This is a genomic window from Planktothrix rubescens CCAP 1459/22 (assembly GCA_904830895.1).
In the GTDB taxonomy this organism is placed as follows: Bacteria; Cyanobacteriota; Cyanobacteriia; order Cyanobacteriales; family Microcoleaceae; genus Planktothrix; species Planktothrix agardhii.
The window spans coordinates 1,088,358-1,203,700 of the sequence record LR882958.1; the positions used below are offsets into that span (position 1 = coordinate 1,088,358).

The window sequence follows — 115,343 nt, forward strand, 5'->3', positions numbered from 1 at the left end:
ACTTAAATCTGCGCCACTTAAATCGACTCCACTTAAGTTAGCATCGACAAAATTAGCAAAGGAAAAATTAGTGTTTCTCATGGTGCTATTGGAGAGGTTTGCACAGGTAAAAAATGCTCCTCGGAAGTTGGCATCATTAAAGTTGGCATTGGTCAAATCGGCTTGTCTCAGTTGAGCATTAACTCGGCTTTGCTTGCTTAAATCTGCCCCTTGTAAATTACATCCTTGACAGGAGCGAGCATTACCTTTTAAAAAAACAGCCGGATCAGTTGTATTAGATTGAGCCACCGTTGGGGCTACAAAAATAACGGGTGTAAACATGGCTAAAATTGCCAATAATTTATATTTCATGGTTGACTATGTTTAATTTTATAACTTAATTAATAACACATAAAATCCATCATGTCAATTCTTAGGTAAAACTTGATTTTCTTGAAATTGAAAGGGGGGACAAGCGGGATCGGTGGCAACTTTAAGAATATTAGAAGTTTTCTTGTCGGGTGCAAATATTGAATTACAAGCTATAATTAAACCTAGACTAATTAAAATTAGGCTAAATTGACGCAAGATTTGACCGAGAGTTAAGTTAATCATTGGTAAAATTTATTGATTACATCTCGAATTTGGTTAGTTGAAATGTCTGTTTGGTCAGATTTTGCATAGATGAGCAGCATCAGGATACAAGTATTATCTTTAAGTTGATAAATAACACGATATCCGCTACTTTTACCCTTTGAAATGTCACTATTTTTGAGGCGAACCTTAAAGACAGTGTAGCCCGTTCCTTGAATTTGATCGCCGATAAAGTTGCCCGATTGAAGGTCATTAATTAAGGGTTGTAGGTCATTGCGAATACTACGATAGCGTTTCGCAAGGGCGCGAATTCTGGTCTTGAAATCATCGGAGAAAAAAATTTTAATGTAGGGGATTTGTTCAGACATCAATGTTATCCCACAGTTCAGATATAGGTTGTACTTTACCTTCTTTAGCTTGTTGAAGGGAAGTGCGAAGACTGGCGAGAATAAGTTCGTTGGGTTCGTCGTCGGGGTCAGTGGGTGGCGTGATCAGATTGCGATCAACGAGCAGTTGGTAGAAATCATGGATGGTCATTTCGGTGATTTTTGCAGCTTGTTCTAAGTAAATACGCTGCTGCTGATAAAGCATAATGGCAATTTCCTGAAGCATTTCTGCTTCAGTCATTTGGGCGGTTTGCAGGAGTTCAGTGGGGAGAGTCAAGTTCATGGATTTTATTAGATAGTTATGGTTTTATTGTACTTTTTAAATATAACTAATTTCTCCATTATTAATTTCCAATTAGAAAAAATTGTGTATTTTACATAACAATAAATTAATGGGATTGGGGATCTAAAGCATCCCTTAAACCATCCCCCACAGCATTGATACTCAAAACCGTTAAAAAAATCGCTAACCCGGGAAATAAAGCTAAATAGGGGGCGGTTTCTAAATAGTTTTGAGCATCATAAAGCATTCTTCCCCAGGTAGGAACATCGGGGGGAAATCCTAATCCTAAAAAACTTAATGTCGATTCTGTAATAATAGCAGTTCCCACCGCTAAAGTCGCTGCTACAATTACCGGACTTAAAACATTCGGGAGAATATGTACCCAAATTAATCGCCGAGAAGACGCACCAATAGCTTTTGCTGCGGTGACAAAATCCTGTTCTCTTGTGGTTAGAAAACTCGCCCTAACTAATCGCGCTACCGACATCCAATTTAACCCGCCAACTACTATAATAATTAATAGGAAAATTCCCACTTCTGGCCCGACAATTTGTTTGATAGATTCTCGAAATAAATAGATTACTAATAATAATACAGGTAATTGGGGTAAAGAAATAAATAAATCTGTTAATCGCATTAGCAAACTATCAATAATTCCCCCATAAAATCCGGCGATCGCCCCTACTAATGTTCCGAATAAAATTGCTACCGCCATGGCTGCGACACCAACGGTTAAAGAAACTCGTCCTCCTATTAATAAACGGGCTAATTGATCCTGTCCTAAATCATTAGTTCCAAAAAAATGTTTTCCCGTTGGCGGAGAAAGGGAATTAACAAAATCAATTTCTGTCGGAGAAATTCCATAAATCCCAGGGCCAATAATTACAGATAAAATCATTAATCCTAAAATAATTAATCCTAAAAGGGCGATTTTATCCCGTTTAAACTGTCGCCAAGCAGTCTGAATTAGGCTTCTGGGTTGGCGGTTTTTGGAAGTTGTTTCTGAAGGTTTAATTACAGTCATATTTAATAATTAATATTGAACTCTAGGATCTAAAAACCCATATAAAATATCAGCAAATAGGTTGAAAATTACCACTAAAATGGCATAAACCATCGTAATTCCCATAATTACCGGGGTATCACTGCGAAAAATTGAATCAATTAATAACGCTCCAATACCGGGAATCCTAAACACCTGTTCGGTGACTAATGATCCAGCAAATAAACCGGGAATTTGTAAAGCAATTAAGGTTACGACCGGAATTAAGGCATTTCTTAAAATATGACCATTAATTACATTCAATTTAGGTAAACCTTTAGCATAAGCGGTGCGAACATAATTTTGATTCAACTGTTCTAAAAAAGAAGAACGAATAAACCGCATTAAAATTGCAGCTTGATAAAATCCTAACACACAAACGGGCATAATAGACTGTTGGATTTGTTGCCAAAATGTTTGTAAATTTGTCACTTCTAAGGTACTATTATAAATGAAAGGAAGCCATTTAAGTTGAACACTGAAAATAATAATAAATAGTAACCCTGTAAAAAATGTGGGTAAGGAAAACCCAATAAAGGAAACCGTTGTGATGATTTGATCCCAAAAAGAATAGCGTTTTAATGCCGAAATAATCCCCAAGGGAAAGGCGATTAAAACCGCTAAACTATAAGCCGCCCCCATAATCCAAAGGGTTGTCGGTAAACGTTGGAAAATTAAATCTAAAACCGGGCTGCGACTGGTAAAGGAATAGCCGAGATCTCCTTGTAAAAATGCCCAAATCCATTTTAAATACCGGATGGGAATGGGTTGGTCTAAACCTAGCGATCGCTTAATATTTTCTCTAACTTCGGGTGTAATTGAAGGATTATTAGCAAATTCTCCCATCGGATTACCGGGAGCTAATGCTAGGATTAAAAACACTACCATACTAATAGCTATTAGGGTGGGAATGGAGGTTAAAATCCGGTTAATTAGGTATCGGGTCATGGTGGGTTAATTAAGAAATAATAATAAAATAAAAGATAGCCCTGAAGGGCTTACTACGGGGCTTACTAGGGGGTCTTTTTCCAATCTTTGATATTCCAGACGGTTAAATCCCAAGGGGTTAATTCTACGCCCGTTAAATTTTTATTGACTCCTTCAACTTCCGCCCGATGAATTAAGGGAATCACAATATAATTATTAACTAACATATCATTCATTTTAATCCAGATTTTTTTTTGTTTTTCGGGGTTAATTTCAGTGGTCGCTTGTTTCCAAAGTGCATCATATTCTGGGTTACAATAGCGAGAATAATTATTCCCTATCCAATTATTCGCTTTTTGAGGAATTTGATCACAGGTATAGGTTTTTAAATAGGCGGTGGGATCGGGATTAGTATTTCCGGTACTAAATAATTGTAAATCCGCCGCAAATCTTTCTGTAGTATCGGGATTAGCAGGATCACCGGAAAAATATACACTGGGATCAATACTTTTGAGTTCTACTTTCATACCTAATTGCTCTAAGGATTGTTTAATCACTTCTTGGGTTTTTTGCCGTAAAGGATTAACGGAAGTTTGAAAAACTAAGTTCATTTCTACCCCATTTTTATCTCGAATCCCATTATTATTTGTATCTTTCCATCCCGCTTCATCTAATAGTTTTGCGGCTTTTTCTAAATTAAATTGATAGGTGGTATTAGGAGAAACAACTTGAGCCGGATTAACTACAAAATTAGAAGTAGATTTTCCTAAAATTCCATAGAGTTGATTAGCAATAATCTCTCGATTGATTGCTAAACTTAAAGCCTGACGTACTTTAGGATCACTAAAGAAAGGATGGGGGAATTTTAAACTCGATCTTTCTCCATCGGGTGTAGTTTTATTCGGATCGGTTTGATTAATCAAAATTCGTTCCATTAATGCTCCAAAATTAGAAATAACCTTACCTTTTCCCGTCGCTTCTAAGGGTTTTAAAACATTAGATTCTACCTGAAGATTATAGGCATAATCCGCGTCTCCCGTTTGCAAAACTGCCCTTGCTGCTGATGCTGCATCCCCTCCCCCTTTTAACTCTAAGCGTTCAAATTCTAACTGTTTGGCTTCTCGAAAATTGGGATTAGCTTCATAAACAACCACATCCCCAGGTTTAAATTCTACCACTCGATAGGGGCCAGTTCCTATGGGTTTTAAATTACCAGGTGCTTGTCGAGCATTTTCTCCATTATAGGCTTGAAAAATATGACGAGGTAAGATCATTCCTTCGGTTCCTACAAACACAGAATACCATCCAGGGGTTACGGATTTAAAGTTAATTTTGATGGTGTGATCATCAATTTTTTCAATATTTTTAATAATCTCATACGTCCCAGATGTCGTAGTTCCAACTTTGGGATTACTAATAAATTCATAAGTAAAAATTACATCATCTGCTGTAAAGGGTTTACCATCAGACCAGTTAACATTTTTTTTCAGTTTCCATGTCACTGATTTACCATCTTTAGCAATTCCTCCATTTTCTAAGGTCGGAATTTCTGCGGCTAAGAAAGGCACTAATTCTAATTCATTGTTGAAACTGGCTAAGGGTTCTAAAGTAATCCGACTAGCTTCGGAATCTTTGAACCCGGTTGATAAATGGGGATTCAGAATAGTTGGTGCTTGCCAATATAATAATTTTAGGGTTTTTTCTGTGGGTTGCTGATTGGAATTAGTTGGGTTTGTTGAGGTAGAATTTGGAGAAGACCCACAGGAACTTAGGGTTAAACTAATCAGAGAAATCAACAGAGAACATTTATAAAAATTCATAGAAATTGTAGAAAAGGGCGATCGCATTCTGTACTGAGTGTGTTTCATTACCGTAGTGAGGCATTTATGCCTCCATTCATGGAAAACCCGTAGTGAGGCATTTATGCCTCTATTCTCGAATTTCGTTAATTCTATTACCGTAGTGAGGCATTTATGCCTCGATTCTCGAATTTCGTTAATTTTATTACAAAATTTTACAAAAACACCGCTTATACTTGACAAAAGCATAACATTTTGCATTGTGAGGACTATCAATATGGGTCTGATCCACCAAGTTGAAGTTCGCAGACTCAACTCAATGAGGTCTGGGATGGTTGAATTTTTCACTCCTCAAACCAGCGATGAAACGATGACAGTACAGGTTGAAGCGGGCGCGGTAGAGAAGTTATTTGTCCATCGTTTTCAAACTGATCAATTATTGGTCGTCCGAGGTCAATTTGTCTTAGTGATTTTACAGAATCGTCAATATCGTTATATTCCCTTGAGTGATCGGGTTCCAACTGTGGTTAAAATTCCCCCAGGGGTTCCTCACGGTGCAGTTAATCTGGGTACAGAAGACTGTTTAATGGTGAATGCGCTACTGCGACATGGGGAACCCCATGAACTAGATTATCGCCCCTTAAACCCCCCTTTTCCCTACAATTTAGTCGCGGTAAAACGGGCGTTAGAAAGTTTAGATTATCCCCTGACAGCTTAATTTTAAAATCATCTTATATCAATATAGGATACCAAATTGCTGTATCCTATATTAATATAAGCGATCGCAATTCTTTAAACCTTTGGCACTCTTAAAAATTAAAGTTAAACCCAATTCTAAACAGCAAGCTTTCCATGAAGAAACTGATGGAAGTTTTACAGTACATCTGAAATCTCCCCCAGTCGAAGGAAAAGCCAATCAAGAATTAATTAAATTTTTAGCCAAACACTTAGGAGTTCCCAAATCCCAAATTACCATTAAATCGGGCCTATTCTCCCGTCATAAATTTGTAGAAGTTCCTGATCTTAATTCCTAGTATAATCGGTGAGTAGACATCATTAATTTCAGTATTTTTGCCAATGGATGCGTTTCAACCCACCCCTCCAGATTGGACGACTGATGCAATTCACGCTTCTGAGTTTTGCTGTCCTGAATGTTCCGCGAGTAGTTTAGAAGCCCAAAAGGTTTGGATTAATCGTCGTTCTCCAGTGTACAGCGAAAATAACCATCGCAAATGGCAGGAATTTTATACTTGTCAATGTGGCTGTGTTTGGTGGGCTTGGAGTAGCGATCGCCCCCCGTCTAATTTGCTTCCTCAACCTGAAGATTCTGATATTTTTTGATCCTCTCAAATCAATAATTCAATCTCAAAAACTAGAATGAATCTAAATTTACTGTCCCAATACTTTAAAATTTCTCCTAAAAATTTATTGGCGATCGCTTTAAATATTCCTTTCCTAACAATTCCGGTTGTATTTCTACCCCATTTGTCCTCTTTCCCCTTACAAATTGCTGAAAAAATAGCCCTATCTCCCACCGACATTAACACCATTGCTGGAGAAATTACCGTTAGAATTGACGGGCCAAAAGGCGGATCGGGATTTATTGTAGAAAAACAAGGAAATACCTATTATGTTTTAACAAATTGGCACGTTGTTGATCGCGTGGGAGACTATGAAATTGTCACCCCCGATGGTGAACGCCACTTTGTTTATTATAGTTTAATTCAACAACTTCCCAACCTAGATTTAGCCCTAGTTCCCTTTAGTAGTTCCCAACGATATCGAGTAGCAATTCCCGCCGATGCTAATAATATTCAGTCGGGAAATCCTTTATATGTAGCCGGATGGCCCCGTTCTGGAAGTTCCCTAGGACAAAGACTTTTTTTAAGTACCAGTGGAACCTTTAGCCAACGTCAACAACCTCGGTTGGGATATAGTTTAGTTTACACAAATTTAGTCAGAAGTGGGATGAGTGGCGGCCCAATTTTAGATGGAGAAGGAAAGGTTATTGGAGTCAATGGAATTGTCCAGCTAGGCACTAATCCTGATAAAATTGTTTCTGCGGGAATCCCGATCAATTATTTTTTTAATTGGCGAAAAACAGCAACATTATCTTCAATTATTCCCTCCCCTAATCCCTCTGCACCGATTACCAATAATCCCGATCTTAATACTTCAAATTCACCCGCAAAACCCCCTATTAATATCGCTGCGGTCACTAATTCCTTTTCTTTAGCTACGACTTTAACCGAAGAATCAGGAGAAATATTATCCATCGCTTTAGTCTTTCCCTATGCTATTATTGGCAATAGTAATGGAAATATTTCGATTTGGAATATTACCACCAGTGGACTAACTCGAACTTTACCCGCTCATCAAGGATCAATTTATAGCATTAGCCTCAGTCAAGATAACAAATATTTAGTTACAGGAGGGGAAGATGGATTAATTAAAATTTGGGATTTAGCCACGGGTTTACAATCTTCAACTTTGCCCTTACTTCAAACAATTCAAGCCCATAATAATCCCATTTTAGCAGTAAAAATTAGCCCTGATGGTAAAATGATTGCCAGTGGAGGTTGGGATAAAACCATTAAACTTTGGAATCTGCAAACAGGTCAACTTTTAAAAACCTTTATCGGACATGAACAGTTAGTTGGCGCGATCGCATTTAGTCCCGACAGTCAAATTTTAGCCAGTGGAAGTAAAGATAGTAGTATCAAATTATGGAATATTCAAACTGGAGAATTAATTCGTACATTAAAAGGTCATGAATTATCGGTTTTATCCTTAGCAATTAGTCCTGATGGAGAGACTTTAGCCAGTAGCAGCGCCGATGGAACAATTGGATTATGGAAATTAAAAACAGGTCAACCCATTCGTAAGTTAAGTGGTCATACCGATGGCGTTTGGTCAATCGTAATTACCAAGGATGGGAAAACATTAATTAGTGGAAGTTGGGATAAAACCGTCAAACTTTGGGACTTAGCCACGGGTCAATTAAAAGGGAATTTAAGAGGTCACTCCGGTTATATAAATGCAGTTGGGATTAGTCCCGATGGTAATACCCTAGTTAGTGGGGGATGGGATGGACAAGTAAAGGTTTGGAAGCATCCCTAATCTAAGTAGTTGCACAAAATAAATTACCTAGTTGAGAGAGGGAACACCGGAACAGCCCCCCCAAACCCCCCGTGCACGGTGGGCTAGGGGGGGAGGGAACAGGGTAGAGGATGTGTAATTAATTTTGTTTAGGTACTTAAATATTTATTCTGTTTAATACGGATAAACAAGAGAACGTTTCAATTATTTACAATCCGTCGGAGGAATTCATCAATTCCCCCCATATTTAGGCAGTTTTCTGCTTAATTAATTGTTGGAAAATCCCATATAAATTTTGAGCAAATTGTTGAGGATTCCATAGAGGAGCCAAAGATTCAGATTGCTTAGATTTAATCAATTTTTCTTGAACTAAAGTTCTCAAAACCTGATCCTGACCTAAACGCACCCCCCAGTTAATATAGTCCTTCCAAGACTCAGAAATTCCTTCTTCAATTGATAATCCTTGTAAAAAAGAATAACCCATCCGCGATAAAAATTGTTCCCCTTTATAAGTCACCACAGGAACATTAAACCAGAGGGCTTCTAAAGTGTGAGTCCCACCATTATAGGGGTAGGAATCCAAGAAAACATCCGTAATCCCATACACTTGACGGTGTTCTTCTTCCCTGGGAAAACGGGGGAGAAATTTAATCCGATGTTTCCCCACACCCAAGCCATCACAAACTTGACGATAGGTTGAAATTACCACATCTTGATCCGCCAAACCCTTATAAATTAAAATACTATCGGGAACTTGTTTAAGAATTTCGACTTGAGCTTTAACTAATTCCAGATTGAATTTCCGACCCGACGCCACACATAAATAAACAATTTGATCCGAACTAATTCGATAGGTTTTTCGCAATTGAATTGGATTAGTTTCAACTCGCTCAAACCCAGAAACCGCCATAAAAGACTGCGGCATTTTTAATAATTGTTCCGTGTAGTATTTTTCCGTCCCTTTGGGATGGGTATATTCATCCCCTAAAAAATAAGTTTGATTAGAGACTTGCAAGGCATCAAACCCCAGCCAAGAAATACAAATAGGGGCAGGTTTGTAATAAAAAATATCGCTGTGAATAGGTAAACTTAACGCATCTAAATCTAAAATAATATCAATTTGATCATTAGTAATTTCTTGAATAATTTCTTCCGGTGTGGGTAATCCATTGGGATAGTGTTTAGGAATAAAAAACTTATTTGCGATCGCTTCAAATAATGGGGTACGATCATCCGCCTGGAGGCGATCAGTACAATAAAGATAGAGCTTAACGGGTAAATTTGATAATTCGCGTAAAACATCCAAACTACACCAACCCACCGAATGACGATTAAAATGGCTAGATAAGATGCCAATTCTTAACGGAGAATTGGGAAATGTAGCGGGAATAGTATCGGAAATTGATTGATATTTAGGCTTGAGAATTTTCTCAATATATTTTTTAGTAATTCGATGATGGAGCTTAATGTTTTTATCCAAATCATCTCTTAAATAGGGCATACTAAAGAGTAAATTAGAATACAGGGATTTAATTTCTACTAAAGTCGTCCGATCTAATTTAGAATAAAGTTGAGATTCTAACTTTAAAAACCGATCTTTAGCGATATGGTTTAATCCCGATACCTGATAGGTGCTAATCCCATAAATTGCCGCCATAATCGGGTCAATTTCATGACAACATTCGATATAGCGATCCACCGCTTTACGGGCAGCAGCTAAATTACTACTATCGCGATAAATGCCACATAAATGTTGATGGGCTAGGGGTAAATTAGGTTTAATTTCAATTGCTTTTTCTAATAAAGGAATTGCCTCTTTATATTTTCCCTGATGTCGTAAAACCATCCCCATTTGACCATAGGCTTCAGCAAAATCTGGCTTCAACTCCACAACTTTTTGCCAAAGGGCGATCGCTTCCTCAACCTTGCCTTGGAGCGCTAATTGATTCCCTTGATTAAATAGAACATCCGCCCCGCCCAATTGGGGATTTAAGGCTAAGGCTCGTTGCTCTGAAATCTGGGCTTCCCCGTCCTGTCCTAAGTGTTTTAAAACCTGCGCCAAATTCCAATGGACAGCAGCTAAATCCGGCTGTAAATTCACCGCTTGGCGATAACTATTAATCGCGGATTCCAGTTGTCCTTGTCGGTAAAACATACTCCCCAAATTAACATGGGCTTGGGGTAAATTCGGGTTAATTGCTAATGCTTGTTGATAGGATCGAATCGCCTCTTGTATTTGACCCTGGGCTTGATAAATATTCCCCATGGTCACATAGGCTAATGGCTCATTCGGCTCAAGGGCGATCGCGTTTTGGCAGGCTGCGATCGCCTCAGAATACAATTTCTGAACATAGTAAGTTTCCGCCAATTGTGTCCACCCTTGAGGACTATCAGGCTGTATTGCGGTAGAGGGATCAGAGAATTGATTCGGATTCACGGACATTAGGACAGTGCAATGAAGGTATCACCTATAATTTTAACGGCTAACGGGAGCAGGGGAAAGGGGGAAGTAGGGGAGCAGGAAAAGAAGGGGAAAATTATCTCCATCCTTGAATCTTCAATATCCGAATAAGTACCTAAACAAAATTAATTACACATCCTCTACCCTGTTCCCTCCCCCCCTAGCCCCCGTGCACGGGGGGTTTGGGGGGGGCTGTTCCGGTGTTCCCTCTCTCAACTAGGTAATTTATTTTGTGCAACTACTTATAAGGCAAAATAGGGAAATACAGTCAACCTTGCCGACCCCTATGCCTAGCTTGCTTGCTGATGTGAAGAATCTGTTGGCCGATTTAATGGGGCGTTACCAGTCCCAAGTTGATTATTTAGCCATTCGTCTGGAAGAAGCCGAAGAAACAGATATATTATTACGCGGAGATCGAATTGAAACCTTAAGTGAAGGACTTTCCATCGGCGGTCAAGTTCGGGCTTGCTATCGAGGCGGATGGGGATTTTCTAGTTTTAATCGCCTCTCAACCCTAGAAGATCGCATTGGTGAAGCCATCACCGCCGCCAAACTTATTGGTACAGAAACAACTATTCTCGCTCCAATTCCGATTATTCAAGATAGCTGTAACTTACCCCTAACTGGAACCGATCCCCGTCAAATTCCCTTAGCTGAAAAAAAAGAATTATGCGATCGCTACGGCCAAATTCTTCGCAGTGTTGACCCCTGTATTGCTACAATTGCCGTCCGCTACAACGATAGTACCCAAAGAATAATTCTGATCACCTCCGAAGGAACTCTATTAGAACAATCTTGGGTCGATATGGAAATGCGTTTTGCAGCCACGGCCAGAAATGGGGAAACCGTACAAACCGGAAGGGAAACCACAGGTTCCCGCAAAGCATACCAAGACCTGACAAATCTCGATCAGCAGGTTCGTAGTGCAGCGTTGCGGGCGGTGAATTCCCTAGCCCTTCCCCCCGTTAAGGGTAATGTTTATACCGTTGTGATTGACCCCATTTTGTCGGGTTTATTTGTCCATGAAGCCTTCGGTCATTTGTCTGAAGCGGATATGACCTACCAAAATCCTGATTTATTAGAAGTCATGACCTTGGGCCGTCAATTTGGCCCGAAAAATCTGCAAATCTTTGATGGTGCAGCCCCGACCGGACATCGGGGAAGCTATTTTTATGATGATGAAGGAACTCCGGCGACGACCACCCAACTGATCCAAGATGGGGCCTTAGTCGGTCGCCTTCATTCCCGTGAAACCGCAGGTAAATTAGGAGAAGTCCCCACCGGAAATGCCCGTTGTTTGAATTATCATTTTCCGCCCTTAGTTAGAATGACAAATACCTGGATCGAACGGGGTGATACTGCCGTTGAGGACTTATTAAGTGATGTGAAAGAAGGGGTTTATGCTCGCAATTGGTTAGGAGGAATGACCAATGGTGAAATGTTTACATTCACTGCTGGGGAGGCGTGGATGATTAGAAATGGCAAACTGGAAGAACCAGTTCGGGATGTGACGTTATCGGGAAATGTCTTTACCACCCTAGCAGATATCGAAGCGATTGGTGATGACTTTTATTGGGATGAATCGGGGGGTTGTGGTAAGGGAGGACAAAATGGTTTACCTGTTGGTTGCGGAGGCCCAAGTTTACGCCTTCGCAATGTCGTTGTCGGAGGGGAAGCAATAGATTGAGGATTTGACACTCCCACCCCTGAAGGGGTGGGCTTGCGTCGCGGACAAATTCTGTCACTCGGTGATCAGTTTTCCCGTCGTCCATCACCACGTTTAGGAGAAATATCATTGGTATTTTGATCATCATAGTTGTGGTGTGTAACTTTTATGGGATCGGGGTTCAGAGATATGAAGACTGATCCGGACTGGGAAGACTGAATTTGTTCTGGATCACGCTGTTGCATAATTTGAGGTTGAGGGTCAAAACTCTGAGGCAAACCCACAATGGTACTAATCATTAAGACGGTAATAAAGTTAGACATTTTTGGCTGAGTATTGGGACGACTATTCCTGAATACCAATGCTTTAATTACTGATCCGGATCATCAATAAAATCCTGATTGATCATCCCCTTATCAAAGGTAAAAAAAATGGAGTGAGTCTCAAATTCCAAGAAATATATAGATATGATTCTATTTTTTCTTGACTCACTCCTCTGTAGTTTTAATCATGATAATTAACGTCCACTTCCCCGATGAGGAAGTCCTTGTGTGTCAATATCTGTACTGGTTTCAGTTGCAAGAAAAGCCACAACTTCACTTTTTGAAGATAAATTAATGTTAATAGGATTAAGACATTGACGAGTCATGGCAGAGACTAACAAAGTCGATAATAAAATGGTGCTGTAGATTCGCATAAGAGTTGTCCGTATTAGAGTGTCCATTCTCTAATACAAGTTGAATGAAATTGATCCGGTAAAAAAGACAAACTTTCCCTAGATTGCTTTTGAGTCCTGTAATAGTGTTATAATAAAAGGGATAAATCTTGTGATCAAGAATCAAGTAAGCGATCGCTAGTTATGACAACTCAAGAACAAAAACATCCTCAATACAATACTGATCGAAAGATTGTTCTGAGTCTTTTAGAGCAAGAAGCAACGGACTATAATCTAGTAGAATTAGCCCGTTTAAAAATTCGCTATCGAGGTTTTCCGGGTGCAAAGGATATTCAAAGCGATTTAGAAAGAATCTTACAAACCTGGGGATATACCGACGAAACTTTATTTGAAAAAACTCGCCAAATTCACGCCACAGGTCAAATTTATAGAGGCAAAAAAAACGATCAAGAAGATTGGATTTGAAGGGTATATTCTTTCTTCTTCACGGTCAAGATCAGATTCTCCGGCTAAATCCAGAACAAAATTTTCCTGTGCCACTGCGAGTTTTGTGGCGATTTTGTGCAAATATGGAAAGACTGTCTGATAAGAGTGCCAGTGACACTTACAGGTGCTATTACCGGGGAGTTAGAGAGGAAATACTAGGTTACAATTTATGAAGGCTGGCGATCGCGTTTCGGTTAAAACATCTGTTGTCGTTTATGTCCATCCCAAACATCGGAATCAGGAATTTGATGCTCAGGGACTCGAAGGAAATGTTCTATCTGTGATTACTGATTGGCAGGGAAGACCCATAAGCCCGAATTTGCCTATTGTTGTGGATTTTGGCAATAAATTTAAGGCCCATTTCCGAGAAGACGAGTTAGAATTGATAGAATAGTTTGAGAAGCTAGGAGAATATTAGATAAATAATTTCTCCTAGTCTCCTATTTTCTGCCCAAAAACCAACCTAAAATATTAATATCTCCTCGCATTTTTTCGATTTCTTGACGGTGGCGTGCGGCGGTTTGATAATACCAGGAACAATATTGAGCAAATTCATCCCGATATTCAACTTCTTGATGGAATTCCCGCGTAAGTTGATGAGCTTGGAGCGCAGCCACCACAGCGTGATCAGGTTGTTTAACAGTCTGTTCCCATTCAAATGGCATGATTACACAATCCTAGATTAAGGAATGCTTTTACCTTAACACAGTTATCAGTTATCAGTCATCAGTTATCAGTTATCAGTCATCAGTGTAAGAATTGATTTATTACCCATTCCCTATTCGTAATTCGTAATTCGTAATTCATAATTCCCTACAACCAACCTCGTAACCGATAAACTCCTAATCCAATATATTCTTTTAAGGCTTGAGTTGTTTGATGCAAAGACAGAGTATCGGGTATCCAACTGAGTAAAACTCCTTGCCAAGTTTTTTGAGCTTGATTAATTTCAGAAGGAATCATTAAAAAATCCGTGGGTGCTGGAATTACATCCATTCCTAGATGTTTAAAAATTAATAGCGATCGCGGCGTATGTAAGGCAGAAGTAACTAATAAAATCTGTCCTTGAATATTATTTTCTTTTAAAATACTCCGTACATTCACCGCATTTTCATAAGTATTTAATGAAGTGGGATCTTGTAAAATTGCCGAGGGAGAAACACCCATAGCTTCAGCAATTTTAGCCATATCTTGAGATTCGGGATCTCCCCCGCCTTGCCAATTAATTCTACCCCCACTTAAGATTAACCAAGGGGCTTTTTTCTGACGATGTAATAATGATCCATATAAAATCCGATCGCCTGCTTCTGAGACATCTACCCAAGGACGTGGCGGTAAAGCGGGTTTAGTCCCACCGCCTAAAACAACGATTGCCGCAGCATTAGGAAGTTCAGTATTAGGCACATTTTGAGATTCAAGAGATCCGACTAATAATTGAGCAACTCCTCGACTACTTCCTAATAATAAAATTACTAGGGCGCAACTAATTACTGCCCCTGTCCATCGCGGATATTTCCACAGGGTAAATAGAGCCACAAACATTAATAAACAACTCAATCCCAAGGGATAAATAAATAGAGGTAAAAGTTTAGATAAGAATAGAAACATGGTAAAAAATCAATTTTTATTCCGTTTAAAAATCCAACCTAAAAGGGTTGTAGCTTCGGTGGGACGAGGAGTAGATTTAGAAGCAGTTGGTAATAGTTTTGATTTAGCCAGAATACCGGAAAGATTATCGGCGATCGCTTCAATTTCAAAAATTTCCGTTGATTCTGGTTTTTGATCAATTTGCCACCATTTGACTAAACAACCTACAGACCATCCCGATACAATCCCTAACTCTAAACTGCTTAATACTGAATTATTTAATCCGATAAAACAGAGGGTAAAAAATAATCCTGATCCTAATCCTGTACGAAACACTATTGATGATTTTAACATAGATTTTGTCAAATTTGTGGAGCCTATTTCCTAGTTCAGAAATCAGATTGAGTAATTTTAAGCAATCGAAGAATTTTGATGAGAAATAGGACAATAGTTAATTGGTTTATCTTCAGGATAATTTAGGGCAAATTCAACATTTTGATAGAGGTGACTGATCATTTGATTTCCCTCAACCGTAAAAGTTAAATAATGCAATCCGGTTTGAATATATTGGGCGACAACATTTTTAAAGAAATTGGGATAAGCCTGTCTAATATGATCGGGATGGTGATAGCCAAACTGTCGATTTGATCCGGTTTCTTCAAACTCTTGAAATAAATCGGGCATTTTATGAATATACCTTGGATCAGCTAACTGACCAATTAAATCCGCAGCCCGAATTAAACCAGGATAATCACTGGTACCTCGATGTTCTTCATCATTAGGAACCGGAAAACGAGTTAACTCAATATAGTGTTGAATTGTGTTAATATTAACCAAGGGATTATGCTTAAAATATTCTTGAATAAACTGTTTTCCCCGATCAACATGATAAGGAGTTAAACTTGCATCCGTTGTTTCTGGTAAAAGTTGAATTATTTCTCCATTTTTTCCGGTGGAATAGATTCTATCTTCAATCCTATCTTCACTACAAATGCCTTTAACATAGCCAATATCATGGCAGAGTAAAGCAATAATTGTATATAGCCAATCTTGAGGGGAAACATTTTTTTCACTGAGATATTTTCCTCGCAAAATTGCTTGTCCAGTTAAAGTTACTAGAATCGTGTGTTCAACATTGTGGTAGGGTGCATTACTTTGTAAAATTTGATGCAAAGTAAAGTTAGCTACTTCAACCATCAAGTTTGCATAATCAAGTTGTTGCTGGCCATAAACTTGATAGTAACATAAGTATAAACGATGAATGCAGTCTTGAATCATCAGAGTTTGAGTTCGGTGGCACATATAGAGGGTTTTCCTTAAAGATAGAGGGGATTTTCCATTCAATTGTGATCAGAGATGGATTTACTTATATCTTGATTCAATTTCAACCGAATGAAAACCAGAAAAGCTCATTAGTTTTGCTAAATTTTTACCGACCTGTAAAATCCCTCCAAGCTAAGTTAATATTTTATCCTGAATTGTCTCCTTAAAACCTCATAAAACCTCAGAAATATTCAGGAATTACCAAGGTTTAATTGACTTTTATCACAATTCTCTATACACTTTCAGTGATTTCACTCACACCGGGATCAAAATAAATACTTATAATTAAAATATACCTGTTCGTAAAGGGTATAATGGTTAAGGATGAGAGAGGTTTGTGCAAAAATCTTGATTAAAATTGTAATATCATCAGTTTGATCACAGTATTTTTTATGAATAAACTAAATATATTAGAACTAGAATATGGATGCTAAAGCAGCATTAGAATGGATTGATCAATTGATTTTTGAACATCAGGGTAAGCATCTCAATGATTTAGAAAGGGAGGTTTTTATTGGCTCTTGGGAAGGAAAAAGTTACCATGAAATTTATCCTTTAAATCCTAGCTATATTGAAAAATATGTGGGATATAAACTTTGGCAGAAAATCTCTCAAACCTTCGGAGAAAAAGTCACAAAAAAAACGATTAAAGGAGCAGTAGAACGCTATCAAAATCAAGATAATTTTGTTCAGTTGAGTCAAATTCCTGGGGACTTGCTGCAACTCTCTCCCCATTGTTATCGAGTATTTATCAGTCACGGAAATACTGAGTTAAATATTCATTTTGCACAGCAGTTAGAAGCGATTTTAATTCAAGTTGGACATTCTGTATTCTTAGCAGCTTGGGAAGTCACCCGCTCTCAAATCAATCAACAGGAAACCGATTTTTTAGCTGAAATTGATACAGAATTAAAACACTGTGACTATTTTATTTTACTATTATCCCCTCAATCAACCCTTAGTGAAATGGTGATTGAAGAATTGCGTCAAGTCCGAGAATTACAAGATACTCATTCTCACCGTTTACCAATAATTATTCCAATTTGGGTGAATTGTCCGGCAAATTTAGCCTTAAATCATGATCTAAGAAGTTATTTATTGGGAACCGTTCAACGAACCTGGACAGGTCAACAAGATACAGCTTTAATTATACAAGAAATTCTCTGTCTTTTGCAAGATTCTATTCCTGAATCTCCACCGCAAAATTTACAGTTAAATTGGGATGAATCGGAACTCGAAAAACCCGATAATTTAGCCATAGAATCCCATCAACTATCCTCGGTTTCTGCCATTTCAATTAAACCCATTTATTCCTCGGAAATTCCCTCTCCCCTTCCCGTAGCAGAACCGGAATTACCCAGTGGACAAGTCCGTTTAGAATCGGTTTTTTATATTAAACGGGTTCCCCATGAAGATCAATGTTATCACGAAATGACCCATCCGGGGGCATTAATTCGTTTAAAAGCACCCCGTCAGATGGGGAAAACTTCACTAATGGCGCGAATTTTAGAACAGGGACGGAAACAGGGTTATCGCACGGTTCCTTTGAGTTTTCAACACGCGGATAAATCTATTTTTACTAACTTAAATCATCTGTTACAATGGTTATGTTCTAAAGTAACTCGCAAATTAAAATTAGCCCATCACGTTCCCGATTATTGGAGTAATACTTTTGGAAGTAAAGATAATTGTACAGCTTATTTTGAGGATTATTTATTATCAGAAAGTGATACCCCTTTAGTCCTAGGATTAGATGAAGTAGATCGAGTGTTTCAATATCCAAATATTGCCGATGATTTCTTTAGTTTACTTCGAGCTTGGTATGAAGAAGCTAACTATGGGGGAGGAGATAGTGAACTTTGGGAAAAATTGCGGTTAGTGATTGTTCATTCCACAGAAGTTTATATCCCTTTAGACATTAATCAATCCCCCTTTAATGTCGGTTTACCGATTGAATTAACCGAATTTACCGCAACTCAAGTTAACGAGTTAGCACACCGACATGGATTAAATTGGGGAGATATTGAAGTCGAAACTTTAATGAAAATAGTGGGTGGACATCCCTATTTAGTTCGAGTAGCACTTTATCATCTCGTTCAATATTCCATGAGTTTAGAACAATTCGCAGAAATAGCACCCACAGAAGCCGGAATTTATGGCGACCATCTTCGCCGACATTTATGGAATTTGCAACAACATCCTGAATTAGCTCAAGCTTTTTATCAGGTGGTTTGTTCTCCTCAACCTGTAGAATTAGAATCAATTTTGGCGTTTAAATTACATAGTTTAGGTTTAGTTCATTTGCAAGGAAATGAAGTCACTCCTCGTTTTGAACTTTATCAAAACTATTTTGGTCATCGTTTAATGATTAAAACCTAATAATTTACTTTAATTATATGAATTTAACATCTACTCCAACCTATCATTATAAAGTCGGTGGACATCTATCTTTAGATACTCCTAGTTATGTAATTCGACAAGCCGACCGGGACTTATATGAAGCCTTAAAAGCGGGAGAATTTTGTTATGTTTTGAATGCGCGTCAAATGGGAAAAACCAGTTTACGAGTCAGAACTTTACATCAACTACAAGATGAAGGTTTTGCTTGTGCGGCGGTAGATTTAACAAAAATTGGTTCCCAAGATATTACACCCGATCAATGGTATGCGGGAATTATGAGGCGTTTAGTCACCAGTTTTCGGCTTCCCATTCATTTAAAAGCTTGGTTACAGGAACGAGAATTTTTACCCCCAATTCAACGGTTAAGCGAGTTAATTGAACAGGTTTTATTAGACTGTATTCAACAACCAATTATTATTTTTATTGATGAAGTTGATAGTATTCTTAGCCTGAATTTTTGTGCGGATGATTTTTTTGCATTTATTAGAACCTGTGACGAATATCCTTTATTAACTTTTGCCTTATTAGGGGTCGCCACACCCAATGATTTAATGCAGGATAAAAGCTGTAATCCCTTTAATGTCGGTCGTCCGATTCAACTGAATGGATTTTGTTATCAAGAAGTGCAACCCTTAATTGATGGATTAATCGGGAAAATTAGTCAGCCTGAATTAGTTCTAAAAACTATTTTAGAGTGGACAGGAGGACAACCTTTTTTAACTCAAAAATTGTGTTATCTAATCCATCAAAAAGTAATTGAGAATACTCAACCTTTAGATATTCCTAGTTTTCAAGTATCGAGTTGGGTTGAACAGTTAATCTATACCCATTTTATTAAAAATTGGGAATCTCAAGATGAACCTCCCCATTTAAAAACCATTCGAGATCGGATTCTAAAAGCCGATAATCGGATTACATCTCGCTTAACTTTATATCAAAATATTTTGCAAAAAGGTAGTATTTCTACGGATATTACTGTGGAACAAATGGAATTGAGATTATCGGGATTAGTGGTTAAACAGGGAACCGATTTAAAAGTCTATAACCGAATTTATGAAACGGTTTTTAACGAAAATTGGTTGCAAAAAACTTTAGCCAGTCAAGAGCCGAATTTTAATCAAATTATTGGGGAAAAAGAACAAAAACTCCTATCCATGTTGCGAGAAATGGAAGGAAAAGAATTTGATGATATTTTAAGCGAAATTTTAGGTTCAATTGCCTTAAAACTGGTAGAATTAATGTGTGTGGATCGGATGACGATTTATTTTATTGATAAAGAAAAAAACGAAATTTGGTCAATTAGTACCAGATTCACCGGAAATCAAACCACAAAAATTTCAATTTTAGCTAATAATCAAACCGCCGGACGAGTCACAATTTATAAAAAAGCGATTCCCAGGACTTCAGATTATTCTGCGGATTGGTATTCGATTTTTGCCGAAACCCAAAATCCTAGAATTGGGTATCAAATTTATAATCAGTTAACACTTCCTCTAGGAGAAGATAATCAAACAATTTTTGCTTTTGTGCATTTAGTTAATAAACTTAAAAAAACTCATCTTTTAGCCGATTCTTTTCAAGATAAAATTGATAAAGCTGGATTTACTGAAATCGAACCTCAGCAATTTTTACAATATGCTCCCGGTTTACAACGCATTTTAGCAAGCTGTTATGAAAGTTATAAACTAACCCAAAGAATACAAGCCTCTGAAGCCTTAACAGAAGCCACTAGAACGGTTCATCAAAGTAGTTTAGACTGTGAAGAAATTATTCAACGGGTGATGAAAGCCGCTAAAAAATTGATGAATGCAGATCGAAGTACCCTATGGTTATTAGATAAAATTACCCAGGAACTTTGGACACAAATTCCCTTTGAAGATGGATCTATCCGAGAACTGCGATTAAAAATCGGACAAGGATTTGCGGGAAAAGTTGCAGAAACGGGAAATACTTTAAATATTCCCTTTGATTTATATGCTCATCCTGAGTCGGAAATATCGCAAAAAACCGATCAAAAAACTGGATATCGTACCTGTAGTTTATTGTGTATGCCTGTTTTGAATCCCGATGGTGAATTAATTGGTGTAACTCAATTAATTAATAAACGTAAACAGGGTGAATTTGCCGAATATGAACCCGATGACTGGCCGACAGCACCGGAATGTTTTGAAGCGAGTTTTGATGCTAATAGTCAAAAATATATGCAGATTTTTAATTCCCAAGTCGGGGTAGCTTTATATAATGCCAGACAATATGAAGCTATGAAAGAACACGCAGAAAATACTCCCCAAGGCGTGATTAGCCAAACCTTAGCTATGTTAAATCAAGTTATGGATGGACAGGGGTTTGATGAAATTTTAGATGCCACATTACGGTCAATTACTTTAAAAACAGGAAAGTTATTAAATGCAGATCGCACGACTATTTTTATGTTAGATGAAGAACGGAATGAATTTTGGTCAATGATTGCTGAAAGTGAAGGAAATTGTCCCTTGGAAATTCGAGTTCCGGCTGATAAAGGTATTGTGGGAGAAGTTGCTAAATTAAAAAAATTAGTGAATATTCCTTATGATTTTTATGATGATCCTAGATCAAAAACGGCTCAAGAACAAGATCGGAAAAATGGTTATCGAACTTATTCAATGTTGGCTTTTCCATTATTAAATGAACAGGGAATTTTAGTGACGGTTGTACAAGCGATTAATAAGTTAAAATCAGGATGCGATCGCAGTCTTTCCTTATCAGAAAAAATCGATCATCAAGGATTTACAACTGATGATGAACAACAATTTTTAGAAAATGCTCCCTTAATTCGGATGATTTTAGAAAGTTTTTGTTCCTATCATAAAACCGCCAGAGGACAAAGAGTTGCAGCCGCCCTAATGGCCGCGACTCGTTCTGTAAGTCAAAGTAGTTTAGAATTCGATGAAATCCTCAAACGAGTCATGGCTGCTGCCAAGGATTTAATGATGGCAGATCGCAGTACATTATGGTTATTAGATCGTCAAAATCATCAACTTTGGACTAAAATTACTTTTAATGATGGTTCCGAGCATGAAATTAGAATTAAAGTCGGTCAAGGGTATGCGGGAAAAGTTGCGGAAATGGGAGTTTCTTTGAATATTCCCTTTGATTTATATGATTATCCTGACTCAGAAACTGCTAAAAAAACCGATCAAAAAACGGGATATCGTACCTGTAGTTTATTGTGTATGCCTGTTTGGAACCCCGATGGCGAGTTAATTGGTGTGACTCAATTAGTTAATAAAAAGAAACCGCTTGAAGATGATGATCAAGTATTAAGTTATGATACGGAAGTTCCCGAAGCATTTCGAGTTAGTTTTGATAGCAATGATCAGAAATATATGCAAGTTTTTAATAATCAAGTTGGGGTAATATTACAAAATGCCGAACTTTTAGCAGCCGTTAAACACCAGGAGAAAAGTTTCCGCGAGAAATTTAATCAAGGGAATGGGTAATTACGAATTACGAATTACGAATTACGAATTGGTAAGTACCTAAACAAAATTAATTACACATCCTCCACCCTGTTCCCTCCCCCCCTAGCCCCCCGTGCACGGGGGTTTGGGGGGGCTGTTCCGGTGTTCCCTCTCTCAACTAGGTAATTTATTTTGTGTAACTACTTAATAGAAAAAGTTTACTCCCCCTGCTCCCCCTGCCTCCCCTGCCCATTACCTATTACCATTCCCTCTCTAAACGAGGGGGTAAACGCAATTTAGGAAACTGATAAAAGGTGTTTCCCTCGTCATCAATTTCGGGAAAGGCTAAAAAAACTTGAACTTGATGATCTAAATATTTTTGAGCGACTTCGGGGCTAACTCCGGCTAAAGCTGATAGTTGAATTAGGGATACTTTACCACCTTGGGCCGCAACTAATCTATAAAACGCCGAATCTAATTGACGTTGTTGTTCTCGATTATTTCCTAAATTGACAATTAATAAAGTCATCAATACACCCAAACCAGCAACAGAAATTAACTCTAGGATAGCCATAATTAATAATAGATAAATTACACAAAATAAGAGATTAACAATTAACAGTTTACGGTCTTCTGTTAATTGTTAATAATTTACCCTAAATTAAGAGGGTTGAACAAGATTATCGGCCCCTCGAATCACTTTTGCTGATTCAATCACATCTCCTTTTCGCAGTTCTTCTAATACTTCTTTCCCCTCGGTGACATAGCCAAAGACAGCATAACGACCATCTAATAAATTAAGTCCAGCCGGAGTTAATTCCGGTTGAAAAAGGAAGAAGAAAATTTGAGAAGATCCACCGTCAGGAATCGCTTCTGGACGGGCTAAAGCTAAGGTTCCAAAAGCAGAAAAAGGTAAAACTGGATGATCTTGATAACGACCGATTTCTTCAAAGGTGGTGTTATAAATCGGTTCTTGATCTTCCTGGGCTAAAATTTCCAACGGAATGCCCCGATATTTTCCAGTTTTAGGATCAATAAAACCATCATCTGCACCTTCAGGATCTCCAACTTGTAGGGCATAGGATTCTTCTGAACGAATGAATTTTAAGCCATCATAAAATCCCCGTTGCACTAAATCAACAAAATTACCCGCCGTCACCGGGGCACTATAACCATCCACGACAACAGTTAAGTTACCTTTATTGGTTTTGATTTCAACGGTAGCCCGACCTTTCAATTGAGGCAAATTAGAATATTCTGCCGGAACTTCAAAGGGAAATTCCTTAACCATTAATTCTTCTAATGTGCCAATGTTATCTAATATTTTACCCTGGGTTAATAAAAGCGTTTGCGGATCTTTGAATTCAACCGCCGCCCGCAAACTATCAATATCCTGTTTAATTTGTTCAACTAATAATTGAGCTTGGGGTTGGCGTTCTTCGGGAATATTAGCTAATAATTCCGCCTCTTTGGTGCTCAAAACCCGAGAAGCGGTGGTGATATTACCGCTAATATTACTCCAACGTTTTCCCCGAAGTTGGGACTTAATCCCTTCTAAACTCAATTGGATTTTTCTCGCCGCTTCGTTATCAATGGGCAGAGCATAGCGTAAGAGGGCTTGACCATCGGTGATGGCATTGCCTTGGGGGAGGATACTTTCCCGTTTTGGGGAACTGTCACCGTCCCACCAAGCGGCGCTCAGACCCACGGATAGGGAAAATAGCAGCACAGCCACTAAACCCGTTTTCAACCAATGTTTATAGGTGTTTCTCATGGAATTGGATAAATGCAACATAAATCTTAACTTTTGTTCTCTATACTGATCTTGCCACTATTTAGCCCGTTGTCGCAGGAAAAAAATTAATCCCCTGTTCCCCATTCTGGGGTAAAATAGGATGCCGATTATTCTGCCCAGGTATTAGTGTTTGCATGATTTCCAGTAACGACTTTCGCACAGGTGTCACGATTGTATTAGATGGTTCAGTCTGGCGTGTAATAGAATTTCTGCACGTTAAGCCCGGAAAAGGTTCTGCTTTTGTGCGGACAAAGCTCAAAAACTCACAGACAGGTAGTGTGGTAGAACGCACTTTCAGGGCGGGAGAGACTGTTCCTCAAGCGACCCTGGAAAAAAGCGAAATGAAACATACCTACAAAGATGGGGAATACTTCGTTTTTATGGATATGGAAACCTATGAAGAAGCCCATTTGAAGGAATCTGAAATTGGCGATCGGGTTAAATATCTTAAAGATGATATGACTGTTAACGTGGTTCGTTGGGGAGAACAGGTTTTGGAAGTGGAACTCCCGAACTCTGTCACCTTAGAAGTAGTCGAAACCGATCCCGGAGTCAAAGGAGACACCGCCACAGGGGGGACAAAACCCGCTATTGTGGAAACAGGTGCTCAAGTGATGGTTCCCTTATTTATTACTAAAGGGGAACGAATTCGGATTGATACCCGTACCGACAGCTACCAAGGTCGAGAGTGAAAACTCGCCGAACTATGATTTCATATTTAAGCGGTTTAGACTGTTGGGCGATGGGTCAAACATACACCCAACGGACTGAATCAAGATAGACTGCAAATTTAGGGGAGACATACCAACTGTGCAACTAGATTTGAACCAGCTTCGTGAACTGCTGGCTGATCTCGATAAAACTAATATTTCAGAGCTAACACTCAAAAGCGCAGATTTTGAACTGACCGTTCGTAAAGAAGTTTCGCCCGGATCTCAGGCTTTATCCTCGGTTGAAACTCTGTTAACGGCTGCGGGGGTTGGTTCACAGTTGGTGTCGTCTCCGGTGGTGCCCACTGCGATTGTTCCTCCAGTTGGGGAAAATCTCACTACAGCGACCCCAGCAACGCCAGTGGCTGCTCCTCCACCTCTTTCGCCGGAATCGAAGTGGGTCGAAATTACTTCCCCAATGGTGGGAACCTTTTATCGTTCTCCCGCACCGGATGAAGTGCCTTTTGTGGAAATTGGCGATCGCATTTCTACGGGTCAGAGTGTTTGTATTATTGAAGCCATGAAGTTGATGAATGAAATTGAGGCCGAATTTTCTGGCCAAGTCATGGAAATTTTAATTCAGAATGGTTCCCCCGTTGAATATGGCCAGCCGTTAATTAAAATTAAGCCGGATTAAAACCGAAATTCCCGATCAAAAATTGAGCGCGTGATTGGTTGAGGAATTTCTAAACCTTCGCCCCCCAATACCGTTAAAGGTTTTCCGGCAACGGATAGCCAAACTTTGCTGTTGGGGTTAAGGGTTGTAGCAGTATAAACGATTTGGCCAAGGCGTCCGGTCATGGATGCACTTCCCCCGCCTTGGGTGAATTCGGGGGATAAGTCCACATAAACGTCATCGTTGTTAGTGGTTAAGTTCAGAAGTTTTGTTCCTTTAGGAATTTCACTAAATTGATTCGGGTCGGAAACCCCGGCTAATAATCGATCCAGGGCGATATTTAAAAATACCGTCGGGTCATTTTGGGCTTGAATTTGTACAGGTTGAGAAATAATTGCCAACTTACCGCTTTTATCTTCTACCCAATAAATAGCCAGGGTTTTCTCAACGGTTTCCGATGGCGAGGGAGTGGGCTGTGGTAAGGTTAGGGTTGGGGAGGAAACAACGGGTTCTTTGGGAGAACGGGAGCTTAATGTCCACCAGCTTAACCCTGCGCCCACAGCAATTAAGCAGGCGGCAATTCCTGCCATAATTCCAACGGGAATAACACGAGTCTTTTGGGGATCTTCCATTGATTTTAAATTTTATTTTCGTAGCAACTGAAATTCTGATCAAGGTCTAACATCAAAAAACCTGACTAGGGATAAACCAAGCCAGTCTCAAAAATAATATACTATAATTACCCTTAAAATATTAACATCAAAAATATCCAACAGAATGATAACTTCTTCACTGATGACTGATAACTGATGACTGATGACTGATAACTGATAACTGATTAGTTAATGGCGTCTTTGGTTGCGTCCTTTACATCTTCAACCGTATGACGGACTTTTGCTTCGGCTTGCTTGGCTTTTCCTTCCGCTTGAGTTTCGGGATCTCCAGTTATATCCCCCACGGTTTCTTGAATTTTACCTTCAATATTTTTGGCAGTTGCTTTAACGCGATTTTCTAAACTCATGATATCCTCCGTATTGGCTTGATTACAGCTAAATAAACCGAATTGAACTATACTAATTTTTTACAGTTGGCTTAGTTATCTGTATAAATATTAATAGCAAGCACACCGAAAAAGAGTCTTCCTTAAGACAGATATCTATTCAATTAATCCAAAATATAATGAATGAGTTCGGATTAAGATTTTAGGTTTTCAGCATTCTCATGTTTTCCTAAAGGTTAAGTTCAGTACAAGTTTAGCCAATGTTTTCTAATTTTGGGAAGAAGGATAGGAGCGTTCGGCTGTCCAATGGCGATCAGAAGACTGATAAATTCTTATCTTCTCTAAACCCACAGACTCGACAAAATTAATAATTTCATCTAAGGTATAGGCAGCTTGTAAGGAATCTCTAAATAGTTTTTTCTGATGGTCATTACAATTTCCAGCATACTGTTCAACTAAAGTATTAAGTTCAGTTTCACTACTCGGACGAGTTAAATCTCTCAGAAATATTACCCCCTGGGGTTTTAACACGCGCTGAATTTCTTGAAAAAATAGTAGAGGATCTGCTAAATGGTGAACAATACTATTGGAAATTACCATATCAAATTGATCATCCGTATAGAGTAACTGTTTCGCATCCACTTGTTCTAATTTAATTTGTTCCTGTAACCCCGCTTGCTCAATATTTTGATTGCCAATAAATAGCATATTTGCCGACAAATCAATTCCGGTAATTTGCCATTGGGGTTGCTTTTGAGTTATTAAAATTGGAATTCGGGCTGTCCCGGTTCCCACATCTAATATTAATCCGGTTTCTGGCCCTAATTCTAGGGCTAATTCGGCAAATTCTTGGTTAACTTGGCTAAAGTCCATCGCATCATATTCGCTGGCTTCTTCCCAAGTATCCATAACTTCTGCTTCGGGAATACGTTCTATCATTATTATTGTTAATTAACCTGATCTCAAAATATAGTATGATAAATTGCTATAATCTCCTTACATGAAGTCGTTTTGACACTCTCAGGTCTGAAGACACGCTCGATTCTGCGGACAGAATTAGTTTAATCTAATTCTCGCTACGACTGCCGCATATCGTCTACTGAGTTGATTAAGCGACAAACCTAATCTTCCCGATACTTTTTTTAAAATATTAGCTGCACCATTTAAGTCAGCATTAACAACAAAACCATCAGATGTCCGATAAAGACCACGCTTAATTCTATTCCCAGATGCTTTCCACCCCATCGGTTTTTCACCGTATTTGGGTAGGGAGTCCCCATCTAAGAAACTAGCTTTTGAAGTGTAGGCTTCCTCGGTTTCAATAAACCTAATCCCGTGTAAATCACAAAGTTGTTTTACACGGGATTTTAATTTACCCAAAGGCATTTGAACAAACTTTTGATTATTCAAATTCCCTAAATTTGCATCAACTTTAAACCCTTCATTCCAACCCATCACTAAAGTTCCAATGCCATATTTAAGACAGTGGTTAATAATTAGTTTTGCAGCTTTATTAATCCCGTCACGCATTTGGTGATTACGTTTACGAGTTACACAGTCTAACCAATTATCCCAATATCCTTGGGGTTTACCTTCTTTACGGGTTGATACCTTTTTATTCCAAAGTTGATTCATAGCCTTCATTGCTCTAGCATCAATCAAAAAGGAATTCCCTAAAGTATCAACACAAGCTGCCAAATTATCAGCAGTTCCTAAATCAATAGACAACGCTTGGTTAATATCTAACTCATGGTTTTGTTTCTCTACTTCGTAGGACATTTCCAGATAAAAAACACCATTTTTAGGTAGAATCGTGAACTCTTTAACTTTGGAATAGTCAAGATTTGATGGCATAGGTAAGAAAAATTCAGATACCCCAAACCATCTTTTAACTGTTAATCCCAGAGCGAATCTAAGTTGACCATCAATTAATGTTGGTCTTTGACCTCCAGAATTAGGATAAGCAACTTTAAATAGTTTAGAACCCTGGAGATAACCGGGAGGTTTAGGTCTAAAATGTAGCTGACCTTTCTTGTGTGAATCTCTCAAGTTTTTGAAAGATTTGAATGCTTCTGTCACCGACATTAAGGTTTGTTGCATCGGTGTTGATGGCATTGATTGTGCTAATAAAGATTTTGATACCGATGGTTCAAAAGCTAAATCAAACTTTCCTGTTAATAACTTACCTGTCTTAAACAATGTTTGACGGGCAAAATAAATTCCCGTGTTGTACAATTTACCGGATTGTTGACAAAGGTATTCTAGTAACGCACAGGTTTCTAGGTCGGGAGACAACAAGATTTGCTGTACTCCGATTGTTTTACTTGCTTTAGTCATTGACTCGACTATTACGACCATGTTGGTTTTTTTATGATAGCATTACTAAATATTTCTAGGGGAATAAATTCCCCTGGGTCGTGTTTCCTCTCAGGTCTGAAGACACTGAGTTTCCACACTCCCATCCTTTTCTTATGAGTTTGAAATAAACATGACAAACCCAACCGTTGAAAACCTTGTAGTTATTGGTTCTGGGCCTGCGGGCTATACTGCCGCCATTTATGCAGGACGGGCGAATTTGAAACCCGTGGTCTTTGAAGGCTATCAAATTGGGGGGATACCGGGGGGGCAGTTAATGACCACTACAGAAGTTGAGAACTTCCCAGGTTTTCCCGAAGGCATTACCGGGCCAGAACTCATGGATAGAATCAAAGCCCAAGCCCAACGGTGGGGGGCGGAACTCTTTACCGAGGATGTGATTTCCGTTGATTTGAGTCAACGTCCGTTTACGGTTAAATCGGAAGACCGGGAAATCAAAACCCATACTATTGTAATTGCTACCGGGGCAACGGCGAAACGGTTAAATTTACCCCAGGAAGAAACCTTTTGGAATGCGGGAATTTCCGCCTGTGCTATTTGTGATGGGGCGAGTCCAATTTTCAAAGGAGTCGAATTAGCGGTAATTGGGGGAGGAGATACGGCCGCCGAGGAAGCGGTTTATTTAACTAAATATGCCACCCATGTTCATCTATTAGTTAGACGGGATGAGCTACGGGCGAGTAAAACTATGCAGCAACGGGTGATTACCCATCCTAAAATTACCGTACATTGGCATACCGAGGCGCTTGATGTGTATGGGAATGGCAAATTAGGCGGAATTAAAATTAAGAATAATCAGACGGGAGAACAGCAAGATTTACCTGTACAGGGTTTATTTTATGCTATCGGTCATACTCCTAATACCCAAGTTTTCCAAGGACAGTTAGAACTCGATGAGGTAGGATATATTGTTACGAAACACGGGACTCCAGAAACTAGCGTGGAAGGAGTTTATGCGGTGGGGGATGTCCAGGATCATGAGTTTCGTCAAGCAATTACGGCGGCGGGTAGTGGTTGTATGGGGGCGATGTTAGCAGAACGTTGGTTATCGCTAAATGGGTTAGGGGAGGAATTTCAACAGACGGAAACCACGGAAGTGGAAACCCCGAAGTCAACTCCACCTCAAAATACTACTTCGGAGAATTTCGATATCCAGAATACTCGCCATACTGGGGGTTATGCGTTGCGGAAACTGTACCATGATAGCGATCGCCTAATTATGGTAAAATATTCTTCACCAACCTGTGGGCCTTGTCATGCCCTCAAACCGATTTTAGATAAAGTCGTGGCTGAATTTGAGGGTAAGATTCATTATATTGAAATTGACATTGAAGAAGATCCTGACATTGCCCAAAATGCCGGGGTAGTTGGGACTCCAACGGTGCAGTTTTTCAAAAATAAGGATTTAATTGAAAACCTCAAAGGTGTCAAACCCAAGAGTTTATATAGAGAATTAATTGAGAAAAATTCATAAAACAATGTAGTGAGTCCTTCAGGACTCCTAACTCAATTAGGAAAAGACAGCCCTGAAGGGCTTACTACCGTAGTGAGTCCTTTAGGACTCCTAACTTAAATTGGGAAGAAATAAGCCCTGAAGGGCTTACTACCGTAGTGAGTCCTTCAGGACTCCTAACTCAATTAGGAAAAGACAGCCCTGAAGGGCTTACTACCGTAGTGAGTCCTTTAGGACTCCTAACTTAAATTGAGAAGAAATAAGCCCTTCAGGGCTTACTACGTTTGAGTTAAAATACTTGCTGCATACTTCCTAATAAAGCAATAATGACTTGGGAACCAAATTGTAAGGCAAAAATAGCAATAATCGCAGAAAAATCAATTCCACCTAAAGGGGGAATAAAAGACCGGAATAGGTTGAGGTAGGGATCAGTTAATTGGCTTAAGATAGAAAAGGGCGGATCATACCAATTAATTGTCGGAAACCAGCTTAATAGAATCCTAACAAATAGGATCAACATATAAATGTTCAGGAACTGTGCCAGGGTACTAGCGAGTAAGCCAAAAGGAAATGCCATAAAATTTTTTGGATGTTTGACTGAAATTTGACATAAAGTTATGTTCCCCAGTGTACCACATTGGAAACCAGGGGATAGATTCAAACCAGCAGCTAGAATCAATTAATTTTCGGTTTCCGACCCACCATTGCCATTGACACTGCCTAACTGTTGACGAACATCATCAATGGCTTGATTTAGTTGAGCTATTTTATCCTCCAAACCCAACCGGGAAGTTTCCATATTTTCCCCCGTCAATTTAGTCGCCTTCCCCGATTTTCCCTGTGCTTCTAACAGAGGTTCAACCCGATCTTGATTACTGATGCGGTTGGCAAGTACCACCCCTAATACCCCCCCAACCAAACCTCCTAACGTTGCACCGAGGAAGAATCCACTCGTAAAGCCGTCTCGATTACCCATAATTTAACCACTATGTCAGAATAGCTTGATTTTACTCCGATTGGGTAGGCGGACGGTCGAAGGTGCCAAAGGTGCGATCGCCCGCATCCCCTAATCCTGGTATAATGAATCCCTGTGCATTAACTTCCGAATCAATAATAGCGGTATATACTTGCAAACTGGGATAGGCTTGACTTAACTTTTGTAACGCTGGGGGGGCGGCGACAATGGAAATAATTCTAATTAAAGCCGGGTCAAGATGACGTTGGGTAAGTTCGGCCATCACCGCCATAATTGTTCCCCCGGTTGCTAACATGGGTTCACTGATGATCACCCGGGTTTGGGGGTCAAATTGGGCGGGTAATTTATTTAAGTAGCAAGTAGGCTCTAGGGTTTCTTCGTTGCGTACCATGCCTAAATGATATACCGAAGATAGAGGTACAACGCTTTGAATTCCCTCCATTAAGGCTAAACCCGCCCGTAATATTGGAATTACAATTAGGGGAACTTCAGGATTAACAAAAGTTGCATTACATTCGGCTAAGGGTGATTGTACCGTTGTTTCCAGGGTCGGTAACCAGTCCCTCGCCGCTTCATAGGTCAGCCAACGTCCTAACTCCGTCATCGCCGTCCGAAACAAACCCGGAGGCGTCGCCTGGTCACGAGCAACCCCTAACCAATGTTTAATCAGGGGATGGGGTGGGACATAAATACGCAGTTGAGGAGCCATATTAAAACCGTTCTTCATTTCTCAACTATCATCCCATACCGTTGCCCGGGTCGAGTTGAAGGTTTGTAACCTCACCCTGACCGATTAAAATATTGTTCTGCCTTAAGAGTGATTATATGAAAGCAATTATGATTGTGGGAACGACTTCCCACGCCGGAAAGTCGATGATGGTTACGGCTATTTGTCGAATTCTACATCGTCGCGGGGTGCGAGTTGCACCGTTTAAGGGACAAAATATGGCCCTCAATTCCTATGTTTCTCCAGGGGGGTCAGAAATAGGTTATGCTCAGGCGGTGCAGGCTTGGGCGGCGGGAGTTACTCCTTCGGTGACAATGAATCCGATTTTATTGAAACCCCAAGGGAATATGACCTCTCAGGTGATTTTGAAAGGTAACCCTGTGGGGGTGGTAAAAGCTAGTGATTATTATGAACAATATTTTGATCGGGGTTGGAAAGCAATTACCGAATGTTTAGATTATTTAACTCAAGAATTTGATATTTTAGTTTGTGAAGGTGCGGGAAGTCCGGCGGAAATTAATCTCAAACATCGAGATTTAACTAATATGCGGGTGGCTAAATACTTAAATGCGAAAACCTTATTAGTAGTTGATATTGATCGGGGTGGCGCCTTTGCCCATGTTGTGGGAACTTTACAATTATTAGAACCCGATGAACGGGCGTTAATTTGCGGTATTGTGATCAATAAATTTAGGGGACAGCGATCGCTCTTAGAATCTGGGATTATCTGGTTAGAGGAATATACAAAAATTCCGGTAGTTGCGGTGATTCCTTGGATTGATAATCCGTTTCCCGCAGAGGATTCTTTAAGTTTATTAGATCGTCCTTCTAGTTCTCCCCAAACGGAATTAACCATTGCCGTGATCCGTTTTCCTCGCATTTCTAATTTCACCGATTTTGATCCTTTGGATTCGGAATCAACGGTTAGTATTAAGTATGTTAACCCGGCTGAATATTTAGGACATCCCGATGCTGTAATTCTTCCCGGTTCTAAAACTACTATATCAGATTTGCAAGTATTAAAAGAATCGGGAATGGCTGATCAAATTAAAAATTATATACAAGCCGGGGGTCAAGTTATGGGAATTTGTGGCGGTTATCAAATGTTAGGAAAAGTTGTATCTGATCCCTATGGTTTAGAAGGCGAGCAAGGAGATTATGAAGGGTTAGGATTATTAGCTCTAAAAACAGTAATTTCTAATCAAAAAACCTCCCGTCAACGGTTAGTAACTTCTAATTATCCCCAGAAAAATTTACCCGTTGAAGGCTATGAAATTCATCAGGGACGAACTCAACTCTTAGATGCTAATGATATTTTTCCTTTATTTGATGACCAAAATTTAGGATATGTCAATGGTCAAAAATCTATTTGGGGGCATTATTTACATGGAATTTTTGATAATGGATCTTGGAGACGAACTTGGCTAAATCATCTGCGAAAAGCCAGGGGTTTAAATCCTTTACCTACTGGTATTGCTAATTATCGAGAACAGCGAGAAATATTATTAGATGTATTAGCAGATACGGTAGAAGCTCATTTGGATCTTAAATCTATTCTGGGTTAAGTTTAAAAATCTGATTTTTAGCGGTTAAAACTAATTATGAAAATACATTTTTTACCCGACGAAGTTACTATTGAAGCCGAACCAGGAGAACCCTTATTAGACGTCGCAAAACGGGCAGGTGTGGTGATTCCTACCGGGTGTTTAATGGGGTCTTGTCATGCTTGTGAAGTGGAAATAGACGAAGATAATTTTATCTGTGCTTGTATTTCTGCTGTTCCCCCCGGAAAAACTGAAATGACTATTAATATTTATAGTGATCCGACTTGGTAGGATGTTGGGTAATGGGTAATGGGGATCACGGATTTCAGAGGATTTCACGGATTTCACGGATTTTAATTTGTGTTAATCTGCGTCATCCGCTTAAATCCGTGATCGGTAATGGGTTTGACGTTATTGTTAATATCCTAACTGTTTGAATTACTGCTATATAAAAAAATAGGGATTGGGAAACCCAACCCCTACAGGTGTTTTTTTTAACTAATGACTAACTAGCTAAATATTCTCGAACTTGAGCTTTACGACGGCGCAGGTGGTTCAACGCTTGGCTTTCCAGTTGACGAACCCGTTCACGACTGATGCTCATTTGCACCCCCACTTTAGACAGGGACATCTCCTTACCATCTTCCAACCCGTAGCGCAGGGTAATAACTTCCCGTTGTTGGGCTGTTAAGTCCGCCAGTAAATTTTTCAAGTCCTGACGCAGTAACTCTTGGGTGACAAAAGCATCGGCGGAGGTATTATGATCTTCGAGGAGATCTTGCAATTCCGTATCTTGATTATCCCCCACCCGCAAATCCAAAGAAACCGGATGACGAGACGCCAACAGATAATCCCGAATTTGAGCCGGGTCTAACTCTAACGCCTGAGCAATCTCCCCCGGAGTGGCGTTGCGGCCTAATTTCTGTACTAACTCCCGTTGAACTTTTTTAATTTTGTTCAGTTTTTCGGTAATATGGATCGGCAGACGAATGGTGCGAGAAGTTTGGGCAATGGCGCGGGTAATAGCTTGACGAATCCACCAGTAAGCATAGGTCGAGAATTTATATCCCCGCATGGGATCAAATTTTTCCACACCCCGTTCTAAACCCAGGGTTCCTTCTTGGATTAAATCCAAAAATTCCATGTTGCGTTTTTGATATTTCTTAGCAATGGAGACCACTAAACGCAGGTTGGCCTCGATCATTTTTCCCTTAGCCCGACGTCCTTGCTTCAAGATGGTTTGAAGTTCATCTTGACTCATTTCTACCGCATCAGACCACTCTTGCTGACTCGGTTCCCGACCCAGTTGTTCTGCGAGAGTATTTTTCGCTTCCAACTGTTGCATCATGGTCTGTACCTGCTTACCGTAGGTAATCTCCTGTTCTCGGGTCAGTAAGGGAACGCGCCCAATTTCATGCAAATAGGTACGAACTGCGTCGGTAGTTGCAGGTCGAGTGCTTCTGGAAGCCACTTGCTCTTTGTATGTAGTATTGACAGTTGGCATGACTATGAATTACACTCCTAAAAACAGAATTTACAGGGGCAGCAAATTTTTTTCATCTCTCTACAGGAACTTATACCGGAATCGACAACAAAGGCTCCCCCGCACTTTGATTCTGGGAAGGATTCCGAATTCTGTCTGTCTCCGTAAAGACTAATTCTGTCCTATCTTGATTTTTCGTTAGGATTGAATAGAGGATTCCTCTCCAGAGCCTAGGGCTAATAAACGTCCTGACAGGATTATGACATATAACTAGGGTTAAAAGTCAAGGGTTTCATGGCGCAACCTCCCATCGTAGCCAATTTTATTAACATATTTTCATCATGCCCTGATTGTTTTGATAGTACAACTGTAGTAATTGAGTAATAACCGAACTTTCAGGTATCGGTTTCAGGGTGTATGGGTTCTCCCATGCCCATGCAAACAAATTTTGACAGCCAATAAATTAGACTACAGCGAGATTGGGACTGATTACTGAAAAAGTTTCATTAAATTGACTACCGCTAAATAGAGGCGGCGTATAAGAAGTAATCCCAATGGGTCGATTTAAGCGGGAATCTGGGCCAACAAAGATATTAGAATTGGGGTTATTAGGATTAGGAATAGGAACACCTGTTAGGGGATTATAAGCTAAAACTGCCCCGATATTATTAGCATCTTTTCGAGTATCAAAACCGACGGTATAAAACAGAGAAAATATGAACTGTTTTTTTGTATAATAACACTATAAGCTATAAGGTTTTATTTTTCAATAGGAAATATTAAAATCATCTTAATTTTGGGATACTAAATTTTAAAATCCTAAATCATCCTTAGCTAAAGCCGCCGCTTTTAATACCTTTTCATCGGATTGTTGTGTCCAGTCCGTTTCTCCAATTTCTTCATAGAATGTTTGATCATAGGGACGGGTGCGAACTACAACGGGCATCGGGACAGCATGACCTAAGACTAATGCTTGTTGTTTGGAATCTAATTTTGATAACACCGACCGCAAGCTTTGTCCCCCAGAAACCCCGGTAAAAATTGCATCAATATCTTTATCATCGTTTAATAAAGCTGTAATTCTGGTTCCAACTTGAGACATGACTTCCGCATCAATACCAGAGGGACGTTGATCAACAATTAATAGAGTCACAAAATATTTTCGCATCTCTCGCGCAATAGTTCCAAAAATAGTAGAACGTACAATAGCTGGATCTAAAAAACGGTGAGCTTCTTCAATAGTAATTACTAATTGTGTCGGACGGTCTACGGGATTTTTAGAGGCTAAAAAATTCTCGGCTTTTTTCACATAGGCGTGATGAATACGACGAGTGATCATATTAGTTACTAACATATAGGATAGCATATCTGATTGCGATCCAAACTCCACTACAACATTTTTTCCCGCGTCCAAAGATTGTAATATTCTATCGACATAATTAAACGGACAAGTAGGACGCATATATTTTAAATTATCCATCCGTAGTAATTTCCGTTGGAGCGCCATAATTGAACCTTTATGTCCCCGGCGTTCATCACAAAATAGTTGAATTTCTTCGTTAGTCATGGATAACAATTGAGAAATCCAAGATGAGCCAAATTCACTACGGAGAATATTAGCATTATCAATACTAGCTTCGGAAAGATTTAATTCCCGTTGCACTAACATAATATCTTCTACCTCAATTTGAGCATAGCTTAGATATAATTCCTGTGCATCTTTAATCCCTCGGCGTCGGCTAGATTCAGGATCAAGCGTATAGACTTCTACTTGACCAGGAAACAGTTGTCTTAACCCTTTAACCGTACTAAATTGTTTGCCCTCCGATACCGCTTCCCAGCCGTATTCTGAGTGCATATCAAAGATTAAATTAACGGCGGCTTTCTTCTTAATAATTCCCGATAATAATAACCGGGTTAAAAAGGATTTTCCGGTTCCCGATTTTCCGAAAACTCCATTACTGCGTTCTACAAACCGATCTAAATCTAAACAAACTGGCACATCCATATCCAGGGGTTTACCGATGGCAAAATTGCGCCGAGTGGGGTCATCTTCCCAACCAAAAATGATTCTAAAATCCCGTTCACTGGCTTCATAAACCTGGGAAAAATGTACGGGAATGGTTTTTACTGGTAAGAGTTCAATTTCGGTGTTATTGGTTTGGGTTTGGAATGAAGCGATCGCAGATTTTCCATTATTAAGAGGGCGAGAAGACCTCGCCCCTACGGTTTTTTCTTGTTGGGCGATAACACGAATAATTTCTTCTTCTCGTTCTGAGACTTCCCGACTTAACATCAACATCGGGCTGAGTTCAATAGTTCCGTAGGTGCTATTTCCGGCTAAAATTGCTTGTAAAAAATCATCATCGGGGTGAGGTGGGTTGGCGATAATTCGCAAGCTGGATGTTCCTAAAGAGACATCAGTTAATAAACAGAAAAAATGCGATCGCTTTCCTCGCACGACTAAAAATTTTCCTACCCGCATTTCTTCTACAGACACATCGGGATGTAAGCGAACTTCTAAACCTTTGGTCAGGGAACCTTGAATGACAGAACCTAGAGGTTTTTCAGTAGTCATAGTGAAGTTTTTTGGGGGTGAGCAATGGGTAACTTTGGTTACGCATTGGGGGTTTATAGCTGGTTGTTGTATTGTTCATACTTCAACATTTTGCCATAAAATTAATTACAACTTACATTTTACAATAAGAATGTTTATTGTTTTTCGTCAAGAGATTGAAAGAACTTCGTTGTTGGGCTTTAGCCCTAACAGGATGGGCTAAAGCCCAACAACGGGGGATTTTTTGATATTTGTTTATTTTTTCCTATTATTTAGGATGAAAAACTATAAATGGTTTGGGGTTGTAATTGTTGACAAATGGAAGAAGGAAGTTGAGTCAGGGGAAATTGTTCCCGATGGAGTTGTACCTGTAAATTGGTTAGGGGATCAACCCCGGAAGAAATGATAAATTGTAGTTTTTGGAGATGGGGCCATTGGGTAATTTGATCTAAAATTTGGGTAATGGCTTTTAGGTAGGGATGATCTAGTTGTTGATACCAATGGGGATCGGCGACTCCGGCTTGATCAAAGCCTAAATTAACAATTAATTGTGCTTGATCAAATAAAGCGGTTGTTACGGGTCGAGCTTCTTCTTGTAATAGTAAATCATTGGTTTTAGCTAAAAATCTCAACTTTTCTAACCGTTCATAACTGCTGAGAATTGAGGTTTTATTGCGTTTTGACTCCATATATTCTGCTTCTGGATTTTTAACTAAAGGTTGGGATTTATCCCAATTAATAGCCACAGTAATTAAGTAGGTTTGTAATAATAAATGCCCTAATTTTTCTGCTTTTGTCGCCAAATAAACCGTATTATAATCCGTGGCTTCAATAATTAAGGGAACCCGATCCACAATTTCAATCCCATAGCCTTTTAACCCGGCAATTTTACGGGGATTATTAGTAATTAAACGAATTTTACGCACCCCTAAATCATTCAGCATTTGCGCCCCCATGCCATAATCCCGTAAGTCAGGAGCAAAACCTAATCTTTCATTAGCTTCAACGGTATCAAATCCAATATCCTGCAAAGAATAGGCTTTAATCTTATTAATTAATCCAATACCGCGTCCTTCTTGGCGGAGATAAATAATCACTCCTGATCCGGCATAATCAATCATTTTCATCGCTGTTTGTAACTGCATTCGACAGTCACAACGCAAAGATCCGAAGGAATCTCCAGTTAAACATTCGGAGTGAACCCGCACCATTACTGGCATTTCTTTTAATTTTTCCAGATCACCTTTAACTAATGCAATATGTTCCGTATTATCTAAGGAATTACGATAGGCATAAATTTTAAAATCCCCAAATTGTGTCGGTAATTGAGCCACGGTTTCTCGATACACAAAACGGTCATGTTGGAGGCGATAACTAATTAAATCCGCAATTGTAATTAATTTTAAATGGTGAACTTTAGCATATTCAATTAATTCGGGAAGTCGCGCCATTGACCCATCGGGATTTTGAATTTCACAAATCACCCCCCCAGGATATAACCCCGCTAACCGAGATAAATCCACGGCGGCTTCCGTATGTCCGGCTCGTTTTAATACCCCGCCATCTTTAGCCCGCAGGGGGAAAATATGGCCCGGACGTCGTAAATCTTCGGGACGAGTCGCTGGGTTAATAGTTATTTGAATGGTGCGGGCGCGGTCATCGGCGGAAATTCCCGTAGAAACGCCCATTTGAGGGGAGGCGTCAATACTAACGGTGAAGGCGGTTTGGTTGGCGTCGGTGTTTTTTGTCACCATTAAGGGCAAGTCTAACTGATCCAGACGCTCTCCAGTTAGGGCCAAACAAATTAATCCCCGGGCGTACACCGCCATGAAGTTAATCATATCGGGGGTAGCAAATTGGGCGGCACAAATTAAGTCGCCTTCGTTTTCGCGGTGTTCATCATCCACCACGACAACACAGCGCCCGGCTTTGAGATCGGCTAGGGCGGCTTCTATAGTATCGAATTGGTAGGGGTTTGTCGGTAGCACGGACTCGTTCAAAATCGTTTTCTCATCAACGCTTATTGATTAATTGTAACGCTGTTGATCAATTGAGATCCTATTCTAACTGAAAGGGATTTGATTTTGCCGGGGTAGTTGCAGAAAAATATCTCAACTGACGAATTCAAAACACTTTTAGGCTACTTTTATATTTACCTCAACGTGAATATCCATACCCGCTTGAGCTATCATTATTACTAATTTATTAATACTAAATCTTTCGATATCACCGTTGATCAAATCGCTAATCCGAGGTTGAGTTTCGCCAAAAAATACAGCAGCCTGCTTTTGAGTCCATAATCATAGCGTGATCGCTCCTTTAAAAAAAAGGTGATCGCTTTTCTGACTGGGTTCATGTGTTGGAATGCGATCGCATCTGATACAATTTACTAAGATGGTCTAATGGGACTTAAACAAAAATCAAGCCCAAATCAAGCCTAAACTTGCTTTGTAGGCTGCAAATACATCCCTATTATTCTGGAGCCACTCCACAAATCGAAAGGAAATCGCTGTGCGGAAGGCTTCAAGGGCATCAGCAAATGTGTTTAAAGGTTTGTTAGCCCATCGACGTCTTAACCCTCCAGTTAAACTATGCCAGAGAATAAAAGTATAGGCACAAAATACCAAAATCCAATGTCTGATTAGACTTCTTTTATCTCGGACTTGATATTCTTTCAGCCCCAACCAACCCTTAGCTTCCCTGTAAAAAACTTCTATCCAATTTCTTTGTGAATAGGTCGTTACTATCCATTCTCCTGTGGCTTTTGATGCCTCAACATTAGTCATTAAATAATCAATATCACTGGCTTGGTCGAAAGTGGCAGCATTCATGACGATGGCTATTACTTTCTTCCCTGCATACTTTGATAATTCAATTTCTTTTGTTGCTACCCACACAGTTCTGGGTTTTTCTAGTTGGAGTTGAATTTCACTAAAAGCTCCTTGGGGCAACGATTTGGCTAAATTATCTAATCGAGTTTCCTCTGTTTTATCTTCCCCCTTTTTGAGGATTACCTTTCGATTCTTGGCGACTCCCCCTATATATTTTAATCTTTTTTTCTCTAACTCTTGTAAAAAATTTGTGTTATTTCCATACCCGGCATCTGTTAGCACAATTCCCGGTTGATATCCTCTCTCTAAGCTCCTTTCTATTAATTCTAATGCTATTTCCGGTTTCTTTTTAAATTCCGGGTCAGCTTTTCCTGACGGTAATGACTCGGCTTTTTGATATAATTCTATATCTAATGGTAGGCTTTTTTTGCCATCGTATAGATGGCTCGTTACTGCTACGATTCCATTGTCGGTTTTTCCGATTTCTCCGATGTATTGTCGTCCCACTCCATCAGTAAAGTTCCCGCTTTTTCGATGTCCTGAATCATCAATAATTAGGGCAAATCCCCGACTAATCTGGGTTTGCTTACACTGATTCATCACCTCCAGGCGACGCTGATTCAGTTTCATTGCTAACCAGGGAGCTTCGGTTAAAAAGTGGTGTAATCGGTGGTAAGCTACTCCTACGGAGTTATTCGCCATTTGCGACAGGTTTTTTCGCTCACTTTCTCCCAATAATCCCCCTAAATAGTTCCTAAATTCCCGTTTTTGGGCAAGATGACCAAATATATCGTCAAATCTTTGACACCATCGGTCAAAGCAGGGGGGCATCGCTGCCGGGGTTGTCTCTTTCATTCGTTATTCTTGAATGTTATGTGCTTGCTACATAATCATTATCATCTATTTCTTCCCTTATTTTTGTTTAAGTCCCACTAATTAACTTACATTAATTACTAAAAACACTATGACAACCAAAGAAATAATTCTACAGGAATTAGAACAAATTCCTAGTTCTCAACTGGATGAGGTCTTAGATTTCATTCGATCTCTTAAGCAAGCCGTTAAACCGACAGAAAAACCGTATAAACCCATTTGGGAAGTAGCAGATGATATTATTAAAGATATTCCTGAAGAAGTTTTAAGTCAATTGCCAAAAGACGGGGCGGAAAATCATGATTTTTACCTGTCTAAAAACCTCCATCAAGAATTATGAAAACTCTTTTTGTCAATACATTTTATTGGGTCGCTTTAATTAATGTGGCTGACTCATGGCATCAGTCCGTTAGGGATTATAGTCGCAATCTTAATAATATTCAATTGGTAACAACAGAAGAAGTATTAACAGAAACAATTAATTTTTTTGCCTCCTTTCCATCACCTATGAAAAAAGCTGTTTTTCAGTTACTTACTCAAGTGGTGACTGATAGCCATATCAATGTTATTCCTCAAAGCCATGAATCTTTTACATTTAAAATCGCTCAAAGCGAAGAAACTTACCAAGAATTCAAACACCCCCCCCCAAACCCCCCGTGCACGGGGGCTTGGGGGGGAGGGAACACCGGAGGAAAAGACTTCACCGTCTAGCTTTGCTGCATCACTAACTCAGAATGGCGATCGCAGAAGAAACTGAAAAACGAGAACCTCAAATTATTTGTTCTTTAGGATTATTTGAATCAAAGGATTAATGATTACCATGACATCAGTTCAATTAACTACAAATTTTTCCCTAGAAGAGTTCCTGCAATTGCCGGAAACTAAACCCGCTTGCGAGTACATTGACGGTCAAATTTATCAAAAACCAATGCCCCAAGGAAAACACAGTATTCTGCAAACTCGCTTAGTAACCATTATTAATCAAGTTGGCGAACCGCAGCAATTAATTTATGGACTTACAGAATTACGATGCACGTTTGCTGGGCGTTCTCTTGTCCCAGATATTGCCGTATTCGAGTGGTCGCGCATTCCTGTTGATGAAGATGGAGAAATTTCAAACCGAGTGGAAATTGCCCCAGATTGGATCATTGAAATTCTTTCCCCCGAACAGTCTCCTAACCGCGTGATTAACAAGATTATTTTCTCTCTTAAACAGGGAACAAAGTTAGGTTGGTTCATTGACCCAGATGATAAATCTGTGATGGTTTTTCAACCCAATCAATTACCAGAAGTTAAATATGATGCCGATATTTTACCTGTTCTCAGTGTGATAGAAAGTTGGCAAATTTCAGCAGCCGATGTTTTGGGGTTGTTAAAATTTCAATAAAGATTTTATAACATAAGTCTGGGAGCTTGAAAACTCAGTGTCTTCAGACCACCAGATGAAAAGCGACTCAGGGGGTTTTAACCCCCGTGAATATTTCTTCAATCTATGTTAATATATCCAGTAACAGGAAAAGGTAAACAACCTGTATAAAAACCTAGTCGCCTAACGGCAAAACGCTGAACCCTTCGACTGCGCTCAGGAGAGCCCTTGACAATTGAATCTATAGGGTTCTACTGCAAAGTTCTAGTTTTCCCCCAGCAGTTGGTAAAAGATTCATGGGAGCTAGACGAACAGTTTTTAAGCAAAAAAGAACTCGCATTAATGCGAATAGGGTAGGGCATACCCGCTCTTTAGCTTGGGGAGAATCCCACCTCTGGTTAAAGCACTGCAAGGTACTTTGATTAAGTGGTTTCGTTGAACCAAGAATCGAGCGCGTCTTCAGACCTGAGAGTGTCAAAGTAATCTTCCTTTTATTTTGTGAAGTAGAGCGAGATAGTGAAACCAGAACAACTGAAGCAAGGTATGATCATTCGCGGTTCAATATTCTCTGAACCAGTAAAAGTGATAACTGTCCAACCGATGATGGATGGAGTCAAACTGTTTGGGCAAGGAATTAATACAAATCAAGTACACCAACCATTCTTAACCTCTGAACAGATTGCCCAGCTTGAAGCTACCCCAGAACAAGAACCCTTTGATGGCGATGCCCAGAAGTTTCGCTATGGGATTGAGGCAATGCGCTTAGGTTTAGCTTATGAATACGATCCATTTTTCGCCCTTACCGTTGCACGAGTTGATCCCCTACCCCACCAACTTGAAGCCGTTTACGACTATTTTTTGAAGCAACCGCGAATCCGTTTTTTATTGGCCGATGATCCAGGTGCGGGTAAAACGATTATGGCAGGTTTACTACTTAAAGAATTGAAGGCTAGAGGATTAGTTAAGCGCGTCCTGATTGTTACACCTGCAAACCTGACATTTCAGTGGCAACGCGAAATGAAAGACAAGTTTCGTGAAGATTTTGAAGTAGTGCGCGGTGATATTCTGCGTGCTAATTATGGTGCAAATCCCTGGCAAGATAAAAATCAAGTTGTTACTTCAGTTTCTTGGATTTCGCGGGTTGATGATGCTAAGGAAAGCCTGTTGCGTAGCCATTGGGATTTAATCATTGTTGATGAAGCCCATAAGATGAGTGCCTATAGTTCTGATCAAAAAACACTAGCTTATCAACTCGGTGAGAAGTTGTCAGAAATGACCGATCACTATTTACTGATGACTGCTACCCCCCACAAGGGCGATCCGAAAAACTTTTGTTTGTTTTTAGCCTTACTGGATCGTGATGTTTATGGGGATGTAAGCAGCTTAGAAGAGGCGATGAAACGTAATCATGCTCCTTTCTATCTACGTCGAACTAAGGAAGCACTGGTCACATTTCCTGACCCGGAAACTGGAGAAGTAAAAAAGCTTTTTACTCGTCGCATTGTCCAAACTGCCGATTTTCAAATTAATAACGATGAGCTAGATTTTTACGATGAATTGACACGCTATGTTGAAGATCAGTCAATTAAGGCAGCAATGGATGACTCCAATCGTGGACGAGCTTTAGGGTTTACGATGGCGATGTTACAGAGGCGTTTTGCCTCAAGTGTTTATGCTGTGCGCCGCAGTCTGGAACGGATGTGTGAAAAGCGTAAGTATATCCTCGAAAATCCAGCAGCATACCGTCAGGAATTAATTGAACGGAAATTACCTGATGATTTTGACGAACTAACCGAAGAAGCTCAAGAAAAGATTTTAGGTGATCTCGAAAATGTAATAGCCAATATTGATCCGATTGCCTTACAAGATGAAATCAGAATACTTAATAAGCTGATTAAATTAGCGAAAGATTTAGAACATCGTGAAATTGAATCAAAATTACAACGACTGAAGCAGTTATTGGTAGAAAAAGGCTTTTTTAACGATCCCAAAATGAAGCTGCTGATTTTTACTGAACATAAGGATACCCTTGACTTTTTAGCAGGTGATGGTAAAAATGAACGTCCTCTAGGCAAGCTTAAACAGTGGGGTTTGAGTGTTACCCAAATTCATGGAGGGATGAATATAGGCGATCGCAATACCCCCAATACCCGCATTTATGCCGAGCGTGAGTTTAAAGAAGATTGTCAAGTATTAGTAGCAACGGAAGCGGCGGGTGAGGGGATTAACCTTCAGTTTTGCTGGCTAATGATTAACTATGACATTCCTTGGAATCCTGTTCGTTTAGAACAACGCATGGGCAGAATTCATCGTTATGGACAGGAAAAAGACTGTTTGATTTTTAATTTTGTTTCTACAAATACCCGTGAAGGGAGCGTATTTTGGAAACTATTTGAACGTCTTCAAAAAATTGAGGCTGATCTTGATCCTGAAAATACAGGAAAAGTTTTCAATGTTTTGGGCGATGTTTTTCCGGCAAATCAAATTGAAAAAATGCTCAGGGAGATGTATGCTCGTAATCTCACCGAAGATGTAATTAAAGATCGGATTGTCAGTCAGGTAGATACGGAACATTTTCGCAGAATTACCAAATCGGCATTAGAGGGACTAGCAAAACGCGAACTAAATTTATCCAATTTGATTGGCAGATCTACTGATGCTAAGGAAAAGCGATTAGTGCCTGAAGTAGTCGAAAATTTCTTTGTTGAAGCATCTCCTATTGTTGGTATTCATCCTAAAGCTATCACCTCTAACCCGAATCCCAAAGGACGAGGGGGGGAGATGGGCAAAAGCTATCGCATTGGACGTATCCCGCGCCATCTTTGGGTAACAGGGGATGATCAAGAATCGCGTTTTGGTAAACTGGGACGGGAATATAAACAGATTGCTTTTGATAAAAAAGTTCTCGATTTAGATCCTACGGTGGAATGGGTGACACCAGGACATCCTCTGTTTGAGTGTGTGCGAAAAGAGGTACTAAAACAAACAGAACAAGACTTGCAACATGGCGCGGTATTTTATGACTTGCATCGCACCCAACCCGCAAGGTTAGATGTTTATTTGGTGGTATTTCAAGATGGACGGGGCAATAAACTCCATGAGCGTTTATATGTGGTGCAAACTGAATTAGACCAAACTTTATCGCTCAAACAACCAACGATTTTTCTTGACTTAATACCTGCAACGGAAACAAGTGAATTTCCTGATCATCTTAATTTACCAGATAGTCTACAGCTTGAACAGTTTTTGATTGAATCTGAGTTAAACGGATTTTTAACAGAAATGCAGCAGGAAAGAGAGCGAGAAATTAAAATAATCTCTGACCATACGGAAATTAGTTTATTGGCAATTATCGATCGCTTACAGATTCAATATGGTGAATTATTTGATAAAAAGGAATCAGGGTCAGAAGAAACGGGTTTAGATGGGCGTTTGAAACAAGCTGAAGATCGTCTGGATGAATTAAATACAAGATTGGATCGGCGCAGGATAGAATTAACACAGGAACGTAACTGTATGATAGCTGCTATTGAGCCAAAGGGTAGGGCATGGGTATTACCTCATCCTGAGCGCCACGCGCCTGATATGGCGGCAATGGTTAGTAATGCTGAAATTGAGCGCATTGCCGTTAATGCGGTGATCTCGTATGAAGAAGCACAGGGTTGGCAAGTGGAAACTGTAGAGTCTGAAAATCGTGGTTTTGATTTGATTTCGCGCCAACTTCACCCTGAAGATCCCAAGACGGCGATCTCAGTCAAGTTTATTGAGGTTAAAGGGCGATCTCAGGTTGGACGGGTCGCTTTAAGTGATAATGAATACCGTACCGCCGAGCGTCTTAAACAAGATTATTGGTTGTATGTGGTGTTTAATTGTGCAACCAAGCCAGAAGTTCACCCCATTCAAGACCCATCTCAATTAGAGTGGGAAGCAGTGGTAAAAGTGAAACATTATCAAATTGGGGCAAATCTAATTCTGGCGACTGAAAATCAGGAGGAAAATAGTAATGATTCGTAATATTACCTTACCAGATTCGTTGAGTTTTTCAGATTACTTTAAGCTAAATTTTTATCCAGAAGAAATTCTCAACTATTTTGGTTATTCCTTTGAAATGAAATTATTAACTTTTGTGAAAAGTGTTTGTGATTTAGTAGAATTTGATGCTTTAGAAAAAAGACTAAACAAGAGTTTACCTTATATCACTTTTGACAACGAAATGGCAAGGCGTGAGTTTTTAATTGCCCCGGTTTTGATGGATTTAATTGACTATACCAAATCTTATTTGAAGGTTGCTTATACTTTAACTGTGAATAATCAATTGAAGGGAGAGTTAGATTATTTAATTGAATCTAATATCAAATCTAATGGTGAGGTAAATCATCAATTTTTAGTAATTGAGGCAAAAGATGAAAATTTAGAGCGTGGCTTTAAGCAATTAGCCGTAGAAATGGTGGCATTAGCTCATATTATTGAAGATGGACAAAGATATATTTATGGGGCTGTATCAATTGGTAAAGTCTGGCAATTCGGTTTGTTAGATCGTCAGACTAAGAGTGTAATTCAAGATTTGCATTTATACCGTGTACCTGATGATCTAAAAGATTTAATGAGTATTTTGGTGACAATTTTAAAGGGTGAAAATTTATATTTATCAACCGAATCCCATTAAATCTACTAACTCCTAAATTATGATCTATCCCAAACGCCTAATCGAAGTTGACCTACCTATTAAACGTATTTCTGCCCATGCCAGACGGGAGAAATCCATTAGACATGGACATATTTCAACTCTACATATATGGTGGGCGCGGCGACCATTAGCAGCTTGTCGGGCGGTGATTTGTGCTTCATTGTGGATTGATCCGGTTGATAGTTTATGTCCCCAAAGATTTCGAGATCAAGCGGTAGAAATTATTACTAAGTTTGCTCAGAAAGCAGCCGCAGATGGATGCTGTTCGCCAGAAAATTGGAGTAAATGGAAAATATTAGTTAAACCTGAAAACAAGCTAGATTCACAAAACCCAAAGCATTTAAACAGTTTGCGCTATTTATTGCTAGATTTTATTGCGGATTTTGCTAATTGGGATAATTCAACTCAGTCTGATTATCTGGAAACAGCGAGGGCTTTGACTCAAGCAGCCCATGAAGCGTTAGGTGGGGAAGTGGGGACGCGCCCCCTTGTGGTTGACCCGTTTGCGGGTGGTGGTTCGATACCCTTAGAGGCTTTACGAGTGGGGGCGGATGCGTTTGCCAGTGACTTGAATCCGGTGGCGGTGTTGTTAAATAAGGTGGTTTTGGAATATATCCCCAAATATGGGCAACGTTTGGCGGATGAGGTGCGGAAGTGGGGGCAATGGGTGAAGGAGGAGGCTGAGAAGGAGTTAGGGGAGTTTTATCCTAAAGATGAGGATGGTAGTACCCCCATTGCTTATTTATGGGCGAGGACGATTATTTCTGAAGCTCCTGATGATGGTACGGGGATTCCTGTAGAAGTGCCATTGATGCGTTCTTTGTGGTTGGCGAAGAAGGCTGGGAGATATAGGGCTTTGCGCTGGGTAAGGGATGCTTCGGGTATTGTGCAAACTGAGACGTTAGAAGTGACTTATGCGGATGGGATAACGCGCAACGTGCGCCGTCCTTTGTTGGAGATTTTTGAGCCTAAGAGTGAGAAGGAAGTTGAAAAGGGAACGGTGGCTAGGGGTTCGGGAACTTGTCCTGTAACGGGTTTTACTACTCCTGTGGTATCGACAAGAAGGCAACTAAAAATAAGAAAAGGTGGAGCTAATGATGCTCGTTTATTTTGTGTAGTGTTATTAAAGCCAAGTACACAGGGAAGATTTTATCGGTTGCCAAGTTTACAGGATTTAGAAGCAAATGAGAAAGCAGTTACAGCATTAAGAGAGTTTACAAGTTTAGATTTGATTCCAAATGAACCATTACCACCACAAGGCTCACTTGGTTTTCGAGTACAACTTTATGGCATGGAACACTGGGGCGATTTATTCACCCCTAGACAATTACTGGCATTAGTGACACTAACAAGACTGGTGAAGACCCTCACCCCTAGCCCCTCTCCCATAGGAGAGGGGGACATGATAGTAGGAGATGGGGATAGGATAGGGGATAGGATAGGGGATAGGATAGGGAATAGGATAGGGGATAGGATAGGGAATAGGATAGGGAATGAAACTTCTCCCCTTCTCCTGCGGGAGAAGGGGTCGGGGGATGAGGGTAATCTATCTGCTTTGGTGGGCGCAAAGCGACAAATTCCGCGTGTATTGCTAGAGAAGGCAAGAGAATTACGAAAGCAACAAACACCTGCTGAGGAGATTTTATGGGAATGTCTGCGCGATCGCCGATTGTTAAATCTGAAATTTCGTAGGCAGCATAACATTGGTCAATATATTGCCGATTTTTATTGCCATGAACTAAAGCTGGTCATCGAACTTGATGGAGGCATTCACCAACAAACCGCATTGCGTGACCAAGACCGCGATCGCTGGATGCAAGAACACAGCATTCAAGTCCTACGCTTCAAAAATGAACAAATATTCACCAATTTAGAAAACATTTTAGCTGAGATCGCCCATCTCTTGTCCCCATCTGAAACCCCATCTGAAACCCCATCCCATATCCAGTCCCCCTCTCCTGTGGGAGAGGGGCTAGGGGTGAGGGAAAAAGACCTAGCAAATGCAATTCAAACTTGTTTATCTTTAGCTGTCGATAGACAAGCAAATACTTTAACCTCTCTCTCTCGTTGGCATACATCTCGTGAAAATAATGAAGGATTATTTGCCAGACAAGCAATTCCGATGGTATGGGATTTCTCGGAAGCTAATCCCTTCTCAGGTGCATCAGGAGACTTAGATGGTGCTTTAGCATGGATTTTTGATGTCTGTAAATCAAATGCCCATCTTGAAGGAATAGAAGGACAAACAGAACAAACGTCAGCTACTAATCTTTTCTATCTTCCTGACGATGCAGCCCAATTTATCTGTACAGATCCTCCCTACTACGATGCAGTACCCTACGCCGATTTATCAGACTTCTTTTATGTTTGGCTAAAACGCACACTACCGCCTAACCTTTCTGCAAATTTCTCTAACAAACTTACACCCAAAGATGACGAGTGCATTGTTGATGAAGTCAAAGGAAAAGATAAAGCCTTTTTCGAGCGCACAATGGGAAAAGCAATGGCAGAAGGTCGGCGAATTGTTGCTCCTAATGGCATCGGTTTAATCGTTTTCGCCCACAAATCAACAGCAGGATGGGAAGCCCAACTTCAAGCAATGATTGATGCAGGTTGGATTTTTACAGGCTCTTGGACAATTGATACTGAAATGGGTAGTCGTCTTAGAGCCATGAACTCTGCTGCCCTTGCCTCATCCGTTCACCTAGTCTGTCGCCCACGCAGCAATAATGAAATAGGCGATTGGCGCAATATTTTACAAGAACTCCCGCTACGGATTAAAGAATGGATGCCACGCCTCACCGAACAAGGCGTAGTAGGTGCTGATGCCATCTTTGCTTGTTTAGGCCCCGCCCTGGAAATCTTCTCCCGTTATTCCAGTGTTGAAAAAGCAAGCGGTGAAATCGTCCCCTTGCGTGAATATCTCGAATATGTCTGGGCAGCCATTTCCAAAGAAGCCCTCAGCACCATCTTTAAAGACGCAGACACCTCCAACTTTGAAGAAGATGCCCGTTTAACTGCCATGTGGCTATGGACACTTTCAGCCGGAGAACCCTCACCCCCAGCCCCTCTCCCAGATGGCGAGGGGGGCGAAGATGATGATGACGACGAAAATACTAGCAAAAAACCAAAAATAACAGGTTTTAGCCTTGAATATGATACCGCCCGTAAAATTGCTCAGGGACTGGGCGCACATCTGGAAAACCTGACTCATCTTGTCGAAGTTAAAGGCGATAAAGCCCGACTGCTACCTGTTAAAGAACGTGCTGCTTACCTATTTGGTAAGGAAGGCATTATTCCCGATATTCCCAAGAAAAAAGCCAAAGGTGATAAACAACTTACTCTTATAGGCGTACTTGATGAACTTCCTGAAGACGAACATGGGGAAGTCAAAATTTCTCGTATTGGTGAAACCATTTGCGATAAAGTACATCAAGCAATGCTGTTATTTAACTCTGGACGGAGTGAAGCACTCAAACGCTTTTTAGTTGATGAAGCAATTGGTAAAGATATTAAATTCTGGCAACTAGCACAATCATTTTCAGCCCTTTATCCGGCGGGTACTGACGAAAAACGCTGGGTTGATGGCTTATTAGCGCGTAAAAAAGGTTTAGGACTATAGAACTATTATAGGAGAAAAAAGATTATGCAAGCCAATGAAATCACACTTTATGAACTAGAAGAACGATTAAACCTACAAGTCGCTACCGATAGCAACTTCTTTACGGAATGGCTAGAACCGATCGCACTCTCTGAAGAAGAAAAAGCCAAGTGCGATCGCATCCGCAACCAATTTATGCGACAAGTGTTATATCGCCGTAAAACCATCGAAGTATTAGTAAAAATGCTAGTTTTATCGCCCTTGTTAGACATAGCAGGTTTTTATCAAGACCCCTTTGATATTTCTGCTGAAGATCCTGTTATCATTGACGAAGAAGATAATAGCGAGCCAGTACGCGGTCGGTTAGATGTGTTGGTATTTAATAGCGAATTATGGATCGCTGTTATCGAAGCCAAAGGCTTAAAATTCAGCACATATTCCGCCATTCCCCAGACCCTTGCCTATATGTATGCCAGCCCTAACCGCCGAGATCGTCCCATCTTCGGCATGGTGACAAATGGGAATAACTTTTTATTCCTGAAAATGGCAAAATCTAACCCGCCTCAATACGCATGGTCTGCCGAGTTTTCACTCCTCGATCCGCGTGAAAACCCACTGTATGAAGTGCTAGGCATTCTCAAACGTCTATCTACCAAAATTTCGTGAGGTATATATGATTGCTAACCTTCAATCACTCACCATGTCCCCCGCAGAATATCTCGTATGGGAAGCCGATCAAGATACTAAATATGAATACGAAAACGGCAAAATTATCGCCATGACAGGCGGCACAATTCCCCATAGCCAAATTTCCGCCAATCTTGCTGCCCTGCTAATTCCCCACTTGCGCGGTAAAGGTTGCAAAGTCGCCGTTAGTGATGCCAAAGTGACAACAAAATCTGGGAAATATTACTATCCAGATCTTGTTGTTAGCTGCGATGAACGTGATCGTTTTAACCGTGATTTTTTGCAATATCCTAGCTTAATTGCCGAAGTCCTATCACCTGCCACCGAAGCCCGCGATCGCGGTATCAAACAGCAACACTATATGCTGATCGAAACTCTGCAAACCTATATCCTAATCACACCAGAGCGACCCAGAATCGAGATCTACCAACGCCGTAGTGACTTAGCTTGGGAATATTTATCCCTTGCGATCGAGCCAACAGACTTGGTAGAAAACGATCCAGAAATTCACATCACCAGCCTAAACCTAACCTTTTCCCTCTCAATTATTTACGAAAATATTAACTTCCCATCCGAAACCAATGCCCTATAGCAACTTTACCCTCAGACAAGTAGAAAAAGACTTTCACTTGCAAATTGAAGAAAAAATCGATCTATTTGCCCATATCGAAGCGATCGCTCCCAGTGACGACCTCAAACGCATTCTTGCCGAAAATATTCCCTTAGCCCTAGCTATTAATACTGAAAAAGCGCGATCAGAATTTTTAATTGCTCCCACCTTACTCGAACTTAGACGGCGATCACCTACTCCCGTCAGCTTATTTTCTGGCACAGAATTTAGCATTAGTCCCGAACAAGGATTATCAGGTTATTGCGACTATTTAATCAGCCTATCTAAACAGCAACTAATGATTAGTGCGCCAGTAGTTGCCATTGTCGAAGCAAAAAACGAAGATATTAAATCAGGACTAGGACAATGTATCGCTGAAATGATAGCCGCCCAATTATTTAACGAACAAGAAAACAACGATATTAAGACAATTTATGGCATTGTTACTTCGGGCGAAATCTGGAAATTTCTGCAAATATCTGAGCAAACCGTAGTGATTGATCTCACCGACTACTATATCACTAACATCGACAAAATTCTCGGTATTCTCCTACAATTAATCCCCGCGCATTAAAAAACTAAATTCAACTAAATTCAAAAACAACAAACCAGATTAAACAAATGCCCCTAAAACCTTGGTACAAAATTGAAGGACTCACCCCACGGGAAGATTTACGGAATAACCGACCCCTTGATGCTTCGGAATTTGCTGTAAACCTTGATCATGTGAGGGAAAATCGCGCCCCCATTGACTACCAAGACCCCGAAAAATTCTTGAGCCGTACCTATCTCACCCGTTGGCTGGCTGAATTTGCCGGACAAGTAATGCGCCGTTTATCGGGTGTGAAAACAGAAGCTAATGCAGTCTATAACCTGGCGACTCAGTTTGGTGGAGGGAAAACCCACGCCCTCGCCCTGCTTTACCATCTAGCCCAAAATGGACAAGCCGCAGAATCATGGTCTGGTGTTCGCAAGATTATTACCCAAGCAGATATTAAAACCTTACCTACTGCTAATGTAGCTGTATTTGTTGGTACAGAATTTGACTCCTTAACTGGTCGCGGCGGTAATGATGGTACACCCTTACGCAAAACTCCCTGGGGGGAAATAGCCTTTCAGTTAGGTGGAGAGGAAGCTTTTAAAATTGTTGCCCAACACGATGCCGAATTTACCGAACCCAAGGGGGATGTGATTCGGGCTTTTCTACCTAAAGATAAGCCCTGTTTGATTTTGATGGATGAAATCCTTAATTATGTTTCCAGCTATCGCAAATATGGCTATCATGATCGCCTTTATAACTTTATGCAGGCACTTTCAGAAACTGCTAGGGGTGAAGATCATATCGTTTTGATTGCTTCAATTCCTGCTTCAGTTATGGAATATACCGCCGCCGATGAAGCTGATGAACAACGTTTCAAAAAAATGCTAGATCGTGTTGGTAAAGCTGTTGTCATGTCTGCGGAAGCAGAAGCTTCAGAAATTATTCGCAGAAGGTTATTTGAATGGGATGAACGAGCGGTAACTGCCGAGGGTAAAATTATATTACCTAAAGAAGCGATCGCTACCTGTAATGAATATGCAGATTGGGCTGTGGAAAATCGCTCCTTACTTCCTAGCTCGTTTCCCATTGATAATGCCCGGGAAGCCTTTGCCGCCACCTATCCCTTTCATCCTACTGTAATTTCAGTCTTTGAACGTAAATGGGCAGCATTGCCCCGATTTCAGCGTACAAGGGGTATTTTACGCTTATTAGCTCTTTGGGTAGCTCACGCCTATCAAGAGGGTTACAAAGGCAACCACAAAGATGCACTGATTACATTAGGTACAGCCCCTCTTAACGATCCCATATTTCGATCAGCCGTGTTTGAGCAAATGGGTGAAAATCGTCTCGAAACCGCAGTTACAACCGATATCTGTGGCAAAAAAGACTCCCATGCGTTTCGACTGGATATTGAAGCAACTGAGGCGATTAAAAAGGCTAGATTACATGGTAAAGCCGCAACTACGATTTTCTTTGAATCAAATGGTGGCGTAGTTCGTGAAACTGCAACCTTACCCGAAGTTCGTTTAGCGATCGCTGATTCTAGTATTAATATTGGTGATGTGGAAACAGTCTTAGATACGCTCAAAACAGACTGTTATTACCTGATAGTTGAAAGCACTAAATATCATTTCAGCCTTTCGCCTAACTTAAATAAGATTTTAGCAGATCGCCTAGCTAGTGTGCAAACGGAAGACATTAGTAAGCGGATTGAAAATGAAATTAAAAAAGCCTTTCCTTCTGTATCTGGTGTAGATGTTAGTGTTAGACATTTTCCTAAACAATCTAGTGAAATTCCCAATGTACCTAAATTAACTTTGGCAGTATTATCTATTGATCGCCCCATGAATGACCCCAACACATTGCTATTTGTGGAAAAGCTGATTCGTGAGTCGGGTACATCTGATCGCACCTATAAAAGTGCCGTGATTTTTGCGATCGCTGACTCGGAAAACCTACTCAGAGATGAAGCGCGTAAAGTGTTGGCTTGGGAAAATATTGGTGACCAAGAATGGGATACATTAAATGATGTGCATCAAAAACAACTGAGTGTGAGTCTCAAAAAAGCCGAACGTGATGTTCAAGAAGCCGTGTGGCGTTCCTATAAATATACTATTTTACTGGATAAAAACAATCAACTACGCACGGTTGATATGGGAGTAGGTTCATCTAGTAGTGCCGATAGTTCTAAATCAATTACAGCACTTATCCTTAACCGACTTAAAACAGAAGATATCCTCCAAGATGCGATCGCCCCGCGCTTTTTAGTGCGTAACTGGTCACTCGTGTTTAAAGAATGGAGTACAAAAGCCATCCGTGATGTCTTTTTCTCGTCACCTAGCTTGCCTCGTCTTCTCAATGGTAATGCGATCAAAGAAACCATCGTCAAAGGTGTAAAAGAGGGCAGTTTTGCCTATGTTGGTAAAACATCTGATGGCAAGTATCAGCCATTTTATTTTAAAAATTCGCCCCTGGACATTGACAGCGTTGAAATTTTAGATGATATTTATCTGATTAAAGGTGAAGATGCCGAACAGTACCAAAAAGAACAGGAAGATCCATCTCGACTAACCACTTTAGAGATCACCCCAACAGATGTCACCCTAAAACCAAATCAAGGACAAACATTTACTGTCAAAGGAGTTGATCAACGTCATCAAGATATTGCGATCGCTAATGTCCTCTGGACAGCCACAGGCGGTAATATTGACCAGCAAGGAATGTTGATTGTTGGCGAAATCACCGGAAACTTTACAGTTAATGCTACCGTTGGTGCGATCGCTAATACCGTCAATTTTACCATTGAAAAAGAAACTGTTCCTAGCAATGACACTCCAGATCCAGATGTGGATGAAAAAAAAGTCGTACCAACACAATTAAAATGGTCTGGAGAAGTTACGCCCCAAAAATGGACACAGTTTTATACAAAGGTCTTATCCAAATTCTCAGCCACTAAGGACTTGAAACTAAAACTCAAGGTTGAGGTTGTTGTGGATGGTGAAATTTCAGAACAGAAAATTGAAGAAACAAAAGTTGCATTGCAAGAACTTGGTTTAGATAGCGACATTCAAACACATTAAGTTCAGTGGTGATTTTTGTCTAAAGTAGAAAAATGACTTTACAAAACTTTGCAGTATTTATCGGGTTTCAGCAGTATTTGTATTCACAGGATAGAGCCGCTTAATGGGTCAAGTCGTTACAATTAAACACCTCAGTTCAACGATTAACTTAAAGCTTTTGCGCGATCGCTTTGTACTGTTGGGCAAAATAAAACCCCAGTTTTGCGCCTGGGTTAAAAGTCAGGGTGTTGAAGGTTAGCGCGTGTTCGGAGCGATCAAGATTCTACAAGTTTTGTAAAAACTATTGACAAAGCAAAATAGTTTATTTAGGCTGGTGAAACCTACCGAGAAAACTCTATAGAGGTATTATGCCATAATCTTCAGGTTGGTTGTAACGAGTTCTAGTGTATTTGCTATTACCTTAGTTATTATGCACTCAGATTGCATTTCAGCCTTCTCAAAATAATTAATTTAATGTTAACATTCTAACCAGGTTACACTATGATAAATGAAATAATAAAAAGCCTTGGGGAATTATTTAAACTCTCTGGTTAATTCTACTAATACCGAATTAAGGATCAGGAAAAGGGGGTTCGGCTTTGTTGGGTAGTGGTCGATTGTTGAATTGGTCTTAGCTTGGTTGCTCTGATATGGCAAAAATAGAAGGTTGGTGTCATCAGGTGCAGCCTTGTAAAGTTTGGTAAAGTCTAAAGGACATTCAGGCGTTAAAACCTAAATACGGTTATTTGGTATTGGAAATAAACACTGAAACTTTTCTGTATGGACTGAATCAAAACTGGTCACTTCAACAAATCTTCAAATTTGGTTGTTATCCTTTCAACATTGCTATAATTTGCTTGAGAGAATCCAATTAGTTTTTGAATAATCAAATCAAGGAGAGTTATGAACAAACTGATGAGTTTAGTTATAATATTTGTTTCATTATCTATCAGCACCAATTTAGTATTAGCCCAAGCTAATTTATCAAAAGATACCAGTCAAGATACTATAGCTCAAAAAACATATTCTGAACCGAAATTACTCTCACCAATTAAAGTTAAATTTGCCAGAGGTTCTTATAAAGCAAAAGTCAAATGATATATAGAGCCATTTACCATTCAACCCTATATTATTAGTTCTAAGGATAACCAACTTTTTAGAGTTCAAGTTTTTCCTGAAGGTGTGGAAGCCTCAATTTATTTTGTCAAGGGGAATTCTAAAAAATATTTAGGTAGTGTTAGTGGAGGAGTTTGGTCAGGAGTTGTCCCCCAAACGGGTGATATGGTTGTAGAAATTGTAGCTAAAGGAGAGATTGGATATTCCTACACAGCCGAATTTACAGTTAGATAGGAGATTAATTATTTTCAACGAGAACAGCAATAAGAATTTAGGTAAAAGCCACGAATTTTTCAAATCACAACCCGCCGATTCTAGGAAAACTTGCTCTGGAACTCTGACCCCAATAACAACTCATCTTGCTTTAGTTGAGAAGCTTTGGGATAAGTATGCGGTTTCTAGTCGGGAGTTGGAGGCGGAGCGATCGCAAACTTTAACAGAGTTAAATGAATTTTTGGTTAAACTTGGGTATCTAAATTAAGTTAAGGAATATCAAAATTATGCGGTTAATTAAAAAGCAAATTGTGACAGATGAGGAGCTAAATGTCTTTCCAATTATGCAACTAGCAGAAACAGGTTTTTCTGAATGGAACGATCCAGAAGAGGATATTTATAATGATGTTGCCTAAAACCAATGAAATTTTGTAAAACAATTAGGTTTTCTACCTGTTGATTTAATTTCTTTGGTTCATAATGCCCTTAAAAAATCTCTGAATTTACCAGATTAAAATATCCTTTAAATAGAGTTCATATTGGCAAACTCAAGACAAATCCCAAACCACCAATTCAAAACCCGATTATTCCCCGATGCCCTACCAACTCACAATCAACTACCCCGAAACTTTCCCCGATGCCCTCCAACAAACAAAAGCACAATTTGAACAAGAGGCTAAATGGGCAATGGCAGTTAAACTCTTTGAACTCAAACGCCTTTCTTCCGGTATGGCAGCCGCGTTAATTGGGGTAGATAGAGTTACATTTCTCCTCAAATTAAAAGATTATGGTATCCCCATGATTGACTTGACAGAAGAAGAACTACTATCTGATTTAGAGAATGCCTAGCCCCGAAAGAATCTATTCAACAAATGATTAACCAAGGGATTCGATTAAGTACAACTGTGATTGAATTTGCCCTAAAACAAGCCGGAGAAAATAATTAATCAAGCTAAAAGCTAAATCCAATCAACTCGAAATCGAAACCTATCATCAGAACTTCTGTAGTCTGAATAATTTGGGTTATAATATTTTTATTCGCAATTCACGAATAAAGAACATAGCTGAGTAGATGCTCATGAAATATGCTCAAAAACCTCAAGATATGGTAATTTTGTTAAAGGTTCACTGTTTAGGTTCGGAGTGGACTTATGATGATTTGGCGAAAAGCATGACTACTTTAGAAAACTTTACATCGTGATAAATTTTGCGCGGATCTTGTCTTTACCCCTACAAAGCAAGTTTAGACTTGATTTGGGCTTGACTTTTGTTTAAGTCCCACTATCAACTTTACAAAAATTTTTTTTACTTAACAAATAAAATCTTGACAGAGCCGTCACATCCGTTTAGATTGGGGAAAGAAAGTGCGATTTCAATATTTTTTGATACTCTGGACCCCACCAATCTATGTACCTCACACAACAAAACCTGCAGCACATCAACAGCATTACCCACGAAGGAAAAGTCCTCGTCTTTGCTACCGATGCCACCGGAAAAATTTCCTATACTGTTAAACAAGATGGGTTTGAGGATAGCTACCTCAATACACCCCCAGACCAAAGAACGGGTTGGGAAAGTTGGAAATCTTTGGAATTACCAAATGAAACTGATGATAAGTCAGTAATTGACCAAGAAACAGCCAAACTCACCCACCAAAAAGACACCAGCAATTTTATTCTCAGGTCGCGCTACAAAACTGACAATCAAACAGCAGTCGCCCCTGTTCAGGCTATTTCTGCTCTGGGACATATTTATGTTTTCCGCCAGTCCAAGTCTAATACTCTGTTAGTAGACCGTTTTGTGTTAGATGGGATGACCAATAAGCTAAACCGGAAATTAGAAGTCCGGTTTAAGCGCAGTAAGGAGAAGCACACGCCCACAAAAAATATGAATAAGGGGTCTAATGGACTGGTTAATATTGACACCTTAGACTTTCGTGATGCCAATGGTAACTTTTTCTACGAACCCACTACAGAATTGTGTTTAATTAATAACCTGCACAAAGGCTGGTTTTCTATAGTATTAGTTCCGACAATTGAAAATGATATTCATCGCTGGCATATTTTCGCCTATAATAGTCAAACTCAGAAAGTCGAATTAACCACAATTCGGGCTTCGGGAGAAGGGCTATTTGATGTTCAAGATTATACCATTTTTGAAGAAATCAATGAAACCCTAGTTCCTCGTCAAATTGGTGGAATCATTAAACGAACCCTAGACATATCAGGAACAACAATTACAAACGGCTTAACCGCTACCAAATACGACCTCCAACAGGAACAACAAACCCAATCCGGGGAAATGCAACTGTTAAAAACAGCTACACGATTAATGTTAGCCATTCCCACTGACAAAGGAACAGCTACACTTAATTTTGCCATTGCTGGAGACGGAACTCTCGCAGAGATTGATGAAACCCCCCACAAAACCATCATTCGCAGTAAGACCAGAGAAATCCTCCTGCCCTTAAACACCCTTGATGAAATCAAAGCCCTAGCCGACAGAACTCCCCCTCCCCAAGGGATGATCACAGGATTAGCCGAAGGAACAGACGAAGATGATGCGGAAAATTTAGTCAAAATTGCCACCCAAGGTAAAGCCAGTGAATTGACGAATGGCGACTTGGTGAAAATCATGGGGACCAGTGATTATCAAGGGCTTTATCGAGCCAAAACCGTTGATGAAAATACCTTTGACCTTGACTTAGGATTAACCCAAGGATTAGGTTACTGGGAAAAACAAGACGAAGAAGAAGGCGGCTTAATTTTTGATGGCATGATTACGGCCTACGAAAAGACGGCTGATGGTAAATTACGAGTAACCTGTCCTAATCATGGCTTAGAAAATGGCGATGAAGTCCAAATTGCCGGAACAGAAAACTATAACGACAGTTATCCCGTCAAAAAACTGGATGATACCCATTTTGTCATTGAACGTCAATGGGCAATCGGATCGGCTATTAATATTAAATTAGTCTCTCGCAAACGACGAGGTATTGTCTTCGATGGTACAGATCACCATGTTGCCCTGCCGGAAATGAATCATAACTACTCCAAAGGCATCACCGTCGAAGCATGGGTATGGTATGACAGTTTTAACAGTTGGTCAAGAATTATTGACTTTGGCAGTGGATCAGGTGTAGAAAACATTGTCTTTGCCAATGAAGGAACAACCAATAATCTAGGCTTCCATGTCTTTCAGGGAACAACATCACAGAGTATTACAGCCCCAGGAGTCTTAGAAACCGGAAAATGGATGCACTTAGCCGCTAGTATTGACGAGTCGGGTATTGCTACTCTCTACAAAAACGGTGAAGTGATCACAACCGGGTCTGTACACCTTCCTAAAACCATTAATCGGACTAAGAATTACATCGCCCGTAGTAATTGGTATGGTGATCAGTATTTTCAAGGCAAAATCAGCGATGTCCGCATCTGGAAAACAAGCCGTACTGCTGAAGACATCAAAAATAGTATGTACCTGCAACTGACTGGCCAAGAAGTCGGTTTAGTTGGTTATTGGCGGTTGGGAGCAATTGCAGAAGGACAAGTGATTGACTTTTCCAGTAATGGAAAGAATGGTATTGTCCATGGCGATGCTTATGTCAGTGCGGCAACGCTCAACCGCAAACTCGCTGGAGGAACAACAGCAGTTAAATATAGCAATTCTGAGCTATTTGCTGTCAGCGAACGGGCAACTTATGAGGAAAGTTTTGAGTTTAAGATTAACTCAGCAAATCCGGTCGATCTAGCTTATTTAGACAATGCCGATGGTAAAAATATTGGCACGAAGATTTTTACCCTATCCTATTGGGGAAAAACCAGCCGCAGTGCGGAAGAGAAAAAGACCATTTCTGCGGTACAAAACAAGTCTGAAGACTTGGGGAATGGCTGGTATCGCGCTTCCTGCAATGTAACAATTCCCGATGAAGTGAGTCTGTTACGTTCCTTTGAAATTGCCAATGTTCATGGTGACTGGGAATCCTTAGAAATTCGCAAACACCGCATCCGTTTGTTGTCCGATAGTATTACGGAGGCAAAATACACAGATGGTGTGAATTTGGCAACTTTGGTGAATGACCATGCCACATTAGCGGCGAAGTTAAAAGCACTGGAGTTGAAAGAAAAACAGGAAATTGTTCTGCTCAAAGAAAAGCGAGAGTTAGAAGCAAAAATTGCTGCCTACAATCGTCTGGATGGGACTAGAGCAGAGATTGGGGCATTAAATGCGAAAATTAGTCACCTAACGACTGAGGAGCAAATCCTATTAGCGATCTATAATGCGGAGCAAAATAGTCCTTTTAATTATTATTGTGTGCTTTCCTTCAGGGCAGCAGGAGATGGACAACGAGTTCAAGTCATGGGTCGCCTTTCTTCTATGGGTTTTGAATTCGTAAGGGGTTTAGAACTCGTAGGAAATGAAATCAATGATTCGCAAAAAGTAAAGTTTATCTCCACAGGTGATGGCTTCTATGTGATGTCTTTTAAAGGAGTAGGAGATGGACAACGAGTTCAAGTCATTGGTCGCAGTTATGCGGGTTTAGAACTCGCAGGATCTGAAATCAATGATTGGCAAAAAGTAAAGTTTATCTCCACAGGTGATGGCTTCTATGTGATGTCTTTTAAAGCAGCAGGAGATGGACAACGAGTTCAAGTCATTGGTGGTCGCATTTATTATAATGCGGGTTTAGGATTCGAAATGGGAATGGGAATGGGTTTAGAACTCGTAGGACATGAAATCAATGATTGGCAAAAAGTAAAGTTTATCTCCACAGGTGAACAGACTAATTTAAACATTGCTTTAGCCTATGGTGCTTGGCAAGCTAAATTACAACAACTCAAACAAGCAAAAGAGGATTTAAAACGGCTTAATGCGGTGTTAACTGCTACTCCGGCGGATAAATTAGCTTGGGATACTCGTCTTGCTCAACTTTTAAATGAAATTACCACTCTGCAAACTGAAATCAACACCTTAAACACTGATTTCATTAATGGAGTAAAAAGTACCCAACAAACTCCCCAAACTATGCCCCAAATTGCTAAAGATAGCAAAGGTTTAGTCACGCAAGGAGCGTTACTTGGTTTTGTCCAATCTGCCAGCCGCCTCAATGCCATTGAAACTTGTGAAGGCAATGTCCAATTGAGTTATTTGGACAGGGAAGGACGGATGCGACAAACGAACTATGATGCTACCGCAGACGGAAAAAATAGCGCCTTTGAACAGTGGATTCCTGATGCTCAACGGGCTTGTTTGAACTTTAGCAACAGCAATAGTGTCGTTAAGTTAAATCAAGCCTTGTATCTTACCCCAGACTGGAGTATTGAAGCTTGGTTCGTTTATCCATTACCAGAAGCGGGAGAATGGAATACTTTAATCCGAGGAAAAGATGCCGATCATCATATTATGGTCAGAAATCGTAAACAGTTAGGGATTAATCTGAACAATGATTCCTTGGGGCAGAACTTTTACGATAGCGGTTTCAATATGGAGTTGTTAACCGAGGGATGGCATCATCTCACTGCTGTCGGTCGGGGAGATACTACGCTGTTTTATGTTGATGGCAAAAAAGTGGGTGATGTGAAAGCAAAAGCCCTAAAAGATGCGGAAGAGAATCTGAATAAAAACCCCAACGATGCCGCTGCTAAGAAAAAGGTTGAAGACATTAAGAAAGCTAGTCTGAAATCTAATAGCCATGTTTATGCCATTGGTAACTATCAGGGAGGTGGGCAACCTTTTGGAAAAGTTGCCGAAGTGCGTGTTTGGAAAGTTGCCCTAAGTGATGATGAAATTGCCGTCAACAGCACCCTACTTCTGAGTGGCAACGAACCCGGTTTGCTGGCTTACTACCCCATGAGTGAAGCGACAGGAGTGGAAGTGCGCGACCATTCCGGTAATGGCTATAATGCCACGGTATCGGGGGCAAATTGGTGGGGTTGTACGGCCCCCATTGGCAAAGTTGACAATCCCAGTAGTGTCGATGCCCTCGTCTCTGCTGAGTACAGCACCGTGACTGTGGAATCATCCACGAAAACCAAGGTTGCCATTATGCGGCGGTTCTTTGCTTATCCTGCTACCAATGGAGTCACCCTGCTACCAGATAAGCGGATTGAAACCTTAGAACTTAAATGGATTGGTAACGCCCAATTTGCTCCTACTTTGTTGGGTTATATTGAAGGGCCACCCCCCGTACCCAGTGAAAACCTAACCTTGTCAGACGATTACAACGGTGCCACTTCTGTGGAATTAACCATGTCTGAAGATGTGGAGTTTAGCTGGAACCGATCGCAAGATAGCGGCTTGGGTGCGAATGCCGAAATTTTTGCAGGTAGTGATGCCGAAGCCGATGCTGGTTTTGGGTTTACGACAAAGGTAGCCAAAGTCCGAGCGGGTTTTAAGGGTGACATTGACTTCAGCTACCAGTTCCAAAATGAAAGTAGCATTACTTCCAGTTCATCTCTGAGCATGACCGATAAGCTGGAACTGCGCGGCACACCAGAAGAAAGCGTCAAATTCCCCCATTTGGGGACACGATTTATTCCCAAGAATATCGGCTATGCGTTGGTCGTTTCTGCGATCGCCGATGTGTTTGTCACCCGACTGGCCCGCAGTGGCAAAATGGTGGGCTACCAAGTACAGCCGGTAGATGGCATTCCTCCCGATGTCAACACCATCACCTTTTTGATGAATCCTGCCTACACGATGAACGGTAGTTTAGATGGGATGACCGGAAGTTCTGCTACGAGCGATCGCTTCTTCAAGCACGTTCCCGAAATGCGTAGCCAATATGGTTCCCTCTATCCCGCTAGTTACTATCGCCTACAAGAAGCTTACGACCTCAAACGCCAAATTGAAGCGGAAGATAAACGCCGAGAATCTTACTTCTCTAACTTTGATGTGCGTTTAGTTGATGAAACCTCTTTGAACCGGAATATCGACAGTGGCCCAGCACCAACCACCATTGGAGTACAACGGGAAGAAGACAAACCCAGCACCGAAATGACTGAGGAGGAAAAGAAAAAAGCTGAAGAAGAAAAACTGAAAAATGCGAAGGCGGATGCTGCGGCGACCGTCAGTGAGAAAAGTGCCGCCACCAAAGCTAAACAAGCCGAAATCCAAAGCAAAATTGGCGACCAAGAGAAGCGAGTCCAAGCCACAAACAGTTTTGCGGGTTGGCAGAAACGGATGGAAGACCTGCAAATTCGGGCTGGCAAGCGCAACATCGTCAATACTTACGTTTGGGATGCCGACGGTGGGTTGCGAACTGAAGCTCAAAGCTTTGCCAATACCGTAGAACATACCATTGGTGGTTCTTTTAGCATGAATGCAGGTTTGGGTTTTGAAGGTAAATTTGGCGGAGGTGGATTCGGTGTAGAATTAACTGCCCAAGCTACGGTCAATTTAACCCAAACCATGAGCAAAACTGAAGCTCGGAGTAAGGGTTTTGAGTTGAATGTAGACCTGAGTGGTTTGGAATATAAAGGCATCACCGATTACAACGATCGCCCGATTATGCCTGGGGAAAAAGTAGACCGCTATCGGTTTATGAGTTTCTACCTCGAAGGCAGTACCAATCACTTCCAAGACTTCTTTAACTATGTGGTTGACCCGGAATGGTTACGCAGTAATGATGAGGAAGCGGTGGCGTTGCGTCAAGCCCAAGCAGGTAAACCCAATAAAGCATGGCGGGTGCTGCACCGGGTTACTTATGTGGAACGTCCGGCTTTAATGGGTTTTGGTCGAGATGTCCGTAAATTAAAAGCGGCGGCGACAACCTCCGAAAATCAACAACTGTTGGATAAAATTGCCAAGCTGGAGGAGGATAACCGCAAACTCGAAGCGAAACTCGAAGCGAAACTCGATCAAATCCTCCAGTATTTGCAACAGTCCAAATAAAAAGAAGGCATTGAGCCGAGATCCGTGTCAGTGCGATTTGTTCTGAAAAAACCCAGTATATGGGGGATTTCAGGCTTCAGTAGAGTAACTCCGTCAAGAGTTGAGTCCGCACTTTAATCCTCTGCTGATGACAACTTGATATCCATGTAGGTTAAAAAGAAATTTTTCTTTTTAAGTGCTGTTGACCTGTGTAACGAAACGTCCTTGAATTTTAAATAAATTAATGGGTATTTGGCTTGAAAATCAGATATTTCAGACAATACCCTAGATATTTCTTTGTAGGTTAGGTTACAAGGTTAGGACAATATTAAACCTTGTAATAAGGGTCATAACCTACTGTTGCGGTGTTGCGGTGTTCCCTAGCGCGTAGTGCTATAACTTGCCCAAACTGATACAGAATAGAGTTTTCAGGCTGAATGATCAAAAAATAAGGGGGTTTTAGCAATGGGGGGTGACACCCATCATTTTATGTGTTATAGTTCAATTATTAAGTAGATGCACCCTGAATTTATCTCCCGCAGTACGAACTGATAGGGAGATTTTTGTTTAGTTTGAAATTCCTATGCTGTCTTTCCATGTTAAGGGACTCTCGAATCGACCTATCCTCAAATATGGTCTTTTGGTGATCACTGCCTGTATAATCTCTGTAACTCTAACAAAATTACCCGACTGGTTTAATTCCTATTCCCCCACACCTGAAAAGGAAATCTTGGTGCGTCATTTCCTTTCCCATAGCTCGAAAATCGCCAGTCACTATCAGCAAAATCAAACCACTCCGTCCGTTTCCATCCCAAACTAAACCTAACCAAAAACCACCTAGGAATTTTCCTAAGTGGTTTTAAGAGTATAGGGGAATGGAGCATATGGGAATCGAACCCATGTCCAGAACAAGTATTTACTCCTCGCTCATTCACAGACTTAGCCCTTCTAATCCTCAAGGCGGGAACCCCTCATTATCCCGAAGGGTGGGATGCAATGGTTAAATCTTAACTAACTTTTCAACCAAAGAAACTAAGTTAGAGCATCCGTTGGGGGTTTGTCTATTGTCCTTAACGGAGTCAAACAGTAGACGCTCGAACCTACTAGAGGTGTTTAGGCAGCAACAGTAGCCGCTTTACGAGCAAAAGGAACGATGTTGTTCGCAGTTACGTTTTTGTTTGAGTCTTGATTTACGAGAGTTGACTCACTCTCGGCCTGCATCACTCGGTAGCTTTCCTTACCCTGTCGAAACCAGTAATGCCCCCTACTTATTCACCATAATACACAATATTTTTGCGATCGTCAAGTATGATGTTCAATCAGATTATTCACCTTAATGGGTGCGCCGCCCTTCTCTGATATTGACTCTCATTTTTTTTATTGGTACAAAACATGAGTTTAGAAGCAACAAACCCCGAAATCATCACCCAGAACTTAGAGCGTTTTTTAATGGTTTTTTCCGTTTCTTTGGCAGTAGCAGCACTATCTCGCTCCTGGGCTATCTTTCGCAAAATTCCCTATACCTTATTATTGGTAATTGTCGGAATCGGATTAGCATTTGTGGATGTCAGGTTAGTCAACCTTTCTCCGCAATTAATTTTGGAAATTTTTCTCCCTCCTTTATTATTTGAAGCGACTTGGAATTTGTCATGGAAAAATTTAAAGTCTAATTGGCTATTAATTACTTTATTCGCTATTTTTGGTGTGCTTATTTCCATCATTGGCATAGTGGGACTTAAACAAAAATCAAGCCCAAATCAAGCCTAAACTTGCTTTGTAGGCTGCAAATACATCCCTATTATTCTGGAGCCACTCCACAAATCGAAAGGAAATCGCTGTGCGGAAGGCTTCAAGGGCATCAGCAAATGTGTTTAAAGGTTTGTTAGCCCATCGACGTCTTAACCCTCCAGTTAAACTATGCCAGAGAATAAAAGTATAGGCACAAAATACCAAAATCCAATGTCTGATTAGACTTCTTTTATCTCGGACTTGATATTCTTTCAGCCCCAACCAACCCTTAGCTTCCCTGTAAAAAACTTCTATCCAATTTCTTTGTGAATAGGTCGTTACTATCCATTCTCCTGTGGCTTTTGATGCCTCAACATTAGTCATTAAATAATCAATATCACTGGCTTGGTCGAAAGTGGCAGCATTCATGACGATGGCTATTACTTTCTTCCCTGCATACTTTGATAATTCAATTTCTTTTGTTGCTACCCACACAGTTCTGGGTTTTTCTAGTTGGAGTTGAATTTCACTAAAAGCTCCTTGGGGCAACGATTTGGCTAAATTATCTAATCGAGTTTCCTCTGTTTTATCTTCCCCCTTTTTGAGGATTACCTTTCGATTCTTGGCGACTCCCCCTATATATTTTAATCTTTTTTTCTCTAACTCTTGTAAAAAATTTGTGTTATTTCCATACCCGGCATCTGTTAGCACAATTCCCGGTTGATATCCTCTCTCTAAGCTCCTTTCTATTAATTCTAATGCTATTTCCGGTTTCTTTTTAAATTCCGGGTCAGCTTTTCCTGACGGTAATGACTCGGCTTTTTGATATAATTCTATATCTAATGGTAGGCTTTTTTTGCCATCGTATAGATGGCTCGTTACTGCTACGATTCCATTGTCGGTTTTTCCGATTTCTCCGATGTATTGTCGTCCCACTCCATCAGTAAAGTTCCCGCTTTTTCGATGTCCTGAATCATCAATAATTAGGGCAAATCCCCGACTAATCTGGGTTTGCTTACACTGATTCATCACCTCCAGGCGACGCTGATTCAGTTTCATTGCTAACCAGGGAGCTTCGGTTAAAAAGTGGTGTAATCGGTGGTAAGCTACTCCTACGGAGTTATTCGCCATTTGCGACAGGTTTTTTCGCTCACTTTCTCCCAATAATCCCCCTAAATAGTTCCTAAATTCCCGTTTTTGGGCAAGATGACCAAATATATCGTCAAATCTTTGACACCATCGGTCAAAGCAGGGGGGCATCGCTGCCGGGGTTGTCTCTTTCATTCGTTATTCTTGAATGTTATGTGCTTGCTACATAATCATTATCATCTATTTCTTCCCTTATTTTTGTTTAAGTCCCAATAGGCTTTTCTTTACATCAATGGGCGGGTTTAACCCTTCCGATCGCTTTGTTAATCGGGGCTGCTTTAGCCGCCACAGATCCGGTTTCTGTGATTGCCTTATTTAAAGAATTGGGAGCTAGTAAAAAATTAACTATTCTGATGGAAGGAGAAAGTTTATTTAATGATGGCGTCGCGGTTGTGGCTTTTGTTTTATTAGTAGGAATTCCATTAGGAATGGATTCCCTTTCTGTTTCACAAATTCTAGGCAATTTTTTCGCTGTTGTGGGTATTGGGGTGGGAGTTGGATGCGTAATTGGTTTTGGCATTTCCTTTATTACCCAACGGTTTGATATCCCTTTAGTTGAACAATCTTTAACCTTAGTTTCTGCCTATGGAACCTATTTAATTACAGAGGAATTAGGGGGGTCTGGGGTAATTGCCGTTGTGATTGTTGGGATCATTTTAGGAAATTGGGGTTCCAGAATTGGCATGAGTCCCAGAACTCGTTTAATTGTCACGGAATTTTGGGAGTTTCTGGCATTTTTTGTCAATTCAATGATATTTTTATTAATTGGCGATCAAATTCAATTTGCTAGTTTAGGCAGTCATCTGCATTTAATTGTTGTTGCGATTGTGGCTTCTCTGGTTACTCGTTTAATTGGTATTTATGGATTAAGTTTTTTAAATAATGCGATCGCTAATAGTCGGGTAACATTTCAAGAACAAGCTGTTTTATGGTGGGGCGGATTAAGGGGTTCTGTTTCTATTGCTCTAGCTTTAAGTGTACCAGAAATCATTGCAGAAAGACAAGAGATTATTGATATCGTTTTCGGTGTGGTTTTCTTTACGCTTTTGGTTCAAGGGTTAAGCATTCAAGGATTACTAAAAGGTCTGAACTTAATCGGAGATCAACCCATTCGTCAAAAATACTCGGAATTAATTGCTCGGAAAGTGGCTATGCAACGGGTTTTAGATTATTTTGACAAAGTTAAACAATTTCCCGACCTAGAACCCGAATTTTATCGGTATAAACAGCAATTAGTGGAGGGAGAATTAAACAGTATTAAACACAAATTCCAGCGATTACTTCAAGAATATCCGCAACTACAAGAGATGGCTATGGAAGAATTTCAAGAAACCTTGTTAGACATTGAAGCGGATACCTATGCAGAACTCATTCAACTCGGTAGACTTAATGAAAATTTAGCCCTGGTTTTGATGGAAGCAGTGGCGGAAGAACAAGAATAATTAATGAACAGATCATTAGAGACGTTGTATGCAACGTCTTTACTGATCATGCTTGATAACTGTTTACTCTACCGAAGCAAAACGCACCGGAATACCTGTCTGATCTTGAATTTCTTGGGCAAAATTTTGTAAAACAGACGGACTAACGGATTTTAATTTTATGGTCTGATAGGGTAGGTTTTCTAGTGGGGAATGATTTTCCCGTCCAGCTAATTCATGTTTTAACGGTTTGGGACGGGTGGGAGTATTCAGTTGAATTTCAGTGGGTGCGATCGCTTTTACCCAACGGAGATATTCTTGGCGCTCTGACAATGACCAAGGAGATAAAAGCATCGTTTGTAGTCCCAATTCTCCGGGGAAAATTCGACTAAATTCTTGAATATCACTAAGCAACTCGGTGAGATTAATTTCCGTTACGGGTCGATTAACTCGTTGCAGTTGGGCGGTAGAAATTCCATCGAGTTTGATAGATACGCGATCGGCTAAAGCTAATTGTTTTCTAACTTGCGGATCATATAAAGTTGTACCATTGGTTAATACTAATGTGCGACGATGAGTTAAGATTTTAATTGCTATCAGAATTTCCCCTAAATTCGCCGCCAAAGTTGGTTCTCCACTCCCGCTTAAAGTAATTACATCCACATCCCAAGGGGAAAATTCTATTAATGCTTGTAATATCCGATCCGTCGCCACATAAATTTGGCGTTGCTCGGTTTTTAGTTCAATTTCTCCAAGTTGACAATAAACACAGTTAAACGAACAGGTGGAAATCTCACCAATCGGATCAATTCCCAAGGATTTCCCATATCGCCATGAAGATACGGGGCCATAAACCGGGGTAAATTCTGAGGGGGATGGTTTTATAGTTGTCATATTAACTTAACCCATTTCTTGATAAACAATTCCCAATAGGCCAGCCACAAACAGCAACATCACAATTCCCAACAAACCAGCCAAGGGTTTACCTCCTAATCCTGTTACCCATTCTGGAACCTTCTTAGACGTTGTAACACTTCCCAGGGTATCCACACTGGTGATTCCCCAAATCCAACCACCGTGTAGTCCGATAGCTAAACCTAAAGAACCTTGATCGTAAAAACAAGCGAAAGCCAACACCATTCCCATTAACCCCAGTCCGGGTAATTGGGGTAAGGTGTTGCGGACTTCCCAAAGCAGATGGCTGAGGGCAAAAATCAAGCTGGCGATGGTCGCCGCCACAAACCAGGAATAATCTTGCTGTAATTGTTTTTGTAAAAATCCTCGAAATATTAACTCCTCTGTACTGCTAATCCACAGAGCAATCAGCAAAATCGGCAGTAAAATAGATGCTTTTTTTCCTAACTGAATCCACCTATTTCTAGGGTGCAGATCGGCATTCAAGGTTGAGGACTGTTGATCGGTTTGCACAGATTCCTGGGGTCGCCAATGACTCAAACCCAGAACAAATTGAAATCCAAACAACAGGATCAGGCTGATAACAGCTAGACCGAAACCAATGGCAGTGGATTGAAAAAACTGCGATCGCCAACTTAAACCATAATCCCAGAAGGATTGACCCTGAACTTGGCTAATTTTCCACAAAACTATCGGGGCAATTCCATAAAGAGGCACCAGTAACCCCAATTTTTGGGTTTCATTTAGGGGTTGAGGAGGACGCCAATTCAGAGCGATCGCACTGATAACAGCAATTGGCATCCATAGACCCATCCACACCCCAAAAAAAATTATAATTTTAATCGGGGTTGGTGCATTTACCAGCCATGAAAACGTCATTTTAATGGCTCAGGTGGTAGAATTTACTCTTCTTCGTCACCGCCAGCATCTTTACCATTTTCGACTTGAATCAGGTGAATATGCTTGTATCCGAGCTTGATATCAAACTCATCCCCCGGTTTAAGTCCCATTTCTTTGGTATAGGTTGAGCCAATCACAATTTGACCGTTTTTGTGAACGCTCACCATATAAGTTGCTTCCCGACCCCGACCATCTTTTGTACCATCGGGACTGAGCGGAATACCCCGTGCTTTGAGCACTGCGTCATAAAAATCCGTGAGATTGACCCGGACTTGACTGTCCTTTGTCGTGCTGTAATAACCGCACAGCTTTGCTGTTTCACGCCGAGGCATATGAGACAGTTCTTTTACTTTTTGAAGCAGAGCCTTTCCGGTTAAGGGAGTGGGTGCAGGTTTATTCATGTTCTTCTTAATCTCCTTACTTCTCTATGGGGTAATTTTTATCCAATTAAACTTTTTGGAGTTATAAGAAATAATATATACTTAAATACATCAATTTGACAAATATTTTTTTTCTCAGTTACAAATCTTTCCATATAGCGAATCACCATCTTCCCCCAGGGGAAAAAAGCCGGACTTAAAAATCCCATTATCATTGAACCGGGCAAGATTGACTTATTCGATGGTACTTGAACCCATCTGTTGTTTTTGTCTGGAAATTTCTATGGCCTTCCTCTTTGGTGGCTTCCGAGTCACACCTAAGCAATTTTTTAATCAAGTCTTCTGCCAAGGTAAAAATGCTCTATCCTCACCACCCCATCCCATTAAAAAAGATCCGCCATCAGAGCAGATCAATACATCCGTGATCACGGGGTAAGAGGTAATAGGTAAGAGGTAATAGGTAAGAGAAAGAGTTTACCTCCCCCTGCTCCCGGTGCTCAACGGTTAGACTTAATGATTTGTTCTAATGCTTTTAAAGAGCGGTAGAGTTCGGGTAATCGTCTATAAATAGCAGCAGTCTTTAAATAGAGTTTATTGGCGAGCGCCGGAGAACCGGAAACCACCTCTCCGGGTGAAATATTATTATGAACCCCAGATTGAGCCGTAACAATTACCCCATCCCCTACTTTGACTTGATTGGCAATGCCAACTTGACCCGCAAGTAACACACCGTTGCCAACGGTGACACCCCCCGCTAATCCGACATGACCCGCGAAGGCGCAATTTTGCCCGACGGTACAACCGTGACCAATATGAACTAAATTGTCTAATTTTGTAGCTTTTCCGATGCGAGTTTCTCCCACCGCCGGACGATCAATTGTGCTATTACATCCGACTTCTACCCCATCTTCTAAAACCGTAATTCCCGATTGTTCCATTTTCAGCCAACCCGTATCCGTCGGCACAAAACCAAAGCCTTCAGCCCCGATCACAGCCCCGCTATGAATTACACAATCACAACCAATTTGGGCGCGTTCATGAATAGTACAATTGGCGTGTAAAATGCTGCGATCGCCAATTTTCACCCCTGGATAAATTACGACATTTGGATGTAAACAAACCTGATTTCCGATGGTAACTCCCCCTTGAATCACAACATGGGGGCCAATATAAACTTCCTCTCCAATTTGGGCACTTGGATCAATCACCGCCGTCGGATGAATTTGGGGTTGGGGTTGATAGGGTTGATAAAATAAAGCGATCGCCTGGGCGAAAAAAGCCCTAGGATTTGCTACGGAAATCCATGCCTTACCCCCGGCTGTGGCTTGATTTTGTAACGATTCATCTAAGGGCAAAATCAACGCACTCGCGGCAGAAACCTGCACAAAGGAAGCAAATTTTAATCCATCAATATAACTGAGAGTTCCAGAAGTTGCCGTATCCACCGCCGCCACTCCTTGAATATCGGGATTAAGGGTGGGGTCATGGATCAAGCTATGATTATCAATTCCAGAGTTGAGTTTTTCAACCAGTTCACTAAATTTCATTCTTAAGAAGAATACCAGGGGTAGGAAATTTTAATTTTAGGCAGTGGAATATAACCGATTATATTATTAATCTGATCTCCTGTTAACAAATTTTGATCAAAAAAAATAAACAAAGGCGCCAGGCGCTGGTCACACAGTTTCAATTGCAATGAAGCAAAACCCTTGGGGAGAAAACCATCTCTAGTATTAAAAGAGTGATCCTATAATATTAAATAGACTCGCGCTCACCAAGAATCCACTTGCCTTTAGGCAGTAGAGTGTCAACGAACTGGACTAATAAATATGAATAATCCTCTCGACAATGGCTCCCAATATGACCTAGATTCCATCTTTAATCAACTGATCCAATCCCTAGACATCGACCCCCAGCAACACCCTATTCCTGAACAGACACACCATAATATTATGTCTGTCCCTGATTTCAATAGTTACGACCCCCATCATCCTCATTTTGATATCTCTAACTCCGGTTGGAATGGGGAACAGGATCAAGGTTTGCAGAGTTCTCCTCTCCCTAATTTTGACTATCCTACCCCAGAATTTAATCCAGGTCAGACGGACTTAGAACAATTTAATCCCTATCAACTACCCGAACAGACGGACTATTCCACAGGATATCAAACCGATCACCATTTTGGAGGCATGGGAGATCACTCACAACAAATGTCTACCTTTTCCGCAATGCACAGTTCCGATCCTGTAGAAAAGGGAGATTCTAATAGTGTCACAATTTATTCAAATGGTGATGTTTATTGGGATAGAAGTGGCGGACAAGCTGGACATATTGATGGGCAAAAATTTTATAATACTGGCGACCATTATATTGGGCATTTAGGTGCTGATATGAAGGTCTATGATGCCCATGAAAAATGTATTGGTTGGGTGGATGCCAAAGGTCATGCCTATACTTTAGATGGGGCGGTTTTTGCCGAAGGAAAGACACCAATTTGGGCGGCAACGGTGTTAGTTTATAACCTCTCTAGTCCCGCTTAAAACGTTGTTGGGCTTTAGCCCCCTCCGAACTCGTTGTTGGGCTTTAGCCCCCTCCGGACTCGTTGTTGGGCTTAAACCCTCAAGAAGAATGGGCTGAAGCCCAACAACGGGGGAAATTTATTAACAGGAGATTAACTAATGACACGCTTATTACCAGGAGAAACAAAAATGGGACTTTGGGATAAAGTCAAGAGAGGGTTTGAATCTGTATTTCTTCCTCAGAAATACATCGCTGATACCCAAGAAAGAAATACAAAAAAAATAGTAGCCAACAATGCTGAAATGGAGGAAAAACGACAACAAATTCAATTAGCACAGTATAAATTACAATGTGTACAAGTAGCGAATAGTGCTATAATAGAGGAAAAAAGACAGGAAATTCAATTAGAACAAATTAAATTACAATATATCGAAAATGAAAAAAATCGAGAATTTCAAAAAGAACTACAAGAATATATCCAAAGCGTTAATTTAGCAATTCACAAAAGCAATATTGAGTTTCAACGTTGGCGTTTTGAACAGGAAAAAACCCTACAATCAGAATTAGCAACTTATGGCCGAGAAACTCAATTAATGGTGGCTGAATATCAACGAGAAACCGCGATAAAAGCTGCCCATAACCAAGCAGAAGTTCAGAAAATTTTTGCTAATTGGCCGTTAACATTGCCTCCGGCGCAAATTTTAGAATCCTACAATAATAGTTTAATTCCCATGCGAGTTTTTATCGCCCCCCCTAAAGTTCAGTTTGAACGTTTTGCCACCACGCCACAAAATTTCCCCGATATTGAATTAACTATCAATCAAAAAATGCGCGATTTTTTTGATCAGTATTCTCAACAGGGAAGACCCATCGAATTTTTAGCAGGCGCTTGGGAAAGTAAACGTTTTCATAGCGAAGCCAGTATTAAAGCATTATTCGGGATGCTAAAATCAGAACCGACATTAATATTAGAGTCGGAATTTGATGGAGATTATATCAATTTCCGAGTCGCCTATTGGACAATAGGACAACCTAACTATTCCTATCAAACCATTATTTCTCAACTGTCCTATCGGGATATTTTATATGATTCTGCTAAAACTCGCGCCCGGAAATGGAAAGTTACAAAAGACAAACTATTAGCACTGGGAAAAACCCAAGCTGATATTGATAAACGCGGCGGGGATAATGAAATTAATCTCAAAATTTGGGAAGAAGAACAAAGTTTACGAGAGGAGGGAATAGACGATGATGAGTTAGAAATTCACTATAAAATTAATAGCAAGCATTTTGAAGATTTGTACCAATTTTTAATTACCTGTCATTGTTTGGTTGCAGGTTGGATAGCTGACACTCATCATTTATTTCTCCATGATTTCACGCCTTTATTACCGCAATTACTCCCAGATTTAACTCAGAATATCCCAGAAGGAGAAGTTGCAGATTCAGTAATATGGATGGTCATTTCTGGCTATGAACAAATCTACAAAATCCTAGAAGCAGAAAGTTCTCACCGTCTCCCTGAATTAATCCTAGAATTAGCCCAGGGTTTAGTCAATTTACCCAATAAATCTTGGGCTAAAAATCAATTAATTAATTCTGTAGAATCTTGGTTGAAGTTAAGAAACCCCAGAAACCCGGTTTCTGAATTATGGGATACCGTTAATTCCGTGGTCATGGCTAAGGATTTAGACTATATTGAAAAAATCAATAATTTGTTAGAATCCTTGGGAGAAACTCACCGGGTTAATATTGTTCAAGCTTGTTATCAACGGGGACAAAACCATTGTCAACAGGGAGAATATACTACCGCCATTGATGACTTTACCCAAGTCTTGTTACTCGAACCTAATTCCCCCGATGCCAATTATAATCGCGGATTAGCCTATAGTAAATTAGGGGAATATTCCGCCGCTATTGAGGATTATAACCAAACCTTGCGACTGAATCCTAATTATGTCGGAGCTTACAATAATCGCGCTAATGCTTATTATAAATTAGGGCAATATGAAAAAGCGATCGCCGATTACAATTCCTGTCTCGCCCTTAATCCTAATTTACCCGATGTTGCCCATAATCGGGATGTTGCTCAAGGAGTTTGGGATGAAAAACGCCGTCAGGGACAAACGGAAGTAGAAACAAAACGCCGTCAGGAGGAAGAAATAAAACGTCAGGAAGAAGCAGAAAAACGCCGTCAGCAAAAGGAATTTGAGTTTGATGTGATTACCGTTAACGCCCAAGGAAAGGAAACCAAACGAGAACGCCGTCAGGCTGAATTTTTTAAAGAAGATTTAGGCAATAATATCAGTTTAGAAATGGTATCCATTCCTGGGGGAACTTTTATGATGGGTGCAGTCCAAAATGAAGCAAATGCGAGTAGCGACGAATATCCCCAACATCCCGTTAATATTGCTGCATTTTCTATGGCAAAATATCCCATTACTCAAGCTCAATGGGAAGCTATTATGGGAAATAATCCTTCTAATTTTAAAGGCGCAAACCGACCCGTTGAGAATGTAAATTGGCATCAAGCGCAGGAATTTTGTCAGCGACTTTCCCAAGAAACAGGTAAAACCTATCGTTTACCTTCTGAAGCGGAATGGGAATACGCCTGTCGCGCTAAAACTACAACTCCTTTCCATTTTGGTGAAACCATTACAGCCGATTTAGCTAATTATGAATGTAATCGTAATCAAACCACCGATGTCGGTAGTTTCCCTCCAAATGCCTTTGGATTATACGATATGCACGGCAACGTTTGGGAATGGTGCGCTGACCCTTGGCATGAAAATTATACTGGTGCGCCAGATAATGGAAGTGTTTGGGAGTCGGGCGGAAATACTCAATTAAGGTGTGTGCGGGGCGGTTCGTGGATCTACTATCCTGATGGCTGCCGTTCTGCTGTTCGTGACTCCGGACACCCCGACCTCTTCAACTACGGCAGCGGCTTTCGGGTTTGTTGGGTTGTTGGTGCGTCCCTGGTTAGTGTGCAGGACTTTTAGCCCTGTTTTCTTTAGCCCTTTAGCCCTTTACCCTTCTTTCTTCTTTTCCCTTCTTCCCTTTTCGCGCGTCAGCGCGTTTAAAAATTTTTTTTTCAGGGGGAGCCCCTTGTTCCCTGGTTCTACCAGGGAATGCTATCTTAGAGGCTCCGCCTCCGTTGAACAGCAGGCGGAGCCTGCCAGAAAGCATTGCGAGGTAGAACCTCGCAACGAGGAAAGATGACTGAAGAAACCCGATTTCTGAACACCTATAAGTATTCCGAGACTTCTACCTTATGATTATAGGAAATTAAACTATGACAACAACACAGGTACAAAAACTAACATTTGACAACTTTTTAGAACAATGTCCAGAAACAGGAATCTATGAATTTGTGAAGGGAGAAATTGTAGAAGTGAGAGCAACAAGAAACCATGATGATGTAGCCAATTTGCTTTTATTCTGTTTTAATGATGAAATTAGAAGACTTAATCTTAATTTAGTTGTAACTAATACTGCGGTGATCAAAACGGTAACAAAAGATGGCTTAGAACAGGGTAGAAATCCTGATGTTAGTGTGATTGACCGAACAATTTGGCGTTCTAATCGTTCTGATTATAATGCCTTAGAAGTGCCAATTCAGTTGGCAGTAGAAGTGACATCAACGAATTGGGAAGATGACTATGTAGATAAATTAGAAGAATATCAACGGTTAGGAATTTCTGAATATTGGATTGTAGACTATTTAGCGATCGCTTCCAGGGCTTACTTAGGAAATCCTAAAATTCCGACTATCTTTGTTTACTCTCTGGATGAAAAAGGTCAGTATCAAAAAACTCAATTTAGAGGAACTGATCGGATTATATCACCCACTTTTTCAGAATTATCCTTAACAGCAGAACAAGTGTTAAATGCTTAAAAAAATCTGGTTTATGTACGGTATAAATATGTGGGAAAATTAATTAATGAAAGTTCGTGAGGTACTAAAGCGATTAGAAGTAGATGGATGGTATGAAGCAAGAATGCGAGGAAGTCATCGAGTCCTAAAACATCCTGAAAAATCTGGTATTGTTGTTGTACCGGGTAATTTTTCTGATGAAGTTGCCATTGGAACCCTCAAAAGTATCTGGAAACAAGCACAATTAGAGGATAAACCATGAAAGAATATATTGTCATTTTTGAATGGGCTGGGAGTAACTATTCTGCTTATGTTCCCGACTTACCCGGTTGTATTTCTACAGGAAAAACCTTAGAAGAAACTGAAAATAATATTAAAGAAGCGATTGAACTGTATATTGACACTCTGCGGGAAGATGGTCAAGCTATTCCCGAACCTTCTCTAACCGTTAAGACAATTTCTGTTGCTGCTTAACGAGTCGAGAAATCGGGTTTCTGCCTTAACCTTTGCTGAATCATAAAAAGATGACTGAAGAAACCCGATTTCTGAGCACCTACAATAACAATTATAAACGCCGTAAGAAAGCCATAGATTCAACATGGGAAGTTTGTGGGAAAAAATCCGCAGGTTGTACCCGTACTAATTCATAAACTCCGGTTTCACATAAAATTTTCAGATCTCGGGCTAGGGTTGCGGGTCTACAACTAATATAAATCAAGTGTTGCGGTTGCATATCTAGCAGTGTTTCTAAGACCGTGCGATCGCATCCTTTCCGGGGTGGATCAAGCAAAACAATATCAGGTTTATACCCCAAATTGGGTAACAACTTTTGCACCGTTCCTAATTTAAACTCCACTTGATCAAGTTGATTAAAAATCGCATTTTTTCGAGCTTGCTCTATGGCGGTTTCTTGGACTTCTAAACCCATGACTTGAGGAAGATCGGAGCCCTGAATTGAACCTCCTTGTTTTTTCAATAAATAGGAAGCTAGGGGTAAAGTAAAAGTTCCAATTCCACAATAGGCATCAACAATACGTTCAGTTCCTTGTAAATTAAGTTGCTGTAGCATTATTTCTAATAACCTTTCCGCCACTTCCGTATTCACTTGAAAAAACGTATCGGGGCCCAGAAAAAACGTTAACCCCCCAAATTCTTCTTTTAAATATGGATGACCCGCTAAACATCGGGTTTCCTGACCAAAAATCACATTAGTTTGATCGGGATTTAGATTTAAACAAACTCCTTGTAACCCCGGATATTGTTCTAACCAAGTTTCCGCTTGTTCAGTGAGTCCGGGTAAACTAGCTTGGGTGGTAATTAAAGTTAATAACATTTCCCCGGTACGCCGCCCAATTCTTAGGGATAGGTGGCGAAGTTTACCCCGATGTTGGGCTTCATCATAAATTGACCATCCCCGGTTTTGAATATCCTGTTTAATATTAGCTAATAAAGGATTTAACCGTTGATCCTGTACCGGACATTGATTTAAGTTAACCAAACGATGGCTATGTTTTTGGAAGTAACCCGCCTGAACTTGACCCGTGGCTGACCGTCCTAGGGGATAGGTAACTTTATTGCGATAGCCTAATTCTGACTCTCCTGCTAACACCTGATCTACCGGAGGATCAATAAATCCTCCAATTTTTTCTAAGGTTTTAACCACTAAATTTCGCTTACTTTGTAGTTGCAGCGCATAATCAATATGTTGCCACTGACATCCCCCACATTTATCCGCCACAATACATCGAGGGGAAATCCGATCATTTGATGGGCTTAAAAGTCGGTCTAACTTGCCTTCTGCATATTTGCTTTTAACCCGCACTAACCGCACCCGCACCATATCCCCAGGAACCGTATCAGGAACAAATATAACCCGCTCTTGGTAACGACCGACGCCACTACCTTCATCGGTCAAATCTGTAATTTCGACTTCAACTTGTTGCCCTTGTTGCCACATTATTAATCAGTTATCAGTTATCAGTTATCAGTGTAGAGGCTACCTTCACCCTATGGGCGCGTTTGTACCAGTTATCAGTCGTAATTGGGTTGATCAAGATTTTAGTTGATTTAAAAAAATCTCTCCAGAACCTGCCTCTACACGCTAAACAGTGAAATAAAGTCAAGATTTATTTTACTCCAAATAACTGCTAACTACCTCTTAACTGATCGCTGATGACTGATAACTGATGACTGATTAACCGTTGAGGGTTAAAAATTAAGAATTGTTAAGGGTATTCATACTGAACCTGGGCAGATAACTCTTGACTCTGCCTGCTCTCCACGACTTTGCACAGGTGTTTCCACCCGACTTTGATCACGATGGGTGAAAGTTTACGGGGTTATGACTTCCCCTGTTCCCCTCAAGTCGCTAAACTACTTAATGGTATCTTGAAAAACTTTAATAGCCCTTGAGGTTTTAGATGACAGTAATTAGCCAAGTTATTCTCAAAGCTGATGATGAACTCCGTTATCCTAGCGTTGGTGAACTCAAAAACATCAATGACTTTTTAAAAACGGGTGAACAGCGCGTGCGAATTGCTTCGACCCTTGCGGATAATGAAAAGAAGATTGTAGACCGTGCTAGTAACCAACTGTGGAAAAAACGCCCTGATTTTATTGCCCCGGGTGGTAATGCTTCAGGATCACGGGAACGGGCCCTATGTATTCGGGACTATGGTTGGTATCTGCGACTGATTACCTATGGAATTCTTTCGGGTGACAAAGATCCCATTGAAGACATTGGTTTAATCGGCGTCAAAGATATGTACAACTCTTTGGGTGTTCCGATGCCTGGGATGGTGGAAGCGGTTCGTTGTCTCAAAGAAGCGTCTCTGGCGTTACTCGATGACGAAGATGCTAAGGCAGCATCCCCCTACTTTGACTTTATCATTCAAGCCATGTCGTAATTTTGAGCCTGGGTTTCAGGTGTCTGTGAAGATGTCCCTAGCGTCCGTCTTCACAGATTTTTTGTATATGGCGGGGAATAGGGAATTACGACTGATATAGCAGTTGCCGCATCTATGCTGTTCACAGTAAGTATTTACCTATTGCCCATTGCCTATTCCCTCCCCCCCTAGCCCCCCGTGCACGGGGGGTTTGGGGGGGTTTGTTCCCTATTCCCTTAAGAATTGGGAAAAGAACGCCGATAATTGCGTAGGGTTTGAATTAATCTGCCTCCTCGTTTTAGGGCAATATCGGCTAGTTCTACAATCCATTGATTCGGTATAGCTTGGGGCTGCACCGCCGCAATATAATTGAGAGCTTCCGTTTCTTTTCCGATTCCTAAACGATATGCATATAGGGTAAATGCGATCGCAGTTGATCGGCTAATTCCTGTTTGACAATGAATTAATAAATCTCCTTGATGGGCACGAACAGATTTCATAAAATGAAGGGCTTTTAAAATATGTTGAAGATTGGGTAAAACATATTCAGGATCATAGTAGGGGGTATCAATATCATCAAATTCTAATCGTAACCGATTCGGAACTTGATCAAATCCTTCAGGAAGTTCACTCCCCGGACTACCAATAGAAATTAAATGACGAATATTTGCCCCTCGAAATTGTTTTAAAATATATTCACCTACTTCTGTCCTAGAAGCAATCCAGAGTTTGGGTAAATTAGCATGGGGAGAATTAATACCAGAATCAAATAATATTTTAAATAGGGTTTTTGACGAAGGAGAATCTAATTTTTTTAAGGCTGTTTCTGCCCAAGAACGAACATAAATATCCGTATCATTTAAGGCGATTTTTAGCCCCCCAATGGCTAAGGGAGTATTCATAGATTGAATAGTTTCAACCACTTTTGCCCGTACAAACGGATCAGGATCATGAATTTTATTCAGGAGTTTATTAACCATAAAATCTCCACCAATTCGACCTAAGACCTCAACAACCCGGATTCTTACATCTGAATTATCATGATTAAGAGCCTCTAACAACACCTTAACTGCAAAGGAATCGCCAATGGTTTCTAAGCCATAAACAGCATTAGTATAAACATAAAATTCTCGATCATCAAGGGAATTTTTTAACCCAATAATTGCTGCTGCTCCCCCTAAATGTCCCAATGCAGTTGCCGCCCGACCTCGAACATAATGATCGGGATCGGAAACTAAAATTTCTCTTAATTTTGTTGTGGCTAAACGATTTTTAATTTTTCCTAAAGCGGTGGCGGCTCGCCAACGAACTTGACTATCTTCATGGTGCAAAGCCAGAATTAATACTCGAATTGCCCGATCGCTGCCAATTTCTCCTAACCCCCAAATTGCCCAAAGACGGACTTTTTGCTGGGGATCTTTTAAGGCTTTTAATAAAGAAGATTCAGCAACTTGACCGATTTGAGCGATCGCCCAAGCTGACCAAGCATTCACCAATTGATTGTTATGATGTAATCCTTTAAGGAACCAAGATAGTAATAGGGGCGAACGGGTTTGTCCTAACAGACGAATTTTTAAAGCTAGGGGAATATTTAACTGGAGTACCAGAGAAAAAACTTTAATTTGAAATTCAGGTTTAACATTTTTTGTTAATAGTATTCCTTGAATAATATTCAATTTTAAACCCAAATTTACCAATCGCAGAATTAATTCTTCGGACTCAACCTCTGCCAAAACCTTTGCCAGAAAATCAAAAGTCAATTTCCCCCGCAAATAGTCTTGTTTGAGTTGTTCATCACTCAACTGATGCAGTTGTTTTTTGAATATCTCAACATCTGAATAATTAATCATTGAATTGGGACAGACAGTGGAGCACCGGGAGCAGGGGGCATCTCAACGTAGTGAGTCCTTTAGGACTCTCTGAGAGGGATTACCGGGAGGTAAACTCTTGCTATTACCCATTCCCTAATTGCCTATTCCCTTATTCAGTTCTTATTTTATATTGGTTTGGAGACTAATAATAGGATTAGTTTCACCCAAAACCTGCTAAAGTTGGAACCTGTAGCCCCGGTATGGCATAGGTCTATTATGGCGATTATTTCTTCAAAAAAGCAGTCCCCTGAACCCGAACCGTCTGATGAGTTTTCTGGGTTGGCGGCTCCCATGGCTAAAAAATCCAGAAAATCTAAGAATAGTCAGCCGACGGATGAATTGGATTATTTGTTAGAAGCGGAAGCGACACCCGAAGAAGAAATTAATCGTCAACAGGATGAGAAAATCCGACCCCATCGTTTAGAAGATTATGTGGGACAAAAAGATTTAAAAGAGGTTTTATCAATTGCGATCGCCGCCGCAAAATCCCGTCAGGAACCTTTAGATCATTTATTATTATATGGCCCCCCAGGATTGGGAAAAACAACCATGTCCCTAATTTTAGCTTCGGAAATGGGGGTGACTTGTAAAATTACCACGGCTCCCGCCTTAGAAAAACCACGGGATATTGCGGGATTATTAGTCAGTTTGAAACCGGGGGAAGTATTATTTATTGATGAAATTCATCGCTTATCTAAAGTGGCGGAGGAAATTTTATATCCGGCGATGGAGGATTGTCGATTAGATATTACTATTGGTCAGGGAAGATCGGCAAAAACTCGGAGTATTCCCCTGAAACCTTTTACGATTGTGGGCGCTACAACCCGGGTAGGTTCTTTAACGGCTCCCCTGCGCGATCGCTTTGGAATTATTCAAAGGTTACGCTTTTATGAAGTAGACGAATTAAGTTTAATTATTCAACGGAGTGCGAAGTTATTAAATACTCCTATAACCCCAGAAGGCGCGATCGAAATTTCCCAACGGGCTAGGGGAACACCTCGAATTGCTAATCGTTTATTACGTCGAGTTCGGGATTATGTACAAGTTAAAAGTACGGGGGAAATTAATGCAGAAGTGGCGAATATTGCTTTGGAATTATTTAATGTTGATCCCCTGGGATTAGATTGGACGGATCGAAATATGTTAACAGCTATCATTGAAAAATTTAAAGGGGGGCCAGTGGGATTAGAAACCATGGCGGCAATTACGGGGGAAGATACCCAAACTATTGAAGAAGTTTATGAACCCTATTTAATGCAAATTGGGTTTATTCAACGGACAAATCGGGGTCGTGTGGCGACGCCTGCGGCTTGGAAACATTTGGGATTAGATCATCCTGAAAATAGTTAAATTAGCTATAATAATAATTGCAATAATAATGGGTGAATTATGTCAGGGACAATTTTCCTCTTAGCTGATGAGACTCAGCAAGAAACTCTGGTTGACTTTGTGACTCAACACGCGAATGTTCTGTCCCATTATCATCTAGCGGGTTTAGACAGTATCGCAACGGCTTTAACTCAACAGACCTGGTTAAAGGTTGAGACGGTTTTGCCTTTGCGACAAGGGGGAGATATGGTGATCGCCTCTAAAATCACTGCAAGAGAAGAAATTGTAGCTGTTATTTATTTAGTAGAATCCACCCAAACCCACCTTTATGAATTCCCGCTTTTAAATTTATTAAGAGTTTGCAATATCTATAATATTCCAATCGCTACTAATATTGGAACCGCCGAAGCCATTGTTGTGCAATTGCGACGAACTCGTTCGGCTCATTTGATTTTTAATCCCGTTGCTGGAGTAGGAAATGCCAATCAAGATTTATTATTAATTCGGCAATTATTAGAACCCTATTTTCACTTAAAAGTTTGTTTAACAACCAGAGAAAATGATCCGACTCAATTAGCACAAGATGCGATCGCAGAAAATGTGGATTTAGTCATCGCATCGGGGGGAGATGGTACGGTTTCCGCCGTAGCTGGAGCCGTGATCAATACTAATATTCCCTTGGGAATTATTCCTAGGGGAACTGCTAATGCGTTTTCAGTAGCCTTGGGAATTCCAACTAATATTCAAGGAGCTTGTGAAGTAATTATTGCCGGATTAACCCGCACCGTTGATATGGCTTATTGTAATAGTTTACCAATGATTTTATTAGCGGGAATTGGATTTGAAGCAGAAACAGTTAATAAGGCGGATCGAGATGCGAAAAAACGCTGGGGGCCCTTAGCTTATATTATGGCGGGATGGCAACAATTAAAAGAACAAAAAGACTTTGAAACGACAATTGAAATTAATGGCGAAATTAATCAAGTTGAAGCCGCCGCCATTACTATTGCTAATGTCGCCCCTCCTACTTCGGTTTTAGCCCAAGGTTTGGGACAAATTGTTCCTGATGATGGATTATTAGAGGTTTTAATCTATACGTCTCCGGCGAATAAAATGCAGGCGGTGGCGGGAATGATGGGTTTATTGGGGGCGGGTTTACTGAAAGTAGAAATTCAACGGGATAATTTGATTGCATTTAGAACTCAACGGATTAGAATTTCTACAAATCCACCCCAAAAAGTAGTTGTAGATGGGGAAATTATTGGGACAACACCGATAGAAGTGGAATGTGTTCCCAGGGGATTAATAATTATGACTCCGGCTTTTTCATCTTTACCAATGGTTGAAAGTATAGAAGCTATTGATGTGGTTAAAGTTGATCAAATAGGGAATAGCTTAACTGATTGATAACATTGTTTTTAGAGAAGGCGATCGCCTAAGTTATCCTCCATTTACCGAACCGAATTAATAACTATGAATAATCCCCTCGACAATGACTCCCTAGTCCCGCTTAAAACGTTGTTGGGCTTTAGCCCTCTCTGAACTTGTTGTTGGGCTTTAGCCCTCAAGAAGACTAGGCTGAAGATATCTTATCGTTTCTTACCATGATTCCTTAATCCCAGCAACCGGATAACTAACCCCGTTAACCCCGCCCCGATCAAGCCTATGATCAGGCTCAAAAACAGTGAAATAAAGGGCATTAACGCAGATTCTGGAATTGTCAAACTCCTCAAAACTTGCCCTAAATTCTGCTCTACAAGGGTTTTTGCTTCCTCTGATTTGATAATAGTAACAGGTGCAACAACATTGGGGAATTGTCCAGAAATCGAAGCCGTTACAGAAGCCGCAGCTAAACCCGCACCGACAATACCGAGTGTATTTTGAAATGTGCGATCGCTCTTTGCTTCTCTGACTTGCAAGTTAACTCGAATTAAGTTGACTGCAACTTCTAGCATTTTTAACCCAGCACTCAGATTTTCGGAGTCTTTGCGAACTTGTTTTAAGTATTTATTTCGAGCGTCGGAATGAAACTGCTCTAAGCATTTTACTTCATATTCTGGGTTTTTTTCACATACCTTAGCAACTAATTCTTTAAGTTGTTGGCGGTAGTTATCCAGATTAACTTCAATCGTACTTCTCTGAAATTCTAAATAACTGAGATTGATGGCATAATCAGAAAATAGATTGTCAGCATCACTGACTTTTTGACTAAGTTGGCTCAAATTATACCCTTCGTATCCTTGAGTTTTAAAGTCTTTGACGTAACTTTGAACCTCTACAAATTTAGCTTCTAAATCTCGTTTAACCACCCGACTTTTTACATAAGCCCAAAGAATTTTATGGCGATGACAAAACAATTGCATCCAGTGATCAATTAATTCTGCTGCGTTTTCCATTGCCGTTAAATTAGGATATAATATAATAATTACATGAGGATTATTTTGCTTTAAATTGTAGGGTGCTTTTTTAGGAGTATCGTTTAAATTATGGGGATTCCATTCAAAGAATCTTCCCCCTAATAACTTTCCCTCACCTGCGGGTTTTTCTTGACAATCTAGTTCTTTTCCTACTAGCAAATTGTAACATTTTTGAGCAAGATTTTTAACATCATCTGATCCCATTTTAATATCTAAATCTGAAGGGAGTGTACCACTAATTAACCAAGTTTGCCCTAAGCTACCCCCTTGATTGTTGAGAACCTGATCAACTATAATTTTTTTAAGCGTTGTTATTTCTTGAATATCAGTAGGAGAGGTGCGATTGCTCACCGAACAGTCAACCATCAGCGCATAAGTATCACTCAGTTGCACGGGATAGTAATATCCTTCATATTTAGCTTCATATTCAGGCGGAAGGTTGAGCGTTTCTGTAAATTCGCCTTCTTCTGTTAATAACTGTACAAATTCTGTTTCCCACTCCATTTTTTCAGGCGGGGGAGATGCTTTAATCTTGTTTTGTAAGGCGGGAGGCAATTTATTTAAAAATACTAGCTCATTCTCTTTCAGAGTAGCCAAATCCTGCCCTAGTCCCTGACGCAAATCGTAGAGATAGAGGTCAATTGTGGGATAAATCAGATGATCTGTCATAGTAGAGGAGGTAATGTTGGTGGTTGAGTATCTGAATCAGCAGAAAATTGTGACAACATTTCTAATAGACGCTGAAACAGACTTTTGCTAACTTCCGGCGGATTATCACTTTTGAGAATCGGGACAACAAGATAATTAATAATCGTGTGACTTGGAGATTGCTGTGATTTTTTAGGTTTAGGGCCTAACGTAGTAGGAGTTTGATTACTAGGCGGGAGTCTTTCTAATACTTCTTCTGAAGTTGGCAAGTAATCTAAATTTTCGCCATTTTCTGTTGCTAGAAAACTAATTAATGCTGTTTGATACTTGGTAAAACTTTCATTTAATTTGGGGTTTGAGTTAATCACAGACATTAATTTAGCTTGGGTTTTGTCCCTCATTTCAGGATTGAGTTGAAGCTGTTCTCCTATGGTAAAAAGTTCCTCTTGCTCGTTAGAGTTGAGGGTGACATCTGAATCTCTAATTGCCAGAAGCAGGGCCAGGAGAGTAGGGAGAGCAGGTGGTTGGCTCATGCTGGGAGTAAAGTAAGTTAGAATTGCTCTTAATTATAGTGGACGGAGAGTAATGCTGATATACTCAGAGTGAACGTCGCTCCCTGTTACTAAACCCGCCTGCCAATGAACCCCACTAACCGAAAGGCTCTTGTCATCGGTATCAATCGCTACCCCGAATTAAATGATGGCCATTTAAAAGTCTCGGCTGACGATGCAGAGGCGATCGCGCAATTACTAGGAACCTATGGCCATTTTCATCCTATATACCGCTTTCCCGAAGGTTTCTTACAAGATCGAGGAGATTTGTACCCTTGCGTTGCTCCTACACATGACTTAAACAATTTTACAACCGAAGATTTAAAAACCGCGATCGAAAAACTCTTTAAACCCCAAACAGATATCCCTCATACCGCCTTACTTTTCTTTGCAGGTCACGGACTTTTTAATGATAATGGTAAACTGGTTTTAGCAACCAGCGAAGCTGGTTATCCTAACCAAGAATGGGGTATATCTTTAGAATGGTTATGTGGTCTTTTAAAAGACAGTCCAGTTAAACAGCAAATTGTTTGGTTAGATTGTTGCTATAGTGGTGAATGGATAGAGTTAGCAAAAACACAACTGCATAATTCTGATAAACAGCTATTTTTTATTACAGCTACTACCAGCTACGAATCCGCATTTGCTGATGACAAACACGGAATTTTAACCAAAATTATTTTGGAAGGTTTAGATCCCAGTAAAGATAGTTATGAGGGATTAATTACCCATACTAAACTAGAACGTTTTATTAAGACAAATCCACCTAAAATTGCTCAAAAGATTCTCGTTTATTCCTCCAGCAATAGCGAAATTCATCTGACTTGCACCGAAAAATATAAATTAAGGTCGCTGATTCTCGAATCTAACTACGAGCGATCGCAAACGCAGCCAACCAACCAAAAATCTGACGTTCCAAGCAACAACTCCACTGCTGGATCTGATATTAAGATCCTCTATAACGCCCTAACAAAACTAGATTATAGTAAAGCACAGGCAAAATCTTCTAGTGTGCGTTTAATTCCTAGTCCTAACAAAGAAACAGTTCGTGACTTGTTGATTATCGACCCAGAAATAGCCAGAGCTTGGAGTGAATCACCCCAAAATATTGTGATTTATGAAGACCAAACCTTGGCTTCTCTAAAAAATGTTCGCTGGATTGAGTCGAAAGATTTATTTTTGCCAGAATTCATCTTTGTAGATCTCGAAGATGCTTTACCGGGAGCTTTTCTTCCCGATGGTACTCAAATCAACTTCAACGGTCAGAGGATCACACCTTTAATTCCTCTCAATCCCATTCTACTAGACTATTTAACTCCAGAAGACTTAATTAAGAAAATTAAGTTCACACCTATCAACGGAAGTGAAGGCCCATTGGTAAGAGTAATTATAGACTTGCCTCTCTCCGGTTTGAAGAATAATGACAAACAGCCGCAGAACTATCACATCTACAAAGACTACCCAATTAAAGAAGAAAATGCTTTAACTGAAGTACCTGTTTTAGAAGTGTGGCCGCGTTTTCGGGCTGAGGGTTGGAAGGAGTATTATGCGTTTTACTACGATGGAGAGTATGGAGAAGAAACTTTCCAAGTTAGTTTACCGGAGGCAAAAGAACCCCATATTTTTCGAGAAGTTCGTGGTTCCTATCAAATTACCCGCCTAGAAAAGTTTCCCAGTTTCATTAACTGCCAGGATCAAGCTAGAAATACTATTGGTCTGATTCTGCTAAAAACACCAGAGAATATCAAGCTTAATGCTGCTTCTTGGACTGTAGGAGTTGATTTTGGAACTTCTTTCACTAATGTCTACGTTAACAACAAAGGAATAGTCGAACCACTGCTACTGGAGAATCTGCACTTAAAGATAGCGGAGGCAAACATAGACACTCGCAATCCGGTAATGTTTGAACATTTTATTCCAGAAAGATTCATCCCGCTTGAAAAGCCCCTACCCCTGGCCAGCGTACTAACAACTAGGGGAAAACCTAATACCAAAGCAGGGCAAGAACGTCCGATTTATGACGGTCGGATTTATATTCCAGGCTGGAACAGCTTTAATTCTGAAAATAGTTGGATAGAGACAGACCTTAAGTGGGAAAATCTCACTTTAAATCGGTTGTTTCTAAAACATCTAGCTCTACACATCTCCGCTTTAGCTGCGAAAAACGGTGTTAAGCAAATTCAATGGTCTATCTCCTACCCATCTGCTTTTTCTAATAGTGACAGAGCTAAGTATGTTCAAACCTGGCAAAACTTAACTCAGGAATTACAAGAAAAAACAGGAATTATTCATAATAGTCCTGTACTAAATAATTTGGATTACTTCCGAACTGAGAGTTTAGCCTTTGCTCAATATTTTGCCGATCTTGAGGATCTTAGCTTAGTCAATGCAACTTGTATTGATATGGGAGGAGGAACTTCAGATATCTCTATTTGGGAAAACAACAAACTGGTTCATCAATGCTCTATTCAGTTAGCAGGAAGAGACTTGTTTTCTCAATTTTTAGAACTAAAACCGGAGTTTTTAGACCAAAACTTACAATTAAATAATTGGGGATTCAAACATTTAAAAGGAAGATTTTTTATAACCGCACTGGATCATTTTTTGCGAATGAATTCAGACTATTGGCTGAAAAATCAAAGAATATTTGTAGAAGATAATTCAGAATTTCAAGGACTGCTCCGACTCATTGCGATTGGTTTTTCTGGGTTGTACTATTACGTAGGAACAATTCTGGGAGTGCTCCACGATGAGGGAAAATATCGTCGCCGTGAAATTACCCCTGTTTATATCGGTGGGAATGGTTCTCGACTGTTAAACTGGTTGGCTATAGGGGGGCAGTTTGATCGTGATTCTGAGGTCAATCACTTACTCAGTCGGATGCTGAGTGCAGGTTCCGGTTTCGATGATATAGGAGAAATCACACGATTGAGTCAGAGACCGAAAGACGAGGTATGTTGCGGATTGGTTTTAAGTAGTACCAAGCTTCAAGGACTAACGAAAAGGACAAAAGATCCACTGATTGCAGGAGAAGATTGTGAAGTGAATGGCAATCTGATTAGTTGGAGAGATCGCTTAGAGTTGGAAGGCAATATTGAGCAATTCCAAATTCCTGAGTTTGAGCAGCTTTCAAAGTTTCTGGATGAATTCAATTTAGCATTGAAAGAATTAGAAATTGAAGGATTGAAACCGATGAGAGGTTTCAAGGCTGGTGTAGGCTTAGAAGCTGACTATAGCGAAAGACTCTGGCGCGAAACTAAAAGAGAGTTAACTAGGGTGACGTTAACTATTAAGGGCGAATCAGATAATATCCGTGTGGAACCACCCTTTATATTGGGGCTGAAGGCTTTGTTGCGGGTTTTAGGTAAGGAGTGGGCTGGCAAATGAGCAAATAAAAGCGTTGACTACCGTGCCAAACGTGCCGAATATTGTGTTTTAAATATTCCTGAATATTGGATTGTCGATCCGTTACAAGCAAAAATTATTATTTTTACTCTTTCCGACATAAACCGGGTTTCTCTGAAAGATTGTCGCTCGGAAACTAGAGATTTATGCAGAAACCCGGTTTCTAGGTCGCTTGTGGGTTGTCGAGAATTATCGAGTCGAGTTAGTTTGATTAATTGCTAAATTTCAATAGTTTAATAGTTGCTTTTCATGCCTTGAGTGATAGAATTAAGGAAACTGCGATCATCCTGTACCTAAAGGTTATTTAAGCTATGACGGAAATCATTTTCCTAGTAGAACCTGATGTTGAAGGGGGGTATATTGCCCAAGCATTAAAATGCTATGATGGGATTAATCTAAATCATCAAAAAACTTGCTTGAGAGGATTTTAATCATTATGATTCAAGAAATCAATGCCATATTTGATGGTAAATCTCTGCAACTGGAATCTCCCTTAAACCTAGATGTCGGTACAAGGGTTAAAATTATTGTTGAAACAATATTACCCCAAAAACAGCCCACTAAAACATTTCTTGAAACTGCTCAATCTTTACAGTTACAAGGGAATCCAGATTGGTCTGAGAAAATTGATCAGTATTTATATGGGGAAACTGTTTCTGATCATGAATGAAGTTTTTTTAGATACTTCTTTTGCGATCGCGCTTTCTTCAATTACAGATCAAAATCATGCAATGGCTGTTCAATTGGCTGATCAACTGCAAGCTAGTCAAGCCCGTTTAGTCACCACTCAAGCTATTTTACTAGAAATTGGTAATGCACTTTCTAAATCTAAATACAGAATGGGTGCTATCCAACTGTTAGAATCCCTTGAAGCCGATCCCCATGTAGAAATTGTATTGTTGACCACTGATTTGTATATGGCTGGATTCAATTTGTTTAAACAGCGAAAAGATAAAGAATGGGGTTTAGTAGATTGTCTGTCATTTATCGTCATGGGGAATCGAGGAATTACTGATGCTCTAACTGCTGATACTCATTTCCAGCAAGCCGGATTTCGAGCATTACTAAAAAACTAGATCATGCCTTGAGTGATAGAATAAAGGAAACTGCGATTATCCTGCACCTAAAGGTTATTTAAGCCATGACGGAAATCATTTTCCTCGTAGAACCTGATGTTGAAGGGGGGTATATTGCCCAAGCATTAGGGGAATCAATTATTACCCAAGCTGATGATTTAGAAAGCTTAAAAAAAGAAATAAAAGATGCCGTTCACTGTCATTTTATTGATGAAACATTACGTCCTAAGATCATCCGACTGCATATTGTTCAGCAAGAGGTAATTGCTTTATGAAATTACCCAGAGATGTATCAGGTCAAGATTTAGTAAAAGCCCTCAGAAGGTTGGGTTATGAAGTTAGCCATCAAACCGGGAGCCATATTCGATTAACTACACAAGAACAGGGGGAACATCACATTACCATTCCGGCTCATAATCCTTTAAAAGTGGGTACATTGAATGCAATTTTAAAAAATGTGGCTAATCACTTAAAGTTAGAGCGAGAAGAATTAATCAGTCTATTATTTGAGTAATCAATTAAGTATAGTCTTGATACTGGTAAAAGTCCCTATTATCAACATACTGATGTTAATATAACTGCCTTGATTTTGTTTATGAATTGAAGCGATCGCGCCTTTCATCTAACCTATGATATAATAGAGAATATTATCCTCGATTAAAACTTATGACCAACTTAAATCTTTCTATTCCCGAATCAATGAATCACTTTATTCAGGAGCAAGCAAATCAACAGGGTTATCCCAGTCCCAATGACTATATTTGTAGTTTAATTATGCAAGCACAAAAGCAAGTGGAACAAGAGCGATTAGAGCAATTATTAATAGCAGGATTAGAGAGTGGAACATCTATCGAAATTACGGATGAATGGTGGGAGAATAGAAGAAATCAATTAATTCACCAAGTCCCAATTTCTTAACGGGTTATCAGCCATTTAATCCTGTTTATTATTATAGTATAGTCAGGAGGCGATCGCTATGTCTATCGCATTGCTAATAATCAACATACTAATGTTAACATAACTGCCTTGAGTTGGTTTTTGAATTGAAGCGATCGCACCCTTAACCCCACCCATTTATAAGAGAAAAAGTACAATTTCCAGTTAACCTTAATCAATATCAACCTAAAAATATGCTATAATTGTGCTGAATTAAACTACCAATAAAATCGACTACTCAACAGATCTCAAAAATGAAACTCAAACAACATTTACAGAAAAACCGAGAGGCAATCGTAGAAATTGCGGCCAAACATGGAGCCTTTAACGTGCGGATTTTTGGCTCAGTCGCTAGAGGAGAAGAAACCGAAAATAGTGATATCGACTTTTTAATCGATTATGATTTATCTAAAATTTCTCCTTGGTTTCCCGGAGGATTATTGATGGATTTACAAGATTTACTCAAATGTAAAATTGATATTGTCACAGACAAAGGTTTGAGTCCTTTAATTAGAGAAAAAGTTTTAAAAGAGGCAAAAATATTATGAATCGAGAACGAGATATCGTCTATATCAAGCATATTTTGGAATGTATTGATCGCATCAAAGACTATACAGAAAATGGCAAAGATAGTTTTATGAATGAATCTTTACAGAAACCGGGTTTCTCTGAAAGATTGTCGGTGGGAAACAATAAATTTATGCAGAAACCCGGTTTCTATATCGCTTGTGGGTTGTCGAGAATTATCGAGTCGAGTTAGTTTAATTAATTGCTAGATTTCAATCGTTTAATCGTTGCTTTTCATGCCTTAAGTGATAGAATCAAGGAAACGGGGAAGGGTAAAAGTGAAGGAAGTTTGACCAAATTGAGGCGGATCTAAGGTCAGATCTCCTTGATGGGCGTGGGCGATTTCCCGTGCTAAACTTAATCCTAATCCGATTCCTTCTATTTGGCGAGTTCGAGCCGGATCACCCCGATAAAAGCGATCAAAGAGGCGATCTCGATCTTTAAGCGGAATATCTTTAGAGGCGTTACTAATATTAATTATAACTTTTTTTCCTCGTTGATAACTTTGAATTTTGATCCAACCTTCCGGGAGATTATATTTAATGGCATTACTAATTAAATTTTGGACAACCTGGGTTAATAAATCCTGATCTCCTAAGACAATTAATTCGGGATCAATTTCAGTTTTAATGATTAAATCGGGAGCTAATAATTCTATATCTTCCATCATGTCTAATAACACAGGATATAAATTCACCTGGGTTTGATATATCCGCATTTGTCCAGCATCTGCTAAGGATAATAATAATAGTTTTCGGGTGGTTCCTCCTAAACGTCTAACTTCATCTAATAGATGACTTAAGGCTTGCTGTGTGGATGATTCTGTTTCGGCTTTTTGTAACATTTGTTCTAGTTCTCCTTGAAGAATTGCTAAGGGAGTTTTGAGTTCATGGGCTGCATCTCCACTGAAGCGGGACGCTTGTTTGAAACTACGTTCTAAGCGTTCTAACATTTGATTAAAGACTTGAATTAACTCTACAAATTCAATATCTGTTGTATTAAGAGGAATCCGTTGATCTAGTCCTCTAGCGGTGACTTGTTGAATAATATTTGTTAATTTTTGAATCGAATGTAATGCACTACCGGATAATGCCCAGGAACCTCCAGCAATCAGTAATAATAAAATAGGAATCGAGACTAAAAAACCATTGCGAACCGATGCCATTTCCTGATCAATAATACTCAAATTAACAGCGATCGCCACTTTTTGATCGGGAAAGCTGACTAAACCAACACGCCACAACCCCGTAGGAGAGCGTCGGGTGATGATTTTGAGTTGAGGAGGAATGGGAGGTAAAGGGTTGCGGGGGGGACGAGGAGGATGGGGAAAACCCAAATCATCGGGAAAACCAAAATCATTGGGAAAATCAGGAGGATGGGGAGGACGAGGGGGATGGGGAAAATCGGGAAAATTAGAAACCTGAAGGTTGAGGTCTGACCCATTAATTGACTGATATCGGGTATAACCGTCTCTATCAAGTACCCAAATTTTGATCGGGGTATCCTTAAAATCACGGGTTAATTGAGTTTCATAAACTTCTAATGAGGGTTGCTCTTGGAGATGGTTGGTTTGTAATAATTTATTTTTTAGTTCTGCGTCTAAACGGCCTGAATAAGCATTATAAATCAACCACCAAAATACAAAACTAAAAGCGATTAAAGAAGCTCCGGTAATGGTTGCTGATAATAGGGCAATACGAACTCGAAAAGATGGTTTTTTCATGATTCTGACTCTGGTTTACGAAAGCGATAACCGACACCGCGTACACTTTCAATACAATCATTTCCACCAATACCATCAATCTTTTTTCTAATCCGTTGAATACAGACATCTACAACATTTGTATTAGGGTTAAAATCATAACCCCAAATGTGTTCTAATATTTGGGTGCGGGTTAATACTCGTCCTGGCGATCGCATCAAATATTCTAACAAGTTAAATTCTCTGGTTGTGAGTTCAACAATTTGTTGATTACAGGTAACTTCTCTGGTAATTCTATCTAATTTGAGCGGCCCATAAGCAATAATATTTTGGCGTTCACCGATATTGCGACGGACGACAGCATGGATACGAGCGATTAATTCTTCGACAAAAAAAGGTTTAGAAATATAGTCATCTGCACCTAAATTAAGTCCTTCGAGTCGGTCTTCTAATTCATTGCGGGCGGTGAGTAAAATCACAGGAATATTGCGTCCGGCTTTGCGGAGACTTTTGAGAATAGATAATCCATCTTTTCCGGGGATCATAATATCGAGAACAATGACATCATATTCGTTGTTCATCGCTTGTAAATACCCGTCATCGCCGTTGTCGTAATAGTTGACGACAAATCCTTGTTCTTTTAGACCCATTTGTACAAAGTTGGCGATTTTGGGTTGATCTTCAATCAATAGAACATTCATAATTTTAATGAGAATTTGATGAGAGCTTCCTTAATAATAGTTTGATTAATGGTTTTATAATATTACAAATTTGTAATCTAAGGGAGTGAAAAGCGGTAATCATAGTTTGGCTTAATAAAAACATCAAGGATTAGGGAATTAAGCCATGCAACTGTTTCAACTTGAATTTAATCCGGTTTCCTTTGCGGCTTTATTAGGATTTTTAGCCGTTGGAGCTTATATTTTAACGTTACTTCCGACAACTTTAAGAATTGTTTTTCCAGCCACAACAAAAAGCGGGATTCCTAAATGGTTGTTGAAATATCGGCGTTGGATTGGTCTTTTATCCTTTTGTTTGGCTGTCGGTCATGCTTATATTTATTTTAAACAAAGAAATTTTGATTTGTGGGATATTAAAACCTATTGGTTCTATTTTCAAGGTGTTTCAACGTTGACTATTTTTACTTTATTGGCGATTACTTCTAATAATTGGAGTATGAAAAAACTCAAGAAGAATTGGAAGAAATTACAACAGTTAACCTATTTAGCGATGTTTTTATTAACTTGGCATATTTGGGCAATTATGGCTCACCATTGGACATATTTAACTCCAATTGGAATAGGAGCAATGTTAATTATTATTGTTTTATTTCTCTATCGTCAATGGATTGTTCAGCATCAAGCAAAAAAACGGGTTGCTCAGTAATTATCATAAACAGGGTTTCTTTAGTCTACAATATTAATGGAGTCAGATTCGATGTTTTTCAAACAAATTAACTGGAAAATTTCAACGGTTTTATGGGTTACAACCGTAATGATTATAGGTGTTTATTTGAACCCAAAATTATCGGCATCAAAATCAACATTATCTGATCCAAAATCTGGTTTGTATTTGCCCTCTATACAAACTTTAAGAGATGATTCAGGATGGATTTATGCGATCGCAATGACTCCCGATGGGAAAACATTAGTGAGTGGAGATTATGGCGGTTTAATAAAAATTTGGGATACCAAAACAGGTAAATTACAAAAAACCTTAAATGCTCATGTTGATGCAATTGAATCTTTAGCCATTAGTCCTGATAGTAATTTAGTTATTAGTGCGAGTTGGGATAATGAAATTAAACTCTGGAATCTGAAAACAGGTGAACTAATTCATACCCTTAAAGGTCATACCGATGATATTAAAACCATTGCTATTAGTCCCGACGGAAAATTGTTGGCATCTGGGAGTACAGATAAAACAATTTGTCTATGGAATTTGTCTAATGGTAAACTTATTAAAACTCTGGAAAATCACGATTGGGTGAAATCTATTGCCTTTAGTCCCGATAGTCATACTTTAGCAGCAGGAAGCGAAAATGGCAATATTACAATTTGGTCTTTAATTGACGAGGGAAACTATATTTTAATGCAGCATTCTGGGGCGGTTCAATCCCTAGCTTTTAGTCCCGATGGTAAGATGTTAGCTAGTGGAAGTGCAGACCATACTGTGAAATTATGGCAGTTTAAAACTGGGAAGGTTTTACACACATTAAATCATCATTCCGCCGCCGTTTTGTCTGTTGTTTTTAATCCCAAAGGGGATATATTAGCGAGTGGGAGTTATGATAAAACGATTAATTTATGGAATCCGAATACTGGGGAATTATTAAACAATTTATCGGAGCATAAAAATCCGGTTTGGTCATTAGCATTTAATCCTAAAGGTACGGTTTTAGCAAGTGGAAGCGGAGATGAAACCATTAAATTTTGGTCAATGAAGACCACGGAAAACCCGATTTATGCTGCTTCCCAAGCTCAAATTAAAAAAGCACCTGTAATGATCACAAAACCCGAATTAATTAAACACTTAAATCAACAACTTTATGCTATAATTGATCAACGTTGGCAAACAAATTTGATGATTAAGGATTCATTAATTTATCAAGTTACTTTAAACGAACAAGGAAAAATTATCGAGTATCAACCATTTAACTCAGCCGCAGTTCGGGAGATGCAAAAAACCGCCCCTATTTTTCAACCTGATACTAAATCTCAATCTCAATATGAGGCTCAATTTCGAGTGGTGTTATCTCCCTCTGGAACCCTGGAAGTTAGTCCTTGGGATGGGTGGAAATAGTGTGTAAATCTATAATTTTTCGGTTTCCTTTTGTTTGATGTTCCCTAAATGCAGTAAACTATAAAGATGAACCAATAATCAAAAATCGAGCAATATTAAAGGAAATGCCGTGTTAGATATCAAATTAATTCGGGAAAATTCAGCCGCAGTGCAAGCACGCCTAAATTTGCGAGGCGAGTATGATTTGCAACCTATTTTAACCTTAGATGAACAACGTCGCCAACTGGAACAAGAACGAGTTGTATTACAAACGCGGAGTAACGATATTGGTAAATTAGTTGGGGATAAAATTAAGTCAGGATGTGACCCCAAAGGCGAAGAAGTTAAAGCGTTAAGAGAGGAAGGTCAACAAATTAAAATTAAGTTGAGTGAATTGGAACCAAAAGAGAAAGAAATTGATGCTCAAATCACTCAATTATTATTACCAATTCCCAATTTACCCAGTGAATCAACTCCTGTGGGAAAAGATGAACGGGAAAATGTAGAAATTAGACGTTGGGGAGATGAATATATTCCTACAAATCCTAATATTTTACATCATGCGGATATTGGGGAAAAACTGAATATATTGGAATTTAAACGGGCGGTTAAAGTTGCTCAAGCGCGATTTGTAGCGTTAAAAGGGGCGGGTGCTGCTTTAGAAAGGGCGTTAATTCAGTTTATGTTAGACCGCCATACAAATAATGGTTATATTGAGGTAATACCGCCCTTATTAGTTAATAGTACCTCCTTAACAGCAACGGGACAATTGCCTAAATTTGCGGAAGAAAGTTTCAAATGTGATGCTGATGATTTATGGTTAATTCCGACATCGGAAGTATCAGTGATGAATTTGTATCGAGATGAGATTTTAGAAGCGGAACAATTACCGATTTATCACTGTTCTTATACCCCTTGTTTTCGTCGAGAAGCGGGAAGTTATGGTCGGGATACTAGGGGGTTAATTCGGTTACATCAATTTAATAAAGTGGAAATGGTAAAACTGGTTCATCCTGATAGTTCAGAAGCAGAACATGAGAAATTAGTTCAGGATGCTGAAGGAGTTTTACAGGCGTTAAAATTACCTTATCGGGTGATAGAATTATGTACGGGGGATTTAGGATTTTCGGCGGCAAAATGTTATGATATTGAGGTATGGTTGCCCTCGGCCGGAACCTATCGAGAGATTTCTAGCTGTTCCAATGTTAGGGATTTTCAAGCTAGACGGGCTAATATTCGCTTTAAAGAAGCGGGCAAGAAAGGCACACAATATATTCATGCTTTAAATGGTTCCGGGTTAGCCGTTGGTCGAACCATGGCCGCGATTTTAGAAAATTATCAACAACCCGATGAAACCATCCGTATTCCTGATGTTTTACAACCCTATTTAAGAAGGGAAATCCTCTAATTCGTAGTGAGCCCTTCAGGGCTCTCTATCTTTAATCCCTCTAACCCCTGAAGGGGTTACTACGAGTTTACTACGAGTTTGGTAAATAGGGTTGTAAGGCATCTTTGGTAACAGCAATATTACAAGCTAAAGCAATTTGTTCTTTTTCAATAATGCCAACCAGTTGACGCGGATGTTCACGGGTAACAACGGGTAATTGGGGTAAATCTCTTGCGGCCATCCGTTCTAAGGCGACCTGAACTGGTTCATCTTCATAGGCGCAGAGGATTTCTGTTGTGCAAATTTCCTTTAATATTTGCTGTCCCAAAGCTAAAGAAGAATCGGGGTTTGTAGCCTGAAAAATGGAACGACGGATATCTGTAACCGTTACTAATCCGGCTAATTGAGAGGTTTCATCTAAGATTAAAGCCGTATGACAATTCAGTTGTACCATCACCGCACCTGCCTCTAAAATAGGCATCGAACAGGGAAGGGTTAAATAGGATTGACCCATAACTTCAGAAATTCTAATAGTTTGTAAGATTTCTAATTCATTGGGTCGTTCTAAATAAACCCCCATTTGTTGTAAATTTAATCCAGAAGTCGATTGATTAGATTGCACCACATCCACAATTAAAACACTTACCCCCACCGCCGCCATTAACGGTAAAATAATTAGATAATTTTGAGTCATTTCAAATAATAATAAAATCGCCGTTAAAGGCGCTCGCACACTCGACGCTAATACCGCCGCCATTCCCACCATTGCATAGGCGGCCGGGGGAGCAATATCCGGTAAAAAAGGGTGTACTAATCCCCCTACGGCTTGCCCATAGGTTGCTCCCAATGTTGCCCCAATAAACATCGCCGGAGCAAAAATTCCCCCCACTAATCCACTGCCCAAACTAACAGAAGTGGCAAGAATTTTCAGCACTAATAAAATCATTAATAAAGCCAAGGAAAACTGCCCCTCTTGTAATAGGGCTTGAATTGTGCCATAACCCGGGCCGAGAATATGGGGAAATTGAATGGCTACAATTCCGACAAATAATCCACCCAACATCGGGTGTAAGGTGCGAGGAATTTTGGTTAAACAGAAGAAAGCCGGAACTTCTCCTCGAAAACAACGTTGAGAAAATTTAATCGCTTGGGTATAAGCTAAGGAAACAAAACTGGCTAAACAGCCTAATCCTAAATAAAGTAATAATTCCCAATTACTACGAACCTCATAAACGGGCGGAGAAAATGCCGGATGGTCACCAAAAACAATTCGGGCAACTACAGAAGAAACCACCGATGATAAGAGGACTAAACCCACACCTGAAGCCGCAAAACTTGAACCTAAAATTACTTCCAAAGCAAAGAAAACCCCGGCAATAGGAGCATTAAATCCAGCAGCTAATCCGGCGGCGGCTCCGGCTCCTAATAATAGACGATAGCGCTCTTTAGAAACTTGAAAATTTTGACCTAAAATTGCTCCTAAATTCGCCCCAATTTCTACACTCGGCCCTTCGGGGCCCAAAGAAGCACCCGTACCTAAAGAAATGGCGGCGGCCAAAAGTTTAATAAATGGTCTAAAAGGAGAAATAATTTGGATTCTTTGAGTATTAATTAAAGAAGAAATTCCCTCACCAAAAAACTCTTGATAACGATAGCGAATTAACCCCACAATTAGACCCCCAATCGGTGGAATTAATGCCAATGTCCATAGACCAAATGGCATCATTAATCCCATGAAATCTTCCAGGGTTAACCGTTGTAATAGTTCCACTAATCCGTGAAACATTACCATTACTAATCCCGTCCCCCCGCCAATTACAAGGGCAAAGATTAAAATTAATATTTGTGGGGGCGGTTGTAAACGGTTTAATAAACTGGTTAGGCGGTCAGAAACTGAGGGGAGTTCAGGTTGCTGCGGCAGAATGCCCTGATTGTTGGGCAGAGTGGTTGTCATTAGGATTAATTCACGAATAATCTTTATAAAATTTAAAACAAGTTCTAACCTTGGGAAGCATTAAAACTTCAATAACGTACTCATTGATAAAGAACAGATACTTGAGGTTTATAGATTAAATTCCCAAGACTATACACAGAAAAAAATACACCACTGTATCCCGCCTGCTACTGATTACCCATCCTGGGTTTCTAATCTTTCTCTTAAGTACGGCTATTTCCCGTTTTTATTCGTTAAAACCGAATTGATTCCGGCGGCCGATTTACTATCCTTAGAATCATCAAGGCTGTGGTCAAGCCTATATAAATATTGTATCAAATAATTTGTCAATCGAGGTAACGATTATGCAGTTAGTAAGTTGGCAACCTTTCCAAGAAATTGATTCTCTACAACGAGAAATGAATCGTCTGTTTGATAGTTTGGCCTTTCCTTCGGAAAAACTGGCGATGTCCCTCTTTCCTCCGGCTGAACTCGAAGAAACCCCGGAAGCGATTATCCTGAAACTAGAAGTTCCTGGGATGAATCCAGAGGATTTGGATGTCCAAGTCAGTCTTGATGGTGTTGCGATTACTGGAGAACGTAAATCAACCAACCATACGGAAGAAAAAGGCGTCAGTCGCAGTGAATTCCGTTATGGAAAATTCCGCCGAGTGATTCCGCTTCCTAATCGGATTCAAAACACTCAAGTTCAGGCTGAATATAAAAACGGGATTTTCAGCTTAACCTTGCCCAAAGCGGAAGCAGAAAAAAATAAAGTCGTTAAAATAACCGTTGGTTAGGGATTAGCAATTGTATCAACCTTTGCTCAAGGTAGGCTAAACAAAAATAGTATTGATTATAGTCAAATTTTTAGGAAATTTCGACTATAATTAAAAAAGAGGAAGGCGGATTTATGACAATATTTCCGCTTTTCTTCTTATTGATTTTTATGTTAAAATTGAGGATAGTTGCTTTGAGTATTAACGAATCAGAATCTCAGCCTAATGATGAAAATGAGATAATTGAGGATGAATCTATGGAGAAAATACAGCCAAAAACCGTTGCTATTAATTCCATTATTAGTTATCTTTTGGTTGCAGTTTTGAGTGTAGTTTTAACCTTAATCAGTCTCCAGATTTTTCCGCATTTTTTGATAACTTCTGCCCAAGCTGAACCTATCCTAACCCAAACTCAACCTCCAACAGTTACCGCCATTTCTAACCCAAATTCCTTCGGAAATTTTGTTTCGGTTGCGGTGAATAAAGTCGGGCCAGCCGTAGTTAGAATTGACACAGAACGCACGGTCTCTGCTAATATTTCCGAGCCTTTTTTTGATGACCCCTTTTTCCGCCGTTTCTTTGGGGAAGGAATGCCCCAAACTCCCCAAGAATATCAACAACGGGGACAAGGTTCGGGATTTATTATTGATAGTAGTGGGATTATTTTAACTAATTCCCACGTTATTAAAGGAGTCGATAAAGTTACCGTTACCCTCAAAGATGGTCGTCAATTTCAAGGAGAAGTTAGAGGCAGTGATGACCCCTCAGATTTAGCCGTGATTAAAATTAATGGTAATAATTTACCCGTTGCTCCTTTAGGAAATTCTAGTGAAGTTCAAGTCGGAGATTGGGCGATTGCTGTAGGAAATCCTTTAGGATTAGATAATACCGTTACCCTGGGAATTGTTAGTACCTTAAATCGTCCCAGTTCTCAAGTTGGAATTCCTGATAAACGATTAGATTTTATTCAAACCGATGCCGCAATTAATCCAGGTAATTCTGGGGGGCCGTTATTAAATGCTCAGGGGGAAGTAATTGGAATTAATACCGCAATTCGGGCCGATGGTCAAGGGATTGGTTTTGCTATTCCTATTGATGCGGCTAAAACCGTTGAAGCCGCTTTAGTTAGAGGAGAAAAAATTGCCCATCCCTATATTGGCATTCGCATGGCAACCTTAACGGCGGATACGGCAAAACAACTGAATAATGACCCTAATTCCTTACTGTTAATTCCTGAATTTAATGGGGTATTAGTGGTACAAATTATTCCCAAGAGTCCGGCGGGAAATGCGGGTTTACGCAGGGGTGATGTGATTACAGAAATTGATGGACAAGCTATTAGTAGCGCCGACCAATTGCAGCGTTTGGTGGAAAAAAGCAAAATTGGTCAACCCCTTAAAATCACTCTCCATCGCGGACAAAAAACTGAACAAATTTCTGTGCGTCCGAGTCAACTGGATGAAGCCGCTTTGCGTTAAGCGTTGTGGTTTTTCTCTAACAAAAAAAATGCACTCTTTCTGAATGAAGTTGAAGGAAGGGTGCATTTATCAGGAGAAAACTTTAAAATATTTTTTAATCAGAAAATCCAGTGTCCCTATTATAATCAATTTAGGGAATATTTGGCAACAAAGATATCTCATCGGATAGATGTAAAAGCAAATATTGAGGTTATTAACAGAGACAAATCAAAAAATGTCTAATAATCATGTAAAATTAGCATAAGATAATTTGATATTAATTAGATTTAGCGCTACTCTTAAAAATAGTAGTGAAATCGTTCATCTCTTGGTAGTCTTTGATTCTCGCATACCAAAATGACTGCTAAAAGACGGAAGTAGGGACTTCTCCCGAAGGAACGCGCCTGTCTTCACTGCGAGTTGAAACAGGAGGCGAACAACCATGACTTTAAGTAAAGAAAGTGTCCGCGAAACTTCTTCTTCGGATATTCCGACTAGCGAAGCTTTCGATTTTGATTTGTGGGCGACAAAGGTGAGACGTCAGCTTGTGGCGGCATTAAATCACCAAATAGCTCCCGAACTTTCTCAGAACGATGCTCAAACAACCCCATCCGAATTATAAGGAATTAGGGTTCGAGGAAAACGGTTAATCTCAATTTATTGAGTTTTATACTATTTTTCTATTCGATAATATTATTTGTAGGGGTGACTAATGAGTCGCCCTTACCTGTTTTAAAACTGTCTATGTTCCTATTTCCTGTTCCCTGTTCCCTGTTCCCTACTATATCAAGTTAAAAATTGTTGTACTGTTTTCCAATATTCTTCGCCTCCAACCTGTCTAACATTATTATGACCCGCACTCGCCACAATTAAAAGCTGTTTCGGTTCTATGGCGGCGTTAAACAGGTCTTCACTCATGGTTTTGGGAATTAACTCATCTTCGGTTCCATGAGTCAATAATATAGGCATTTTCAATGCCGAAATTTTAGCAATAGAATCGAATTTTTGGGTTAAAATTAAATTAATTGGAAACATCCAATATTTCTTTTTATAATCGATCATTTCTTTAATATTAGTAAAGGAACTTTCAATAATCAATCCGGCAATTTCAGGATGTTTGCAGGCTAAATTAATTGCGATCGCTCCTCCTAATGAATGTCCAAATATATAAATATTATTAGGATTAATTTGGCGTTCATTAACTAAATAATTCCAGGCAGTTTCCACATCTTCATAGACTATTTTTTCCGATGGAAAACGTTCTGTACTGCGTCCATAACCCCGATATTCCACTAATAAAACCGATAAACCCATTTGATGAAATTGTTCAGCATATTCGATATTTGCCCCGATAGTATTGCGGTTTCCATGTAGATCAATAATTACTTTTTGATTAGGATTAGTTTCTGAAGGAATCCACCAACAATGTATCATTTCTATTTTTCCTGAAGGAGTAGGAATTTTTAACTCAATATCTTGATAGGATAAACCCACATCATCCGGGGTCATAGAAATTAAACGAGAGGGGAAAAAAATAAATCGAGTTTGTCTTAAAAACAGGAATAGACAAGCACAGAAATAAGCGATCGCACCAACAGCTAAAAGAGTTAGTCCTCCTTGAAACAGAATTATTAAAATTGAATGTAACATCATTTTAACCCCTCCCATTCTGAATAGAATCACCTTTTTTAATCTTTTTTATCTCTTAAATAAGTTAAGTTAAAAAGAGAAAAAAGGTTTTTTGCACACAACCCTATTCTTTTCGGTGGAGATCAACCCATTTCCGCTTAATTTCGCAAGAATTTTGAACTACCCTAGAATATTAATAACGATTACTGCATAGAATAAAATTAGCGAACGGAAACCCATAAAATACAATTCCATAATCCTGATCTGATCGCAATGCGAGTGTCCTCACTCGCTAGTAATTCCTTATAATAAAATTAAATCAGCGAACGAGGACGTTCGCACTGCTATTTAATATGATAAAATTAAATCAGCGAACGAGGACGTTCGCACTGCTATTCAATAGGAAGTTAGGAGGGGTCAATTATTAATAACTCAATGGCAAAACAGTTCGACAATAAAAAGTAAAATGCGATCGCACTGATCACTAAAATTAATCGCCGTAATGGGTTTTTGTTCTAATTATAATGTAAAAACTTCCCCCTGATTATATTCTTGACGAGAGGCTTCAATATCAGCAATTAAAGTTTTATCTTGAAGGAGTTTGGCGGTTTCTATCCAGCTTTCTAATTCTTCCTGACTGATGAGAATGAAACTTTTATTTTCCTGAACAATAACAACTCCTCCCGGTTCCGTACTGGCTTTTTCTAAAACTTCACTGAAGTTGTTTTTAGCATATTCTCCTGTAACGTGATACATGGTTTAACCTCTTTGTTAAGTTCATAAATAACGGAAAGCGATATTTAACAATATTATGACATACTTCAATTCTGTTGCATAAAACCTGCTTCTTCCAAAACAATGCTTAATGTTCCCATTATTTCGCATTCTTCAAAAAAAGCTTCTAATGCTTCTTGAACAGATTGTTTTGCTTCTTCCAGGGTTTCACCAAAACTAGAAACATCTAAATCAGGACAAAGGGCTACATAAAAATTACCTTCTTGAAATATTTCTAACCGAACTTCAATGTTTTTTAGCATAATTTTCTGAATCACCTGCTATTACATTAAGTCAATAGGTTTAGTTTAACACTATTAATGACCCAACGGCGAAATAGTTCTACAATGATCCGCCAATGGTTATCAGTTTCTATAATAACATCATGACGAGATAGAGTATCAAGGGCATTTTGTAGGGAATTAAAATCTAAATTTGTAACGGTTTTTAGGGTATTAAAATCGAGTCCGGTGGGGTGAGGTGCGATCGCTTTTATAATCTGTTGTTGACCTGGAGAACCTTCCCCCGCTTGTTGCCAAACCCCGGTAAAATAATAGCGTCCATTCTGATAGAATTCGGGTTGATTAATAATCCCATCAACATCAGCAATGGTAAACATAGGATCTCGTTTATTTCCCAGTTCAAAGACTTGATCATTATACCGACGAACTAATAGAAAACCGATCAGTTGCACAAGATAGGGTTGTCCGGCGGTTAAATCATAGATATAATCAAGAGCATCGGGTTTATAATCGAGGGGGAAATCTTCACTGGGGTTAGCGAGAAGATAGCGACAGGTTGCCCGTTCTAAAAAGCTAACCCGGATAGGAATAATACTGGCAAAAAACGGGTTAAAATAGTCTTCGGTCATTTCTTCTAGGGTGTGAAGTCCGGCTAAAGCAAAGGCAATTTTAGGACTCATTTGCACCATTCCCCGCAATACGCCCATAAAGTCTTTGGGAATGCGATCGCTTTTAATTAATTCTTCGATTTGTTCAAATTCATCGAGGGCAATAATTAATCCAGTATCGCCTAATTGGGTTTCAATTTGTTTTAAATACCGTTCAAAGGTGCGATAGGGAAGATTGATTAAGCTTTCATCATCGGGGGGTGGAATTTGCAGGGTGTCTGAGAGGGAATCTGCGATCGCCATGAATACTTCACCCACTCCTTGAATACTATTACCAACCGTTAGTAAGTTGACATAAGCGAGTTTAACTTTTTGATCTAAACGGGTTGAAATATTCCGCAAAATTGATGTTTTTCCCATGCGTCGGTGTCCAAAAATAACTACAGATTGCAGTTGACGAGTTGAAACCCATAATTCCTCTAATTGTTTAATAATATCTTCCCGTCCGATAAATTGTTTACCGATAACTGGATCACCAATAATATAAGGATTTATTACTTTTTTAGTTATGGAAATATTGCCAACTTCTTTTGTTATTCCTAATAAAGCAAATTGCCAATTTCGAGCAATACCAACAATTAAGCCTCGTTCTACTTCTGGTAAAGTTTCGGATTGATCTAAAATCCATTTAATTTCTCCTAATGCGCGATTTAATGCTAAGGAACGAGTAGAACGAGAGGCACTATTTTTAATTAAATTAAAATTTTCAACAACCTGATATAATGCTTTGATAGCTGTCCAGGTTGGAGCGCGTAAATAGGGTTCTGGGGGAAGATTTGGTAATTCTAAAGTTGCAATATAATTTATAGTTATAGATTGGTCAAAAATCGTTAAAATTTTGGCTAGAGTTAACATTTCCTGCCCATACAACACAGAAGACACAACTGCAAAGGCTTCCGTTGCTTTTTTATATTGTCGTCCATGCAAATACCAAAAACCCGCAGCAGCAGCATGAGCAGGAGTATCTGAAGGAGGTTGTGCTTTAAGTTTTGAATTTCGCCAAAATAAAAAGCCTTGAATCAGTTGAGACTTAAATTCTTCGTCAAGAGAAGCAGAAGCAAACTTAACTAATTTCCAATCAAACGGATTTTCTGCAAGCTGAGATACCTTAAAAATTAGATATTCTGGAGGCGTTTTTGCTAAAACATGATTGACCGCATTGACTACAGGAATAAATTGATAACTATACCTCAATAATTCATTAGCATTTTCCAGTCCCAGTTGCCAATCTTGTGTTAACCAATTTGTTAACCGAGAAGCCAAAAAAGGTAAGGGCATCGGTGTGATTCGAGGAAACAACCAACTCCTATTTTGTAGTGAACCCAGATTAAATAGGGAACCGATGATCCAAACTTCAGTACGCAAAAACGCCACGCCAAACGCCGCCGCCACGCCCACCACGCCCGCGCCCACCACGCCCGCGCCCACGCCCACCACGACCACCACGCCCACGCCCACCACGCCCAACGCCACGACGGACTCCACGCAGAACGCCACGCCAAACGCCACGCCCAACGCCACGCACAACGCCACGCCCAACGCCACGCCGGATGCCACGCCCAACGCCACGCCGGACGCCACGCCAAACGCCACGCCCAACGCCACGCCGGACGCCACGCGGGACGCCACGCCGGACGCCACGCGGGACTCCATGCCAAACGCCACGCCAAACGCCACGCCAAACGCCACGCCCCACCAATTAACTGAAAAGCCGAATTGCTCTAGGATGAAACAGATTAAAAGTGGAGTCAGGACAGTTAATAATAATCCTTGTATCCTTAATGTTTTTTCTTCCTCAAAGGTTTCCAGATACCACCGGATTGCTTGAGGAAAGAAAAACACCCAATATAATAACCGTAGATAATCAAAAGGATTGAATAGGGATAAGGGACGATTTAATTTTGGGGCTAAATCTAAACGGGGAATCGGTTTTTGTGTTGAACTCATGGCAATTCCTCCAAGTAACGGTTAAAGGTTTGATAAGATAACGCCATTAATTTTTGGGGATGTCCTTGACTGTTATTAATTAATTCGATAATTTCATCTTCGGTAAAGGTGATGGTTTTATATTCTGGTTTCAACAAAGGAGAATTAAGACGACTTTTAATAAAATTACAGATGGTTTGTTCATCCCATCGGTTTAACTTGTATTCAATACAAATTCCCGTAAAGGGAGAAGTCATCCAAATATCTTGACTATCGGGAAATAGTTGATCTAAAGAGGTGCAAGCTCCAACAATCAAGCGTAAGGGTGCATTCATTCCTTCTGCTAACCCGCGCAATTGTCCCCGAATATTATTAGTAAAACCATCCCAGGTCATTTTTTCCACTTCATCGAGTATTAATAATAATCTATGATTTTGTAAATTTCGAGAGAAGCGATAACCTTTACAAAATTCAATTCCTACATGATCACACAAAGATTGATAAAAGTCATCCTCATCATGAATATCTTGTAAATTAAGATAAAACGGTTTACGGGGTTGGAATAATTGGGTTTGAGCTTGTCGGCTAATTTCTATTAATAGGGAAGATTTGCCGATTTGTCTTTCTCCAATTATTGCCACGCTGCTACCACTATTGAGGGTTTCAAATATTCTTTTAATTTCCTGGGTTCTACCGAAAAATAGATGAGATTCATCAACACATCCATTTAAAGGTTGAAAGGGATTATTAATAAAACCAGGATTAGGTTGAATAACTGGCTTAAATATTGCGGTTTCAATAGTAATTTCAACAATAGGCAATTGTTCTTGATTTTCAGTAGTTTTATCAAATGTTTTTTCTAACAATAATTGACACAAACCATCAATTAACCAGCACTCACGCGGTTTATTTTCTTTTAAAAAATTATAGACTGTCTGGTGTGTAGGAGGAGGTTGTTGGATATCTGGTAGTTTTTGAAACCAATCATTTATAAATTGTTGCCTATTAAACCTTTCCTTATCTTCTTGTTTATACCTTTGATCAAATGCCTGACATAACTGCCCATACAGTTCAGGGGAGACTGTTATTGGGTGAGCGTTTTCCCTCTTGTTGTTGTCATTAGTCATCGGGTGGGTACATACGAGGTAATATTTTCAGTCTGTCCTAATATATAACAAAATTCAATAATTTGTCAAGATTGATCAACCCGATTTCTATGGCATATTTTTATTGGATTTTTTTCTAATTGACTTCTAATTGACTTCTAATTGACTAGAGTTAAAATTGACTTTTAATATTTTTTTCTAATTGACCAATCTCGACTTTGAAGATGTTAACTTAATTGCAGTGAACCTCTACCCAGTCTTGTAAACCGGGTAAAGGCATCTAGTTAAATAATCTATCTCTATTATGAACGAAACACTGACTCAACGCAATAAAGTTGCGATCGCGTTTGCTGGGTTGTCTAATTTCTTGAGTTCACTGATCACCATCTTTCGGTTATTAGTTCTCAATGATTATCGCCAGTTAGAAGGATTACGAAAACGGGGAAAATCTCATGAATTTGGATATATTTATACCCCGTTACTGGAAATTGGATTTTTAGAAATCTATGTGATGTTTTGGCCCGTTGGAAGCCGGAGTTTAGCGCATTACCATCAACGAGCTTGGGCATTTGTTCGGGTTCTTTTTAACTCGGTTTGTGAGAGTAAATTTGGTGTTTCCAGGGGTGAACTTCTGTTATTGACATCAACCATTGCTCAAGCAAATTATTGGTTGGTAACAGCCCCATTTGAAGTGCATGAAATTGAAGCGACCCAGGAAGAAGGAATTACCTTTCACTGCTATTTAGGTAAACGAAACTAACGGATGATCCCCCCTAACCTCCCTAAAAAGGGGGGAATTAGATAGAAGATCCCCCCTAACCCCCCTAAAAAGGGGGGAATTAGATAAAATTAGGAGATAGAATTATGCCAGAATGTAATGGATTTAATTGTCGTTGGATTCAAGGCCATGATCAAAATCATTGGGTGTGTTTAACCTGTGGACAAGAACGTATAATCCGCAAAAATGATCCGGTTATAACGTTTATTGTTGGGGTTGCGATCGCTTTAAGTTTAACTTTAATTTTCGGTTTTCATTCCTCTAACCAAGAAGCTCCAACTCCTAATTCAGAAACAACCACTAAACATCGGTTCATTCTTCAAGCAACAGAAAATCTGGAAACGGTAATCAGTTTAGATCCAAAATTCCAAACTTCAACTCCCTCTAACTTCAATAATATTCCCCCAATTCCCAGTGATTTACTGATTTTTTGGTTCAGCTTCCTGTTTGTTCAGTTTTTAATGTTTTTCAACCAAAAAAGGAGATAAAAAATTTGTTTTGAGTGACAATACCGAAATATTGCTTAGTGGTATTGTTGATAATATCCCAATACCTCGTAGGGGTGAGTCGCGCCTCGCCCCTACAGGGTTATGAGAGATGCCCAAAATCATGATATTATTAAAATAATATTCAGGAGGTATTGAATCAAAAATTATGTCTTTTTTAAGAAAAGGATTGATCTTTTTCCTGACTTTTTTAGTCTGTTTTACCGTTACAATTACCTATCATTTTAACTTTTCTCCGGTTTCCGCAACGGAAATAACCATCGTTGCTCAGGCTCCAACAGTTAATTTGAGTCAACTGCCACCGGAAGCCCGAAATACTTTAAAATTAATTGATCAAGGCGGCCCTTTTCCTTACCCAGAAAAAGATGGATTAACTTTCTTTAATCGAGAAAAATTATTACCCTATAAACCCAAGGGCTATTATCGGGAATATACCATACCAACTCCAGGGATAGGACATCGGGGAGCGAGGCGTTTTGTTGTCGGTATTCAGGGGGAAATTTATTACACCAGTAACCATTATCAAAGTTTTTTGAGGGTTTTAAGACAATGAATCAAATATTAGATATTATCCAGGGTAAAAGTCAGCCCAATATTTATCAGTTTCCCTTAGATATTTCGCCTGAAGACTTATCTCAACTTTGTCAAGAATATGACTGTCAGTTATTTTATTTTGAGGGAACTTCAATTAACAATAAAGCTGATTTTCTGAAAACAGCCAGCACCGTAATCAATTTACCCGAATATTTTGGTTATAATTGGGATGCTTGGCAAGATTGTATAACTGATCTCAGTTGGTATAAAGCTTCATCTTATTTGCTTGTTTATGATCAATGGCAAAATTTTGCTCAGGATCATCCTAATGATTGGCAAATATTAAATGATGTTTTTTCAGAAGCGATCGCATATTGGCTAAAGAGAAATAAGCGATTTTATGTATTATTAATCAGTCCTTGAAAAACAGATAATTTCTCTCGTCTCTCGTTGCTAGGTTCCACCTAGCAATGCTATTTTGCAGGCTCCGCCTGCTGTTTTTCAATCGGAAGCAGAGCCCCCTGTTTGCATTCGGGAAATAGGAAGACATAATGATTGGGTTTATCTTATCGTTGATAATTAGTGGATAGATTAGTTTAATCAGGAGAGTTGATATGATTGTTATTGATATAGACAATATTAGAGATACAATTAAGGAGTTAACAATTCCCCAACAATCACACCCTGATGATTTTCTGGGATTTTATCAGAAGATTAACAACAGTATTTCTGCTGAAATCAAGACAATTAAACAGTTACATGGGATTGATTTAATTATTGTTGAAAATTTGTATAAGGATTATTATCGTTCAGAAGTTAGTCCTCATGTCATTATCCAAAAACATGAACAGGAAACAGTAAATATTTGGATTTTAGGCAATTTTGAACATAAAAATCAAATTGTTTGGGAATTATCAGAAGTTTTTGCAGACTTTTATGTTGAATTTTTGTTGATGCCTATTTTTCATGTTTTTAACTATAATGATATTAAACCGGACTTAATACAGGAATTTAAACAGGGAATTATTGTTTATGAGTGCGAAAGAAATTTATCGAGAAAAGTTTCTCTATCCTGAGTTTCAATCTGATGATACTTATAAAGCACCTCAAGAGCAAATTACCATAAATCAGGCTAGATTATTAATTCAAGATGTTGATAGAATTGTTAATCAAATTATAAATCTGATTTAATTTATAAAAATATTCTATAATACAAGAAGATATGAGGTAATACCAATGGATTTTTATAGCGTTGTTCTTAAAAAAAGTGCGAGCTATTGGGTCGCATTATGTTTAGAAAATGGGATTGTTGCTCAAGGGGACAATCCTGAACAATCCATGAGTAAACTTCAAGAAGCGATTGAATCTTTTTTTTCGTTCCCAGGTGGAACCAGGGAACCAGAGAAGTCCCCTCGTTGCTAGGTTCCACCTAGCAATGCTATCTTACAGGCTCCGCCTGCTATTTTAACTGGAGGCAGAGCCTCCTATTTTCGTTCCCTGGTTCCACCAGGGAACGAGGGTAAACGAGGGGGAAATCCTGTTTGCTAGGTTCCACCTAGCAATGCTATCTTACAGGCTCCGCCTGCTATTTTAACTGGAGGCAGAGCCTCCTATTTTCGTTCCCTGGTTCCACCAGGGAACGAGGGTAACGAGGGTAAACGAGGGGGAAATCCTGTTATTTATGAAATAATTTCTACAGGAATTAATCCTGGTAAATCTTGATAGTTTCGATAACTGGAATATCGCCAGTGTACGGGATCATCAATATAACCCCGTTTAACAGGATTGTTATGAATATAGTCTATTTTTTGAAATAACATTTCTTCGCTGAGGATGGCTTCAGGATGAAAGCCTTCTTGCCAAAGTTGATATTCTTGATCCGTTTTATGGGGGAGTTTAGCGAATTTAAGTTGAGTTAATAAATAATGACTTTGATTTAGTTTTAATTGATCAATAATAGAACGGGCAGTAAAGGATTTAAAAGTTCTGATTTCTTTGGATAAATTTTCGGCTGTTCCAATTAAATGAAGATGGTTTTCCATAATCACATAGCTATGTAAAGTTAAGCGGTGTTGATGGTGTAAAAAGTTTAAAGAATCCAGGATAATTTGAGCAAATTCAGGATGGCTAAAAATCGGAATCCAGTTGACAGTTGTACAGGTAATAAAATGGGGCTGGTTTCCTAAGACTCGATAGCGGCTACGTCCCATCTCAATTTAATATAGTTTTTGTTTTTAGGGTTAACTGAATCTAATTATCCCATAAATCTCACCCCTCGTACCCCTCGTTGCTAGGTTCCACATAGCAATGCTATCTTGCAGGCTCCGCCTGCTATTTTAATCGGAGGCAGAGCCTCCTATTTGTATTCCCAGGTGGAACCTGGGAACAAGGGTTAATAAAATAAAACCTCAACTTTAACCCCCTTTAATCTAGTCACCCCTTTAGACGTACAATAGAAGAAATGAACCGAAATACAATTGAGGGGAAATAATTGTTAGGATATCCTGACATTTTCCTTCTTTTGTCATGCTGTATCGTTATTGGAGACATTCAACAGTGGTTGCACAATACCCTGACACCTACGAAGCCAAAACCCTAGAAATTGCTAAACAATTACTAGCGGCGACCCAAGAGAAAAAACGCTCTTTGTTTGGTCAGTTACAAGACCAAATGCGTTTAGATGATAAACTCCTCGACTGGACAATGGCAAATCCAGGTTTACGGGTGCAGTTATTTCATTTTATTGACTGTTTACCTGCGTTGCGGAGTAAACCGGAAATAGCGGCACACTTGCAAGAATATTTGACAACGGCAGAAGTTGAACTTCCCGATATGTTGAAAAAATTACTCAACTTTGCTAACCCCGACTCCGTAGCCGGACAACTGGCGGCGACCACCGTAGCCCCGGCGGTGGAAACCCTAGCTCAAAAATATATTGCTGGGGAAAATATTCCCAAAATAATTAGAACTTTAGAACAGTTACGCAAAGATAAAATGGCGTTTACTGTTGATTTATTAGGGGAAGCTGTTATTACGGAAACTGAGGCAGAATCCTATCTAAATAATTATTTAGAATTGATGGAAAAACTCAGTGAAGCGGCAAAAAAATGGTCAAATATTCCCCAAATTGATCAAGCCGATGGCAACCCGATTTCTAAAGTTCAAGTATCGGTTAAATTAACTGCTTTTTATTCCCAATTTGATCCTTTAGATGCTAAAGGAAGTGAAGAAAAAGTCGGTGAACGCATCCGTATTTTATTACGTCGGGCGCAGGAATTGGGGGCGGCTGTTCATTTTGATATGGAACAATACGCCTATAAAGATTTAACCTTCAGCATTTTAAAAAATCTGTTGATGGAATCAGAATTTCGTAGCCGGACGGATATTGGGATGACTGTACAAGCCTATTTACGGGAATCTCAAAAGGATTTAGAAGGGATTATTGAATGGGTGAAATTGCGAGGATATCCGGTGAGTGTGCGACTGGTTAAAGGGGCTTATTGGGATCAAGAAACAATTAAATCCATGCAGAATGACTGGCCCCAACCTGTCTATAATGATAAAGCCGCAACGGATGCTAATTTTGAACGATTGACCCAATTGATGTTAGAAAGTCATCAATATATTTATTCGGCTATTGGTAGTCATAATGTCCGTTCTCAAGCTAGGGCGATGGCGATTGCTGAAACTCTAAATGTCCCCAGTCGTGCCTTTGAAATGCAGGT

The 115,343-nt window shown here is 39.8% G+C and carries 108 protein-coding genes, 1 other RNA gene, 2 pseudogenes and 1 riboswitch (2 of these 112 cut by a window edge); of the genes and pseudogenes, 64 read left to right on the forward strand and 47 right to left on the reverse strand.

Annotated elements, in window-relative coordinates; genetic code table 11:
- From NMG86_RS05075 to NMG86_RS05105, 7 genes are all read right to left on the reverse strand, one after another.
- On the reverse strand, positions 1-351 hold the 5' portion of the coding sequence (locus tag NMG86_RS05075; RefSeq protein ID WP_026794483.1) for a pentapeptide repeat-containing protein. The gene continues 177 nt to the left of window position 1, outside the view; only the first 351 of its 528 coding nucleotides appear in the window; it begins with the start codon at positions 349-351; its stop codon lies off the left edge, out of view.
- Between the two features lie 54 nt (positions 352-405).
- Entirely contained in the window at positions 406-594 is a 189-nt protein-coding gene (locus NMG86_RS05080; RefSeq protein WP_026797158.1) for a hypothetical protein, read from the reverse strand.
- Entirely contained in the window at positions 591-941 is a 351-nt protein-coding gene (locus NMG86_RS05085) for a type II toxin-antitoxin system RelE/ParE family toxin (RefSeq protein ID WP_026788944.1), read from the reverse strand. Before NMG86_RS05085 ends, NMG86_RS05080 begins: the two co-directional genes overlap by 4 nt.
- Positions 934-1,242: a UPF0175 family protein gene (locus NMG86_RS05090; RefSeq protein ID WP_026788945.1), complete on the reverse strand. Its 309-nt coding sequence runs from the start codon at positions 1,240-1,242 to the stop codon at positions 934-936. The genes NMG86_RS05085 and NMG86_RS05090 overlap by 8 nt, the downstream gene beginning before the upstream one ends.
- A gap of 106 nt (positions 1,243-1,348) precedes the next feature.
- Positions 1,349-2,266, reverse strand: coding sequence for an ABC transporter permease (locus tag NMG86_RS05095; RefSeq protein ID WP_026788946.1), 918 nt, complete (start codon positions 2,264-2,266; stop codon positions 1,349-1,351).
- A gap of 9 nt (positions 2,267-2,275) precedes the next feature.
- The gene (locus NMG86_RS05100; protein WP_026794480.1) at positions 2,276-3,232 is read right to left on the reverse strand and encodes an ABC transporter permease; all 957 of its coding nucleotides are present in this window, start codon (positions 3,230-3,232) and stop codon (positions 2,276-2,278) included.
- Positions 3,233-3,297: 65 nt separating this feature from the next.
- Complete coding sequence (locus tag NMG86_RS05105) at positions 3,298-5,079, reverse strand: peptide ABC transporter substrate-binding protein (RefSeq protein WP_199918701.1); 1,782 nt, start codon at positions 5,077-5,079, stop codon at positions 3,298-3,300.
- A 208-nt stretch (positions 5,080-5,287) separates the two neighbouring features.
- Between NMG86_RS05105 and NMG86_RS05110 the strand changes: the two genes are divergently transcribed.
- From NMG86_RS05110 to NMG86_RS05125, 4 genes are all read left to right on the forward strand, one after another.
- The gene (locus tag NMG86_RS05110; RefSeq protein WP_026788949.1) at positions 5,288-5,728 is read left to right on the forward strand and encodes a hypothetical protein; all 441 of its coding nucleotides are present in this window, start codon (positions 5,288-5,290) and stop codon (positions 5,726-5,728) included.
- A gap of 82 nt (positions 5,729-5,810) precedes the next feature.
- Entirely contained in the window at positions 5,811-6,044 is a 234-nt protein-coding gene (locus NMG86_RS05115) for a DUF167 domain-containing protein (protein ID WP_026788950.1), read from the forward strand.
- Positions 6,045-6,087: 43 nt separating this feature from the next.
- Entirely contained in the window at positions 6,088-6,351 is a 264-nt protein-coding gene (locus tag NMG86_RS05120) for a hypothetical protein (protein ID WP_026788951.1), read from the forward strand.
- Positions 6,352-6,387: 36 nt separating this feature from the next.
- A complete protein-coding gene (locus NMG86_RS05125) occupies positions 6,388-8,130 on the forward strand; it encodes a trypsin-like peptidase domain-containing protein (protein WP_087882207.1) in 1,743 nt (580 codons plus the stop codon).
- A 226-nt stretch (positions 8,131-8,356) separates the two neighbouring features.
- On the opposite strand, the gene NMG86_RS05130 is transcribed toward NMG86_RS05125, so the two are convergent.
- Complete coding sequence (locus NMG86_RS05130; RefSeq protein WP_026797161.1) at positions 8,357-10,552, reverse strand: O-linked N-acetylglucosamine transferase, SPINDLY family protein; 2,196 nt, start codon at positions 10,550-10,552, stop codon at positions 8,357-8,359.
- A 304-nt stretch (positions 10,553-10,856) separates the two neighbouring features.
- On the opposite strand from NMG86_RS05130, the gene NMG86_RS05135 reads away from it, so the two are divergent.
- Complete coding sequence (locus NMG86_RS05135; protein WP_026797162.1) at positions 10,857-12,257, forward strand: TldD/PmbA family protein; 1,401 nt, start codon at positions 10,857-10,859, stop codon at positions 12,255-12,257.
- Between the two features lie 65 nt (positions 12,258-12,322).
- Here the strand turns inward: NMG86_RS05135 and NMG86_RS05140 are convergent, their stop codons facing one another.
- The gene (locus NMG86_RS05140) at positions 12,323-12,559 is read right to left on the reverse strand and encodes a hypothetical protein (RefSeq protein ID WP_026797163.1); all 237 of its coding nucleotides are present in this window, start codon (positions 12,557-12,559) and stop codon (positions 12,323-12,325) included.
- A gap of 194 nt (positions 12,560-12,753) precedes the next feature.
- Positions 12,754-12,933, reverse strand: a complete 180-nt coding sequence (patX, locus tag NMG86_RS05145; RefSeq protein WP_026788956.1) for a heterocyst-inhibiting protein PatX — start codon at positions 12,931-12,933, stop codon at positions 12,754-12,756.
- A gap of 162 nt (positions 12,934-13,095) precedes the next feature.
- Here patX and NMG86_RS05150 point away from each other — a divergent pair, with 162 nt between their 5' ends.
- Entirely contained in the window at positions 13,096-13,377 is a 282-nt protein-coding gene (locus NMG86_RS05150) for a DUF3288 family protein (RefSeq protein ID WP_026797164.1), read from the forward strand.
- 190 nt (positions 13,378-13,567) lie between these two features.
- Positions 13,568-13,792 (forward strand): ferredoxin-thioredoxin reductase variable chain, encoded by a 225-nt coding sequence (locus tag NMG86_RS05155; protein ID WP_026788958.1) that lies wholly within the window; start codon positions 13,568-13,570, stop codon positions 13,790-13,792.
- A gap of 46 nt (positions 13,793-13,838) precedes the next feature.
- Here NMG86_RS05155 and NMG86_RS05160 read toward each other — a convergent pair whose 3' ends face one another.
- The 4 genes from NMG86_RS05160 to NMG86_RS05175 all read right to left on the reverse strand — a co-directional run bounded on the left by NMG86_RS05160 (position 13,839) and on the right by NMG86_RS05175 (position 16,287).
- Positions 13,839-14,063, reverse strand: coding sequence for a hypothetical protein (locus NMG86_RS05160; RefSeq protein ID WP_026788959.1), 225 nt, complete (start codon positions 14,061-14,063; stop codon positions 13,839-13,841).
- 148 nt (positions 14,064-14,211) lie between these two features.
- Entirely contained in the window at positions 14,212-15,006 is a 795-nt protein-coding gene (locus NMG86_RS05165) for a YdcF family protein (protein ID WP_026797165.1), read from the reverse strand.
- A 9-nt stretch (positions 15,007-15,015) separates the two neighbouring features.
- Positions 15,016-15,339: a hypothetical protein gene (locus tag NMG86_RS05170; RefSeq protein WP_026788961.1), complete on the reverse strand. Its 324-nt coding sequence runs from the start codon at positions 15,337-15,339 to the stop codon at positions 15,016-15,018.
- A 57-nt stretch (positions 15,340-15,396) separates the two neighbouring features.
- Entirely contained in the window at positions 15,397-16,287 is an 891-nt protein-coding gene (locus NMG86_RS05175; RefSeq protein WP_043937975.1) for an HD domain-containing protein, read from the reverse strand.
- A 444-nt stretch (positions 16,288-16,731) separates the two neighbouring features.
- On the opposite strand from NMG86_RS05175, the gene NMG86_RS05180 reads away from it, so the two are divergent.
- Positions 16,732-18,687, forward strand: coding sequence for an AAA-like domain-containing protein (locus tag NMG86_RS05180; protein WP_026788962.1), 1,956 nt, complete (start codon positions 16,732-16,734; stop codon positions 18,685-18,687).
- A 17-nt stretch (positions 18,688-18,704) separates the two neighbouring features.
- The gene (locus tag NMG86_RS05185; RefSeq protein ID WP_043939659.1) at positions 18,705-22,187 is read left to right on the forward strand and encodes a GAF domain-containing protein; all 3,483 of its coding nucleotides are present in this window, start codon (positions 18,705-18,707) and stop codon (positions 22,185-22,187) included.
- A 220-nt stretch (positions 22,188-22,407) separates the two neighbouring features.
- Here the strand turns inward: NMG86_RS05185 and NMG86_RS05190 are convergent, their stop codons facing one another.
- Positions 22,408-22,722 (reverse strand): hypothetical protein, encoded by a 315-nt coding sequence (locus NMG86_RS05190; protein ID WP_026788963.1) that lies wholly within the window; start codon positions 22,720-22,722, stop codon positions 22,408-22,410.
- 87 nt (positions 22,723-22,809) lie between these two features.
- Positions 22,810-23,943, reverse strand: coding sequence for a peptidylprolyl isomerase (locus NMG86_RS05195; protein ID WP_026797166.1), 1,134 nt, complete (start codon positions 23,941-23,943; stop codon positions 22,810-22,812).
- A gap of 134 nt (positions 23,944-24,077) precedes the next feature.
- Here NMG86_RS05195 and efp point away from each other — a divergent pair, with 134 nt between their 5' ends.
- Positions 24,078-24,635 carry an elongation factor P gene (gene efp / locus NMG86_RS05200; protein ID WP_026797167.1) on the forward strand — a complete coding sequence of 186 codons (558 nt, stop codon included), beginning with the start codon at positions 24,078-24,080 and terminating at the stop codon, positions 24,633-24,635.
- 118 nt (positions 24,636-24,753) lie between these two features.
- The gene (gene accB, locus NMG86_RS05205) at positions 24,754-25,290 is read left to right on the forward strand and encodes an acetyl-CoA carboxylase biotin carboxyl carrier protein (RefSeq protein WP_026788966.1); all 537 of its coding nucleotides are present in this window, start codon (positions 24,754-24,756) and stop codon (positions 25,288-25,290) included.
- On the opposite strand, the gene NMG86_RS05210 is transcribed toward accB, so the two are convergent.
- From NMG86_RS05210 to NMG86_RS05225, 4 genes are all read right to left on the reverse strand, one after another.
- Positions 25,287-25,901, reverse strand: coding sequence for a GerMN domain-containing protein (locus NMG86_RS05210; protein WP_026797168.1), 615 nt, complete (start codon positions 25,899-25,901; stop codon positions 25,287-25,289). The genes accB and NMG86_RS05210 overlap by 4 nt on opposite strands.
- A gap of 206 nt (positions 25,902-26,107) precedes the next feature.
- On the reverse strand, positions 26,108-26,290 hold the full coding sequence (locus tag NMG86_RS05215) for a CsbD family protein (RefSeq protein WP_026788968.1): 183 nt from the start codon (positions 26,288-26,290) through the stop codon (positions 26,108-26,110).
- Positions 26,291-26,536: 246 nt separating this feature from the next.
- Positions 26,537-27,205: a class I SAM-dependent methyltransferase gene (locus NMG86_RS05220; protein ID WP_026788969.1), complete on the reverse strand. Its 669-nt coding sequence runs from the start codon at positions 27,203-27,205 to the stop codon at positions 26,537-26,539.
- A gap of 120 nt (positions 27,206-27,325) precedes the next feature.
- Positions 27,326-28,606 (reverse strand): RNA-guided endonuclease InsQ/TnpB family protein, encoded by a 1,281-nt coding sequence (locus NMG86_RS05225; protein ID WP_087882208.1) that lies wholly within the window; start codon positions 28,604-28,606, stop codon positions 27,326-27,328.
- A gap of 151 nt (positions 28,607-28,757) precedes the next feature.
- On the opposite strand from NMG86_RS05225, the gene trxB reads away from it, so the two are divergent.
- Positions 28,758-30,119, forward strand: a complete 1,362-nt coding sequence (trxB, locus tag NMG86_RS05230) for a thioredoxin-disulfide reductase (RefSeq protein WP_026788970.1) — start codon at positions 28,758-28,760, stop codon at positions 30,117-30,119.
- 268 nt (positions 30,120-30,387) lie between these two features.
- Here trxB and NMG86_RS05235 read toward each other — a convergent pair whose 3' ends face one another.
- The 3 genes from NMG86_RS05235 to upp form a co-directional block, all read right to left on the reverse strand.
- Complete coding sequence (locus NMG86_RS05235) at positions 30,388-30,675, reverse strand: YggT family protein (protein ID WP_026788971.1); 288 nt, start codon at positions 30,673-30,675, stop codon at positions 30,388-30,390.
- Positions 30,676-30,777: 102 nt separating this feature from the next.
- On the reverse strand, positions 30,778-31,074 hold the full coding sequence (locus NMG86_RS05240; protein ID WP_026788972.1) for a ssl2009 family thylakoid membrane protein: 297 nt from the start codon (positions 31,072-31,074) through the stop codon (positions 30,778-30,780).
- Between the two features lie 31 nt (positions 31,075-31,105).
- Positions 31,106-31,783, reverse strand: coding sequence for a uracil phosphoribosyltransferase (upp, locus tag NMG86_RS05245; protein ID WP_026788973.1), 678 nt, complete (start codon positions 31,781-31,783; stop codon positions 31,106-31,108).
- A 116-nt stretch (positions 31,784-31,899) separates the two neighbouring features.
- Here upp and cobQ point away from each other — a divergent pair, with 116 nt between their 5' ends.
- Entirely contained in the window at positions 31,900-33,366 is a 1,467-nt protein-coding gene (gene cobQ / locus NMG86_RS05250) for a cobyric acid synthase CobQ (protein WP_026788974.1), read from the forward strand.
- Positions 33,367-33,402: 36 nt separating this feature from the next.
- Positions 33,403-33,636: a 2Fe-2S iron-sulfur cluster-binding protein gene (locus NMG86_RS05255; protein WP_026788975.1), complete on the forward strand. Its 234-nt coding sequence runs from the start codon at positions 33,403-33,405 to the stop codon at positions 33,634-33,636.
- Positions 33,637-33,850: 214 nt separating this feature from the next.
- On the opposite strand, the gene NMG86_RS05260 is transcribed toward NMG86_RS05255, so the two are convergent.
- From NMG86_RS05260 to NMG86_RS05280, 5 genes and pseudogenes are all read right to left on the reverse strand, one after another.
- The gene (locus tag NMG86_RS05260; protein ID WP_036842253.1) at positions 33,851-34,849 is read right to left on the reverse strand and encodes an RNA polymerase sigma factor, RpoD/SigA family; all 999 of its coding nucleotides are present in this window, start codon (positions 34,847-34,849) and stop codon (positions 33,851-33,853) included.
- 790 nt (positions 34,850-35,639) lie between these two features.
- The gene (locus NMG86_RS05265; RefSeq protein ID WP_026794462.1) at positions 35,640-37,406 is read right to left on the reverse strand and encodes a helicase HerA domain-containing protein; all 1,767 of its coding nucleotides are present in this window, start codon (positions 37,404-37,406) and stop codon (positions 35,640-35,642) included.
- 251 nt (positions 37,407-37,657) lie between these two features.
- The gene (gene ribBA / locus NMG86_RS05270) at positions 37,658-39,385 is read right to left on the reverse strand and encodes a bifunctional 3,4-dihydroxy-2-butanone-4-phosphate synthase/GTP cyclohydrolase II (RefSeq protein ID WP_233422951.1); all 1,728 of its coding nucleotides are present in this window, start codon (positions 39,383-39,385) and stop codon (positions 37,658-37,660) included.
- A gap of 135 nt (positions 39,386-39,520) precedes the next feature.
- A pseudogene (locus NMG86_RS05275) lies at positions 39,521-39,670 on the reverse strand (XRE family transcriptional regulator); the annotation flags it as partial.
- Positions 39,671-39,805: 135 nt separating this feature from the next.
- Positions 39,806-41,071, reverse strand: coding sequence for an IS701 family transposase (locus NMG86_RS05280; protein WP_026796362.1), 1,266 nt, complete (start codon positions 41,069-41,071; stop codon positions 39,806-39,808).
- A 109-nt stretch (positions 41,072-41,180) separates the two neighbouring features.
- On the opposite strand from NMG86_RS05280, the gene NMG86_RS05285 reads away from it, so the two are divergent.
- From NMG86_RS05285 to NMG86_RS05360, 16 genes are all read left to right on the forward strand, one after another.
- Positions 41,181-41,429 carry a hypothetical protein gene (locus tag NMG86_RS05285; protein WP_026788979.1) on the forward strand — a complete coding sequence of 83 codons (249 nt, stop codon included), beginning with the start codon at positions 41,181-41,183 and terminating at the stop codon, positions 41,427-41,429.
- On the forward strand, positions 41,426-41,800 hold the full coding sequence (locus tag NMG86_RS05290; RefSeq protein ID WP_051319524.1) for a type II toxin-antitoxin system VapC family toxin: 375 nt from the start codon (positions 41,426-41,428) through the stop codon (positions 41,798-41,800). The genes NMG86_RS05285 and NMG86_RS05290 overlap by 4 nt, the downstream gene beginning before the upstream one ends.
- 109 nt (positions 41,801-41,909) lie before the next feature.
- Positions 41,910-42,476 carry a Uma2 family endonuclease gene (locus tag NMG86_RS05295; protein WP_026788980.1) on the forward strand — a complete coding sequence of 189 codons (567 nt, stop codon included), beginning with the start codon at positions 41,910-41,912 and terminating at the stop codon, positions 42,474-42,476.
- Positions 42,477-42,971: 495 nt separating this feature from the next.
- On the forward strand, positions 42,972-46,469 hold the full coding sequence (locus tag NMG86_RS05300; protein WP_026797169.1) for a helicase-related protein: 3,498 nt from the start codon (positions 42,972-42,974) through the stop codon (positions 46,467-46,469).
- Positions 46,459-47,121 carry a hypothetical protein gene (locus NMG86_RS05305; protein WP_026798704.1) on the forward strand — a complete coding sequence of 221 codons (663 nt, stop codon included), beginning with the start codon at positions 46,459-46,461 and terminating at the stop codon, positions 47,119-47,121. Before NMG86_RS05300 ends, NMG86_RS05305 begins: the two co-directional genes overlap by 11 nt.
- Before the next feature lie 19 nt (positions 47,122-47,140).
- A complete protein-coding gene (locus NMG86_RS05310) occupies positions 47,141-50,764 on the forward strand; it encodes a DUF559 domain-containing protein (protein WP_052347377.1) in 3,624 nt (1,207 codons plus the stop codon).
- Between the two features lie 24 nt (positions 50,765-50,788).
- Positions 50,789-51,409, forward strand: a complete 621-nt coding sequence (locus NMG86_RS05315; RefSeq protein WP_043938824.1) for a type I restriction enzyme HsdR N-terminal domain-containing protein — start codon at positions 50,789-50,791, stop codon at positions 51,407-51,409.
- Between the two features lie 7 nt (positions 51,410-51,416).
- Complete coding sequence (locus NMG86_RS05320) at positions 51,417-52,022, forward strand: Uma2 family endonuclease (protein ID WP_026797171.1); 606 nt, start codon at positions 51,417-51,419, stop codon at positions 52,020-52,022.
- Entirely contained in the window at positions 52,012-52,614 is a 603-nt protein-coding gene (locus NMG86_RS05325) for a hypothetical protein (RefSeq protein WP_026797172.1), read from the forward strand. The genes NMG86_RS05320 and NMG86_RS05325 overlap by 11 nt, the downstream gene beginning before the upstream one ends.
- Before the next feature lie 47 nt (positions 52,615-52,661).
- A complete protein-coding gene (locus NMG86_RS05330) occupies positions 52,662-55,661 on the forward strand; it encodes an ATP-binding protein (RefSeq protein WP_026797173.1) in 3,000 nt (999 codons plus the stop codon).
- A gap of 882 nt (positions 55,662-56,543) precedes the next feature.
- A complete protein-coding gene (locus NMG86_RS05335) occupies positions 56,544-56,738 on the forward strand; it encodes a hypothetical protein (RefSeq protein ID WP_026797174.1) in 195 nt (64 codons plus the stop codon).
- 84 nt (positions 56,739-56,822) lie between these two features.
- A complete protein-coding gene (locus NMG86_RS05340; protein WP_158442143.1) occupies positions 56,823-56,990 on the forward strand; it encodes a hypothetical protein in 168 nt (55 codons plus the stop codon).
- Between the two features lie 266 nt (positions 56,991-57,256).
- Positions 57,257-57,385, forward strand: coding sequence for a hypothetical protein (locus NMG86_RS05345; RefSeq protein WP_272944381.1), 129 nt, complete (start codon positions 57,257-57,259; stop codon positions 57,383-57,385).
- 178 nt (positions 57,386-57,563) lie between these two features.
- Positions 57,564-57,818, forward strand: coding sequence for a UPF0175 family protein (locus NMG86_RS05350; protein WP_026794451.1), 255 nt, complete (start codon positions 57,564-57,566; stop codon positions 57,816-57,818).
- Positions 57,819-58,047: 229 nt separating this feature from the next.
- Complete coding sequence (locus tag NMG86_RS05355; RefSeq protein ID WP_267879826.1) at positions 58,048-58,170, forward strand: hypothetical protein; 123 nt, start codon at positions 58,048-58,050, stop codon at positions 58,168-58,170.
- 206 nt (positions 58,171-58,376) lie between these two features.
- Positions 58,377-64,862 carry a LamG domain-containing protein gene (locus NMG86_RS05360; protein WP_026797175.1) on the forward strand — a complete coding sequence of 2,162 codons (6,486 nt, stop codon included), beginning with the start codon at positions 58,377-58,379 and terminating at the stop codon, positions 64,860-64,862.
- 852 nt (positions 64,863-65,714) lie between these two features.
- Here NMG86_RS05360 and ssrA read toward each other — a convergent pair.
- Positions 65,715-66,105: a transfer-messenger RNA gene (gene ssrA, locus NMG86_RS05365) on the reverse strand.
- A gap of 128 nt (positions 66,106-66,233) precedes the next feature.
- Between ssrA and NMG86_RS05370 the strand changes: the two genes are divergently transcribed.
- Positions 66,234-66,608: a cation:proton antiporter domain-containing protein gene (locus tag NMG86_RS05370; RefSeq protein ID WP_026797177.1), complete on the forward strand. Its 375-nt coding sequence runs from the start codon at positions 66,234-66,236 to the stop codon at positions 66,606-66,608.
- Here the strand turns inward: NMG86_RS05370 and NMG86_RS05375 are convergent.
- Positions 66,588-67,853, reverse strand: coding sequence for an IS701 family transposase (locus tag NMG86_RS05375; protein WP_026796362.1), 1,266 nt, complete (start codon positions 67,851-67,853; stop codon positions 66,588-66,590). The genes NMG86_RS05370 and NMG86_RS05375 overlap by 21 nt on opposite strands.
- A 77-nt stretch (positions 67,854-67,930) precedes the next feature.
- Here NMG86_RS05375 and NMG86_RS05380 point away from each other — a divergent pair, with 77 nt between their 5' ends.
- Positions 67,931-69,160 carry a cation:proton antiporter gene (locus NMG86_RS05380; RefSeq protein ID WP_081695637.1) on the forward strand — a complete coding sequence of 410 codons (1,230 nt, stop codon included), beginning with the start codon at positions 67,931-67,933 and terminating at the stop codon, positions 69,158-69,160.
- Positions 69,161-69,223: 63 nt separating this feature from the next.
- Here NMG86_RS05380 and NMG86_RS05385 read toward each other — a convergent pair whose 3' ends face one another.
- Genes NMG86_RS05385 through NMG86_RS05395 form a run of 3 tightly spaced genes read right to left on the reverse strand, consistent with a single transcriptional unit; the run spans position 69,224 to position 71,355 of the window.
- On the reverse strand, positions 69,224-70,033 hold the full coding sequence (locus tag NMG86_RS05385; RefSeq protein WP_026788988.1) for a radical SAM protein: 810 nt from the start codon (positions 70,031-70,033) through the stop codon (positions 69,224-69,226).
- A 6-nt stretch (positions 70,034-70,039) separates the two neighbouring features.
- Positions 70,040-70,933 (reverse strand): CPBP family intramembrane glutamic endopeptidase, encoded by an 894-nt coding sequence (locus NMG86_RS05390; RefSeq protein WP_043938822.1) that lies wholly within the window; start codon positions 70,931-70,933, stop codon positions 70,040-70,042.
- Between the two features lie 23 nt (positions 70,934-70,956).
- Positions 70,957-71,355, reverse strand: a complete 399-nt coding sequence (locus NMG86_RS05395) for an AbrB family transcriptional regulator (protein ID WP_026788990.1) — start codon at positions 71,353-71,355, stop codon at positions 70,957-70,959.
- Positions 71,356-71,617: 262 nt separating this feature from the next.
- On the opposite strand from NMG86_RS05395, the gene NMG86_RS05400 reads away from it, so the two are divergent.
- Complete coding sequence (locus tag NMG86_RS05400; protein WP_158442144.1) at positions 71,618-71,770, forward strand: hypothetical protein; 153 nt, start codon at positions 71,618-71,620, stop codon at positions 71,768-71,770.
- 61 nt (positions 71,771-71,831) lie between these two features.
- Here NMG86_RS05400 and lpxD read toward each other — a convergent pair whose 3' ends face one another.
- Entirely contained in the window at positions 71,832-72,881 is a 1,050-nt protein-coding gene (gene lpxD / locus NMG86_RS05405; RefSeq protein ID WP_026797179.1) for a UDP-3-O-(3-hydroxymyristoyl)glucosamine N-acyltransferase, read from the reverse strand.
- 282 nt (positions 72,882-73,163) lie between these two features.
- Here lpxD and NMG86_RS05410 point away from each other — a divergent pair, with 282 nt between their 5' ends.
- The 5 genes from NMG86_RS05410 to NMG86_RS05430 all read left to right on the forward strand — a co-directional run bounded on the left by NMG86_RS05410 (position 73,164) and on the right by NMG86_RS05430 (position 78,205).
- On the forward strand, positions 73,164-73,874 hold the full coding sequence (locus tag NMG86_RS05410; protein WP_026797180.1) for a hypothetical protein: 711 nt from the start codon (positions 73,164-73,166) through the stop codon (positions 73,872-73,874).
- A gap of 138 nt (positions 73,875-74,012) precedes the next feature.
- Positions 74,013-76,856 carry an SUMF1/EgtB/PvdO family nonheme iron enzyme gene (locus tag NMG86_RS05415; protein ID WP_052338640.1) on the forward strand — a complete coding sequence of 948 codons (2,844 nt, stop codon included), beginning with the start codon at positions 74,013-74,015 and terminating at the stop codon, positions 76,854-76,856.
- Between the two features lie 293 nt (positions 76,857-77,149).
- Positions 77,150-77,752, forward strand: coding sequence for a Uma2 family endonuclease (locus tag NMG86_RS05420; RefSeq protein WP_026788993.1), 603 nt, complete (start codon positions 77,150-77,152; stop codon positions 77,750-77,752).
- Positions 77,753-77,798: 46 nt separating this feature from the next.
- Positions 77,799-77,993, forward strand: a complete 195-nt coding sequence (locus NMG86_RS05425) for a type II toxin-antitoxin system HicA family toxin (RefSeq protein WP_026788994.1) — start codon at positions 77,799-77,801, stop codon at positions 77,991-77,993.
- Positions 77,990-78,205, forward strand: a complete 216-nt coding sequence (locus NMG86_RS05430) for a type II toxin-antitoxin system HicB family antitoxin (RefSeq protein WP_026788995.1) — start codon at positions 77,990-77,992, stop codon at positions 78,203-78,205. The genes NMG86_RS05425 and NMG86_RS05430 overlap by 4 nt, the downstream gene beginning before the upstream one ends.
- Positions 78,206-78,296: 91 nt before the next feature.
- Here NMG86_RS05430 and rlmD read toward each other — a convergent pair whose 3' ends face one another.
- The gene (rlmD, locus tag NMG86_RS05435; protein WP_043938820.1) at positions 78,297-79,688 is read right to left on the reverse strand and encodes a 23S rRNA (uracil(1939)-C(5))-methyltransferase RlmD; all 1,392 of its coding nucleotides are present in this window, start codon (positions 79,686-79,688) and stop codon (positions 78,297-78,299) included.
- A 463-nt stretch (positions 79,689-80,151) separates the two neighbouring features.
- Between rlmD and NMG86_RS05440 the strand changes: the two genes are divergently transcribed.
- Positions 80,152-80,637 (forward strand): allophycocyanin subunit alpha-B, encoded by a 486-nt coding sequence (locus tag NMG86_RS05440; RefSeq protein WP_026797182.1) that lies wholly within the window; start codon positions 80,152-80,154, stop codon positions 80,635-80,637.
- Between the two features lie 215 nt (positions 80,638-80,852).
- Here NMG86_RS05440 and NMG86_RS05445 read toward each other — a convergent pair whose 3' ends face one another.
- The gene (locus NMG86_RS05445) at positions 80,853-82,466 is read right to left on the reverse strand and encodes a HEAT repeat domain-containing protein (RefSeq protein ID WP_026788998.1); all 1,614 of its coding nucleotides are present in this window, start codon (positions 82,464-82,466) and stop codon (positions 80,853-80,855) included.
- A 237-nt stretch (positions 82,467-82,703) separates the two neighbouring features.
- Here NMG86_RS05445 and ruvB point away from each other — a divergent pair, with 237 nt between their 5' ends.
- Complete coding sequence (ruvB, locus tag NMG86_RS05450) at positions 82,704-83,837, forward strand: Holliday junction branch migration DNA helicase RuvB (RefSeq protein WP_026788999.1); 1,134 nt, start codon at positions 82,704-82,706, stop codon at positions 83,835-83,837.
- A 39-nt stretch (positions 83,838-83,876) separates the two neighbouring features.
- Positions 83,877-85,223, forward strand: coding sequence for a YegS/Rv2252/BmrU family lipid kinase (locus NMG86_RS05455; protein WP_043937986.1), 1,347 nt, complete (start codon positions 83,877-83,879; stop codon positions 85,221-85,223).
- 182 nt (positions 85,224-85,405) lie between these two features.
- On the opposite strand, the gene NMG86_RS05460 is transcribed toward NMG86_RS05455, so the two are convergent.
- Together NMG86_RS05460 and NMG86_RS05465 are read right to left on the reverse strand one after the other, a co-directional pair.
- Positions 85,406-86,902, reverse strand: a complete 1,497-nt coding sequence (locus tag NMG86_RS05460; protein ID WP_026789000.1) for a hypothetical protein — start codon at positions 86,900-86,902, stop codon at positions 85,406-85,408.
- Entirely contained in the window at positions 86,899-87,414 is a 516-nt protein-coding gene (locus tag NMG86_RS05465) for a hypothetical protein (protein WP_026789001.1), read from the reverse strand. Before NMG86_RS05465 ends, NMG86_RS05460 begins: the two co-directional genes overlap by 4 nt.
- 105 nt (positions 87,415-87,519) lie before the next feature.
- Between NMG86_RS05465 and NMG86_RS05470 the strand changes: the two genes are divergently transcribed.
- The 9 genes and pseudogenes from NMG86_RS05470 (at position 87,520) to NMG86_RS05510 (ending at position 93,609) form a co-directional block, all read left to right on the forward strand.
- Entirely contained in the window at positions 87,520-90,819 is a 3,300-nt protein-coding gene (locus tag NMG86_RS05470; RefSeq protein ID WP_052338641.1) for a caspase family protein, read from the forward strand.
- 18 nt (positions 90,820-90,837) lie between these two features.
- Positions 90,838-91,059 (forward strand): annotated as a pseudogene (locus NMG86_RS05475) (Uma2 family endonuclease); the annotation flags it as partial.
- 214 nt (positions 91,060-91,273) lie between these two features.
- On the forward strand, positions 91,274-91,507 hold the full coding sequence (locus tag NMG86_RS05480; RefSeq protein WP_026789002.1) for a hypothetical protein: 234 nt from the start codon (positions 91,274-91,276) through the stop codon (positions 91,505-91,507).
- Positions 91,500-91,913, forward strand: a complete 414-nt coding sequence (locus tag NMG86_RS05485; RefSeq protein ID WP_026797183.1) for a type II toxin-antitoxin system VapC family toxin — start codon at positions 91,500-91,502, stop codon at positions 91,911-91,913. The genes NMG86_RS05480 and NMG86_RS05485 overlap by 8 nt, the downstream gene beginning before the upstream one ends.
- A gap of 65 nt (positions 91,914-91,978) precedes the next feature.
- Complete coding sequence (locus NMG86_RS05490) at positions 91,979-92,188, forward strand: hypothetical protein (protein ID WP_026789004.1); 210 nt, start codon at positions 91,979-91,981, stop codon at positions 92,186-92,188.
- On the forward strand, positions 92,185-92,427 hold the full coding sequence (locus NMG86_RS05495) for a type II toxin-antitoxin system HicA family toxin (RefSeq protein WP_026794426.1): 243 nt from the start codon (positions 92,185-92,187) through the stop codon (positions 92,425-92,427). The genes NMG86_RS05490 and NMG86_RS05495 overlap by 4 nt, the downstream gene beginning before the upstream one ends.
- A 152-nt stretch (positions 92,428-92,579) precedes the next feature.
- Complete coding sequence (locus tag NMG86_RS05500) at positions 92,580-92,831, forward strand: ribbon-helix-helix domain-containing protein (RefSeq protein WP_026794425.1); 252 nt, start codon at positions 92,580-92,582, stop codon at positions 92,829-92,831.
- A 272-nt stretch (positions 92,832-93,103) separates the two neighbouring features.
- The gene (locus NMG86_RS05505; RefSeq protein ID WP_026789007.1) at positions 93,104-93,397 is read left to right on the forward strand and encodes a nucleotidyltransferase family protein; all 294 of its coding nucleotides are present in this window, start codon (positions 93,104-93,106) and stop codon (positions 93,395-93,397) included.
- Positions 93,394-93,609 (forward strand): hypothetical protein, encoded by a 216-nt coding sequence (locus tag NMG86_RS05510; protein WP_040957551.1) that lies wholly within the window; start codon positions 93,394-93,396, stop codon positions 93,607-93,609. The genes NMG86_RS05505 and NMG86_RS05510 overlap by 4 nt, the downstream gene beginning before the upstream one ends.
- A gap of 48 nt (positions 93,610-93,657) precedes the next feature.
- Here NMG86_RS05510 and NMG86_RS05515 read toward each other — a convergent pair whose 3' ends face one another.
- Positions 93,658-95,139, reverse strand: coding sequence for an ATP-binding protein (locus tag NMG86_RS05515; RefSeq protein WP_026797184.1), 1,482 nt, complete (start codon positions 95,137-95,139; stop codon positions 93,658-93,660).
- Positions 95,136-95,819 (reverse strand): response regulator transcription factor, encoded by a 684-nt coding sequence (locus NMG86_RS05520; RefSeq protein ID WP_026797185.1) that lies wholly within the window; start codon positions 95,817-95,819, stop codon positions 95,136-95,138. The genes NMG86_RS05515 and NMG86_RS05520 overlap by 4 nt, the downstream gene beginning before the upstream one ends.
- 145 nt (positions 95,820-95,964) lie before the next feature.
- Here NMG86_RS05520 and NMG86_RS05525 point away from each other — a divergent pair, with 145 nt between their 5' ends.
- The 3 genes from NMG86_RS05525 (at position 95,965) to serS (ending at position 99,307) form a co-directional block, all read left to right on the forward strand.
- On the forward strand, positions 95,965-96,504 hold the full coding sequence (locus NMG86_RS05525) for a ferric reductase-like transmembrane domain-containing protein (RefSeq protein WP_026797186.1): 540 nt from the start codon (positions 95,965-95,967) through the stop codon (positions 96,502-96,504).
- Positions 96,505-96,555: 51 nt separating this feature from the next.
- Positions 96,556-97,920 carry a WD40 repeat domain-containing protein gene (locus tag NMG86_RS05530; protein WP_026797187.1) on the forward strand — a complete coding sequence of 455 codons (1,365 nt, stop codon included), beginning with the start codon at positions 96,556-96,558 and terminating at the stop codon, positions 97,918-97,920.
- 109 nt (positions 97,921-98,029) lie between these two features.
- Complete coding sequence (gene serS / locus NMG86_RS05535) at positions 98,030-99,307, forward strand: serine--tRNA ligase (RefSeq protein ID WP_026797188.1); 1,278 nt, start codon at positions 98,030-98,032, stop codon at positions 99,305-99,307.
- Positions 99,308-99,377: 70 nt separating this feature from the next.
- On the opposite strand, the gene NMG86_RS05540 is transcribed toward serS, so the two are convergent.
- Entirely contained in the window at positions 99,378-101,240 is a 1,863-nt protein-coding gene (locus NMG86_RS05540; protein WP_026789013.1) for a chloride channel protein, read from the reverse strand.
- 344 nt (positions 101,241-101,584) lie between these two features.
- Between NMG86_RS05540 and NMG86_RS05545 the strand changes: the two genes are divergently transcribed.
- From NMG86_RS05545 to NMG86_RS05555, 3 genes are all read left to right on the forward strand, one after another.
- Positions 101,585-102,019, forward strand: coding sequence for an Hsp20/alpha crystallin family protein (locus NMG86_RS05545; RefSeq protein ID WP_026789014.1), 435 nt, complete (start codon positions 101,585-101,587; stop codon positions 102,017-102,019).
- A gap of 236 nt (positions 102,020-102,255) precedes the next feature.
- A complete protein-coding gene (locus tag NMG86_RS05550; protein ID WP_043939356.1) occupies positions 102,256-103,476 on the forward strand; it encodes an HhoA/HhoB/HtrA family serine endopeptidase in 1,221 nt (406 codons plus the stop codon).
- A gap of 295 nt (positions 103,477-103,771) precedes the next feature.
- Positions 103,772-103,860, forward strand: a riboswitch (Glutamine riboswitch).
- Between the two features lie 37 nt (positions 103,861-103,897).
- Positions 103,898-104,077: a hypothetical protein gene (locus tag NMG86_RS05555; protein ID WP_026789016.1), complete on the forward strand. Its 180-nt coding sequence runs from the start codon at positions 103,898-103,900 to the stop codon at positions 104,075-104,077.
- A 164-nt stretch (positions 104,078-104,241) separates the two neighbouring features.
- Here NMG86_RS05555 and NMG86_RS05560 read toward each other — a convergent pair whose 3' ends face one another.
- The 5 genes from NMG86_RS05560 to NMG86_RS05580 form a co-directional block, all read right to left on the reverse strand.
- Complete coding sequence (locus NMG86_RS05560; protein ID WP_026797190.1) at positions 104,242-105,108, reverse strand: alpha/beta hydrolase; 867 nt, start codon at positions 105,106-105,108, stop codon at positions 104,242-104,244.
- Positions 105,109-105,603: 495 nt separating this feature from the next.
- On the reverse strand, positions 105,604-105,840 hold the full coding sequence (locus NMG86_RS05565; protein WP_026797191.1) for a type II toxin-antitoxin system Phd/YefM family antitoxin: 237 nt from the start codon (positions 105,838-105,840) through the stop codon (positions 105,604-105,606).
- Between the two features lie 65 nt (positions 105,841-105,905).
- Positions 105,906-106,121, reverse strand: coding sequence for a type II toxin-antitoxin system HicB family antitoxin (locus tag NMG86_RS05570; protein WP_043937990.1), 216 nt, complete (start codon positions 106,119-106,121; stop codon positions 105,906-105,908).
- Between the two features lie 26 nt (positions 106,122-106,147).
- Positions 106,148-108,715: an AAA family ATPase gene (locus NMG86_RS05575; RefSeq protein WP_026798701.1), complete on the reverse strand. Its 2,568-nt coding sequence runs from the start codon at positions 108,713-108,715 to the stop codon at positions 106,148-106,150.
- On the reverse strand, positions 108,712-109,821 hold the full coding sequence (locus tag NMG86_RS05580) for an AAA family ATPase (RefSeq protein WP_052338642.1): 1,110 nt from the start codon (positions 109,819-109,821) through the stop codon (positions 108,712-108,714). Before NMG86_RS05580 ends, NMG86_RS05575 begins: the two co-directional genes overlap by 4 nt.
- 283 nt (positions 109,822-110,104) lie before the next feature.
- Between NMG86_RS05580 and NMG86_RS05585 the strand changes: the two genes are divergently transcribed.
- The 7 genes from NMG86_RS05585 (at position 110,105) to NMG86_RS05615 (ending at position 113,040) form a co-directional block, all read left to right on the forward strand.
- The gene (locus tag NMG86_RS05585; protein ID WP_026797192.1) at positions 110,105-110,560 is read left to right on the forward strand and encodes a cupin domain-containing protein; all 456 of its coding nucleotides are present in this window, start codon (positions 110,105-110,107) and stop codon (positions 110,558-110,560) included.
- A 104-nt stretch (positions 110,561-110,664) separates the two neighbouring features.
- Positions 110,665-111,066, forward strand: coding sequence for a hypothetical protein (locus NMG86_RS05590; RefSeq protein ID WP_026797193.1), 402 nt, complete (start codon positions 110,665-110,667; stop codon positions 111,064-111,066).
- Between the two features lie 166 nt (positions 111,067-111,232).
- Positions 111,233-111,637: a guanyl-specific ribonuclease gene (locus NMG86_RS05595; RefSeq protein WP_071782578.1), complete on the forward strand. Its 405-nt coding sequence runs from the start codon at positions 111,233-111,235 to the stop codon at positions 111,635-111,637.
- Positions 111,634-112,041, forward strand: coding sequence for a barstar family protein (locus NMG86_RS05600; protein ID WP_052338643.1), 408 nt, complete (start codon positions 111,634-111,636; stop codon positions 112,039-112,041). The genes NMG86_RS05595 and NMG86_RS05600 overlap by 4 nt, the downstream gene beginning before the upstream one ends.
- A 191-nt stretch (positions 112,042-112,232) precedes the next feature.
- Positions 112,233-112,694, forward strand: a complete 462-nt coding sequence (locus tag NMG86_RS05605) for a hypothetical protein (protein WP_026797195.1) — start codon at positions 112,233-112,235, stop codon at positions 112,692-112,694.
- On the forward strand, positions 112,651-112,809 hold the full coding sequence (locus tag NMG86_RS05610) for a hypothetical protein (protein ID WP_155806195.1): 159 nt from the start codon (positions 112,651-112,653) through the stop codon (positions 112,807-112,809). Before NMG86_RS05605 ends, NMG86_RS05610 begins: the two co-directional genes overlap by 44 nt.
- A gap of 45 nt (positions 112,810-112,854) precedes the next feature.
- A complete protein-coding gene (locus NMG86_RS05615) occupies positions 112,855-113,040 on the forward strand; it encodes a type II toxin-antitoxin system HicB family antitoxin (protein ID WP_036842278.1) in 186 nt (61 codons plus the stop codon).
- Between the two features lie 257 nt (positions 113,041-113,297).
- Here NMG86_RS05615 and NMG86_RS05620 read toward each other — a convergent pair whose 3' ends face one another.
- Positions 113,298-113,828: an REP-associated tyrosine transposase gene (locus NMG86_RS05620; RefSeq protein ID WP_026789026.1), complete on the reverse strand. Its 531-nt coding sequence runs from the start codon at positions 113,826-113,828 to the stop codon at positions 113,298-113,300.
- Between the two features lie 346 nt (positions 113,829-114,174).
- On the opposite strand from NMG86_RS05620, the gene pruA reads away from it, so the two are divergent.
- Positions 114,175-115,343, forward strand: partial view of an L-glutamate gamma-semialdehyde dehydrogenase gene (gene pruA, locus NMG86_RS05625; RefSeq protein WP_071783111.1) — the 5' end (the start) only. It continues 1,807 nt past the right edge of the window; only the first 1,169 of its 2,976 coding nucleotides appear in the window; it begins with the start codon at positions 114,175-114,177; the stop codon falls past the right edge of the window.

Coding starts and splice junctions, on each gene's coding strand:
- NMG86_RS05080 (WP_026797158.1), bottom strand. CDS start 594: ATGATTAACTTAACTCTCGGTCAAATCTTGCGTCAATTTAGCCTAATT.
- NMG86_RS05085 (WP_026788944.1), bottom strand. CDS start 941: ATGTCTGAACAAATCCCCTACATTAAAATTTTTTTCTCCGATGATTTC.
- NMG86_RS05090 (WP_026788945.1), bottom strand. CDS start 1,242: ATGAACTTGACTCTCCCCACTGAACTCCTGCAAACCGCCCAAATGACT.
- NMG86_RS05095 (WP_026788946.1), bottom strand. CDS start 2,266: ATGACTGTAATTAAACCTTCAGAAACAACTTCCAAAAACCGCCAACCC.
- NMG86_RS05100 (WP_026794480.1), bottom strand. CDS start 3,232: ATGACCCGATACCTAATTAACCGGATTTTAACCTCCATTCCCACCCTA.
- NMG86_RS05105 (WP_199918701.1), bottom strand. CDS start 5,079: ATGAAACACACTCAGTACAGAATGCGATCGCCCTTTTCTACAATTTCT.
- NMG86_RS05110 (WP_026788949.1), top strand. CDS start 5,288: ATGGGTCTGATCCACCAAGTTGAAGTTCGCAGACTCAACTCAATGAGG.
- NMG86_RS05120 (WP_026788951.1), top strand. CDS start 6,088: ATGGATGCGTTTCAACCCACCCCTCCAGATTGGACGACTGATGCAATT.
- NMG86_RS05125 (WP_087882207.1), top strand. CDS start 6,388: ATGAATCTAAATTTACTGTCCCAATACTTTAAAATTTCTCCTAAAAAT.
- NMG86_RS05130 (WP_026797161.1), bottom strand. CDS start 10,552: ATGTCCGTGAATCCGAATCAATTCTCTGATCCCTCTACCGCAATACAG.
- NMG86_RS05135 (WP_026797162.1), top strand. CDS start 10,857: ATGCCTAGCTTGCTTGCTGATGTGAAGAATCTGTTGGCCGATTTAATG.
- NMG86_RS05140 (WP_026797163.1), bottom strand. CDS start 12,559: ATGTCTAACTTTATTACCGTCTTAATGATTAGTACCATTGTGGGTTTG.
- patX (WP_026788956.1), bottom strand. CDS start 12,933: ATGCGAATCTACAGCACCATTTTATTATCGACTTTGTTAGTCTCTGCC.
- NMG86_RS05150 (WP_026797164.1), top strand. CDS start 13,096: ATGACAACTCAAGAACAAAAACATCCTCAATACAATACTGATCGAAAG.
- NMG86_RS05155 (WP_026788958.1), top strand. CDS start 13,568: ATGAAGGCTGGCGATCGCGTTTCGGTTAAAACATCTGTTGTCGTTTAT.
- NMG86_RS05160 (WP_026788959.1), bottom strand. CDS start 14,063: ATGCCATTTGAATGGGAACAGACTGTTAAACAACCTGATCACGCTGTG.
- NMG86_RS05165 (WP_026797165.1), bottom strand. CDS start 15,006: ATGTTTCTATTCTTATCTAAACTTTTACCTCTATTTATTTATCCCTTG.
- NMG86_RS05170 (WP_026788961.1), bottom strand. CDS start 15,339: ATGTTAAAATCATCAATAGTGTTTCGTACAGGATTAGGATCAGGATTA.
- NMG86_RS05175 (WP_043937975.1), bottom strand. CDS start 16,287: ATGTGCCACCGAACTCAAACTCTGATGATTCAAGACTGCATTCATCGT.
- NMG86_RS05180 (WP_026788962.1), top strand. CDS start 16,732: ATGGATGCTAAAGCAGCATTAGAATGGATTGATCAATTGATTTTTGAA.
- NMG86_RS05185 (WP_043939659.1), top strand. CDS start 18,705: ATGAATTTAACATCTACTCCAACCTATCATTATAAAGTCGGTGGACAT.
- NMG86_RS05190 (WP_026788963.1), bottom strand. CDS start 22,722: ATGGCTATCCTAGAGTTAATTTCTGTTGCTGGTTTGGGTGTATTGATG.
- NMG86_RS05195 (WP_026797166.1), bottom strand. CDS start 23,943: ATGTTGCATTTATCCAATTCCATGAGAAACACCTATAAACATTGGTTG.
- efp (WP_026797167.1), top strand. CDS start 24,078: ATGATTTCCAGTAACGACTTTCGCACAGGTGTCACGATTGTATTAGAT.
- NMG86_RS05210 (WP_026797168.1), bottom strand. CDS start 25,901: ATGGAAGATCCCCAAAAGACTCGTGTTATTCCCGTTGGAATTATGGCA.
- NMG86_RS05215 (WP_026788968.1), bottom strand. CDS start 26,290: ATGAGTTTAGAAAATCGCGTTAAAGCAACTGCCAAAAATATTGAAGGT.
- NMG86_RS05225 (WP_087882208.1), bottom strand. CDS start 28,606: ATGACTAAAGCAAGTAAAACAATCGGAGTACAGCAAATCTTGTTGTCT.
- trxB (WP_026788970.1), top strand. CDS start 28,758: ATGACAAACCCAACCGTTGAAAACCTTGTAGTTATTGGTTCTGGGCCT.
- NMG86_RS05235 (WP_026788971.1), bottom strand. CDS start 30,675: ATGGCATTTCCTTTTGGCTTACTCGCTAGTACCCTGGCACAGTTCCTG.
- NMG86_RS05240 (WP_026788972.1), bottom strand. CDS start 31,074: ATGGGTAATCGAGACGGCTTTACGAGTGGATTCTTCCTCGGTGCAACG.
- upp (WP_026788973.1), bottom strand. CDS start 31,783: ATGGCTCCTCAACTGCGTATTTATGTCCCACCCCATCCCCTGATTAAA.
- cobQ (WP_026788974.1), top strand. CDS start 31,900: ATGAAAGCAATTATGATTGTGGGAACGACTTCCCACGCCGGAAAGTCG.
- NMG86_RS05255 (WP_026788975.1), top strand. CDS start 33,403: ATGAAAATACATTTTTTACCCGACGAAGTTACTATTGAAGCCGAACCA.
- NMG86_RS05260 (WP_036842253.1), bottom strand. CDS start 34,849: ATGCCAACTGTCAATACTACATACAAAGAGCAAGTGGCTTCCAGAAGC.
- NMG86_RS05265 (WP_026794462.1), bottom strand. CDS start 37,406: ATGACTACTGAAAAACCTCTAGGTTCTGTCATTCAAGGTTCCCTGACC.
- NMG86_RS05280 (WP_026796362.1), bottom strand. CDS start 41,071: ATGAAAGAGACAACCCCGGCAGCGATGCCCCCCTGCTTTGACCGATGG.
- NMG86_RS05285 (WP_026788979.1), top strand. CDS start 41,181: ATGACAACCAAAGAAATAATTCTACAGGAATTAGAACAAATTCCTAGT.
- NMG86_RS05290 (WP_051319524.1), top strand. CDS start 41,426: ATGAAAACTCTTTTTGTCAATACATTTTATTGGGTCGCTTTAATTAAT.
- NMG86_RS05295 (WP_026788980.1), top strand. CDS start 41,910: ATGACATCAGTTCAATTAACTACAAATTTTTCCCTAGAAGAGTTCCTG.
- NMG86_RS05305 (WP_026798704.1), top strand. CDS start 46,459: ATGATTCGTAATATTACCTTACCAGATTCGTTGAGTTTTTCAGATTAC.
- NMG86_RS05310 (WP_052347377.1), top strand. CDS start 47,141: ATGATCTATCCCAAACGCCTAATCGAAGTTGACCTACCTATTAAACGT.
- NMG86_RS05315 (WP_043938824.1), top strand. CDS start 50,789: ATGCAAGCCAATGAAATCACACTTTATGAACTAGAAGAACGATTAAAC.
- NMG86_RS05320 (WP_026797171.1), top strand. CDS start 51,417: ATGATTGCTAACCTTCAATCACTCACCATGTCCCCCGCAGAATATCTC.
- NMG86_RS05325 (WP_026797172.1), top strand. CDS start 52,012: ATGCCCTATAGCAACTTTACCCTCAGACAAGTAGAAAAAGACTTTCAC.
- NMG86_RS05330 (WP_026797173.1), top strand. CDS start 52,662: ATGCCCCTAAAACCTTGGTACAAAATTGAAGGACTCACCCCACGGGAA.
- NMG86_RS05335 (WP_026797174.1), top strand. CDS start 56,544: ATGAACAAACTGATGAGTTTAGTTATAATATTTGTTTCATTATCTATC.
- NMG86_RS05345 (WP_272944381.1), top strand. CDS start 57,257: ATGCGGTTAATTAAAAAGCAAATTGTGACAGATGAGGAGCTAAATGTC.
- NMG86_RS05350 (WP_026794451.1), top strand. CDS start 57,564: ATGCCCTACCAACTCACAATCAACTACCCCGAAACTTTCCCCGATGCC.
- NMG86_RS05355 (WP_267879826.1), top strand. CDS start 58,048: ATGAAATATGCTCAAAAACCTCAAGATATGGTAATTTTGTTAAAGGTT.
- NMG86_RS05360 (WP_026797175.1), top strand. CDS start 58,377: ATGTACCTCACACAACAAAACCTGCAGCACATCAACAGCATTACCCAC.
- NMG86_RS05370 (WP_026797177.1), top strand. CDS start 66,234: ATGAGTTTAGAAGCAACAAACCCCGAAATCATCACCCAGAACTTAGAG.
- NMG86_RS05375 (WP_026796362.1), bottom strand. CDS start 67,853: ATGAAAGAGACAACCCCGGCAGCGATGCCCCCCTGCTTTGACCGATGG.
- NMG86_RS05385 (WP_026788988.1), bottom strand. CDS start 70,033: ATGACAACTATAAAACCATCCCCCTCAGAATTTACCCCGGTTTATGGC.
- NMG86_RS05390 (WP_043938822.1), bottom strand. CDS start 70,933: ATGACGTTTTCATGGCTGGTAAATGCACCAACCCCGATTAAAATTATA.
- NMG86_RS05395 (WP_026788990.1), bottom strand. CDS start 71,355: ATGAATAAACCTGCACCCACTCCCTTAACCGGAAAGGCTCTGCTTCAA.
- NMG86_RS05400 (WP_158442144.1), top strand. CDS start 71,618: ATGGCCTTCCTCTTTGGTGGCTTCCGAGTCACACCTAAGCAATTTTTT.
- lpxD (WP_026797179.1), bottom strand. CDS start 72,881: ATGAAATTTAGTGAACTGGTTGAAAAACTCAACTCTGGAATTGATAAT.
- NMG86_RS05410 (WP_026797180.1), top strand. CDS start 73,164: ATGAATAATCCTCTCGACAATGGCTCCCAATATGACCTAGATTCCATC.
- NMG86_RS05415 (WP_052338640.1), top strand. CDS start 74,013: ATGACACGCTTATTACCAGGAGAAACAAAAATGGGACTTTGGGATAAA.
- NMG86_RS05420 (WP_026788993.1), top strand. CDS start 77,150: ATGACAACAACACAGGTACAAAAACTAACATTTGACAACTTTTTAGAA.
- NMG86_RS05425 (WP_026788994.1), top strand. CDS start 77,799: ATGAAAGTTCGTGAGGTACTAAAGCGATTAGAAGTAGATGGATGGTAT.
- NMG86_RS05430 (WP_026788995.1), top strand. CDS start 77,990: ATGAAAGAATATATTGTCATTTTTGAATGGGCTGGGAGTAACTATTCT.
- rlmD (WP_043938820.1), bottom strand. CDS start 79,688: ATGTGGCAACAAGGGCAACAAGTTGAAGTCGAAATTACAGATTTGACC.
- NMG86_RS05440 (WP_026797182.1), top strand. CDS start 80,152: ATGACAGTAATTAGCCAAGTTATTCTCAAAGCTGATGATGAACTCCGT.
- NMG86_RS05445 (WP_026788998.1), bottom strand. CDS start 82,466: ATGATTAATTATTCAGATGTTGAGATATTCAAAAAACAACTGCATCAG.
- ruvB (WP_026788999.1), top strand. CDS start 82,704: ATGGCGATTATTTCTTCAAAAAAGCAGTCCCCTGAACCCGAACCGTCT.
- NMG86_RS05455 (WP_043937986.1), top strand. CDS start 83,877: ATGTCAGGGACAATTTTCCTCTTAGCTGATGAGACTCAGCAAGAAACT.
- NMG86_RS05460 (WP_026789000.1), bottom strand. CDS start 86,902: ATGACAGATCATCTGATTTATCCCACAATTGACCTCTATCTCTACGAT.
- NMG86_RS05465 (WP_026789001.1), bottom strand. CDS start 87,414: ATGAGCCAACCACCTGCTCTCCCTACTCTCCTGGCCCTGCTTCTGGCA.
- NMG86_RS05470 (WP_052338641.1), top strand. CDS start 87,520: ATGAACCCCACTAACCGAAAGGCTCTTGTCATCGGTATCAATCGCTAC.
- NMG86_RS05480 (WP_026789002.1), top strand. CDS start 91,274: ATGATTCAAGAAATCAATGCCATATTTGATGGTAAATCTCTGCAACTG.
- NMG86_RS05485 (WP_026797183.1), top strand. CDS start 91,500: ATGAATGAAGTTTTTTTAGATACTTCTTTTGCGATCGCGCTTTCTTCA.
- NMG86_RS05490 (WP_026789004.1), top strand. CDS start 91,979: ATGACGGAAATCATTTTCCTCGTAGAACCTGATGTTGAAGGGGGGTAT.
- NMG86_RS05495 (WP_026794426.1), top strand. CDS start 92,185: ATGAAATTACCCAGAGATGTATCAGGTCAAGATTTAGTAAAAGCCCTC.
- NMG86_RS05500 (WP_026794425.1), top strand. CDS start 92,580: ATGACCAACTTAAATCTTTCTATTCCCGAATCAATGAATCACTTTATT.
- NMG86_RS05505 (WP_026789007.1), top strand. CDS start 93,104: ATGAAACTCAAACAACATTTACAGAAAAACCGAGAGGCAATCGTAGAA.
- NMG86_RS05510 (WP_040957551.1), top strand. CDS start 93,394: ATGAATCGAGAACGAGATATCGTCTATATCAAGCATATTTTGGAATGT.
- NMG86_RS05515 (WP_026797184.1), bottom strand. CDS start 95,139: ATGAAAAAACCATCTTTTCGAGTTCGTATTGCCCTATTATCAGCAACC.
- NMG86_RS05520 (WP_026797185.1), bottom strand. CDS start 95,819: ATGAATGTTCTATTGATTGAAGATCAACCCAAAATCGCCAACTTTGTA.
- NMG86_RS05525 (WP_026797186.1), top strand. CDS start 95,965: ATGCAACTGTTTCAACTTGAATTTAATCCGGTTTCCTTTGCGGCTTTA.
- NMG86_RS05530 (WP_026797187.1), top strand. CDS start 96,556: ATGTTTTTCAAACAAATTAACTGGAAAATTTCAACGGTTTTATGGGTT.
- NMG86_RS05540 (WP_026789013.1), bottom strand. CDS start 101,240: ATGACAACCACTCTGCCCAACAATCAGGGCATTCTGCCGCAGCAACCT.
- NMG86_RS05545 (WP_026789014.1), top strand. CDS start 101,585: ATGCAGTTAGTAAGTTGGCAACCTTTCCAAGAAATTGATTCTCTACAA.
- NMG86_RS05550 (WP_043939356.1), top strand. CDS start 102,256: ATGGAGAAAATACAGCCAAAAACCGTTGCTATTAATTCCATTATTAGT.
- NMG86_RS05555 (WP_026789016.1), top strand. CDS start 103,898: ATGACTTTAAGTAAAGAAAGTGTCCGCGAAACTTCTTCTTCGGATATT.
- NMG86_RS05560 (WP_026797190.1), bottom strand. CDS start 105,108: ATGATGTTACATTCAATTTTAATAATTCTGTTTCAAGGAGGACTAACT.
- NMG86_RS05565 (WP_026797191.1), bottom strand. CDS start 105,840: ATGTATCACGTTACAGGAGAATATGCTAAAAACAACTTCAGTGAAGTT.
- NMG86_RS05570 (WP_043937990.1), bottom strand. CDS start 106,121: ATGCTAAAAAACATTGAAGTTCGGTTAGAAATATTTCAAGAAGGTAAT.
- NMG86_RS05575 (WP_026798701.1), bottom strand. CDS start 108,715: ATGAGTTCAACACAAAAACCGATTCCCCGTTTAGATTTAGCCCCAAAA.
- NMG86_RS05580 (WP_052338642.1), bottom strand. CDS start 109,821: ATGACTAATGACAACAACAAGAGGGAAAACGCTCACCCAATAACAGTC.
- NMG86_RS05585 (WP_026797192.1), top strand. CDS start 110,105: ATGAACGAAACACTGACTCAACGCAATAAAGTTGCGATCGCGTTTGCT.
- NMG86_RS05590 (WP_026797193.1), top strand. CDS start 110,665: ATGCCAGAATGTAATGGATTTAATTGTCGTTGGATTCAAGGCCATGAT.
- NMG86_RS05595 (WP_071782578.1), top strand. CDS start 111,233: ATGTCTTTTTTAAGAAAAGGATTGATCTTTTTCCTGACTTTTTTAGTC.
- NMG86_RS05600 (WP_052338643.1), top strand. CDS start 111,634: ATGAATCAAATATTAGATATTATCCAGGGTAAAAGTCAGCCCAATATT.
- NMG86_RS05605 (WP_026797195.1), top strand. CDS start 112,233: ATGATTGTTATTGATATAGACAATATTAGAGATACAATTAAGGAGTTA.
- NMG86_RS05610 (WP_155806195.1), top strand. CDS start 112,651: ATGAGTGCGAAAGAAATTTATCGAGAAAAGTTTCTCTATCCTGAGTTT.
- NMG86_RS05615 (WP_036842278.1), top strand. CDS start 112,855: ATGGATTTTTATAGCGTTGTTCTTAAAAAAAGTGCGAGCTATTGGGTC.
- NMG86_RS05620 (WP_026789026.1), bottom strand. CDS start 113,828: ATGGGACGTAGCCGCTATCGAGTCTTAGGAAACCAGCCCCATTTTATT.